Origin of the sequence: Streptococcus marmotae (assembly GCF_001623565.1) — a bacterium.
GTDB classification, from domain to species: Bacteria; Bacillota; Bacilli; order Lactobacillales; family Streptococcaceae; genus Streptococcus; species Streptococcus marmotae.
On sequence record NZ_CP015196.1, the window covers coordinates 2,060,241 to 2,175,583 of the forward strand.

The 115,343-nt window shown below is 40.5% G+C and carries 127 protein-coding genes, 1 tRNA gene, 1 other RNA gene, 6 pseudogenes and 1 other annotated feature (2 of these 136 cut by a window edge); of the genes and pseudogenes, 29 read left to right on the plus strand and 106 right to left on the minus strand.

What is annotated here, in order from left to right:
* Positions 1-188, minus strand: partial view of an alpha/beta hydrolase gene (locus A4H00_RS10035; protein WP_335339462.1) — the beginning only. It extends 985 nt beyond the left edge of the window; 188 of the gene's 1,173 nt are visible here — the first part of the coding sequence; its start codon is at positions 186-188; its stop codon lies beyond the left edge, outside the window.
* Between the two features lie 68 nt (positions 189-256).
* Between A4H00_RS10035 and A4H00_RS10045 the strand changes: the two genes are divergently transcribed.
* Positions 257-1,362 (plus strand): IS3 family transposase gene (locus A4H00_RS10045; protein ID WP_099092148.1). Its coding sequence is split into 2 segments (ribosomal slippage): positions 257-533 and positions 533-1,362, totalling 1,107 coding nucleotides; the frame shifts between segments, so codons are not numbered across the junction.
* 430 nt (positions 1,363-1,792) lie between these two features.
* Here the strand turns inward: A4H00_RS10045 and A4H00_RS10050 are convergent.
* Together A4H00_RS10050 and A4H00_RS10055 are read right to left on the minus strand one after the other, a co-directional pair.
* Positions 1,793-2,734, minus strand: coding sequence for an alpha/beta hydrolase (locus A4H00_RS10050; RefSeq protein WP_099092174.1), 942 nt, complete (start codon positions 2,732-2,734; stop codon positions 1,793-1,795).
* 113 nt (positions 2,735-2,847) lie between these two features.
* Positions 2,848-3,849 carry an AraC family transcriptional regulator gene (locus A4H00_RS10055; RefSeq protein ID WP_067090568.1) on the minus strand — a complete coding sequence of 334 codons (1,002 nt, stop codon included), beginning with the start codon at positions 3,847-3,849 and terminating at the stop codon, positions 2,848-2,850.
* 149 nt (positions 3,850-3,998) lie between these two features.
* On the opposite strand from A4H00_RS10055, the pseudogene A4H00_RS10060 reads away from it, so the two are divergent.
* The 5 genes and pseudogenes from A4H00_RS10060 to A4H00_RS10075 all read left to right on the plus strand — a co-directional run bounded on the left by A4H00_RS10060 (position 3,999) and on the right by A4H00_RS10075 (position 10,759).
* A pseudogene (locus A4H00_RS10060) lies at positions 3,999-5,694 on the plus strand (glycoside hydrolase family 3 protein).
* A gap of 19 nt (positions 5,695-5,713) precedes the next feature.
* Positions 5,714-8,509 (plus strand): alpha-L-rhamnosidase, encoded by a 2,796-nt coding sequence (locus A4H00_RS10065; RefSeq protein WP_067090572.1) that lies wholly within the window; start codon positions 5,714-5,716, stop codon positions 8,507-8,509.
* Positions 8,510-8,525: 16 nt separating this feature from the next.
* Complete coding sequence (locus tag A4H00_RS12360; protein WP_335339455.1) at positions 8,526-8,819, plus strand: HAD hydrolase-like protein; 294 nt, start codon at positions 8,526-8,528, stop codon at positions 8,817-8,819.
* A gap of 29 nt (positions 8,820-8,848) precedes the next feature.
* A complete protein-coding gene (locus tag A4H00_RS12365) occupies positions 8,849-9,190 on the plus strand; it encodes an HAD-IA family hydrolase (RefSeq protein ID WP_335339463.1) in 342 nt (113 codons plus the stop codon).
* A 15-nt stretch (positions 9,191-9,205) separates the two neighbouring features.
* Positions 9,206-10,759 (plus strand): glycoside hydrolase family 43 protein, encoded by a 1,554-nt coding sequence (locus A4H00_RS10075; RefSeq protein ID WP_067090576.1) that lies wholly within the window; start codon positions 9,206-9,208, stop codon positions 10,757-10,759.
* Positions 10,760-11,139: 380 nt separating this feature from the next.
* On the opposite strand, the gene rplL is transcribed toward A4H00_RS10075, so the two are convergent.
* Positions 11,140-11,508, minus strand: a complete 369-nt coding sequence (gene rplL / locus A4H00_RS10080; RefSeq protein WP_067090579.1) for a 50S ribosomal protein L7/L12 — start codon at positions 11,506-11,508, stop codon at positions 11,140-11,142.
* 73 nt (positions 11,509-11,581) lie between these two features.
* Positions 11,582-12,082 (minus strand): 50S ribosomal protein L10, encoded by a 501-nt coding sequence (gene rplJ, locus A4H00_RS10085; protein WP_067090582.1) that lies wholly within the window; start codon positions 12,080-12,082, stop codon positions 11,582-11,584.
* A 37-nt stretch (positions 12,083-12,119) separates the two neighbouring features.
* Positions 12,120-12,248: a sequence feature (ribosomal protein L10 leader region), on the minus strand.
* A gap of 207 nt (positions 12,249-12,455) precedes the next feature.
* Here rplJ and A4H00_RS10090 point away from each other — a divergent pair.
* Positions 12,456-13,764: pseudogene (locus A4H00_RS10090) on the plus strand (transposase).
* Positions 13,765-13,805: 41 nt separating this feature from the next.
* Here the strand turns inward: A4H00_RS10090 and yihA are convergent.
* The 9 genes and pseudogenes from yihA to A4H00_RS10135 form a co-directional block, all read right to left on the minus strand.
* The gene (gene yihA / locus A4H00_RS10095; protein ID WP_067090585.1) at positions 13,806-14,393 is read right to left on the minus strand and encodes a ribosome biogenesis GTP-binding protein YihA/YsxC; all 588 of its coding nucleotides are present in this window, start codon (positions 14,391-14,393) and stop codon (positions 13,806-13,808) included.
* Between the two features lie 8 nt (positions 14,394-14,401).
* A pseudogene (gene clpX, locus A4H00_RS10100) lies at positions 14,402-15,630 on the minus strand (ATP-dependent Clp protease ATP-binding subunit ClpX).
* 197 nt (positions 15,631-15,827) lie between these two features.
* Positions 15,828-16,340: a dihydrofolate reductase gene (locus tag A4H00_RS10105; RefSeq protein ID WP_067090589.1), complete on the minus strand. Its 513-nt coding sequence runs from the start codon at positions 16,338-16,340 to the stop codon at positions 15,828-15,830.
* Positions 16,341-16,595: 255 nt separating this feature from the next.
* Positions 16,596-17,159 carry a hypothetical protein gene (locus A4H00_RS10110; protein ID WP_067090593.1) on the minus strand — a complete coding sequence of 188 codons (564 nt, stop codon included), beginning with the start codon at positions 17,157-17,159 and terminating at the stop codon, positions 16,596-16,598.
* A gap of 18 nt (positions 17,160-17,177) precedes the next feature.
* On the minus strand, positions 17,178-18,017 hold the full coding sequence (locus A4H00_RS10115; protein ID WP_067090597.1) for a thymidylate synthase: 840 nt from the start codon (positions 18,015-18,017) through the stop codon (positions 17,178-17,180).
* A gap of 257 nt (positions 18,018-18,274) precedes the next feature.
* Entirely contained in the window at positions 18,275-20,494 is a 2,220-nt protein-coding gene (locus tag A4H00_RS10120) for an alpha-galactosidase (protein ID WP_067090602.1), read from the minus strand.
* 233 nt (positions 20,495-20,727) lie between these two features.
* Positions 20,728-22,083 (minus strand): carbohydrate ABC transporter permease, encoded by a 1,356-nt coding sequence (locus A4H00_RS10125; RefSeq protein ID WP_067090606.1) that lies wholly within the window; start codon positions 22,081-22,083, stop codon positions 20,728-20,730.
* A gap of 9 nt (positions 22,084-22,092) precedes the next feature.
* The gene (locus tag A4H00_RS10130) at positions 22,093-22,767 is read right to left on the minus strand and encodes a carbohydrate ABC transporter permease (protein ID WP_206281831.1); all 675 of its coding nucleotides are present in this window, start codon (positions 22,765-22,767) and stop codon (positions 22,093-22,095) included.
* Between the two features lie 531 nt (positions 22,768-23,298).
* The gene (locus A4H00_RS10135) at positions 23,299-24,627 is read right to left on the minus strand and encodes an extracellular solute-binding protein (RefSeq protein WP_206281832.1); all 1,329 of its coding nucleotides are present in this window, start codon (positions 24,625-24,627) and stop codon (positions 23,299-23,301) included.
* A gap of 223 nt (positions 24,628-24,850) precedes the next feature.
* Here A4H00_RS10135 and A4H00_RS10140 point away from each other — a divergent pair, with 223 nt between their 5' ends.
* The gene (locus A4H00_RS10140; protein ID WP_067090610.1) at positions 24,851-25,699 is read left to right on the plus strand and encodes an AraC family transcriptional regulator; all 849 of its coding nucleotides are present in this window, start codon (positions 24,851-24,853) and stop codon (positions 25,697-25,699) included.
* 845 nt (positions 25,700-26,544) lie between these two features.
* Here A4H00_RS10140 and A4H00_RS10145 read toward each other — a convergent pair.
* The 4 genes from A4H00_RS10145 to A4H00_RS10160 form a co-directional block, all read right to left on the minus strand.
* Positions 26,545-27,525 (minus strand): polyprenyl synthetase family protein, encoded by a 981-nt coding sequence (locus tag A4H00_RS10145; protein WP_067090614.1) that lies wholly within the window; start codon positions 27,523-27,525, stop codon positions 26,545-26,547.
* Between the two features lie 390 nt (positions 27,526-27,915).
* Entirely contained in the window at positions 27,916-29,307 is a 1,392-nt protein-coding gene (locus A4H00_RS10150) for an MFS transporter (protein WP_067090619.1), read from the minus strand.
* Positions 29,300-32,002 (minus strand): beta-glucosidase, encoded by a 2,703-nt coding sequence (locus A4H00_RS10155; protein ID WP_067090624.1) that lies wholly within the window; start codon positions 32,000-32,002, stop codon positions 29,300-29,302. Before A4H00_RS10155 ends, A4H00_RS10150 begins: the two co-directional genes overlap by 8 nt.
* Before the next feature lie 9 nt (positions 32,003-32,011).
* Complete coding sequence (locus tag A4H00_RS10160; protein ID WP_067090628.1) at positions 32,012-33,280, minus strand: glycoside hydrolase family 1 protein; 1,269 nt, start codon at positions 33,278-33,280, stop codon at positions 32,012-32,014.
* A 167-nt stretch (positions 33,281-33,447) separates the two neighbouring features.
* Here A4H00_RS10160 and A4H00_RS10165 point away from each other — a divergent pair, with 167 nt between their 5' ends.
* From A4H00_RS10165 to A4H00_RS10215, 11 genes are all read left to right on the plus strand, one after another.
* Positions 33,448-34,644, plus strand: a complete 1,197-nt coding sequence (locus A4H00_RS10165) for a helix-turn-helix domain-containing protein (protein WP_067090632.1) — start codon at positions 33,448-33,450, stop codon at positions 34,642-34,644.
* 316 nt (positions 34,645-34,960) lie between these two features.
* Positions 34,961-35,776: a Cof-type HAD-IIB family hydrolase gene (locus A4H00_RS10170; protein ID WP_067090637.1), complete on the plus strand. Its 816-nt coding sequence runs from the start codon at positions 34,961-34,963 to the stop codon at positions 35,774-35,776.
* Positions 35,777-35,798: 22 nt separating this feature from the next.
* Positions 35,799-37,019, plus strand: coding sequence for a peptidase T (pepT, locus tag A4H00_RS10175; protein WP_067090641.1), 1,221 nt, complete (start codon positions 35,799-35,801; stop codon positions 37,017-37,019).
* A 138-nt stretch (positions 37,020-37,157) separates the two neighbouring features.
* On the plus strand, positions 37,158-37,796 hold the full coding sequence (locus A4H00_RS10180) for a helix-turn-helix transcriptional regulator (protein WP_067090644.1): 639 nt from the start codon (positions 37,158-37,160) through the stop codon (positions 37,794-37,796).
* A 127-nt stretch (positions 37,797-37,923) separates the two neighbouring features.
* On the plus strand, positions 37,924-38,241 hold the full coding sequence (locus A4H00_RS10185; RefSeq protein WP_067090648.1) for a PadR family transcriptional regulator: 318 nt from the start codon (positions 37,924-37,926) through the stop codon (positions 38,239-38,241).
* Positions 38,238-38,822, plus strand: coding sequence for a DUF1700 domain-containing protein (locus A4H00_RS10190; protein WP_067090652.1), 585 nt, complete (start codon positions 38,238-38,240; stop codon positions 38,820-38,822). The genes A4H00_RS10185 and A4H00_RS10190 overlap by 4 nt, the downstream gene beginning before the upstream one ends.
* Complete coding sequence (locus tag A4H00_RS10195; RefSeq protein ID WP_067090657.1) at positions 38,809-39,672, plus strand: DUF4097 family beta strand repeat-containing protein; 864 nt, start codon at positions 38,809-38,811, stop codon at positions 39,670-39,672. The genes A4H00_RS10190 and A4H00_RS10195 overlap by 14 nt, the downstream gene beginning before the upstream one ends.
* A 9-nt stretch (positions 39,673-39,681) precedes the next feature.
* Entirely contained in the window at positions 39,682-40,497 is an 816-nt protein-coding gene (locus tag A4H00_RS12035; RefSeq protein WP_067090662.1) for a CPBP family intramembrane glutamic endopeptidase, read from the plus strand.
* Positions 40,494-41,225, plus strand: coding sequence for an ABC transporter ATP-binding protein (locus tag A4H00_RS10205; RefSeq protein WP_067090664.1), 732 nt, complete (start codon positions 40,494-40,496; stop codon positions 41,223-41,225). Before A4H00_RS12035 ends, A4H00_RS10205 begins: the two co-directional genes overlap by 4 nt.
* Before the next feature lie 14 nt (positions 41,226-41,239).
* Positions 41,240-42,559, plus strand: a complete 1,320-nt coding sequence (locus A4H00_RS10210; protein WP_067090667.1) for an ABC transporter permease family protein — start codon at positions 41,240-41,242, stop codon at positions 42,557-42,559.
* A gap of 168 nt (positions 42,560-42,727) precedes the next feature.
* On the plus strand, positions 42,728-43,924 hold the full coding sequence (locus A4H00_RS10215) for a cation diffusion facilitator family transporter (RefSeq protein WP_067090670.1): 1,197 nt from the start codon (positions 42,728-42,730) through the stop codon (positions 43,922-43,924).
* A 429-nt stretch (positions 43,925-44,353) separates the two neighbouring features.
* Here A4H00_RS10215 and A4H00_RS10225 read toward each other — a convergent pair whose 3' ends face one another.
* The 6 genes from A4H00_RS10225 to A4H00_RS10250 form a co-directional block, all read right to left on the minus strand.
* The gene (locus tag A4H00_RS10225; RefSeq protein ID WP_067090676.1) at positions 44,354-45,193 is read right to left on the minus strand and encodes an amino acid ABC transporter substrate-binding protein; all 840 of its coding nucleotides are present in this window, start codon (positions 45,191-45,193) and stop codon (positions 44,354-44,356) included.
* Positions 45,194-45,223: 30 nt separating this feature from the next.
* On the minus strand, positions 45,224-45,856 hold the full coding sequence (locus A4H00_RS10230) for an amino acid ABC transporter ATP-binding protein (RefSeq protein WP_067090679.1): 633 nt from the start codon (positions 45,854-45,856) through the stop codon (positions 45,224-45,226).
* Between the two features lie 8 nt (positions 45,857-45,864).
* Complete coding sequence (locus A4H00_RS10235; protein ID WP_067090682.1) at positions 45,865-46,506, minus strand: amino acid ABC transporter permease; 642 nt, start codon at positions 46,504-46,506, stop codon at positions 45,865-45,867.
* Between the two features lie 671 nt (positions 46,507-47,177).
* On the minus strand, positions 47,178-48,992 hold the full coding sequence (gene glmS, locus A4H00_RS10240; RefSeq protein ID WP_067090684.1) for a glutamine--fructose-6-phosphate transaminase (isomerizing): 1,815 nt from the start codon (positions 48,990-48,992) through the stop codon (positions 47,178-47,180).
* A gap of 153 nt (positions 48,993-49,145) precedes the next feature.
* The gene (gene lepB / locus A4H00_RS10245) at positions 49,146-49,673 is read right to left on the minus strand and encodes a signal peptidase I (RefSeq protein ID WP_067090689.1); all 528 of its coding nucleotides are present in this window, start codon (positions 49,671-49,673) and stop codon (positions 49,146-49,148) included.
* Between the two features lie 47 nt (positions 49,674-49,720).
* Complete coding sequence (locus A4H00_RS10250) at positions 49,721-50,350, minus strand: GDSL-type esterase/lipase family protein (RefSeq protein WP_067090694.1); 630 nt, start codon at positions 50,348-50,350, stop codon at positions 49,721-49,723.
* A gap of 95 nt (positions 50,351-50,445) precedes the next feature.
* On the opposite strand from A4H00_RS10250, the gene A4H00_RS10255 reads away from it, so the two are divergent.
* The gene (locus A4H00_RS10255) at positions 50,446-51,567 is read left to right on the plus strand and encodes an NAD(P)/FAD-dependent oxidoreductase (RefSeq protein WP_067090699.1); all 1,122 of its coding nucleotides are present in this window, start codon (positions 50,446-50,448) and stop codon (positions 51,565-51,567) included.
* A gap of 47 nt (positions 51,568-51,614) precedes the next feature.
* Here A4H00_RS10255 and A4H00_RS10260 read toward each other — a convergent pair whose 3' ends face one another.
* The 5 genes from A4H00_RS10260 to A4H00_RS10285 form a co-directional block, all read right to left on the minus strand.
* Positions 51,615-52,661, minus strand: a complete 1,047-nt coding sequence (locus tag A4H00_RS10260) for a zinc-binding dehydrogenase (protein ID WP_067090703.1) — start codon at positions 52,659-52,661, stop codon at positions 51,615-51,617.
* A gap of 82 nt (positions 52,662-52,743) precedes the next feature.
* Entirely contained in the window at positions 52,744-53,895 is a 1,152-nt protein-coding gene (locus A4H00_RS10265) for an MFS transporter (protein WP_067091619.1), read from the minus strand.
* Between the two features lie 497 nt (positions 53,896-54,392).
* Positions 54,393-55,898, minus strand: a complete 1,506-nt coding sequence (pyk, locus tag A4H00_RS10275) for a pyruvate kinase (RefSeq protein WP_067090711.1) — start codon at positions 55,896-55,898, stop codon at positions 54,393-54,395.
* Between the two features lie 58 nt (positions 55,899-55,956).
* Positions 55,957-56,970, minus strand: a complete 1,014-nt coding sequence (pfkA, locus tag A4H00_RS10280; RefSeq protein WP_067090715.1) for a 6-phosphofructokinase — start codon at positions 56,968-56,970, stop codon at positions 55,957-55,959.
* Positions 56,971-57,051: 81 nt separating this feature from the next.
* A complete protein-coding gene (locus tag A4H00_RS10285) occupies positions 57,052-60,159 on the minus strand; it encodes a DNA polymerase III subunit alpha (RefSeq protein WP_067090719.1) in 3,108 nt (1,035 codons plus the stop codon).
* Between the two features lie 247 nt (positions 60,160-60,406).
* On the opposite strand from A4H00_RS10285, the gene A4H00_RS10290 reads away from it, so the two are divergent.
* Genes A4H00_RS10290 through A4H00_RS10300 form a run of 3 tightly spaced genes read left to right on the plus strand, consistent with a single transcriptional unit; the run spans position 60,407 to position 62,320 of the window.
* Positions 60,407-60,772, plus strand: coding sequence for a GntR family transcriptional regulator (locus A4H00_RS10290; protein ID WP_067090724.1), 366 nt, complete (start codon positions 60,407-60,409; stop codon positions 60,770-60,772).
* A gap of 4 nt (positions 60,773-60,776) precedes the next feature.
* The gene (locus A4H00_RS10295) at positions 60,777-61,484 is read left to right on the plus strand and encodes an ABC transporter ATP-binding protein (RefSeq protein WP_067090728.1); all 708 of its coding nucleotides are present in this window, start codon (positions 60,777-60,779) and stop codon (positions 61,482-61,484) included.
* A gap of 20 nt (positions 61,485-61,504) precedes the next feature.
* Positions 61,505-62,320, plus strand: a complete 816-nt coding sequence (locus A4H00_RS10300) for a hypothetical protein (protein WP_067090733.1) — start codon at positions 61,505-61,507, stop codon at positions 62,318-62,320.
* Between the two features lie 54 nt (positions 62,321-62,374).
* On the opposite strand, the gene A4H00_RS10305 is transcribed toward A4H00_RS10300, so the two are convergent.
* From A4H00_RS10305 to A4H00_RS11545, 65 genes and pseudogenes are all read right to left on the minus strand, one after another.
* Positions 62,375-66,826 (minus strand): pullulanase, encoded by a 4,452-nt coding sequence (locus A4H00_RS10305; RefSeq protein WP_067090737.1) that lies wholly within the window; start codon positions 66,824-66,826, stop codon positions 62,375-62,377.
* A gap of 158 nt (positions 66,827-66,984) precedes the next feature.
* Complete coding sequence (gene add, locus A4H00_RS10310; protein WP_067090740.1) at positions 66,985-67,998, minus strand: adenosine deaminase; 1,014 nt, start codon at positions 67,996-67,998, stop codon at positions 66,985-66,987.
* Between the two features lie 134 nt (positions 67,999-68,132).
* Positions 68,133-68,220: transfer RNA gene (locus A4H00_RS10315), tRNA-Ser, on the minus strand.
* A 234-nt stretch (positions 68,221-68,454) separates the two neighbouring features.
* Entirely contained in the window at positions 68,455-68,859 is a 405-nt protein-coding gene (locus A4H00_RS10320) for a type II toxin-antitoxin system HicB family antitoxin (RefSeq protein ID WP_067090744.1), read from the minus strand.
* Between the two features lie 60 nt (positions 68,860-68,919).
* The gene (locus A4H00_RS10325; RefSeq protein ID WP_067090748.1) at positions 68,920-69,105 is read right to left on the minus strand and encodes a type II toxin-antitoxin system HicA family toxin; all 186 of its coding nucleotides are present in this window, start codon (positions 69,103-69,105) and stop codon (positions 68,920-68,922) included.
* Between the two features lie 199 nt (positions 69,106-69,304).
* Positions 69,305-69,820, minus strand: coding sequence for a hypothetical protein (locus tag A4H00_RS10330; protein ID WP_067090751.1), 516 nt, complete (start codon positions 69,818-69,820; stop codon positions 69,305-69,307).
* A 265-nt stretch (positions 69,821-70,085) separates the two neighbouring features.
* Positions 70,086-70,820: pseudogene (locus A4H00_RS10335) on the minus strand (CHAP domain-containing protein); the annotation flags it as partial.
* Positions 70,821-70,829: 9 nt separating this feature from the next.
* A complete protein-coding gene (locus tag A4H00_RS10340; RefSeq protein WP_067087837.1) occupies positions 70,830-71,213 on the minus strand; it encodes a hypothetical protein in 384 nt (127 codons plus the stop codon).
* A complete protein-coding gene (locus A4H00_RS10345; RefSeq protein WP_067087836.1) occupies positions 71,210-71,800 on the minus strand; it encodes a hypothetical protein in 591 nt (196 codons plus the stop codon). The genes A4H00_RS10340 and A4H00_RS10345 overlap by 4 nt, the downstream gene beginning before the upstream one ends.
* A gap of 9 nt (positions 71,801-71,809) precedes the next feature.
* A complete protein-coding gene (locus A4H00_RS10350) occupies positions 71,810-72,418 on the minus strand; it encodes a hypothetical protein (protein WP_067090755.1) in 609 nt (202 codons plus the stop codon).
* A gap of 69 nt (positions 72,419-72,487) precedes the next feature.
* A complete protein-coding gene (locus tag A4H00_RS10355; protein ID WP_067087832.1) occupies positions 72,488-72,745 on the minus strand; it encodes a phage holin in 258 nt (85 codons plus the stop codon).
* 6 nt (positions 72,746-72,751) lie between these two features.
* Positions 72,752-73,045, minus strand: a complete 294-nt coding sequence (locus A4H00_RS10360; protein ID WP_067087831.1) for a DUF7365 family protein — start codon at positions 73,043-73,045, stop codon at positions 72,752-72,754.
* A gap of 23 nt (positions 73,046-73,068) precedes the next feature.
* The gene (locus A4H00_RS10365; RefSeq protein ID WP_067087829.1) at positions 73,069-73,284 is read right to left on the minus strand and encodes a hypothetical protein; all 216 of its coding nucleotides are present in this window, start codon (positions 73,282-73,284) and stop codon (positions 73,069-73,071) included.
* Positions 73,265-73,792, minus strand: coding sequence for a hypothetical protein (locus A4H00_RS10370; protein ID WP_067090762.1), 528 nt, complete (start codon positions 73,790-73,792; stop codon positions 73,265-73,267). Before A4H00_RS10370 ends, A4H00_RS10365 begins: the two co-directional genes overlap by 20 nt.
* A gap of 1 nt (position 73,793) precedes the next feature.
* Positions 73,794-74,231, minus strand: coding sequence for a DUF1617 family protein (locus A4H00_RS10375; RefSeq protein ID WP_067087825.1), 438 nt, complete (start codon positions 74,229-74,231; stop codon positions 73,794-73,796).
* A gap of 13 nt (positions 74,232-74,244) precedes the next feature.
* Positions 74,245-75,501, minus strand: coding sequence for a gp58-like family protein (locus A4H00_RS10380; protein ID WP_067087823.1), 1,257 nt, complete (start codon positions 75,499-75,501; stop codon positions 74,245-74,247).
* A 3-nt stretch (positions 75,502-75,504) separates the two neighbouring features.
* Positions 75,505-75,897 carry a hypothetical protein gene (locus A4H00_RS10385; RefSeq protein ID WP_067087821.1) on the minus strand — a complete coding sequence of 131 codons (393 nt, stop codon included), beginning with the start codon at positions 75,895-75,897 and terminating at the stop codon, positions 75,505-75,507.
* Positions 75,898-75,905: 8 nt separating this feature from the next.
* Entirely contained in the window at positions 75,906-76,604 is a 699-nt protein-coding gene (locus A4H00_RS12335; protein ID WP_067087819.1) for a hyaluronate lyase N-terminal domain-containing protein, read from the minus strand.
* Entirely contained in the window at positions 76,601-77,062 is a 462-nt protein-coding gene (locus tag A4H00_RS10395) for a hypothetical protein (RefSeq protein ID WP_157771003.1), read from the minus strand. The genes A4H00_RS12335 and A4H00_RS10395 overlap by 4 nt, the downstream gene beginning before the upstream one ends.
* A 38-nt stretch (positions 77,063-77,100) precedes the next feature.
* On the minus strand, positions 77,101-77,445 hold the full coding sequence (locus A4H00_RS10400) for a hypothetical protein (RefSeq protein WP_067090769.1): 345 nt from the start codon (positions 77,443-77,445) through the stop codon (positions 77,101-77,103).
* Entirely contained in the window at positions 77,430-78,413 is a 984-nt protein-coding gene (locus A4H00_RS10405; protein WP_067090772.1) for a phage tail spike protein, read from the minus strand. The genes A4H00_RS10400 and A4H00_RS10405 overlap by 16 nt, the downstream gene beginning before the upstream one ends.
* The gene (locus A4H00_RS10410; protein WP_067090776.1) at positions 78,410-79,105 is read right to left on the minus strand and encodes a phage tail protein; all 696 of its coding nucleotides are present in this window, start codon (positions 79,103-79,105) and stop codon (positions 78,410-78,412) included. Before A4H00_RS10410 ends, A4H00_RS10405 begins: the two co-directional genes overlap by 4 nt.
* The gene (locus tag A4H00_RS10415; RefSeq protein ID WP_067090781.1) at positions 79,106-81,442 is read right to left on the minus strand and encodes a phage tail protein; all 2,337 of its coding nucleotides are present in this window, start codon (positions 81,440-81,442) and stop codon (positions 79,106-79,108) included.
* The gene (locus tag A4H00_RS10420; RefSeq protein ID WP_067090785.1) at positions 81,442-81,816 is read right to left on the minus strand and encodes a DUF5361 domain-containing protein; all 375 of its coding nucleotides are present in this window, start codon (positions 81,814-81,816) and stop codon (positions 81,442-81,444) included. The genes A4H00_RS10415 and A4H00_RS10420 overlap by 1 nt, the downstream gene beginning before the upstream one ends.
* Positions 81,817-81,827: 11 nt before the next feature.
* Positions 81,828-82,091, minus strand: a complete 264-nt coding sequence (locus A4H00_RS10425) for a hypothetical protein (protein ID WP_067090788.1) — start codon at positions 82,089-82,091, stop codon at positions 81,828-81,830.
* Between the two features lie 2 nt (positions 82,092-82,093).
* Complete coding sequence (locus A4H00_RS10430) at positions 82,094-82,663, minus strand: phage tail tube protein (protein ID WP_067090792.1); 570 nt, start codon at positions 82,661-82,663, stop codon at positions 82,094-82,096.
* Positions 82,664-82,674: 11 nt separating this feature from the next.
* On the minus strand, positions 82,675-83,010 hold the full coding sequence (locus A4H00_RS10435) for a hypothetical protein (RefSeq protein WP_067090795.1): 336 nt from the start codon (positions 83,008-83,010) through the stop codon (positions 82,675-82,677).
* Positions 83,011-83,247, minus strand: coding sequence for a hypothetical protein (locus A4H00_RS10440; RefSeq protein WP_067090799.1), 237 nt, complete (start codon positions 83,245-83,247; stop codon positions 83,011-83,013).
* Positions 83,240-83,578, minus strand: coding sequence for a hypothetical protein (locus A4H00_RS10445; RefSeq protein ID WP_067090803.1), 339 nt, complete (start codon positions 83,576-83,578; stop codon positions 83,240-83,242). Before A4H00_RS10445 ends, A4H00_RS10440 begins: the two co-directional genes overlap by 8 nt.
* Complete coding sequence (locus A4H00_RS10450; protein ID WP_067090806.1) at positions 83,565-83,960, minus strand: phage Gp19/Gp15/Gp42 family protein; 396 nt, start codon at positions 83,958-83,960, stop codon at positions 83,565-83,567. The genes A4H00_RS10445 and A4H00_RS10450 overlap by 14 nt, the downstream gene beginning before the upstream one ends.
* A gap of 87 nt (positions 83,961-84,047) precedes the next feature.
* Entirely contained in the window at positions 84,048-84,269 is a 222-nt protein-coding gene (locus A4H00_RS10455) for a hypothetical protein (RefSeq protein ID WP_067090809.1), read from the minus strand.
* Between the two features lies 1 nt (position 84,270).
* Entirely contained in the window at positions 84,271-85,164 is an 894-nt protein-coding gene (locus A4H00_RS10460; protein ID WP_067090813.1) for a phage major capsid family protein, read from the minus strand.
* A 2-nt stretch (positions 85,165-85,166) separates the two neighbouring features.
* Positions 85,167-85,622: a capsid assembly scaffolding protein Gp46 family protein gene (locus A4H00_RS10465; RefSeq protein WP_067090818.1), complete on the minus strand. Its 456-nt coding sequence runs from the start codon at positions 85,620-85,622 to the stop codon at positions 85,167-85,169.
* Positions 85,623-85,696: 74 nt separating this feature from the next.
* Positions 85,697-87,115 carry a terminase gene (locus A4H00_RS10470; protein WP_067090823.1) on the minus strand — a complete coding sequence of 473 codons (1,419 nt, stop codon included), beginning with the start codon at positions 87,113-87,115 and terminating at the stop codon, positions 85,697-85,699.
* 100 nt (positions 87,116-87,215) lie between these two features.
* Positions 87,216-87,626 (minus strand): hypothetical protein, encoded by a 411-nt coding sequence (locus A4H00_RS10475; protein ID WP_067090828.1) that lies wholly within the window; start codon positions 87,624-87,626, stop codon positions 87,216-87,218.
* The gene (locus A4H00_RS10480; RefSeq protein WP_418080455.1) at positions 87,623-87,808 is read right to left on the minus strand and encodes a hypothetical protein; all 186 of its coding nucleotides are present in this window, start codon (positions 87,806-87,808) and stop codon (positions 87,623-87,625) included. Before A4H00_RS10480 ends, A4H00_RS10475 begins: the two co-directional genes overlap by 4 nt.
* Positions 87,809-87,930: 122 nt before the next feature.
* A complete protein-coding gene (locus A4H00_RS10485; RefSeq protein WP_067090836.1) occupies positions 87,931-88,137 on the minus strand; it encodes a hypothetical protein in 207 nt (68 codons plus the stop codon).
* Between the two features lie 2 nt (positions 88,138-88,139).
* On the minus strand, positions 88,140-89,357 hold the full coding sequence (locus tag A4H00_RS12110) for a polymorphic toxin type 50 domain-containing protein (RefSeq protein ID WP_067090840.1): 1,218 nt from the start codon (positions 89,355-89,357) through the stop codon (positions 88,140-88,142).
* Complete coding sequence (locus A4H00_RS10495; protein WP_067090843.1) at positions 89,350-90,612, minus strand: phage portal protein; 1,263 nt, start codon at positions 90,610-90,612, stop codon at positions 89,350-89,352. The genes A4H00_RS12110 and A4H00_RS10495 overlap by 8 nt, the downstream gene beginning before the upstream one ends.
* Before the next feature lie 143 nt (positions 90,613-90,755).
* Positions 90,756-91,091, minus strand: a complete 336-nt coding sequence (locus A4H00_RS10500; RefSeq protein ID WP_067090847.1) for an HNH endonuclease — start codon at positions 91,089-91,091, stop codon at positions 90,756-90,758.
* 260 nt (positions 91,092-91,351) lie between these two features.
* The gene (locus A4H00_RS10505; RefSeq protein ID WP_067090850.1) at positions 91,352-91,939 is read right to left on the minus strand and encodes a site-specific integrase; all 588 of its coding nucleotides are present in this window, start codon (positions 91,937-91,939) and stop codon (positions 91,352-91,354) included.
* 101 nt (positions 91,940-92,040) lie between these two features.
* The gene (locus A4H00_RS10510) at positions 92,041-92,478 is read right to left on the minus strand and encodes an ArpU family phage packaging/lysis transcriptional regulator (protein ID WP_067090853.1); all 438 of its coding nucleotides are present in this window, start codon (positions 92,476-92,478) and stop codon (positions 92,041-92,043) included.
* Positions 92,479-92,551: 73 nt separating this feature from the next.
* Positions 92,552-92,851: a helix-turn-helix domain-containing protein gene (locus A4H00_RS10515; protein ID WP_067090857.1), complete on the minus strand. Its 300-nt coding sequence runs from the start codon at positions 92,849-92,851 to the stop codon at positions 92,552-92,554.
* 1 nt (position 92,852) lies between these two features.
* Positions 92,853-93,035 carry a hypothetical protein gene (locus A4H00_RS10520; RefSeq protein WP_067090861.1) on the minus strand — a complete coding sequence of 61 codons (183 nt, stop codon included), beginning with the start codon at positions 93,033-93,035 and terminating at the stop codon, positions 92,853-92,855.
* Positions 93,032-93,313: a hypothetical protein gene (locus A4H00_RS10525; RefSeq protein ID WP_067090864.1), complete on the minus strand. Its 282-nt coding sequence runs from the start codon at positions 93,311-93,313 to the stop codon at positions 93,032-93,034. Before A4H00_RS10525 ends, A4H00_RS10520 begins: the two co-directional genes overlap by 4 nt.
* Positions 93,313-93,720 carry a YopX family protein gene (locus A4H00_RS10530; RefSeq protein ID WP_067090868.1) on the minus strand — a complete coding sequence of 136 codons (408 nt, stop codon included), beginning with the start codon at positions 93,718-93,720 and terminating at the stop codon, positions 93,313-93,315. Before A4H00_RS10530 ends, A4H00_RS10525 begins: the two co-directional genes overlap by 1 nt.
* Positions 93,704-93,856, minus strand: coding sequence for a hypothetical protein (locus A4H00_RS12040; RefSeq protein WP_167541361.1), 153 nt, complete (start codon positions 93,854-93,856; stop codon positions 93,704-93,706). Before A4H00_RS12040 ends, A4H00_RS10530 begins: the two co-directional genes overlap by 17 nt.
* Positions 93,853-94,074 carry a hypothetical protein gene (locus tag A4H00_RS10535; RefSeq protein ID WP_067090871.1) on the minus strand — a complete coding sequence of 74 codons (222 nt, stop codon included), beginning with the start codon at positions 94,072-94,074 and terminating at the stop codon, positions 93,853-93,855. Before A4H00_RS10535 ends, A4H00_RS12040 begins: the two co-directional genes overlap by 4 nt.
* Complete coding sequence (locus A4H00_RS10540) at positions 94,064-94,669, minus strand: DUF1642 domain-containing protein (protein ID WP_067090875.1); 606 nt, start codon at positions 94,667-94,669, stop codon at positions 94,064-94,066. The genes A4H00_RS10535 and A4H00_RS10540 overlap by 11 nt, the downstream gene beginning before the upstream one ends.
* Positions 94,662-95,252, minus strand: coding sequence for a DUF1642 domain-containing protein (locus A4H00_RS10545; RefSeq protein WP_067087764.1), 591 nt, complete (start codon positions 95,250-95,252; stop codon positions 94,662-94,664). The genes A4H00_RS10540 and A4H00_RS10545 overlap by 8 nt, the downstream gene beginning before the upstream one ends.
* Positions 95,239-95,481: a DUF3310 domain-containing protein gene (locus A4H00_RS10550; protein WP_067087762.1), complete on the minus strand. Its 243-nt coding sequence runs from the start codon at positions 95,479-95,481 to the stop codon at positions 95,239-95,241. Before A4H00_RS10550 ends, A4H00_RS10545 begins: the two co-directional genes overlap by 14 nt.
* 201 nt (positions 95,482-95,682) lie before the next feature.
* The gene (locus A4H00_RS12300) at positions 95,683-95,811 is read right to left on the minus strand and encodes a hypothetical protein (protein ID WP_257721977.1); all 129 of its coding nucleotides are present in this window, start codon (positions 95,809-95,811) and stop codon (positions 95,683-95,685) included.
* Between the two features lie 9 nt (positions 95,812-95,820).
* Complete coding sequence (gene ssb, locus A4H00_RS10560) at positions 95,821-96,243, minus strand: single-stranded DNA-binding protein (RefSeq protein WP_067090883.1); 423 nt, start codon at positions 96,241-96,243, stop codon at positions 95,821-95,823.
* Positions 96,244-96,591: 348 nt separating this feature from the next.
* Positions 96,592-96,804 (minus strand): hypothetical protein, encoded by a 213-nt coding sequence (locus A4H00_RS10570; protein ID WP_067090891.1) that lies wholly within the window; start codon positions 96,802-96,804, stop codon positions 96,592-96,594.
* A complete protein-coding gene (locus A4H00_RS10575) occupies positions 96,805-97,677 on the minus strand; it encodes a phage replisome organizer N-terminal domain-containing protein (protein ID WP_082815636.1) in 873 nt (290 codons plus the stop codon).
* Positions 97,678-97,685: 8 nt separating this feature from the next.
* The gene (locus A4H00_RS10580) at positions 97,686-97,931 is read right to left on the minus strand and encodes a hypothetical protein (RefSeq protein ID WP_067090894.1); all 246 of its coding nucleotides are present in this window, start codon (positions 97,929-97,931) and stop codon (positions 97,686-97,688) included.
* Positions 97,918-98,148, minus strand: a complete 231-nt coding sequence (locus A4H00_RS10585) for a hypothetical protein (RefSeq protein WP_067090898.1) — start codon at positions 98,146-98,148, stop codon at positions 97,918-97,920. Before A4H00_RS10585 ends, A4H00_RS10580 begins: the two co-directional genes overlap by 14 nt.
* Complete coding sequence (locus A4H00_RS10590) at positions 98,148-98,432, minus strand: helix-turn-helix domain-containing protein (protein ID WP_067090908.1); 285 nt, start codon at positions 98,430-98,432, stop codon at positions 98,148-98,150. Before A4H00_RS10590 ends, A4H00_RS10585 begins: the two co-directional genes overlap by 1 nt.
* A 63-nt stretch (positions 98,433-98,495) precedes the next feature.
* Positions 98,496-98,654: a hypothetical protein gene (locus A4H00_RS12045; RefSeq protein WP_167541362.1), complete on the minus strand. Its 159-nt coding sequence runs from the start codon at positions 98,652-98,654 to the stop codon at positions 98,496-98,498.
* Positions 98,647-98,871, minus strand: a complete 225-nt coding sequence (locus A4H00_RS10595) for a hypothetical protein (RefSeq protein WP_067090911.1) — start codon at positions 98,869-98,871, stop codon at positions 98,647-98,649. Before A4H00_RS10595 ends, A4H00_RS12045 begins: the two co-directional genes overlap by 8 nt.
* A 12-nt stretch (positions 98,872-98,883) precedes the next feature.
* Positions 98,884-99,609, minus strand: coding sequence for a phage antirepressor KilAC domain-containing protein (locus A4H00_RS10600; protein WP_067090914.1), 726 nt, complete (start codon positions 99,607-99,609; stop codon positions 98,884-98,886).
* A gap of 78 nt (positions 99,610-99,687) precedes the next feature.
* Positions 99,688-99,885, minus strand: coding sequence for a hypothetical protein (locus tag A4H00_RS10605; protein ID WP_067090918.1), 198 nt, complete (start codon positions 99,883-99,885; stop codon positions 99,688-99,690).
* Positions 99,851-100,108 carry a helix-turn-helix domain-containing protein gene (locus tag A4H00_RS10610; protein ID WP_082815637.1) on the minus strand — a complete coding sequence of 86 codons (258 nt, stop codon included), beginning with the start codon at positions 100,106-100,108 and terminating at the stop codon, positions 99,851-99,853. The genes A4H00_RS10605 and A4H00_RS10610 overlap by 35 nt, the downstream gene beginning before the upstream one ends.
* Positions 100,109-100,127: 19 nt before the next feature.
* A complete protein-coding gene (locus tag A4H00_RS11915) occupies positions 100,128-100,268 on the minus strand; it encodes a hypothetical protein (protein WP_157771004.1) in 141 nt (46 codons plus the stop codon).
* Positions 100,269-100,284: 16 nt separating this feature from the next.
* Positions 100,285-100,413, minus strand: coding sequence for a ribbon-helix-helix domain-containing protein (locus A4H00_RS11545; protein WP_082815638.1), 129 nt, complete (start codon positions 100,411-100,413; stop codon positions 100,285-100,287).
* A gap of 76 nt (positions 100,414-100,489) precedes the next feature.
* Here A4H00_RS11545 and A4H00_RS12050 point away from each other — a divergent pair, with 76 nt between their 5' ends.
* Positions 100,490-100,636 carry a hypothetical protein gene (locus A4H00_RS12050; RefSeq protein WP_167541363.1) on the plus strand — a complete coding sequence of 49 codons (147 nt, stop codon included), beginning with the start codon at positions 100,490-100,492 and terminating at the stop codon, positions 100,634-100,636.
* Here A4H00_RS12050 and A4H00_RS11920 read toward each other — a convergent pair.
* Entirely contained in the window at positions 100,622-100,798 is a 177-nt protein-coding gene (locus tag A4H00_RS11920) for a hypothetical protein (RefSeq protein WP_157771005.1), read from the minus strand. The two genes, A4H00_RS12050 and A4H00_RS11920, sit on opposite strands and share 15 nt — an antisense overlap.
* Before the next feature lie 127 nt (positions 100,799-100,925).
* Positions 100,926-101,153 (minus strand): pathogenicity island protein, encoded by a 228-nt coding sequence (locus tag A4H00_RS10615; protein WP_067090931.1) that lies wholly within the window; start codon positions 101,151-101,153, stop codon positions 100,926-100,928.
* Between the two features lie 770 nt (positions 101,154-101,923).
* Here A4H00_RS10615 and A4H00_RS10620 point away from each other — a divergent pair.
* From A4H00_RS10620 to A4H00_RS10630, 3 genes are all read left to right on the plus strand, one after another.
* Complete coding sequence (locus tag A4H00_RS10620) at positions 101,924-102,685, plus strand: helix-turn-helix domain-containing protein (RefSeq protein ID WP_067090933.1); 762 nt, start codon at positions 101,924-101,926, stop codon at positions 102,683-102,685.
* Between the two features lie 90 nt (positions 102,686-102,775).
* Positions 102,776-103,630, plus strand: coding sequence for a DNA damage-inducible protein D (gene dinD / locus A4H00_RS10625; RefSeq protein ID WP_067090935.1), 855 nt, complete (start codon positions 102,776-102,778; stop codon positions 103,628-103,630).
* Positions 103,631-103,755: 125 nt separating this feature from the next.
* Positions 103,756-104,838, plus strand: coding sequence for a tyrosine-type recombinase/integrase (locus A4H00_RS10630; protein WP_067090937.1), 1,083 nt, complete (start codon positions 103,756-103,758; stop codon positions 104,836-104,838).
* 138 nt (positions 104,839-104,976) lie between these two features.
* Here A4H00_RS10630 and ssrA read toward each other — a convergent pair.
* Positions 104,977-105,324: a transfer-messenger RNA gene (gene ssrA / locus A4H00_RS10635) on the minus strand.
* Between the two features lie 101 nt (positions 105,325-105,425).
* On the opposite strand from ssrA, the gene A4H00_RS10640 reads away from it, so the two are divergent.
* Positions 105,426-106,019: a TVP38/TMEM64 family protein gene (locus tag A4H00_RS10640; RefSeq protein ID WP_067090941.1), complete on the plus strand. Its 594-nt coding sequence runs from the start codon at positions 105,426-105,428 to the stop codon at positions 106,017-106,019.
* Between the two features lie 32 nt (positions 106,020-106,051).
* Here the strand turns inward: A4H00_RS10640 and A4H00_RS10645 are convergent, their stop codons facing one another.
* The 3 genes from A4H00_RS10645 to dnaG form a co-directional block, all read right to left on the minus strand.
* On the minus strand, positions 106,052-106,375 hold the full coding sequence (locus A4H00_RS10645; protein ID WP_067090945.1) for a metal-sulfur cluster assembly factor: 324 nt from the start codon (positions 106,373-106,375) through the stop codon (positions 106,052-106,054).
* Between the two features lie 260 nt (positions 106,376-106,635).
* Entirely contained in the window at positions 106,636-107,754 is a 1,119-nt protein-coding gene (rpoD, locus tag A4H00_RS10650) for an RNA polymerase sigma factor RpoD (RefSeq protein ID WP_067090947.1), read from the minus strand.
* 2 nt (positions 107,755-107,756) lie between these two features.
* A complete protein-coding gene (dnaG, locus tag A4H00_RS10655) occupies positions 107,757-109,547 on the minus strand; it encodes a DNA primase (protein ID WP_067090948.1) in 1,791 nt (596 codons plus the stop codon).
* A gap of 163 nt (positions 109,548-109,710) precedes the next feature.
* Between dnaG and mscL the strand changes: the two genes are divergently transcribed.
* On the plus strand, positions 109,711-110,103 hold the full coding sequence (gene mscL, locus A4H00_RS10660; protein ID WP_067090949.1) for a large conductance mechanosensitive channel protein MscL: 393 nt from the start codon (positions 109,711-109,713) through the stop codon (positions 110,101-110,103).
* A 62-nt stretch (positions 110,104-110,165) separates the two neighbouring features.
* Here the strand turns inward: mscL and galE are convergent, their stop codons facing one another.
* From galE to A4H00_RS10690, 6 genes and pseudogenes are all read right to left on the minus strand, one after another.
* Complete coding sequence (gene galE, locus A4H00_RS10665; protein ID WP_067090952.1) at positions 110,166-111,176, minus strand: UDP-glucose 4-epimerase GalE; 1,011 nt, start codon at positions 111,174-111,176, stop codon at positions 110,166-110,168.
* Between the two features lie 63 nt (positions 111,177-111,239).
* Positions 111,240-111,416, minus strand: a complete 177-nt coding sequence (gene rpsU / locus A4H00_RS10670; RefSeq protein WP_000048054.1) for a 30S ribosomal protein S21 — start codon at positions 111,414-111,416, stop codon at positions 111,240-111,242.
* Between the two features lie 112 nt (positions 111,417-111,528).
* Positions 111,529-112,176 carry a TIGR01906 family membrane protein gene (locus tag A4H00_RS10675; RefSeq protein WP_067090955.1) on the minus strand — a complete coding sequence of 216 codons (648 nt, stop codon included), beginning with the start codon at positions 112,174-112,176 and terminating at the stop codon, positions 111,529-111,531.
* On the minus strand, positions 112,148-112,939 hold the full coding sequence (locus A4H00_RS10680) for a TIGR01457 family HAD-type hydrolase (RefSeq protein WP_067090963.1): 792 nt from the start codon (positions 112,937-112,939) through the stop codon (positions 112,148-112,150). Before A4H00_RS10680 ends, A4H00_RS10675 begins: the two co-directional genes overlap by 29 nt.
* A gap of 9 nt (positions 112,940-112,948) precedes the next feature.
* Positions 112,949-113,278: pseudogene (locus tag A4H00_RS10685) on the minus strand (NUDIX hydrolase); the annotation flags it as partial.
* Positions 113,279-113,773: 495 nt separating this feature from the next.
* Positions 113,774-115,343: pseudogene (locus A4H00_RS10690) on the minus strand (ATP-binding cassette domain-containing protein) (it continues 26 nt past the right edge of the window).

Consider the following 115,343-nt stretch of genomic DNA (forward strand, 5'->3'; position numbering starts at 1 on the left):
ATATATTCTGAAGCATTTGACTTTTTATATCCTTTTTCATCACTAGTAAAAACCTCAAGAACTTTTCGCTGATTCTCAGTCTCCTGCACACCTTTTTCAGCTTCCATAAAATTAAACGTATTTTTTGATTCAGTCACAATAAAATCCTTTGCCGAAAGAGTCTTTGTATCTATCTTGTGATCTTGAATAGGTTACACTAAACTAGACAAAAATTATAAAGTGTTCTACACTGAACTAAAGAAAAGAGGAATCCCTTATGTCTAGAAAACCACGTCGTCACTTCACCGATGATTTCAAAAAACAAATCGTTGACCTTTACCAAGCAGGGAAAAAGCGTAGTGAGCTCATCAGAGAATATGAGCTAACCCCTTCAACCTTCGATAAGTGGGTGAAACAATCCAAAACAACTGGATCGTTTAAGACCGTTGATAACCTTACTGCTGAACAGCGCGAGCTGATTGCCCTCAGAAAACGAAACAAAGAGCTTGAAATGCAGGTTGACATCTTAAAGCAAGCAGCGGTGATTATGGCGCAAAAAGGGAAGTAATCACCGCTAATAAAGATAAATACAAAATTGTAGACATGTGCCGTTGCTTAAATATCCCGCGTTCTAGCTATTATTACAAAGCCGTTGAACCTGTATCTGAAGCAGAGATTGAAGGAAAGGTTAGAAACATTTTCTCTGAAAGCAAGTCCAGATACGGGGCTAGGAAAATCAAGAAATGCCTGGAAGCTGAAGGCATCTGCTTGTCTCTCCGACGGATTCGGCGCATCATGAAGCGCCTAAATTTGGTCTCTGTTTACCAGAAAGCTGTCTTCAAGCCTCGTTCTAAAGGGAAGAACGAAGCTCCCATTCCTAATCTCTTAGATCGACAATTCGACCAACACAAGCCTTTAGAAGCCCTTGTCACGGACTTGACCTATGTTCGTATAGACCAGCGTTGGGCTTACGTTTGCCTCATCATCGACCTCTTTAATCGAGAAATCATTGGCCTGTCAGTCGGTTGGCAGAAGACCGCAGATCTGGTAAAGCAAGCAATTCAGAGTATCCCTTATGCTTTAACCAAGGTCAATCTTTTTCATTCTGACCGTGGCAAGGAGTTCGATAATCAGCTGATTGATGAGATGCTAGTGGCCTTTGGTATCACCCGTTCTCTTAGTCAAGCTGGTTGCCCTTATGACAATGCCGTGGCTGAAAGCACCTACCGTGCTTTCAAGATTGAGTTTGTTTATCAAGAACAATTTTCAACACTGGAAGAACTGGCCATCAAGACAAGAGACTATGTCCACTGGTGGAACCATCATCGTATTCACGGTAGTCTCAATTACCAAACTCCCATAGCTAAGCGAGGTATCGCTTAAGAAAAACACTTTATAAGACTGTACAGAAAACTGTTGCCTTTTCATCTAGTTTTAAAGTTACTCTACTGATGCTCTCACCCCAATCATAGCCGTCTAGATATGCCGAATAGACTCCTCTGACTTCAATTGACTTTTTAGCACACCCACATAATAAGCATACGCATAATACTACTATACTAAAAAATATTTTTCTTGTTTTCATAACTTGCCTTTCTACGATCTTTAGTTAAAGTACAATCAAAAGTTAAAATATGCAACGTACAATACTTAAAAATCCTCCTTTCTTAAATGCACGAGATATTCTAGCTTCGCTTCCATCTTCATTTTAATAAATTCTAGAAATTAAAACTATAGCAATTTAAAAGGGGGAATTGCAAAAAAAAATAAATGTTTCAACTTTTGAAACATTTATAATCTCATTACAGACTTTTTAGCCCCACCGACCTTTTTCTTCTAATGGTAGGGAAAAGCGTTTTTGGAGCCAAATATCAGCCGCGGTAATCCATTCAGCTGCGATAGGATTGAGGTCTGTTTTCGCTGTTGCAGTAGCTTGAGTAGCTAAGGCTAACCCATGATTCCCCTCCTCATAGATATGAATTTCAAATGGAACACCTGCATCAGCTAAAGCAGTAGCCATACGAGTGGAATGGCCTACTGGAACAAGCTTGTCACCTGCTGTTGCCCAAATAAAGGTTGGTGGAGTCGAATGACTTACTAATCTTGTGGCACTCACTTCTGCTAGCTCTTCATCACTCGGCTCTTCTTGTCCAAAAAAGGCAAGGTTAGACAATTTAAAAAGACTTTGTGCGATATCATCTTGATAGCGGACAGACTCTTTCATATAAAGGTAATCTGAAATCGGATAACCCGCAATAACGGCTGCTGGCTTGACCTTTGCAGCTTCAAAATCATCTATAATCACTGGTTTATCATAATGAACAGCATAATTCAGGACATTGTGACCTCCGGCTGAGAAGCCACAAAGCACTATTTTTTCAGCATCAACGAACCATTCATCGGCATGATCATAAATAATCGTCATGGCATGTGCTATATCACGAATTGCAGCAGGATATTGACACTCTTTCCGTGGTTCAAACGTTTCGCCTTGTAACAAACGCTCAAATCCATTTGGTGTATCAAAAAAGACATGGTAACGTAGAACAAAGGCATGATATCCCATCGCAGCAAATCGTAATGCTACAGGCTCCGCTTCTCTATCAGAGCAATTTAAATAAGCCCCGCCTGGACAAATTAAGACTGCTGGTCTTTTTTTACCAACCAACAATTCCTGTGATTCATCTAAAATATAAGTCGTTAACGATACATGTTCATTATTCGCGTCTAAAGGAATTTTTTGAATGAGCATCATTAGCCCTCCTTGTATATTCTTTATATACAGTATACTGCTAAGCCAAATGACTCACAAGAGGCATTTCGCTGTCAAAGACTATTCATTTCGTAGATAAATGCCCTAACATAAAGTCATTGCTTCTGAACTTGTTTTCTGTATTCGGCTGGAGACATACCGAGTATTTTTTTAAATATTTTATAAAAGTAAGATGGATTTTCATACCCCACTTTTAGCGAAATTTTTTCAATTGGAGCAGTTGTATAGCGTAGATATTCAGCAGCTACGTTCACTCGCTGAATATGCAGTAATTTAACAAAGGAATGCCCTGTATGCTTTCTTAAGTAGGTTGAGAGATAGTTAGGGTTAAAGCCAAAATGCTTTCCCATTTCCTCTAACGTCACGCTTGCATAGTGCTTTTCAATATATAGCAGTAACGATAGTAAAGTAGACTCTGTCTTGCGACTGCTTTGAACTGCTGAACTTTCTCTTGAGGACAGTCTGAGTAATTTGGCAAATAAGACTAGAAGCTCATACTGAATAATATGATTGGATTGATTGTCCAGTATATTATAGTATTCGTAGACGATATTTTCAATCGTATGCTGGACACCGTCTGTATCTTTGGTGTGAAAAATAGTGTACATCCCATTTTCAGTAGTCATTGATGAAGAGAAAAATAGTAAATCAGCTAAATAACTACTACTACCACTTCTGCGTAAGAAATCCAAATCACTATGGGAAAAAGCTGTTTGTTTTAAGGCAATATTAAATACAAGATTTTCTTTTCCAATACTCTTATTTTGATGAATCGTATTGGGACCAACGATAAAAATATCCCCTTCTTGTAAAATTATTTCTTCGTGTTCCACCAAAATAGTCATCCGTCCTTTTATCGGAATAATCATTTCGACATAGTTGTGATAATGATAGGGAATATAAGATTCTACTGGATTTACTGATATGGCGATTGGTTGTAAATTAATATCCAAAGAATCATCCAGATTATGAAAAAATTCATAAACTGCCTCCCCCTCAAAAAACTTAGCTGGAACAGGATGCAAGTTCTCTAGTATTTCTTCCCATTCTCTATGCTCCCGTTTCGATAGCAATAACTCTAAAATAAAATCATTCATCCGTATTTCCTCTCACTTTAATTATACACTATTTTTCCAATTTACAAAATCTACGAAATGAACACACACAATATTCTTTTCCGCTATTGTCCTTACTTTTTGAAATTGTTAAACTAAAATTAAAACGTATGAACAAAAAGGAGAATCACATGGTAGATTTAACACAAAAACCCTATTACTTGTCACACGAAAACATCTCATATATCAAAAATACTGTATCTTCCATGACAATAGAGGAGAAAATTGGGCAACTCTTCTTTGTTATTAGCCCTGATGAGCAACACGTTTCTTTAAAAGAATTTATTGATAAGTATAAACCAGGTGGTATGATGTTCCGACCTGGAAGAGCTACTCATATAAAAAAAACAAATTAAGAGTATTCAAACTTACAGTAAATTTCCTCTATTTATAGCAGCAAACCTAGAATCTGGCGGAAATGGAATTGTATCAGAAGGTACTTGGGTGGGGAATCCTCTGCAAATAGCTGCAACCAATGATGCTACAAACGCTTATCAATTGGGGAAAATTGCTGGCTCTGAAGCTGAACAAGTAGGATGCAACATGGCTTTTGCTCCTATTGTTGATATTGACTACAATTTCCGCAATCCCATTACCAATACTAGGACATTTGGCTCTAATCCTAATAGTGTTCTAACAATGTCCCAAGCTCAAATTAAAGGCTTTTCCGAACACAACATCATTCCAACGGCTAAACACTTCCCAGGTGATGGAGTAGATGAACGTGACCAACATCTCCTATCCAGTATCAACAGCCTTTCAGTTGATGAATGGAATCAATCTTACGGAACAATTTACCAATCCTTGATTGAAGAGGGGATTCCTGCTATTATGATTGGCCATATTTATCAACCTGCATGGGAAAAAAAATTATGTCCAGCCTTATCTGATAAGGAACTACTTCCTGCATCAGCATCCAAGTGGCTAATTAAGGGTTTATTAAGAGATAAACTAGGCTTCAACGGCCTAGCAATTACAGATGCAACAGCGATGGTCGGTTATAATGTCATCATGCCTCGTAATTCTTTAATTCCAACCACTATCAATGCTGGAATTGATATGATTTTATTTAACAAAAATATTGATGAAGATTATTCTATCATCAGGCAGGCTGTTGAAAATGGATTTATCTCAAAAGAGCGCTTAGACGAAGCTGTTACACGCATTCTAGCAACCAAAGCGAGTCAAGGTTTGCTATCAACTGACGGTCACTGTCACGATACAATTCCAGAAACACTTCACTTCAATTCAGCGGAGCATTTACAGACAGTTCAAACTATCGCTCGAAAATCTGTCACTTTAGTCAAAGACCGTGATCAACTTTTACCACTCTCACCAGAAAAAACACCACGAATTCGGTTAGTAGTGCTTGGAGATACTGATGACGGTGGATTTAAAGAAGGCGGTAAAGTTACCCCTCTTTTCGAAGAAGGGTTGAAGCAATTAGGATTTTACGTCAAGCTATATCAAATGGACTTTCATGAGATGTTTGAAGAGGGAATAGCTGATTTGAAGGAAAAATTTGATTTGGCTTTTTATGTCGCAAATATAGAAACAGCCAGCAATCAGACAACGACACGTTTAAACTGGATTCAGCTGATGGCTGCTAACGCTCCTTGGTTTGCACCATCTATACCGACCGTATTTGTATCAACAGCCAATCCATATCATCTATTTGATATTCCATACATATCGACGTTTATCAATGCCTACACAGGCAATCCTGCAACTGTTGAATCTGTTTTAAGAAAATTGGTCGGTCAAGAAGCATTTGAAGGAATTAGCCCTGTTAATCCATTCTGTGGCGATTTTGTTGCTAAAAGATAGTATAAAAAGAGGAAATAAAATGAACATTACAGACATATTGATTAATCATTTAGTTGAGCCTTTGGGCTATGACATGTCCCATTTACATATTACATTCAAAATTGAGGCCTCTCACTTCCAAAGTATTGAAAAAAAGGTTCGTATTTCCAGTCCTAACGGCCTTTGTTACGAAACAGATTTCCTACCCTATGACAATAATTTTTTCGATGTCGACACTGAGTTATTGCCTCGTACACGTTATGATGTAGAAGTACTCATTCGTACAATAAATGAGACTATTTCTGCTTCTACATTCTTTGAAACAGGAAAGCGGCACGAACCATTTACTGCGGATTGGATTGCCCATCCAAATAAAAATCTCCAAAATACGGTATTTAGAAAGCAGATTGACTTAAAAGATGCAGTAATATCTGCTCGCTTATACATGACTGGTCTTGGAGTTTATGAGACCTATCTGGATGGCGAAAAAATTGGAAATGAGATGCTAGCTCCTGGATGCACAGATTATACAAAATGGATTCAAATTCAAACGTACGACGTCACCAGTCTCTTGCAAGCAGGCAAGACTGATTGGACTGTTTCTACCGGTGATGGCTGGTACAAGGGCATCATGGGATTTGATGGAGGTAAAGATCAACACTATGGCGATCATCACCGTATTATTGCTGAACTTTACATTGACTACGCAAATGGACAGACTGAAGTGATTAAAACAGATAATAGCTGGAGCGCAACAGCTGGTCAAGTAACAAAATCAGCTATTTACTACGGAGAAGATTTAGATGACCGCATTTTATTAGATGATTGGGAAGTAGTGGAAATACTAGACGAATCAAAGGATGTACTGTGCGACCGTATGAGTCCGCCACTCGTTATTGATGAGCGCTTAGCTGTCCAAGAAATCATTCTCACACCTGCTGGAGAAACTGTTCTAGATTTTGGTCAGAATCATGCTGGTATTTTCGAATTTTATAATCGTTTACCAGAAGGGCACACAATTACTCTTGAAGCTGGAGAATGCTTGCTAGATGGAAACTTCTACAGAGATAATCTTCGTTATGCTAGGGCTACTTTCTCCTACACATCAAATGGAAAAGAAGGCTGGGTGAGACCTCATTTTACCTATTTTGGCTATCGGTACGTTCGGGTAAGTGGACATACTAGCCCCATCAATCCAGAAGATTTTAAAGCTGCTGTCGTCTTTTCTCAGATGGAGTTTACAGGAGATATCCAGACGAATCATTCATCAGTTAACCGCCTATTCCAAAATGTCAAATGGGGACAAAAATCTAATTTCTTTGATGTTCCAACAGATTGCCCTCAACGGGATGAGCGTCTCGGATGGACTGGAGATGCAAATGTATTTTCAACCACTGCTGCTTTGAATGCCAATGTCTATCCGTTTTTCCGTAAATTCGCGAAGGATATGGCTGTCGAGCAGGCCATGCTAGATGGCATGACACCTATGTACGCTCCTTCTTTTGGAAATCACGAAGGAGGGGCGGCAGTTTGGGGTGACGCTACAACTGTTGTCCCTTGGAATATGTACCAAATTTACGGAGATGATACAATTTTACGCCAACATTACCCATCCATGAAAGCTTGGGTTGATTGGATTAGTCGTTCAACTAAGACCGAAAATCTCTGGACCGGTGGATTCCAATTTGGAGATTGGATTGCTCTTGATGGTGAAAATCCTGCTTTACCAACCGGAAAAACAGATGAAAACTTCATCGCATCTGTCTACTACTACTATTCTAGCCAAATTGTCGCAAAAACAGCTAGCTTACTTGGATACGAAGACGAAGCTAGTATCTATCGGATATTAGCAAGCAATATAAAAACAGCCATTCGCAACGAATTTATTACATCTACCGGTCGACTAGCTATCGATACTCAAACAGCTTATGCTCTTGCCCTATACTTTGAGCTTATTCCTAAAGCGCAAATCCCTCGTGTTCTTAACGATTTAGTTACACGTCTTGGAAAAGATGAAGACCATCTGAAGACAGGTTTTGTGGGAACGCCATTCATCTGCCAAGTCCTATCTAAATATGGCGAGCATAAATTAGCAACTAAAATTTTCCTCCATGAAGATTATCCAAGCTGGCTTTATGCTATCAATAAAGGGGCAACTACTATATGGGAACGTTGGAATTCTATTCAAGAAGATGATACTATGCACCCTGACGGGATGAACTCGCTTAACCACTATTCCATCGGGGCAATTATGGAATGGGCTTACTGTTATATTTTGGGATTAGGTGAACATACACCTGGTTATCAACGAGTGACCTTGTCACCTAAATTTGATTACCGCTTGAAAAATGTTAAAGGATATTTCACTTCTAGCTATGGCAAATTATCCGTTGCGTATCAAATTGAATCCGATGTAGAGCATCGCATTCAACTTCAGATTTCTGTGCCATTTGGACAAACAGTCGAGCTACAATTACCACGTTCTGAGTCTGTCTCCATTTCTATCAATGAAATGATTATTGAAGATGGTACTATTGAGTTAACCTGTGGTCAATATACCATATCCTATATTCCTAACCAAGATTATATCGAACGCTACTCTGCCCACACATCTGTCCGTGATATCATGTTAGATACTGAATTAGTAGACAAAATTGAGCAGATAGCAGATGTATTACAGTTCTTCAAAGAAAATCCAGATGCATTAAATGGTGGACTTGGAACAATGTCTATCACAAAACTAAACACTATTTTACCATTCATCAACATTGAACCAGAGGCGCTCAGGAAAGTGAATAACCTTCTTGAAAGCACTCCACTGCTTAGCCAAAGGTAAGAGAAAGGACTAAACTATGAAAGGTGTATTATTTGATTTAGATGGTGTCATTGCAGATACAGCAAGCTATCATTTTACAGCTTGGCGCAATCTCATTTCTCAGCATTTTCAAGCAGAATTACCAGATGAATTAGAAGAAAAAACCAGAGGAGTCAGTCGTGAAGACTCCCTCAAAGTTATATTAAGCTATTTAGGTAAGAATGTTTCAGTAGATGAATTCCATGCATTGTCTGTCGAGAAAAATAGCGCTTATGTAGCAGCACTTGAACACCTCTCCCCAGTCATATTTTACCTGGTATTGCATCCTTAATTGCAGAATTAAAAAAGCAAAACATTCAAATATGTCTTGCTTCTGCTAGTAAAAACGGGCCACTTATTCTAGAAAAATTGGGTCTTTCAAATGTTTTTGATGCGGTTGTTAATCCTGAGGAAATTGCTGCTGGAAAACCTAAGCCAGACATTTTTATCGCTGCTGCTCGCAAACTTCATTTAGCTCCTGAAGATTGCGTTGGTATAGAAGATTCTGTAGCTGGAGTCTCTGCTATCAATGCTGCAGGCAGTATTTCCATTGGAATTGGAGGGGCAGAATTAAGTCATGCTCATCAGCGATTCGAGAATAGTTCAGATATCACTTACGCTACTATCAAAAAAATATGGGAAGCTCATCAGTCTCAACACTGAAAGGAGAAGTATTCTATGACTGTACACTATAAAAATCCTATTGTTACAGGTATGCATCCTGACCCGAGCATCGTCTTAGTAGAAGGAAGCTACTATCTTGTTAACAGTACTTTTGAATATTATCCAGGTATCAGCTTATCAAGAAGTACCGACCTCGTCAATTGGGAAAAAATGGACAGTATCCTGACAAAGCATTCTCAAGCTAATTTACGTAAGGCAAAATCAAATGAAGGAATTTTTGCTGTTTGTATTCGTTATCACAAAGGCCATTTTTATATAGTAACAACAAACTTTGCAGAATGGAAAAATTTTATTATTCGAGGTAAATTAAGTCCTGATAAAGAACAGATTATTTGGGAAGAAAAACGAATCGAAATAGATATCATGGGAATAGATCCAGATCTCTATTTTGAAGATCAGCGAACTTATGTTCAGTTTACAGGTTATATTGATGATGAAGGAACTAAAGCTATTCAACAAGTAGAAATCGATTTGATATCAGGAAAGATTCTTCGAGGACCAGAAGTCTTAAGTTTTGGAACCGGCGGGCGTGATGTGGAAGGTCCTCATATTATAAAAAAAGAAAATCACTACTATTTACTTGCCGCTGAAGGTGGGACTGGCATTGGACACATGATTACTATGTTTCGTAGTCCACATCTTTGGGGACCATATGAAAGTGCTCCGCAAAATCCCCTCTTTACCAATCGTGATCGAGCAAATCAACTATTACAAAATATTGGACATGCCGATCTTTTCCAAGATAAAAGTGGAAATTGGTGGCTCACTTGCCTAGGAACTCGTCCGACTAGCTTAGATTTTATCCAGTTTACCAATACCGGACGTGAGACCTTACTCTATCCAGTGAATTGGGATACTGAGTGGCCTCAAATTTATCACGGAATACCAACTGTAGAGGTAGATTTAACTGACTTTCCGCATCACGCCAAGGAGATTGGACAGCAGACAGAAAAGATCTTAGAAGATTCTTTCATCTCTTCTCATCTTCATCCAGAATGGATTAGTTTACGTGATTCGCTAAGAGAACGTCTGACAGTTGGAGATGGGTTGCTTTGCTTATCTGGTTCAACTTCTACTTTGACCGATTTAGCAACTCCCTCTTTTCTTGGTTTACGGCAGACAGATCAGGAGGAAACTTTCCAAATCAAGCTAGATATAGAGCATACATCCATCAAAGATGGTGCAATAGGCATTGCTACCCTCATTAATTCAGATCACTATGCTTGTCTCCTTATTCGAAAAAATGAAATTGCTGGGTATGACTTTATCAAACAAATTCGCATTCTAGACATAGAGGTGACAGAAAAGCTCGGAACCCTACCGTATCTTCCACAAATGCTAAGCATTGAACACGGAAAAAAAGAAAAAATATTCCGTGCTATTTCAAATAAAAAGGAAAATATCGTCTTTTCCTGTCATTCTCTCCATTTCTCCAACGAAGCTATTGCAGCTTTGAATACAGGAAATATCTCAGGAATCTATGTTTTAGATGATGCTTGTTTAGCCATTACTCAGGCGAAGCGCTTTTCCTCACATACCTTATGCTAGTACCGAACTTGATCATATCGAGTTAGATATATCTCTACTTTAATAATCAGATAAAAGTCACCATTTGTCAAGTCAAGTGTAGCAGCTCATTCATATTGCTACTGTATCATTTCCTAAGAGTTTGGGCCAAACCAGGATGAGCGCGGCGCGCTCACCCACAAAAGAATGCAATCTGGAAGATTACACGTATAAAAAGTCTAATAAGTTGTTTCACACCTACGGAGCAAAACGGACTGAAAGTCACAGAAAACAAAAATCCTACCAAAAAATTTGGTAGGATTTCTTGTAGGAAACCAAATTGATTTACCTGATTTTAAATCGCTATTGCGTTTTCAAAGACTGGTAAATCGGGCTTCCGCAATCTAATTAAGCTATGCTTCTTATTTAAGAGTTACGCTAGCTCCAGCTTCTTCCAATTTAGCTTTGATTTCTTCAGCTTCTGCAGTTGCAACGCCTTCTTTAACCAATGCAGGTGCTCCATCAACAAGTTCTTTAGCTTCTTTAAGACCAAGACCTGTGATTTCACGTACAACTTTGATAACGCCAACTTTTTTGTCACCAGCAGATGTCAATTCAACGTCGAATGAATCTTTAGCATCTGCAGTATCAGCAGCACCAGCCGCAGCAACAGCTACAGGAGCAGCTGCAGTTACACCAAATTCTTCTTCGATCGCTTTTACAAGATCGTTAAGCTCAAGGATTGAAGCTTCTTTAATTTCAGCAATAATGTTTTCAATGTTCAATGCCATTGTTATTTCCTCCAAATAGTTTTGTTTTTATTAAATAATAGATGGTTGTAGCACTAGGCTACGCGTTGACGCATTAAGCAGCGTCTTCTTTGCTTTCTGCAACAGCTTTGACAGCGTATGCAACGTTGCGAACCGGTGCTTGAAGTACAGACAAGAGCATAGAAAGCATACCTTCTCTGTTTGGCAATGCTGCAAGAGCTTGGATTTCTTCTTTAGAAGAAACTTTACCTTCGATAGCACCACCTTTGATTTCAAGGGCTTCAGCTGTTTTAGCAAAGTCGTTCAAGATTTTTGCTGGTGCGATAACATCTTCATTTGAAAATGCAATGGCAGATGGTCCAACAAAAATTGATGCAAGTTCTTCAAGACCAGCTTTTTCAGCCGCACGACGTAAGATTGAGTTTTTGATAACCTTGTACTCAACTTCGCTTCCGCGTAAGTCACGACGAAGAACGGTATCTTGCTCAACTGTCAAACCACGTGCATCCACAACTACGATAGATGCTGCAGCTTTCATCTTCTCAGCAACTTGATCAACTAATTCTGCTTTTTTAGCGATAATAGCTTCACTCATTAGTGTTTTACCTCCGTTATTATTTTGGGCTTGAGCTTGTTCCAATAAAAAAACGCGCCAAACCTAGACACGAAAGTACAAATACGTTTTCTATCCGTTTTGTGCCTCGGTAGGATATTTATGAGTCCAGCCCCCCTACTGTCTTAGGTCAGTTTTTTCAAACCTTATTCATAGTATCATACTTTTAAATCATTTGCAAGAGTTTTTGCTCAAATAATAAGAAAAAATGTAGAGTAGCACTACATTTTTGGCTCTATAATATCTGTAGTGGGTACGCCCGCCACAGAGATTATGGAGCCTTTTTCAGTGTAGAAAAAAAGTTCCATATGACCTATAATGAAAAGCGACAAAACTATCATTTAGAAAGACTCATATGGAACAACTAAATCTTATCACAAATTTTCTCAAAATGAAAGACAAAAATATCACTATCACTAATGAATGCGACATGGGAACACACTTAGAACTCCACGGTCACTTGGATTACACAGCCCCTAAATGCCCTTCCTGCAAGGGACAAATGGCTAAGTACGACTTCCAGAAAGCCTCTAAAATCCCCTACTTAGAAACTGCTGGCTACCCGCTACTTATCCGCCTTCGAAAGCGTCGTTTCAAGTGCAAAGACTGTGGGAAAATAGCGGTCGCTGAAACTCCTATTGTTAAGAAGAACCATCAAATCTCTGTCGCTGTCAACCAGAAAATCGCACAATTACTCATCGAAAAGCAAGCAATGACACATATCGCACACAGACTCTCCATTTCTACATCTACAGTTATTCGAAAACTCAATGAGTTTAAATTTGAAACGGATTGGGATAAGCTTCCAGAAGTCATGTCCTGGGATGAGTATGCCTTCAAGAAAGGGAAAATGAGCTTTATCGCTCAAGATTTTGACACAAATAACATCATCGCTATCCTTGATGGAAGAACGCAAGCAACCATCCGAAATCACTTTCTGAGATACCCTAGAAAGGTCAGAAACCGCGTTAAAATCATCACTATGGACATGTTTAGCCCTTACTATAAATTGGCTAAACCCTTCGCCCTCCAATTTCTAAGCTCAGGCTGAAACAGTCTATTCCCAGACTGTTTCACTCCCACATGCCAAAATCGTGCTGGATCGCTTCCACGTTGTGCAACATCTCAGCCGTGCTATGAACCGTGTCCGTACCCAAATCATGAATGCTTTTGACCGCAAATCGCATGAATACAAGACGCTCAAACGCTACTGGAAACTGGTACAACAAGATAGCCGTAAACTCAGTGACAAGCGGTTTTATCGCCCTACTTTTCGCATGCATTTGACCAATAAGGAAATCTTAGACAAGCTCCTATCCTACTCAGATGAGTTACGACAACATTATGAACTCTATCAACTTCTTTTATTCCATTTCCAAGAGAAAAACTCAGATCATTTCTTTGACCTAATTGAGCAAGAAATAGCCACTGTTAACCCTATTTTCCAGACGGTATTTAAGACGTTTCTAAAGGATAAGGACAAGGTTTTAAACGCCTTGGAATTGCCTTATTCCAACGCTAAATTGGAAGCTACCAATAATCTTATCAAAGTCATCAAGCGTAATGCCTTTGGATTTCGGAACTTTGAAAACTTCAAAAAGCGGATTTTGATTGCCATCAATATCAAAAAAGAGAAGACCAACTTGGTCCTCTCTAGATGTTAGCTGACATCTACCCACTACAGTTGACAAAGAGCCACATTTTTCTAAATTTCATTCAAAATGCTCTCCCAAGCCTGGTCAAATCCATGTCTTGTTTCTGACGAAAAGACGACAAATTGGTCATTTTTGTCAAAATCTAGTTTTTTCTTAATCATGGATTCGTGCTTATTCCATTTGCCACGGGGAATTTTATCTGCCTTTGTTGCGACGACAATAACAGGAATTTCATAATACTTTAAGAATTCGTACATTTGGACATCATCTGCTGATGGTTCATGGCGCATATCGACCAAACTGACTACCGCTCTTAAGTTATCACGATTCGTTAGGTATTCTTCAATCATTTTTCCCCATTTGGCACGCTCAGTCTTTGAAACTTTCGCATAACCATAACCTGGTACATCGACAAAACGAATCTTGTCATCGATGTTATAAAAGTTTAACTGCTGTGTTTTCCCTGGTTTACTAGACGTACGTGCCAAATTTTTACGGCCAAGTAGGGTGTTAATAAAAGAAGACTTTCCAACATTTGACCGTCCCGCTAGGGCAATTTCTGGCATATCGTCTTGAGGATACTGGGCCTTAGAAACCGCACTTAAAAGGATTTCTGCATTGTTTGTATTGATTTCCATCTACTTGCTTATGCCCTTTCTAGGATTGGCTCTGCCTTACCATCAACGGCATCTTTCGTAATCCGTACGCGCTTAACTTCGTCTTGACTCGGTATTTCAAACATCACATCTAGCATGGTTTCTTCAATAATAGAGCGTAAACCGCGAGCGCCTGTCTTTCGCTCAATCGCTTTATTTGCAATTTCTTCGAGCGCCTCCTTGTCAAATTCCAATTCAACACCATCGTAAGATAACAAGGTTTGGTATTGCTTCACAAGGGCATTTTTAGGCTCTGTTAAAATGCGAATCAAATCATCAATCGTCAACTGATCTAGGGCTGCAAAAACAGGTAAGCGACCAATTAACTCTGGAATAATCCCAAATTTTTGAATATCATCAGCGATGATGTGCTGCATATAGGATTCTTTTTCATCAATGGCACGGTTATTGTGACCAAAACCAATAATTTTTTCCCCCATACGTTGCTTGACAATTTCTTCAATACCATCAAAGGCCCCCCAACGATAAAGAGAATATTTTTGGTATCTAATTGAATCATTTCCTGTTGTGGATGCTTGCGACCACCCTGTGGTGGTACACTTGCAACAGTTCCTTCTATAATTTTCAGAAGGGCCTGCTGAACACCTTCACCAGAAACATCACGGGTAATCGAGACATTCTCACCTTTTTTAGCAATCTTATCAATTTCATCAACATAGATAATACCGCGTTCTGCACGGTCAATATTAAAATCTGCTGCCTGTAAGAGTTTTAGGAGAATATTTTCAACATCTTCTCCTACATAGCCTGCTTCTGTCAAGGCTGTTGCATCGGCAATGGCAAATGGGACATTCAAACTCTTCGCTAAGGTTTGAGCAAGAAAAGTCTTACCAGATCCGGTTGGCCCAATCATGAGGATATTTGATTTTTGCAAATCAACATCATCCTCCTCACGGCTATCTTGAAAATTAATCCGTTTGTAGTGATTATATACGGCTACGGCCAAAGCACGTTTGGCACGGTCTTGTCCGATAACGTAATGGTTCAAAATAGTGAGTAATTCTTGTGGTTTTGGCGTATCCGCTAAATCAGTCAAGACTTCTTCTGCTAATTCTTCACGGATAATTTCCTGGGCTAATTCCACACATTCATTACAGATAAAGACATTGTTTCCTGCAATAATTTTTTTAACTTCTTCTTGATTTTTTCCACAAAATGAGCAGTAGATAAGCTCTGATGGGTGGTGGTGTACTGTCATTCTAATCTCGTTCCTATCACTCTTTAAAATAATACGCCATATACGGCATGAATACTATTTACTAAATTGGTTACTGCATTTAAGAGAAAAAGAAGGGCTAGTCCGTAGCGCTTTTTCTGAAAAGCCTGAATCGAACAGAGCACACATATGCCGCATAAAACTGCAGTAAATAGACCAAATAAACTTTTCTGCATGAATTAGTTCTCTCTTCTTTCAAATATTCTCACGGTAAAGTCAACAGGATTTTCCGCATCACGCTCATACTCGTTCATGCTTGTCTCTTTAAAAACGCTCCAATCAAATACCTTCGGAAAATATGTATCGCCTTCAAATCGACTATGAATATCTGTTCTGACAATTTCGTCTAAATGAGATTCAAAAGCCGAAAATAGTTGGCCTCCGCCAATCACATAAAGATTCTTGTCCTGTTGATTGTACCAGTCTAGTACATCTGAAACATGGTGCATCACAAGAGCACGGTCATCAGCCACTTGATAATCTGAATCATGTGTCAGAATGATTGAAATACGATTTGGAAGGACGCGTTTGTTCATTCCTTCAAAGGTCACACGTCCCATAACCATCGCATGGCCTGTGGTTGTCTGTTTAAAATGTTCCAAATCAGCTGGTAAAGACCAGGGAAGACTGCCTTCTTTACCAATTACACCTTGCTCATCTTGCGCCCAAATGGCAACAATTTTCTTCGTCATAGTTCCACCTTTATTTTATTCATCTTATTTTATCAAAAAAGGAAGAAAAAGGCACTTGTAAACTACGAGGTTACTGATAAAGTCAAAGCGATAGAAAATATAACGAATAATCTAATATAAAATTTAGAATAAAAAGATAAAAACCGAACAATTGGTGCTTAGTCTCTTTTTGGAAAGTACCATTATTCGGATTTAAATACATTACTTTTTTATCAAAAAACTTTTTCAGTTAGCTTGTAAACTACGAGTGTCTTTTCATTTTTTCCACTTGCCCTCATAAAGAATAAAACAATTTCCCTCTTTCTCTCTCGTCGCCCAATAAATAATCAGCACTAAGCTCGGAAAAATAAAGCCCAAACGAATTGATAAATAATGCAAGACAAGGTCAAGTAGCACTGTTATAGGAAACAAAACAGCTAATTCTTTAGTAGAAGGGCCTTTAAATAGGTTCATGAAGCGATAAGCCCCGCTGAGGAAAAGAATAAGACTAAGAATGAAGAAACTGATAAAAATGGGAAGGATAATAAATGGATATTTCGTCAGAAAAAAGAACACATTAAAATAATCATCGGGATTATTTGTTAGGATGAAAAGAGACCACAAGGCATAGGTAGAAATAAGAAGGTAGATAAGTGCAAATCCCCCTCCAACCCTTGCTAGAATTCTTCGCGTCTGGTCTGTTCTTCCTGCATAATAGCCCAAATACCAGCCCAAGCCCCAATACGGGATAAATACTCGCAAAGGATCTTTTAAACCAAGTGTTTTGCCACCAACATATAGTAGATAAGCAAGTAAGATGAAAAAAGACAGTTTGCTCATAGCTGGCTCCTTCAGGTGTTAAATCGCTAAATCAAACTTGAGCTGTGGTTTGACTGGATGATAATCAACTAATTCAAAATCTTCCGGTTTGATATCGTAAAAATTCGTTCCATCTGGCACATTCAAGACTAAGCGTGGCTGACAATCACTCGGCTCCCTATTGAGCAACTCCTTGGCCTGTTCAAATTGATTATCGTAGATGTGCAAATTATTGATGAAATAGAAGAATTTCCCAACTTTCCAACCGAAATGCTTAGCAATCATCATCTGGAGGGCCACATACTGCATGGCATTGATGTGGTGGGCTACTAACATATCATTACTCCTTTGAGTCAGAGTGGCATCCAGATAGATGTCTCCGTCAACTCGTCTGACATCAAACATGGTCTGAAAGGCACAAGGCAAGAGACCGTCTGTCTCCTCAAAGGCTTCATAGTCCCAAAGCGAGATAATATTGCGACGATTCCAGGGATTATCCGCTAACTGTTTGAGAATTTTATCAATAATCTGGTGTTTTTTGACAACAGCACCATACCGCTCACCAATCGTTCTTGTTGTTCCAACTTCCCAATCGTTCCAGTAGCTCACACCGTATTTGTCATTCAAAACCGAAAGGCTGTTGGTCTGATCTTGGTAAATCCAGCAAACTTCTTTAATAGCCGACTTAATCGGAATGGGACGTAAGGTGGTAATGGGAAATTCCCCCTTTGCCAAATCGTATTCCGCAAAGGAGCCGGTAATATATTTGGAATTTGCTACATTTCCATCTTTATAACGTGGACGAGCATTCTCTGAAAAGACGCCCTCATCGAGTATTTTTTGAATGTTTTCTTTGAAAATTTGATCTGCTTTTGTCATGTTTCTAGTATATCACTTCTCTACTATTTTGTCTTTTTTCTAGTGTCTTAAAAGACTAGAAAAGAAAAGTAGCTAGTACGTTCCTCCTCTAAATGAGACAAAAGAAAGACACTCCTGTTGATTTCTAGTAAACTAGAATCAAGGAGTGCTCCGGCTTCTTATTTAAAATACTTGCAAGACGTTTATTCTAAAAGAATGTATTGCAAGAGGCAAAAATAACGATTTGACATATTCACCTTATCAGGACTTAACATTTCTCATAGAGCTGTATATTCATTCAAAATAAATAACCAGGATTTGAAATCTGGGACACTGACCACTCTTTCTCCTGCATATGGAGAAAGCGGAAGACAAACACCTGCATTCATCAATTCTTCACCTGTAAAAACATCATCGTATCCCTTTATTTGATAATATTTGTGACGATCTAATCCCTTAAATATAAGATGGGCAGGTGCTGGATTCGCTTCACTCAGTATCTGATAACGAGCCAATATCGAGCAAGTTTTATCTTGTGATACCACCTGCCAACTAACGATATTTTGAGTAAACGGACTCAAAATCCGATAGAATGTTCCATATTGAAATAAATGACGGTAGGTTTTATAAAAAGTAATTCCTTCTTTTATCTGTTCATATGCTTCTTTATCTAATTGAGTGAGGTCAAATTCATATCCTAATACAGAAAAGTATGACACGTGTTCTCTATAAGTGAGCGTCGTCACCCGACCTGTTTGGTGATTAGGAGAAGCCGATACATGGCCTGTCATCATTGATAAGGGGTAACCGTATGACGTCCCATATTGAATTTTCAGACGTTCTATTGGATCAGTATTATCACTTGTCCATGCTTGCGGTGCATAATACATCATCCCCAAATCAAAACGTCCGCCACCAGAAGCACAGGATTCAAACAGAATGTTTGGAAATGCTTTTATCAATCTATCATACAGTTCATATACACCTAAAATGTATCGATGGGCAAATTCTTGTTGTCTATTGTTTTCTAAAGCTAAACTGTACAAATCTGTAATATGCCTATTCATATCCCATTTAATGTAATCCAAACCTGTTTCTTTAATCATTTTTTTCATTTGAGAAAACAGATTGTCTACGACCTCTTTACGGCTAAAATCTAAGACAAATTGTTGTCGACCTAAGCATGGCTGACGATTCGGCGCTGCAATTCTCCAATCGGGATGACTGCGGTACAGATCGCTATCTTCTGAGATCATCTCTGGTTCAAACCAAAGACCAAACTTTAATCCAATCGAATGGACATAATTTGCAATATGAGCGATTCCTTCTGGAAACTTCGTCTGGTCATCAACCCAGTCTCCTAAAGAAGTCTGATCATTATCCCGATGACCGTACCAGCCATCATCGATAACAACCAACTCTATTCCCAAATCCTTAGCCTTATCCGCTAAATCCTTAATTTTTTTGGTCGAAATATCAAAGTAAGTTGCTTCCCAACTATTAATTAATAGCGGCCTATCTTTCTTGCTAAACACAGGATTTATCAAATGCTCATGATAAAAATTAGCCAATAGTTGACTCAGGCTATTAAAACCATTTGAGGTATAACATTGTAAAGCTTCTGGAGTTTGAAAAGTTTCACCAGGTAACAAGGTCCAAGAAAAATCAAATGGATTCATGCCGACCAAAACACGCGCACAACCAAAATGATCTACCTCAATTTGTTCAAGGTGATTCCCTGAGTAAATCAGATTAAAACCATAAACTGCACCTGAATCCTCAGTTGTTTCTTTACTAGCCAACATAATAAAAGGATTTTGCTGCGGGCTAGAACTGACTCTTAAACTATCTACGCTTTGCAGTCCGTATCGTAATGGCGTTCTTTGAACATAGCGTTCTCTCAACCAGGCACCAGAAAAATGTATGAAATCATAATCACTAGCTCGCAAATCCACTTGTAAACTCATGGTTCGTAATAGCTTCATTTTCTGTTGACTATCATTTTTAAATTGAACACTGCGAGCAATCACATCTTGATTTTTAAAAATAGTATACGATAAATAAACTGTCAATCCAATCGTTGGATCCACCATTTTGATTACTAAAGTAATTGCAAATTCGTCACTTGCAAAAGTTGCTGGAAGACCTTCTAAACGGCTCTTTCCAGGAAGCAACTGATAGGAATCGAAGATTAAATCACTAATTCGGCTTCCATTTTCTAGTGCTATTTGATAAGCTGGTTGCCTAAAGTCTCCTCTACCGTAAGAACTATATTCAAATCTCATCAAATTAGGCTGAGAGCTCGTGTTTTCAACGTCAGTATATGGTTCAAAGCCACGCTCCTCTACTACAGTTAGGTAGGGGTAACTGTCTTTAATTGGTATTTTTTTTCCATAATAGACATGTCCTAAGCCGCCATTTTCCAAAACTCTAAAAATATAACTTGTATTCTTTGTTTGTAAATGAAAATATTGGCTGTCTGAAACTGAAACTTTCATTCTTTACTCCTTTACAAAGTCACTCACACTTTTCTCTACTAGGAAAATAAGTTCATACTTTGCTCATCCAATACACCCTTAATTCGTACAATAACCACTCATCTTCAGCATCTACATCATCATTTCCATAAGTCAAATTTCCATTTGGGACCATATCAGCCTTAACAGCTCTGTCAGATGTGCCCCTCCTGTTAATATATTCATCTTCTATAGTCGATGAAAATAGTATCTCTTTACCCTTTGACACCTGAAGCAACGATACTTTTTTTCAATTGTTTTGAAAAAAGAATAGATAGTAAAATAACTGGCATACTAGTTAATACAGCCAAGCCCATCATCGCATTTTGCTTTGTTGCCACATTGTTTGAAATATTAAACAAAGCAACGTTCAATGTCCATAATTTCTGATCCTCTGTCACCAACCAAGCCCAGAAAAAGTCGTTCCAGTTTCCAATAAATGTCTGAAGAGCAATCAGAGAAATAATCGGTTTTGAAAGGGGCATGCAAATCTTACTATACAAAAACAAGCTACCTGCTCCATCCAACTCAGCTGCTTCGAAATAACTTCGAGGAATCTGATCAAAAAATCCCTTGTAAAGATAAATGTAGAATCCATAAGGATAAAGGAAAGGCAAAAGTAAAGCCCAATAATTATTGTAAGCCCCCATTTGCTTATACATCACTAGTTGCGGTAACATAATACTAGCAAATGGAACCATCATTGCTCCCAAGAAAAAGAGTAGAACAATTCGTCCAGCTCGCTTGGATAAGCGTTGGCTAATGATAAAGGCACAGATTGAGCATAAAAACACTTGAACAATAATTGCAAATCCAATCACAATGAAACTATTGAATATAAAGGTCATAAACCCAAATTTCTTAATCGTTGGGTGTTCCGAATACATGTAAGCCGGCATTTGGAAATAATAACGGAACGTTTCCAGATGAAGCCAAGCCTTCTCCTCATTTCCAACGCTTAGCACTGTCCCCACTGTTTGATATTTTTCATCCAATAGTTTTTTAACCTTGCTTTGGAACGTTGTCTTTAATGTAGTAGGAGCTTTTTTATTGACTCCCTTGAGGTTAAAGTTATAGCCGATTGACTGACTTGCACGAAGGTAACGATCTTTGTGGAGAACAACATCTTTTTTTATCGTCGTTCCCTTATAGACGCCATAATCTTTTTCCATCTGTAATTTCATTTGATGGGCTCGCGAATAATAGATGGTTTCCCCATCCTTAGTGCCATAAACATTGATTTCCATGATTGAGTCTTTGGGCAACTTATAGCTAATTCCCATCATCACAAGGACACTATCCCGAAGAATCTGATCTTTTAACTGCGCTTCATCTTTATTTTCTTTCGAATAATCCAACACAACAGAGACACTATTTGCTGTGTCAGGAAGTAATTTCGGCGGAACATCATATATTTTAGCGTTGTCTTTCATTGCGCTAGAAATGGCAAATAACATGGGATACAACATTAAAGCCGCAAACACAAGTGAAAAAATCGTTGCTGTCCATTTTAAATAACGCTCAGACTTGCTAAGAGGGATTCCTTTGTTTGCTTTCTTTCTAAATAGCATATTCTCTCCTTATTCTCCATTTGATTTTTCAAAATGCATCTGAACCATTGTCACAACAGCAATGACAAGCAGTAAAATAACAGAGGCTGCCGATCCACGACCATAATTCAAATCTTTGTTAAATGAATCATAAATAAAAATCCCTTGGGTTGTTGAAGCGCCATTTGGACCTCCAGAAGCATACATATAAGGTACATCTAGCATTTGCATGGTTGTAATCACTGCCATAATTAGTTGAATAAAAATCATAAAGGAAATATTAGGGAGAATGATGTGGCGAATCCTACCAAAGCCTGTACAACCATCTAAGGCTGCTGATTCAATGATATCTCCAGAAATTCCCTGAATCGCAGATAAATACAAGAATACCGTCAAGCCCCCACCCAAGACGCCCGGAAAAATAATACAGAATTTTACTAAATCTGGATCACTCAGCCAAGCCTGGGGACTACCACCCAAAAATTTAAGTATCTGATTCGCAACACCATATTCTGGGTGCCAAATCCATTTCCAGATGATAACATTGACCGAAGTTGGAATCAAGGCTGGCAAGATATACAAGGTGGTTAATGATTTTTTTAACCGAACCAATTCATTTAAGAAAAGCGCTTGAATAAGCGGAATAACGAAACACATCACCAATTGGAGACCCAATAAAACAAAGGTATTGCTCCAAGCCCCCAATAATGCTCCATCTTAAACATTTCTGCATAATTAGCAAATCCGACAAATTTCCCAGGCGGATGTACTGGATCATATTGAAATAATGAGATATAAAATGCACTGAAAATTGGATAATATTTCAGCCATAAGGTAAACACAATGGGCAAAAATAAAATGAACCAAGGGGTCATTTTTCGTTTGAAAGAATGCCTTGTCGATTTTATCTTTTTTACTGATTGCAAATACATTTTATTGCTTCCTTTCAATCGTTTCTTTTTTATAAGATTTTTCTAAATCAAACGAACTTCTTTTAGCAATGTTTCAGGTCGTTTATCAAAAGTTTTTTTACAAGTCCCATTGGGACAAACCAAGATGATCACGATGCGCTCACCCCACAAAATAATGTAATCTGGAAGATTACGTATAAAAAAGAAAGGAACCACATGAATAAATCTATTTCCCGAAAAGCTAGTAACATTACTAACTTAGAAAATTCATATCATCATCGGTTCACTTTCTCTTATGACAAAAATCTATTGACACAGATTGCTATTATTTTTTATTCGCTTCATTAAATTTATCCAGAGCTTCTGTTTCACACAATTTTTGAGCTTCAGCAAAAACTTTTTCTGGATCTGCAGATGGATCCGCTAAAATTTTCTGTACAGCACGATCTACATATGAACCAAAATCACCTTTTCCATAAAATTCTAAACGACCAATCGTTTTCACTTTTTCCAGCACAGCTGCATATTCTTCTGGGAATTCGTAAAAATCAGTTGCATTAATATCTGAACGAGGGACAATAATCGGATTTGCTGCACCTTTTGTAGCTAAATTTTCAAAATAAGAAGAGATGTACTCTTTACTTGAGTAGAATTTGATAAATTCCCACGCTGCATCTTTTTTAGCCTGATCAGATTTCGCATTAATCAGCCAATTCACACCTCCGATAGCGGTTACTTGCTTTCCACCAGGTCCTACAGGCGGCAATGCAAGTCCAATATCATCAGGATCAATCCCATTTGTAATTGCCTCAGATACCCAGTCGCTAGCAAAAGGCATCATCCCCACTTTTCCAAGACCGAAGTTTGTTACTAAATCAGTAAATTTCAAGGTTAAGTCGCTTTGAATCACTCCTTCTTTCTTCAGCTCTTGATAGTATTTTGCTGCCTTGATAACCGCCGGATCTGTAAAGGTTAAGGTTGCTGTACCATCTTCATTTTGCTTCGTTAAATCACCACCAGCTTGCCATACATAATATTGGAAGAACCACTCTGTCCATTCCGCTGCCAATGTCGCATAACCTGTTGTTTGTTCTGAAAGTGCAGAAATCTTCTTGGCTGCCGCCAACGCTTCTTCCCAGTTCTTGGGCGCTTCATTCAATCCTACTTCTTTAAACAATGCTTTATTGTAGCCAAAGAGCATTGGTGACACCCGTGTTGGAACGGCATAGATTTTACCATCCTTCGTAAACATATCAGTATAGTCTTTGGTAAAATATTGCCACTCATCCCATTTATCTGTATAGTTATTTAAAGGCTCTAAAATCCCTTTAGCTATATAGGAATTCGTTACTGTGAAGGAAGCTTCTACCAGGTCTGGAGCTGTACCAGCTGCTACTCCTTGATAAAATTCATTCCCTGGATCACCTTCTTTGACAACTTTATTCAATTTAATATTTGGATGTTCTTCTAAAAATTTTTTCTCCATAGAAGCTGACCAGTCATCTGCATTTCGACTCGTAACCCAAAGCGTCAATTCTACTTGCTCATTGCTACTGTCTTTCATTTTTTCAGCAGTTGAAGAGCCACATCCGAATAAGGAAGCAGCCAACAAAGTGGTGCATAATGCTGTCGAAAAGAATTTCTTTTTCATCATAACACGGTCTCCTTTTTTCTTTTCCTAAACCACACAGAACAATCCTTGTGTGGTTTATAATAATGATATTTTCTAAGAATAGGATACCAAAAAAGCGCTTACAAGACCATAAAAAAATAGGATGACTTTTATATTATTTCTTGTATAAATTCATATTTTATCATATAAAATGTCACAAAATCATATAAAATGATATAATAATGAAGATAAGGGAGATACAGTGATGAGCAAACAAGAATTTCATATTTTTAATAATCGTTCCTATATTGATTTATATCCTGTTCAATTTGGTAAGGAAATCTGCCAACCTCTACATTCATTTGGTCCAACCAAAAAGCAACATTACCTCTTTCATTACATTGTTTCTGGTTCAGGAGACTTCTATCTCACCGAAAAGCAAAAAAGTTTTCATCTCACAGCTGGCCAGGGCTTTTTGATAGCGCCTGATAGTATTTGTAGCTATGAAGCAGATCTTGCTGATCCTTGGACCTATATCTGGATTGAATTCGACGGTCTAAAGGCCGAACATTTTTTACACCAAGCAGGGCTATCCAAGACTCAACCAATTTTCACGTCTTCACAGCCTCCTGCGGAAAGCGATGTTTACAAAGAGATAAACCACATCCAACAACTTCATAATGCTAAAAGTGCACAGCTCATTGGGCATCTCTATCTATTTATTGCTGCCTTGATGGAGGAATCAGCTACCAAACAGATAAGTAAGCATAATGATGCCAAAGACTTATATATTCGAGAAGCTATTAATTTTGTGGAACGTAATCTTAGCAAACCTATATCCATTGATGATATTGCAAAACAGTGCAATCTAAATCGTCATTATTTTAGTCGCCTCTTCAAAGAGCAGATGGGAATCTCTCCCCAACAATTTCTCATTCAATACCGCATGAGCCAGGCCTGTGAACTATTAAAAGATACCGATAAGCAGCTCAAAGAAATTGCGGAACTAGTCGGTTATTCGAATCAGTTTAATTTTTCAAGTGCTTTTAAAAATCACTACCAACTTTCTCCTAATCAATGGCGCAAAAAAATGAAAGTACTAGATAAAAAATGAAACAGTTATTGCGGCATAGTGATACACTCCTCTTATCGTGGATAGTAAAAAAATCACCAAAAATTATATGCCTACTGAAATAGTAAACTTGGAATGTCGTTAGGAAATTTCCAGAAAAATAACAGACTCTGAACATAGGCAAGGATAATTCAATGAAAAACGCTAGACTTAAAAGCGAGGAAAGAAAAAAATATAGTGTCTTTTGACGTCTCCTATTAAGAACTCTGACACCATGCAAAGAGCGAGACCGACTGTCACCTTAACAGTGCAGTTGCGTCTCGCTCTTTTTTACCTTATATTTGTCAAGAATCAAAATCTGATGTCGTTACCTCACCTTGCTTCAACACTCCAGCGGACTGTTGAAGGTTGAAAATAGAGCCTAGGGCAAAAGTCCCTAACCTCATTACTTTTGTAGATTTAACAGTTTAGCGTATATCAATAGTCAGGGGAATGACGATTGATACCTGAGCTTGGAAATCAAAAAGCGGGTTTGTCTGGTTTGTAAAACGTTGATAAATCAACATTCTAGTAGAGGAGGCTAGCGAGCATTTCTTCGCTAGCTCTATTTCCAACCTTTCACAATTCTCAATTGCAAGGAGCGAGCTACGCTCGTTCTATTTCCAGCCTTCCACAATTCTCAATTGTAAGGAGCGAGCTATGCTCGTTCTATTTCCAGCCTTCCACAATTCTCAATTGTGGAAGCTAGTCAACCTTGCGAGAGAAGTAAACGAATCCACTGGATTCGTTTAGCCCGAACTTAGAAATAAAGAAGTGAGGTAAATCGATTTCTTCGAAATCACGATTGAGTCCCACTCCCCTAGTCAGATATTAATTTTTATAGAGTACTAGCTACTTCTTTTCACTAACTGTTCCGTTATATTGTGTAATAGGTCTTTGGCTGGGTGATTTGGCAACTGTTCAATCGCAGATACTGCTTTTTGTGTAAAGCGCTCTGCTAGCTTCCTTGCCTGCTCCAATCCCCCTTCTTGTTTCATTAAAGCAACAACAGCCTGCACATCTTCTTCTGTCATATCCTCCCGCTTATCCAAATAAGGACGAAAGGCGGTAGGATTTTTTTGTAGAGCACACAAGAGGGGCAAGTTGTAAATACCTTGACCAATATCTTCCAAGACAGGCTTATTTAATGCAGATTGTTCTTCTGTATAGTCTAGCAAATCGTCAATCATCTGAAAGGCCATACCAATATAAAAGCCGATGTGCCCTGCCAAGCGGATTATTTCCTGATCTGCGCCACCAAAGTAGGCACCTTCTCGACTCGCCAGCTTAAATAAAGCAGCGGTTTTCCCAGCAGTAGCTCGTAAATAGGCATGGACGGTTTGTGCTTGATTGTAATAGGCAGACATCTGATCAAGCTCACCAACTAGTATTTTCTTCATTGCCTTGGCGTTGACATTCATATAAGGAGAACCAGGCATAGACTCTAGGAGTAAGGCAAAAAAGACGGTAAAGAGCAAGTCTCCTGTGTAGACGGCAACATCCTTACCAAATCGACTTTGAATCGTCACCTGTCCCCGCCGTAGCGGAGAATCATCGATAATATCATCATGAACCAAAGTTGCCAAATGCAGGACCTCAAGAGAGGCTGCAACGGTTAGCAACTTGTCCTCATCGAGTCTTGGTGTATCGCCAAATTCCTCAAATAAAAAGAAAAAAGCAGGGCGAAGGTACTTTCCACCTGCGCCATTTAACTCCACTAGTGCCTGCTTAATCCCCGTATGTCGTATGTGGACCTTCTTTTCAATCAAGGTCCTCACGCTGTCAAGTTTTTCCTCCAAACCCTCATAGCGACTCCAATACGCTGCCATTTCCTAATCTCCTTGATTCCTAACTGCTCTCTATTTTACATTATTTAGGCTGTAATAGCTAGTACTGCATGTTAGAAATTTTATTGACATCTTTCTTATTTAAGCATTAATCAAGTGTATCTGATAGGATAAGCACAATTTATGTTGTATAAGGGTGTTGCATCTCCTGCTTTACAAAACCAACTTTTGCCCATACTCCTCAAAAACGATCCACTAGTTTATCACAACAAAACATAAGAAAAACACTTCTTCAAAACTAGTGCAAACTAGAAATAGAAGTGTTTTCTTGATTGCCAAAAAATATTCACGTACATTCCTTATCGTCATACGGCTCTAAAAACATCACTGCTCCTTGTTTTAGAAATATTATGACAATACCTTTAGTTGACATTATTCATTGACTTGATAGGCCTTTCTTTTAAGGGTTAATGCCTCTTCAATAACCACTTGTTGTTGATCAAGCTTAAAGAATTTTGTGACACTGTATGCCATTAGCAGCATTCCAATCATCGGAATGATACTAAATAATAATCGAATCATGATTAGGGATGTTTCTGATTGTACAGAAGTTGAACCAGAATAACCAGCTATACCTAGTAGTATGCCTAACAAAGCCGATCCTAAACCGCCTCCAATTTTTGCAAATGCCCCTCCTAATAGTCCAACCGAACTATCCAAGCGAGCGAGTCCGATATACTCATTGTAATCAGCCATTTGAACAGATAAATTTGCCTGTAAAGAAACAAATGGAAACTGTCCAACTCCTGAAATAAAAGCTCCTAGGAGCAAGAGAGGGATATTTTTGCCTGCAAAGAAATACAATAAATATCCTACAGCACTAACGACTGCTCCTCCTGCAATCATTTGAGATACCGAATACTTTTTCATCAACATTGGAAAAAGGAGCGTAACAGGCAATGCCAAAATTCCGATAAATTGAATGGTACTATAGAGACCGATATCTCCTACAATATATGTAAAATAATAGGTTGCAGCATTCATTCCGATTACAATGTTATAAAAACCTGCCATACCAGCTGTTGCCCAAGTAAATTTATTTCGTTTTAACATGACCAATACATCTTTGAATGCCACCTTTTCGTAGCCACTCGCGGCATCAAGAAACGGATCTTCTTTGATAATGAAAAATCGACCTAACCCAATAACTAATAAAGGTAGAGCATAAATCAATAGTAAAGACTTCCATCCTTCCGGACTGGTAGCAAGTTTAGCCATCATGATTGGGAATGAAACAGATACTACAATACCTCCGATCATGGTTAACAAACCACCGTAGATACCAACTTTAGCAATTTTTTCATTATCATTATCAAAAGCTCGAATCATATAAGGTGTTTGACAAGCCAACAGTAAGGTTGTAAAAATCGAGAACACCATAGTATACATGAAAAACACCCAAATTGCTTTTATTGTCAAGCTCCAGCTAACAGGTGTGTAAAATAGTGCTAGAGTACACAACCAAACCCCAACAATACACCATTCATACGGGCGGCCTTTCCCCCATTTTGTTTTTGTATTGTCTACAATGAAAGACGCCACAAAATCCGTTACACCATCAAACAATTTACTAAGCAGTATTAAAGAACCAACTAAAGTAGCAGGCATTTTCAGAGTATCTGTGCAAAATATCATTAAATAGCCTATAATAATTGTATTTGCCGCAACCGAAACAGCTCGACTAGCCCATCCAACTGTCTTGACAAAGCCGATAGTTTTTTTATCCTGATTTTCGTGAACCGATGCTGAATTTTTCTTAAACATTTTGAGTTCCTCCACATCTTTTTTGAACAACAGATAACAGTCTACCAATATTATCTTTCAATCTTAATACATCAATCTCTCCCCTTTTAACAGCATCTAGTAAAGGTTTTGTATAGGTGTCATCTGTAGATCCAGGTGTTAACCAAGTATTTCCCCCTGCAACAGCTTTTACGATATCCACTGAATCATATGAATTCCAGTCTGTCATGACAAAACCTTCAAATCCAAATTCCTGTCTAAAAATACCTTGTAATAATTCTTCATCCTCAGCCGTAAAAACGCCGTTACAAGCATTATAGGCTGTCATTATTGAATCTGGCTTGTGAATCGACATGGCAATTTCAAATACTTTGAGATAAATTTCTCTGAGAGCACGCTCGCTAATAAAACTATGATTCCGTTTACGCGATGACTCACAATTATTTGCAACAACATGTTTATAACAGCTAGAAATACCGTTTTCTTCTAAGCCCTTTGCATGAAAACCAGCCATATAACCTGCTAATAGTGGGTCTTCGCTATAATATTCTGGATGGCGACCATTCAATGGATCGCGATGAATATTCATCGCAGGTGCCAGAATCATCTGAATATCTTGCTCTTTTGCTTCTTTTGCAATGACTTCACCAACTTGGTAAGACAAGGTTGTATTCCAGCTTGAACAAACTGTGTTACTACAAGGCATACCAATATTTGGATTGTGGACATTGACACCATTGTTACCATCTGATACGGCAAACCGTGGTAGATTTCTGTTTTCTAAAAGATATATTCGACCGGCTTCTCCTGTCTCGTGCATCCCCCATCCTGCAGAAGCACAGACACTAAGTCTTGTCAATTCTTCAATGGTGTAATCTGAAACCAAATCAGTATACTCATTTTCCCTTGGAATAAACTGTTGACGTATAGCAGTTGGCGTCAAACTTGTATACTCTTTCTTTTGACCTGACTTTTGTCCTTTAGGGAACGAAACACCTTTTTTTGATATTGTATCAATCTCTACAGGCGGAAGCATATAATGATGAGATTCTTTATAAATTACTTTCTCAGGAATTGTCAATGCCCCAACTACTGTTGTTTGTTGGACATCTGTTCCTACTAAAATATTGTAATTCCCTGCTTCTAACACCCAATTAGCAGATTGAACATCAAAGGAAGTTAATGATTCTTTTTCGACTGTCAATATTATTTCTTGACTTTCTCCACTTGCTAATAACTCTGTTTTTGCGAATGCGACTAAACGCTTGTCTGGTTGCTCCAACATTCCATCTGGGATAGACACATATACTTGAATAATATCTTTTCCTGAATAATTACCAATATTTGTGACGTTAACCTTCAATTGATTCTGTTCAAACCTTGTTTCCCATCTAAATTGTGTGTAAGAAAGGCCAAATCCAAATGGAAATGCAACGTTTTTCTTAAAAGTTTCAAAATATCTGTAGCCAACATAAATGTCTTCTTCATAAAAAGTATCAATAAAATATGGAGAATCTGCCTTGGCTTTTGGATCCCCATCAGCTGGTTGATAGAAATTAGGACTCGAAGGATAATCATAATAGTCCAAAGCCCAGGTATCTGGTAGTTTAGCAGATGGCGTAACTCGCCCATCCAAAATTTCGACAAGTGCCTTTCCACCTAACATACCAGGGAATCCACACCACAACAAAGCATCCACCTGATATGCTTCTGCCCAAGACACATCGATTGGGTAACCTGAATTAATAACGACAATCAGAGAATCCGAATTTTGTCGCAATGATTTTAGTTGTTCCTCTTCTTCAGTTGTTAAGTAGTATTCTCCGAGTTTGGCTTCATTATCAAAATTTTCACCTGAGGCTCGGCTAATCACCAACAAACCTATCGCAGCATCTGAGGAACGAGTAAAATCAGAAAACTCATCAATCGCACGTCGGAGGTTAATATGATACCTTGGATTAATTTTTCCAGCACCTACAGCTGCTAAGCGAAATTGATTTTCGTTCACAATATTTAAGGCACTATCCTTTGGTAGCGGTAAAACATTATTCTTATTCTTTAGTAGTACAATTCCTTCTCTAGCAGCTTGCAGAGCAATAGCATCATGTTCTTGATATTCAGGATTTATCCTTGTTTTTTCTTTCGTATGAACCGTAATTGTTTGAGGATCCATCTGATTGCCATCACTATCCACATATCCCTCAATAAGAAGCTCATAATCTGTATTGTAGTTTAAACAAATATCCCTTAATGGAATTCCTAACATTTGTACTCCACCAGCATCTTCTATACTAGTTAATAGTGTGTTTGGTATACGTTCTCCTTTATAATAAACGTTTCCAGGGATTGTGAGATCCATCTCTTTCGTAAATCTCACAATCAAAGCACCAGCAAATCCCTTTTCGAGCATATAAAATTTTCCGTCTACATCATCAATATCATAAAGAAACGGCTCACTCGTATTCACTTCAGGCTTAATAGAACGACGATCTCGAATAACTACAGTGACTTCTTCATCATTTGCCAGTTGTAGACAGGCCTTCAAGATATCTTCAAATTCTGGTGCATTGCTAATTAAGACTGAAATTGGAACAGCACTAATATATTGATAGTTTGGTCCATCAATCATACCTGGTACATGTGAAGTGAAAAAATCTAACACTTCTTGTTTTTCCAAAAGTTTATATAGAGGTGTCTCTACTGTATATTTCTGCATAGTCTTCTCCTATTCGAATATCTCTTTCCCAGCTTGTCCTAAGAACAGTAAACTATCTTTAATCTGTCTATTTTTACTCTTGCGGTCTACACCAATCAAACCAAATTTCATACCAAATCCTCTTTGCCATTCAAAATTATCTAATAGACTCCAATATAGATAGCCCATTAACGGTATTCCTTCTTGACGACATATATGTAATTCCTTTAAAGCAGTGTCAATAAATTGAATCCTCATCGCATCGTCTTCAGTCGCTACACCATTTTCTGTCACAAATATTTTTCCATCAAATTCTTTTGCGACTTTCCGAACAACATTAGCAATCCCTTGAGGGTAATATTCATACCCCATTTGAGTTAATATACTTCCATCAGGAGCGGACTGTGAGCCATTTTTATCAATAATCACTCTAGTATAATTTTGAACGCCGAGAAAGTCATCGTCTTCGATAGCAGATTTAAAATCTCGAAAATCATTTTGCCATTTTTCTTCTGCTTCATTTAGTGCTTCCGCCGAGTCATCACCCAACTGTATATCATAAAGACTTAAAGTCAACCCGACTTTTAATTGATTATTAACGGCCTTTATTTTTTTCCGAGCTTTCATGTGTGCCAATCGAATCACATCGTTTCCAAAATCAGTTCTCATTGACAAAAATGTATTTGCAATCTCTCCTTCAGGAAATCCCAGAATTTCTCTAGCCTCATCTTGCTCTTTTTGTAAATCAGCTGGCAAAGCAAGATTTAGCCCAACCTGAGGATCGATTCCCATTTGTCTCATAAACATTTTTGCTACTTCAGCAATTTGAACCCCCATGTTTGCTTCATTTATTGTACAGATATATGTTAATTCTGAACCTAATTCTTTCGCAATCAATTCTGCGTAATTTGCGAAATAGGTGGCTGTTTGAGAGTTTTCCCATCCGCCTTCTCCGATTAACCATGCTGGACTAGAAAAGTGATGTAATGTGACAATTGGCTCAAGCCCCTGTTTTTTACAATAGGAAATGACATCTCGATAATGTTGTATTTCGCTTTTATCGATTGTTCCTTTTTGAGGTTCTATCCGAGCCCACTCAATAGAAAAACGGTATGCATTTAAACCAGCCTCTTTCATGTAATCAATATCTTCTTGATATCTTTCATAATGCTCACATGCTTCTAACGATGGTTCGGTAAAACTTGTATGTTCTAAATTTTCCATCACCCAGAAATCGCTGTGCAGATTATTTCCTTCAACTTGGTGAGCAGCCGTTGCAGCTCCAATGTAAAAATCCATAACATCCTCCTTTTGTAAACGCTTGCTTTATGCTTTCTTATATTGTACAATACCAATAAGAAAACAGTTATCATTATTTTGTTTTTTCTATAACATTTTTGCTTAATGTGGATAGTTGGCTAAATTTTAACAGAAAAAACAAAATAATACTATTTAGTGAGGTAGCCATGGAAGAAATCAGCTTTTTAAAAACATTGATAAGTTATGCTTATCATTTAGATTTAGTTTGTTACGATAGACTAGAAAATCCATCTAGCGATAATAATCCTTTACTAAACATACTACTAACTGAAGAAAATCTAGTTCACAAAGCCCTTGTCCAAGGTCTAGCAACGGATAAACCATTCATTTTATCAAATCAGATTAATTTAACTTGGTTTGTTGCTATTGAAAAAGAAAATAATGAGTTGAAGAACGTTTTCTTTTTAGGTCCTGTATATTTATCAGACCCTGACCCTGTCCCGATATCTCATTATGTGCAACAGCTGGCTATTTCCTTTTCAAATAGAATTGAATTAGAGAATTATCTGAAAAACATTCCTGTTACACCAATACTATCGCTCCTCCAAAATGGTATGATGCTTCATTATACATTAACGAAAGAAAAAATTGCCCTTCATCAAATTTTAGCAGAGAATCGTTCCGAAGAAAAAATTCCTTCCCATCATTCGGAGAACTCGCCTAATCACAGTGCCTGGTTGATTGAATCACAAATTATGCAATTAGTTGAAGAAGGGAATTCGAATTTTCGGGAAAAACTTAGTGAATTATCCCTTAACCGAAATGTTGGGCATCTTAGCAATAATGATTCTCTAAGACAGGTAAAAAATATGATATTAGCAAGCGTTGTACTTGTATCTCGAGCAGCCATAAGAGGAGGACTCAGCCCAGCAATTGCCTACCCTCTCAGCGATTATTATATTCGTTCTACTGAAAAATGTCAGACGATTTCTGAACTCACAAATATTAACAATATTATGATGGAAGACTTTGTAAATCGTGTCCATCAAACGAAAGAATCTCCTATAAAAAATAAATATTTACTGATTGTACGTGATTATATTGATAGTCATTTAGATAAACCACTTTCTGTTGAAGAACTGGCTCAACTGGTTAACTATTCACCTTATTATCTCACTAGAAAATTTAAAAAAGAATTTAATATTGATATCATTCATTATATCCAGCAAGCAAGGCTCGCTTATTCTTTAGATTTAATCCGATACAGTCAAATGTCGATTCAGGATATCAGTCAACAATTATATTTTTCATCACCAAGCTATTTTTCTAAATTATTCAAAGAATATTATCAGTGCACACCTAACACCTATCGAAAAGACTATCAGCTGCCTCCTAATAAATAAAAAAGAGAATAAAGCCTACAATTACTCGCTTTCAAATGTTAATATCAAGATAGAAAAGATTTTTGCAACATTCAAAAACTTTGGGGTCACAAATGAATTTCATTGCTAGAATTATCAACAGAGAACTAGGTTTCTCGTTTCTCGGCTCGTGAAAAAACAATCCACCTTTCTAACCACGCTTTTCCATTTGACAAGCGCGGGAAAAACAGTCCGCTGGACCTTAACTCGCTTTCTCGTTTCTCGGCTCGTGAAAAAACAATCCACCGGATTGTTTTTTTATGCTATACTAGTCTATAGAATACTTGAGGAGGTGTGTATGATTAAATTACTAGCTCTTGATATGGATGGGACCTTGTTGAATAGTCAGAAGCAACTGACCCAACCACAGATTGAGGCGATTCATAAAGCGATTGAAATGGGGGTTAAGCTCGTACTGTGTACTGGCAGAATGCTTCCAGGGGTCAAGCCGTATTTTGACCAACTAGGACTGGATGCAGAAAATGAATATGTCATTGTCAATAATGGCTGCTCCACTCATCAAACGAGTGACTGGAAACTGATTGACTGGGCAGAACTATCCCCTGATGAAATTCGGTATCTAGCAACTTTTATTCCAGAAAGTGAGATGCAGCTGACCTTATTTGACGAGGAGCATTATTATGTCTTAGAAGATGAACCAAATGAATATTCACGGACAGATGCTCATCTTGTTTTTGTAGAGCCAACGATTTTAAGCATGGAGAACGCAACCAACCAGAGCCGTCATCTGTTCCAAGCCATGTATGTCGGAACAAAAGAAGCCACTGATGCCTTTGAAAGCAACTATGCTGACCTACTCCGTAAGGACTTCGATGCCGTACGCTCACAAGATGTCCTACTTGAAATTTTGCCAACAGGTGCCAATAAGGCTTCTGCTCTCAAAAAGCTTGCAGAACACTTGAGAATCTTACCCGAAGAAATTATGGCGATGGGTGATGCCAATAATGATATTGAAATGTTGGAATTTGCTGGTCTAAGTATTGCAATGGGCAATGCTAGCGATCTTGTCCAATCGTTGGCAGATGACGTTACGGATACCAATGACTGCGATGGCGTTGCCAAAGCCATTTATAAACATATCTTACAGCAATAAAAAATACCAAAAGGAGAAAATCATGAAATACCCTACACTTTTAGAACGATTCCTTGTCTACGTGAAAGAAAATACACGCTCTGACGAGACGTCCACTACCACACCTAGTACGCAAAATCAGGTTGAATTTGCCCAAAACATCCTGCTTCCTGAAATGGAACGCATCGGACTTCAAAATGTTCACTACTTGCCAAATGGATTTGCCGTAGGAACACTCCCTGCCAATGACCCTACTTTGACACGTAAGATTGGCTTTATTGCCCATATGGATACCGCAGACTTCAATGCCGAAGGTGTCAATCCGCAGATTATTGAAAACTATGACGGAAATCCGATTGCCCTTGGGACATCTGGTTTTGAATTGCATCCAAAAGATTTTCCGCAATTAAACAACTATCACGGGCAAACCTTGATTACAACAGACGGAACTACCTTGCTTGGTTCTGACGATAAATCAGGAATTGCTGAGATTATGACAGCCATTGAATACCTGGTAGCTCATCCTGAAATCAAACACTGCGAAATTCGGGTCGGATTTGGTCCAGATGAAGAGATCGGTGTAGGAGCAGATAAATTTGATGTGGAAGATTTTGATGTTGATTTTGCCTATACGATGGATGGCGGTCCACTCGGCGAACTCCAATACGAAACTTTTAGCGCTGCTGGTGCTAAGATTGATTTCCTTGGACGAAATGTTCACCCTGGGTCTGCTAAAAATCAAATGATCAATGCCTTCCAACTAGCAATTGACTTCCATAATGCTCTCCCAGAAGCAGATCGCCCAGAAAAAACAGATGGGTATCAAGGGTTCTTCCATTTGATGGACATGTCAGGAAGCGTTGATCAAGCACAAACAACATACATCATTCGTGATTTTGAAGAAGCTGATTTTGAAGCCCGCAAACAGTTGATGCTAGATATTGCTGAGAAGATGAATCAAGATTTTGACACACCACGCGTCATCGTCAACCTTCATGACCAATACTATAACATGAAGAAAATCATCGAAAAGGATATGACCCCCATTACCATTGCTAAAGAAGTTATGGAAAATCTTGACATCACACCAATCATTGAGCCAGTTCGTGGTGGAACCGACGGATCAAAAATTTCCTTCATGGGTATTCCAACACCAAATATCTTTGCAGGTGGTGAGAATATGCATGGCCGCTTTGAATTTGTCAGCCTTGAAACCATGGAAAAAGCTGTCGATGTCATTCTAGGAATTGTGGGACACCAATAAAAATACAATACGATAAACGCCCTTCAACGCATATTAGGGCGTTTTTTCCCCACCGCAACCAACAGTAGCAAGATGTAAACTGAGCTTTCTTGGCAAATATCCTTGCATTTGCTACAGTAAGGATAGGAGGTGACCTATATGTTACTACATGAAAAAATTCGTTTCATTCGCACCATTCATCAATTGTCACAGGAACAATTCGCTGAAGAATTTCTGGTCAGTCGCCAATCAGTTTCCAAGTGGGAAAATGGCACTGCTATTCCTGATCTGCACATTCTCATCAAGATAGCTGATTTTGTCGATATGACTTTGGACCAACTGGTCCGTGATGACATTGATCTTCCAATCCAGCAAGACCAACATCATCCTGAACCAGAGATTGAGCCACAGCGGAATGCAAGTTTTGCTATTCAAGACTATCTAGGAAAGGTCTGCGATGTTTCCCTTAATACGATGTGGTACCAAGTTCTGCGAAATGTCAAAATCGTTGGGATCTATCAAAATATGGTCTGCTTTGAAAAGCGGCAACGCTACGGCTACTTTCATCTCGGTCGCTGTATCGATATTCTGGTCAAAAAAGAAGAGGAGTATATTCCCTACAATCAAATTGCTTTGGGAAAATGTAAAGCCTACACGAATACCAACCAATTCTGGGGTGGAAATCACTATCTCTTCAGCCAAGTAACTGCCGTCAATGAAAGAGGAATTGAACTCCAAACGGGACAATTTACATCCTTTATTGATTTCCAGCATTTAGTAGTTCTCCTAATGAAATAGACGAATCAAGCACTTTTTCAGGTGCTTGTTTTTATTATATAAAAAATTTATATATTACTCTTGACTTCCTTTGGCAATATGTATATAATTTATATATAAAATATTTATATATAAGAGAGGTGAACGTATGTACTATCCTGTTTCCTCTGTCTTAATTGAATTTCTGATTCTATCGATTGTCGAAAAACAGGACTCCTACGGATATGAAATCAGTCAGACCGTTAAGATTGTAGCTGATATTAAGGAATCAACCTTATATCCCATTCTGAAAAAACTCGAAAAAGCAGGCTTTGTGACGACCTATTCTCAAGAATTTCAAGGGCGCAAGCGCAAATATTACAAAATTACCGACCAAGGTCGCAAGCAGATTATCTTTTTGCAAACCGAATGGACGGAATACAAGGACAATATAGACGGTATTATAGAAGGGAGCTTACGTAAATGACACGCAACGACTATATCACTCAATTACAGAAATATCTTAAACGCTTGCCAGCAGAGGATTATCAAGATGCCATGGAACATTTTAATGAATACTTTGACGAAGCTGGATTAGAAAACGAGGCACAGGTCATTGCTGAGCTAGGTAGTCCCAAGCAGGCTGCACGCGAAATCCTGAACCAACTCTATGATAAAAAGACTGAGATGGGTACTGCTACGGCTAAAAATACCATTCTCATTGTAATACTCAGTATCCTAGCAGCTCCTTTAGCCTTTCCTTTAGCTCTGACCCTCTTGGCCTTGTTTTTGACCGCTATTATCCTGGTTTTCAGTTTCCTCTTGGTCCTAGCTTCTATATGGATTAGTGCGATTGCTTTAGGCATCGGATTTATCTTTACAGCTTTTCAGGTTCTTTCAATCGCCTGGAGTAGCTCACTCCTCTTTATTGGACTTGGACTAGCCGCTATTACTCTAGGGCTTCTTGGTACACAGATGACAATTATTCTTGGAAAAAAGACTGTCCTTGCTCTTATTCACTTGATGCAAGAAAAAATTATTAGGAGAAACCGCTATGAAATCATTTAACCGTTTTACCAAAACCTGTCTAACTCTTCTCTTTGTCGGACTCAGCCTTGCAGGTGCGGGCTTTCTACTAGGCGGTTGGAAGAATCTGAAACAAGAAGTCGATCTCAATCGAAAGTTAGAAACCATTGACTTTGACAAGGTAGAGTCGCTTGATATTCAAACGAGTATCATTATCGCTCCGTCAAAAGATAAGCAGTTTCATCTGAGTTACTATCACTACCTGAAAGATCAGTTTCCGCCTGTAAACTACCGATTAAAAGATAAACAACTGACAATCAACGATAATCAGCCGAACTCGTTCATCAATACGGACGGTCTACTTGATATCGTTCTACATCTTAGTCAGCAAAATTGGGTTGAAGAACGCATCCCGCGCCTTGAAGTACCTAAGGGAACAAGCCTAAAAGAGCTGAAAGGTCTTGTTGATATAGGAGATATTGATCTTAAAAACATTACCATTGATACTGCCGAACTAACTGTCAATGTTGGCCCTGTCAAACTAAGTAACGTCGACATCGGTACACTCCATTTAGATGTCGATGCAGGAGAAATTCAACTGGCAGATGTCAGCCTAGCTCCCCCAATTGTCAAAGAAGGCTCTAGCCTGTTGAACAAAAGCTCGATTAGCTTAAATACCGGAGATATTACCGCAACTAACCTCAGCCTAACTGGACAAAATAGCATCTTTACAGACATCGGCAACATTGACCTGCAACTCAACCCTAAAACAGTTGTCAACATTGAAGCAAACACAGACCTCGGTAGCGTATCCAATCACTTCCAAAACCAACCCAACTCCCAGAATCGCCTCATTCTTGAAACCAATGCAGGTGACATTCGGGTGCAATAGAGGTGGATAATGAAAAAAGTTATCTCAGGAACTCTACTTGCCATTCTAGCTATTAGTGTTAGTCAACTAGTTGCTTTTCTCATCTCCACTCTCTTTCCTCAATATGCTATTCGACAAGCGATAATAGCCATTATCTATCCAGCTACCTGTCTATTTCTTGTTCAACTCTTATCCAGGCGCTACTTTCACAAGGATTTTCATTTCCTCTTAGGGAACAGAAATTCTCTCAAACCGATTTGGCTATTCGTAAGTCTTCTTCTCCCGACAGGTGTGTTTGCTTTCTATCTCCTAATAGGAGGTAAAATTTACTTGAATCAGGGCATAATAATGAATGATTTGTTCATACATTCTATCCTCGTTGGAGGAATAGCGGTAGCCTTTGCTGAGGAGCTTGTTTTCAGAGGATTTCTACAAAAACTTTTCCAAGATCGGTTTGGACTGGGTGTTGCTTGTTTGATACCATCGTTCATTTTTGCAACCCTTCACCTATTTAATGGCAAGTTAGACCTCATAGAGACCTTCCTCTTATTAGTTGCTGGAACAAGTGTCGGTACAATGTTTGCTTTGATCAGGATAGAAAGTCACTCTCTTCTCAATAGTTGGATCCTACATGTCGCATGGAACAGTATGACAAGTTTGATAGCCATCGGTACAATAAACAATCCAGAAACTATAGCAACACTCATCCTCCCATCTTCAACTCCTCTCCTTACGGGCGGACAATATGGAGTCGACATTACCCTTCCAGCAATGCTTGGCTATCTTCTTGTCGCTGGATTTGCTTGGAGGAAGATAGGAAATGTAATTAAGGAGGACCTCTCATGACCCATTCAGCACTAAGCGTTTCACATCTATCGAAAGATTTTCAAATCGATCAGCACAAGACCATTTCTGTCTTAAAGGATATCTCCTTTGAAGCCCAATACGGTGAATTTATCAGCATTCTTGGTATCAGTGGCTCTGGAAAATCAACCCTACTAAAATGCATGTCTAGTCTTCTTATTCCCTCTAGTGGGGCTATCTGCATCAATGGGGTAAATCCTTATAAACTCCGAAATAGTCAACTTGCTAAACTGCGTCGGAATCATATTGCTTTTATTTTTCAATCCTACAACCTACTTCCGGCCTTACCAGTCCTTGAAAATATTGCCCTTCCCTTGCGGCTATCCCATCGACCTGTTCCCGTAGCAACCATTCGCAACCTGCTATCACAAATGAAGTTTCAGGCAGACATCCATGCCTTTGTCAAACATCTTTCTGGTGGAGAACAGCAAAAGGTGGCCATTGCACGCGCTATCCTATCAGATAGTTCTATTGTGTTTGCAGATGAACCTACAGGAGCTTTAGATAGTGGCTCTCGTCAAGTCATTTTCACCTTATTAAAGCAACTAGCCCAAAAAGGAAAATGTGTTCTTATGGTCACGCACGACATCGAATTAGCCTCTCAAACAGACCGAGCACTCATTTTAAAAGATGGTCAAATTGCTCACGATATTGACTCACCTTCCCCTGATGTACTATACCAAGCACTTGGCATTTCAACATTCGATTAATGAGGAGGAGAACCATGCTTCAGCTTATCTTTTATCAGTTTCAATTCTCTAAAAAGCAATGGTCTAGTATGATTCCACTCTTTCTCGTCTCCGGTATCATTGTCGGGCTATCACTAAATGGTATTTTTACTATTAGGGAGATTCTTCATGCTTCACAGGTCAATGATCCAATACCTATTTTTGTCTTTCCGATTGTCTTCGGAGGAATAACGCTTTTTTTCACCATTTCGACAGCCATTCAGCTACTCATTGACACTTTCAAAAAAGACTACGAATTATGGGATCTATTAGGAGCAAATCGTACACAAATTTCTCTCCTTGTTGGAGGACAGTTGGCACTTATTGCAAGCTTAGCTAGCCTTCTTGGCTACATTATCTCCATACCTAGTACCCATCATTATTATTATTTTCTTCAACAATTCTTTGGTAAAGACTGGATTCCAGACATCCCTCTTCATTTCAATTTACTAGCAGGTGCTTCTTCTATCGCAATCCTTACTAGCCTTGCTTTTCTGAGTGGGCTATTTCATACACGAAAGATCCTCAAAGCTCAAGATAAAAAACAGAACAAAGTGACACGCTTCTTCAGAGTGATTCCTAAAATAACAATAGGACTTATCTGCCTATCTTTAGAAGCCTATCTTATCAATCAAATTTTTCAACCAAATACAATGATAAACAAATCACTCTTTCTATTTTATCTTCTGTTCACCAATCTTTTTCTCATTAATCTCCTGTCACCATATCTCCAAGTATTTCTGATACGAGCCTATTCGGCTATGTTTTTTAGGAAACATTACGCTCCTATTATTGCAAGATGGACAATTCTTCATCGGACACTCTACTTAAAATCACTGAATACATCCATCCTATCAGCGATTACCTTAATTGCAGGTTTCCAATTACTATCTCAAAATATCTTTTATCTATTTCAAGAAAATGCTGATTTAGAACTGAAAATCTCCTTTTTCATCTACCTCGGTGCCCCACTTCTCATTATTCTTAGTAATATTATTTCGATTACCCTATTATCTATTGAAAAAGAGAAGGAAAATAAATCCCAATTGGATACATTAGGTGTTTCCTTGTATCACTTATGTATCATTAAATTATGGGAAGCTTTCATCCATTGTCTTACTATTTTCTTTGTCGCATTTTGTATCAATAGTCTATTCCTTCTTCTCATTAGAAGTATCTTAATAGAAAATCATCAAAATCTCGCAAATCGTTCCGGCTTATTCCTTCCAGGACTAATGATTTGCTGTATCTTATTCCTTATGCTTTTCCTAACGAATATTTCGGGGAATCCATTTACTAAGGGGAATGACGCTTAATCGCAATTTTTTAACAATCGACTCCACTCCTTCATTTACTAGTGAATCGATACGTCAAACTAATAAAACAATAAAAATGACCGATTTTGATTCTTTTTATCCTACTTTTACTCCCCTTGAAAATTCCTGCCCATTCTGCTACAATGAAGCAAGTAGAAAGGATGGACTATGAAGCAACAAGTACAGAATTTAAAACTGGCAGAACGTGGGGCCATTGTCTCTATCACCGCCTATGTCCTCCTATCTGGGGCAAAATTAGCAACAGGCTCTCTCTTTCACTCGGACGCCCTCACGGCGGATGCCTTTAACAACATTTCAGATATTATTGGCAATATCGCTGTGCTGGTTGGACTTAAAATGGCACAGAAACCTGCAGATACAGATCATAAATTCGGCCATTGGAAAATGGAAGATTTAGCCAGTCTTATAACATCTTTCATCATGTTTGTCGTTGGTTTTCAAGTTCTCCATAGTACCCTTCAAAAACTGATTAATAAAGAAGTAGCTGAAATTGATATCATGGCAGCTATCGTTGGAATTGTATCTGCTATCGTTATGCTTGCTGTCTATCTTTATAATAAAGCCTTAGCAAAAAGAGTTCGTTCCAAGGCTCTTGAAGCTACCGCTAAGGACAATTTATCTGATGCGCTGACGTCTATCGGGACATCGATTGCTGTTGTAGCAGCCGCCTTTCAATTTCCAATTGTCGATAAAATCGCAGCCATTATCATTACCTTCTTCATCTTAAAAACAGCCTACGGGATTTTCATGGAGAGCTTCTTTACTTTATCAGACGGTTTTGATGAGGAATTGCTTAACAAGTACGAAACAGATATTCTCAAACTACCCAAGATTAGTGCGGTCAAATCCCAACGGGGTCGGACATACGGTGCTAACATCTATCTGGATGTTGTTTTGGAAATGAATCCTGATCTGTCTGTCTATGAAAGCCATGAAGTAACGGAACAAGTAGAGCAGCTCCTAATTTTAAAACACGGTGTCTTTGATGTGGATATCCACGTAGAACCTTCTGAAATTCCTCACGATGAGATGTATGAACATGTCTTTGATAAACTCTATCGCTTTGAATCCGAAATTCAGGCCCATGAAAAAGGCTATGAACAGCTGATTGAGGATCGGTATCTCCTGATTGATGAACAAGGTCAGTATCTCAATAAGGACCAAATGCTTCAAATACACCATGTTCAATCTACCTATCTGACCAATTTCCAAATGGTTTCAGTCAGCCAAAAATCAAAGCTAGTAACATTTGAAATCGGAAACAAAGTCCACACCTCTCTTTGGCGGCGCCACGAAGTCTGGCAAGTCGTCTTTCACCAAATAACAGAAAAAAAGCTGAACTAGTGTTACACCTAGTATCAGCTTTTCCTATCTTGTCAGCTACTATTTCCAAATAACCTGTATCAAGTTCACAATCGCATATAATAAAGAAATGCTAAACATAAGAAAGGCAAGGAAAACCAGTTTTCTAGGTCTCGTCTTTCTCAACTGGTAAATTCGGTAAAGAATCCAGCATAGGGCAAAAATTCTGACAAAGATCAAAAAATGAAACAATTCCGCAGACATGGCCAACCACTCCTTCCTCTCACCATTACTATACCATTTTTTATAATGAAAAGCTAGAAGATCCTAGACCTTCTAGCTTTTTGTCCAACTTAATTTTACAAATTGAGCTCTATAAAAGTCAACATCTGATTAGGCAACGAAACCGCTGGTAGAACTAGAGTTCAGCAAGGTGAGGTAACGATGCCAGATCTTGATTTTTGACGAGCACTATTTCTTCTTGATAGCATCTGCAGCTACATCTTCTCCGAACCATTTGTCAGAGATTTTTTGGAAACTGCCGTCTGCATATAATTCTTTGAAGGCTGCATTGATTTTCTCCACCAAGGTCGCATCAACCTTACGGGCACCGACAGCAAAGGCTTCTTTCTCAAAACCAGCATCAATAATATTGTAGTCTTTAATCAGACCTTCTTGCTGCAAGTAATAATTCGCATAAACACGGTCAATCAAGAGCCCATCAATCCGATCATTTTTCAAATCAATCAAGGCTTCATTAAAGGTTGCGTACTGGGTTGCCTCATTATTTTTAACAAGATCTTTTAAGATTGCTGGTTGCGCTTCAAAAACTGCGTAACCTGATGAACCAGCCTGTGCACCAAGCACCTTGTCTTTCATGTCCGCACTTGTTTCAATATTAGATGATTTTTTCGTCACCAAGACTTGGAGATTGGCCATGTAATCATCTGTAAATAAGACCTTTTCACGGCGTTCATCAGTTGCAGAATAGCCATTCCAAATCAAATCAATATTGCCATTATTTAACTCTGTTTCTTTCAAGTCCCAGTCAATTGGCTGCCATTCAATCGCGATACCGTATTTATTAAAAACAGCTGTCGCTAGTTCAATATCAAATCCTGTATATTGACCATTTTTTTCTTCAAATCCCATTGGCACAAATGTTTTATCAAAGCCTATCGTGATTTTCTTACTGTCTTCATAACTAGACCAGTTGTCCTTCTTTGCAGTTGAATCTCCAGCTCCACATGCTGCAAGTACAAAACTTGCGACCATTGCTACTGCACCGTTTACGATTGATTTTACGTTCATATTCTACTCCTCTTTTCTGGATTATACATACTAATGTTTGGGCTCAATCTTGATAATCTCATCGGCAATATTCTCAGCAAATTGCATATCGTGTGTTACTACAATTTGCGTAATACCAGTCCTACGATTTTCAAGAATGAGATTCTCTACTTCTTTTCGCAACTCAGGATCCAAAGCTGAGGTTGGCTCATCATAGCCAATCATCTCAGGGTCAATCATCATAGCGCGTGCTAAGGCAACCCGCTGTTTCTGCCCCCCTGATAAGGAATAGGGATAGGCGTCCACATGACCAGCTAAACCAAGAGTTTCAAGCAATTGACGGGCTTTGCTTTCAGCCACGGTACGAGACATATTCTGCGTTTTGATGGGCGACAAGATCAGATTTTCCAGCACTGATAAGTGTGGAAACAACTGAAAATCTTGAAAAACAAAGCCCAGCAGATGTCGTTTTTCCAGCTCCTCTAACGGGAGTTCTTTTCCATTGTAAATCAACTGACCAGAATCAATACTCTCTAGACCTGCCAACATCCGAAGCAAGGTGGTTTTCCCGCCTCCTGATTGACCAACAATGGCAACAATTTTTCCTTCAGGAATCACGAGGTCATAGTTGGAAAAAATCTGCTTTTGATCAAATCGTTTGGAAAGATTGCGTAATTCTAACATAAGACCTCCTATTTATAATACTCGAATTTTTTCTCAATTTGATTGGCTACAAGTGTCACAAGACCAATCATCAGCAAGTAGAGGGCGCCTGCGATAAACATAGGTGCCAAACTGACATCACGGTTAGCAGCAGTTCGACTCGCAAGGAGTAAATCATTCACTCCCAGCGCATAAATCAAAGAAGTATCCTTGACCAAGGTTGTCACCTCATTAAAGACACTCGGTAGGACTATTTTCACTACTTGAGGCAAGATAATATACCGAATAGTCTGAACTGGAGTAAATTTCAATACTTTTGCGGCCTCATACTGCCCAGCCGGAATGGCTTCGATTCCCCCACGAAAGATTTCTGAAAAATAAGCTGCATAGTTCAAAGTAAAGGTAATAATAACGGCAGGCATTCGATCAAAGGTAATGCCAATGCTTGGCAAAACATAATAAACAAAAATCAGCTGGAGCAGTAAGGGAGTTCCTCGCATGATGAGCACATAAAGATGCAAAAACCAGCGCAAGGGCTTAAAAGGAAGTTTCATCAAAAAAGCTACAAATGCCCCAGATGGAAGAGACAAAATCAACACCATCACAAAGACCTGAAACGATACCAAAGCTCCATTTAATAAGCTCGGTAAAATCTCGATAATATACCCCATAAGCTCCTCCAAAAATAATAATTAAAACATAGTATAACAGAAATTTCTGAAAATGAAAAGACTTTTTCCTGTATTTTTATAACATAAAACGAAAAATTATTCCATATTTTGTCAAATAACTCTATCAAAAAATGGGAGTAAGGACTCAATCGTTATTTCGTAGGAAGTTGATTTTGTCAATTTCGCTTTCTCATTTCTAGACTCAAGTATTAACAGTCCACTGGACTGTCCTCGCTCTCTAGTTTCTAAGCTCGGGTATTGACAGTCACTCTCCTGACTGTCAATATCCGCATGTTGACTAGCTTCCACAATTGAGAATTGTGGAAGACTGGAAATAGAACGAGCGTAACTCGCTCCTTGCAATTGAGAATGGTGAAAGGGTGGAAATAGGGCTAGCAAAGAATTGTTTGCTAGCCTCTTCTACTAGAATATTGATTGGTCAACGTTTTACAAACCAGACAACTACTGCGCTCTACCAAATAATAAGATCAGGACTTTTGTCCCAGCCCCGAAGAGCGGAAATGTTGAGACCGTAGACGCAACAGTTAGTAATGAAACTCCGAAGGAGGTTACTTGCATCCGCTCGATTTAATAATGTATCGAAAACTGCTACTGTTGATAGGAATAGAGTGTAAAAAAATCCTCGCAGAAGAGGTGCGAGGATAATCCTGTTATTCAACCGTAACGGCCTTAGCCAAATTACGTGGTTTATCAACATCTAATCCACGTTGAAGTGAGGCGTAGTAGGCAATCAATTGAGTTGGAATCACCATCGAAATGCTAGATAAGAATGGATGAACCTTATTCACAACAATATCATCATCTTCTCTTTCTAAGCCTTCTTCGACAATGGTCAAGATGTGTGCTCCACGAGAAACGACTTCTGCGATATTGCCACGCGTATGCGCTGCAACTTTCTCACTTGCAGAAATCAAGGCAATCACTGGTGTACCATCTTCAATCAATGAAATCGTACCGTGCTTTAATTCACCAGCTGCAAATCCCTCACACTGGATATACGAAATTTCTTTTAATTTAAGAGCAGCTTCAATTGTCACATAGTAGTCATTGCCACGTCCAATATAAAAGGCATTACGTGTTGTTGCAAGTAGTTTTTCTACCTTTTCAGCAATCCTATCTTTTTCAGACAAGGTTGCTTCAATCGATTGAGCAACGATAGACAGTTCATGCACTAAGTCAAAGTCATGTGCTTCTTTCTTGCCATTTGCTTCTCCAACTGCTTTTGATAAAAAGGCAAGAGCAGCGATTTGTGCAGTATAGGCTTTGGTAGAGGCTACTGCAATTTCAGGACCTGCATGAAGAAGCATGGTATAAGTCGCTTCACGAGAAAGGGTAGAGCCTGGCACATTAGTAATCGTCAAACTTGGGATTCCCATTTCATTCGCCCTGACCAATACCTGACGGCTATCAGCAGTTTCCCCAGACTGGGTTAATAAAATAAAGAGAGGTTTCTTGCTCAAAAGAGGCATGTGATAACCCCATTCAGAAGCCACACCCAATTCAACTGGTGTATCCGTCAGTGCCTCAATCATATTCTTTGAAGCATAGCCCGCATTGTAAGAAGTTCCTGCGGCAAGGATGTAGATACGGTCTGCTTCCTGAACTGCTTTGACAATGGCTGGTTCAACTGTCATCTGACCTTCTGCATCTGAGTAAGCACTGATCAACTTACGCATAACAGTTGGTTGCTCATCAATTTCTTTCAACATATAGAACGGATAAGTGCCTTTTCCGATATCTGATAAGTCAAGCTCTGCTGTATAGCTGTTACGTTCGATTGGATTACCAGCATAGTCCGTAACTTCTACACTTTCTTTTGTAACGATGACCAATTCTTTATCGTGAATTTCCATGTACTCACTAGTTTCACGAATCATAGCCATAGCATCCGAACAGACCATATTGTAGCCATCACCCAGACCGATTAGAAGCGGTGATTTGTTCTTTGCGACATAAATCGTATCTGGATTTGCAGCATCAATCAAGGCAAAGGCATACGAGCCTTGAATAATATGAAGGGCTTTTTTGAAGGCTTCTAATACCGACAGGTTGTCTTCTTCGACAAATTTCCCAATCAAATGAACCGCGATTTCCGTATCTGTCTGCCCCCTGAAATCATGACCTACTAGATAAGTATTTTTCATTTCAAGGTAATTTTCAATAACCCCATTGTGAACAAGGACAAAGCGTCCTGTCTGAGAGGTATGGGGGTGAGCATTATCTTCTGTTGGCTTTCCATGCGTTGCCCAGCGTGTATGACCGATTCCGATTGTCCCTTCTACGGTATCTCCAACCTTGGCTGACAGTTTAGCAATCCGACCGACAGATTTGACCAAGTGTCCCTTTTCGCCACCTGCGACAAAGATACCTGCTGAGTCATAACCACGGTATTCTAATTTTTCAAGTCCTTGAATTAAAATATCAGTTGCATTTGTATTTCCAACAACTCCAACGATTCCACACATATTAACTACCATCCATTTCTATTTCACTATTTTTAAAAATTGGTATAGTCATATTTTTATTTTAAAAAACCAATAAAAACAGTATATATTAAAGATATTTTTTTGTCAAATTTAAAATTGGTATAGTCTAATTTGTGGACAAAAAAACTAACCCTACTCATGAGTTAGTCCAATATCGATAAAGCCAAATTCACTAATGGGGCTGACTCGGAAGGTCAAACGCCCAATAATTTGATGCGAGGAAATCAATCCAAATGTCCGACTATCTTCGCGATTTTTCCGATTATCATTTAAAATCAAATAATTTCTCTCTGTCACACTCGGAATCATCACGTCTTCTGTATAATAGTCTTGATGGTGATTGGCTGATTTTTTTAAATACTGTTCTTCAACAATCTCGTTGTTACGGTATAGCACATCATCCATATAGGTGACACTATCGCCTTCCATTGCGATGACACGGCCAACATACTCTGTACCATCTACTTGATATAAAACAAAATCTCCATACTTAATTTCCTTGCCTTTTACTGCAATCACAAGGTCCTTTTCCTTGAGATAGTGATTCGCCATTTGCTTGGTAATAGTGACTGGTTCAAAGACCCAAATGCGCAGTGCAATAATCCCTAGGGCCAGTAAACTAATCATAATCATGCGATGAATAAAATCCCTTTTTGCCATTTTCCTCTCCATTTCTCTCTTACCAGTATAGCATATTTTTTTAAAAATTACTTGGGACTTGCTCCCATGATGACAGCATGGATTGTCTCTGCAACAAACTGATTTCCAAGAGGAGTCAGATGCAGACCATCACTATAATACTCTAGGCGCCCTTCTGTCAGTGGATAAAAGTTAACCCAATCTAGACCTTTCTCCTTAGCAATTCGAGGGATAATCTCCTGTAACTCTGTTCGTACAATCTCGTTATTCAGACCAAATCGACTGGTTGGTACATAAGGAGGAACCATTAAATACACATCTGGCTGGCTAGGCATCTCTAGGTAACGGTCAACCATCTCGCCATACTCCCTGATAAACCGTTCTTTATTCCAATAGGGGCCTCTGCTATCATTGCTTCCAATCATGATGATAACAATATCTGCTTCACTTTCAAATGACAATTGGGCATTTTTTTCCTGTAAATAGGGATAGTCTGTGGTTGATTGTAGGGATCTGCCACTTAAGCCAAAGTTTAAGACCTGATAATGGTGCCCTAATTTCTCCGCTAGAATACTGGGATAAGCATCCCGCTCTCGATTTTCCAAACCATAACCATAGGTCAAACTGTCGCCAACGGTTGCCACTTTAATGGCGCCACTCCCAATCGTCATGACTTCTGGGTACATGATATCTGACATAACTTCTCCTTTTTTCTATTCTAACATTTTCACAGAATCAGCGCAATTTTGCAGAATATTCCCTCATCTAGTGAGAAAAATGCTATACTAGAACTATGAAACAAAAGAAGATTATCATTATCGGTGGGGGAATTGTCGGCTCTACTGCTGCTTTTTACCTTTCCAAAGATCCACATTTACAAATAACCCTAATTGATGAGGGAAAAGGAAGTGCTACAAGAGCGGCTGCTGGTATTATCTGTCCCTGGCTTTCTCAACGGCGCAACCAAACTTGGTATCGCTTGGTTGATAAAGGAGCCGCCTTTTATTTGGATTTGATGCAGGATTTACAGGAGGCGGGCATCGAACAACTCCCCTACAAACAAACAGGGACCCTTGTGTTTAAAAAGAAGGATTCCTTGCTTGAGAAATTAGCAAAGTTAGCTCAAGAAAGAAGGAATCATTCTCCTATGATTGGAGAACTTGACGTCCTAAAAGGATGCGGTTTAACCCAATCTATCCCTCCTCTTGAGACAGAGCAAGGCGCTGTTTTTACCCGCGGTGGAGGACGAGTAGACGGTGGGCAGCTCCTTGACCAATTGCAGAAACTAGTTGAACAGCAAGGTGGTCTCATTATAAAGGGACAGGCGCAACTCTTGGCTAATAAGCAGGTCAGCGTAGGCACAACTATTTATCCCTATGACGAGATTATCTTAGCAACAGGCGCTTGGTTGCCACAAGTCCTTCAGCCTTTAGGTTATACGGTTGATATTGTCCCGCAAAAGGGACAATTACTCGAAGTCCAAACTGCTTTTAACACAGATACTTGGCCTGGCTGTATGCTCCATGGGGAAATTGACATTCTGCCATTTGAAGGAGGAAAACTCGTTATCGGAGCCACCCATGAAAATGATCAAGGCTTTGATTTAACCGTTGACGAGGAAAAAATTCAGCAAATGAAGGAAACGGCTACTTCCTTTATCCCAGATTTGGAGCGATACCAAGTTAGTCATACGCGAGTTGGTACGCGAGCCTATACCTCGGACTTTCTACCTTTCTACGGACGACTATCCGATCAACCGTCTATTTTGGTAGCAAGTGGTCTAGGATCTTCTGGTCTCACCTGCGGTCCCTTTATCGGTTGGCAGTTAGCACAATCTATCCTTGGAAAGTCCACTAATTTTGACACTCAGCCCTATTCACCTGATTCCTATATTACCCTCAAGCTAACTCCGTAAAAATACACAAACTCCCCTCTTTCAACCGAAGAAGGGAGTCTTTTGCACTATTCATGTACAATCAGCATAGACTTGATGACCTTGCGGTCTGCCATGTCTTTATAGGCTTGGTTAATATCATCAAGGGTATAGGTCTGCGTAAAGACCCGACCTGGATTGATGTCGCCGTCCAAAACGGCTTTGAGCAAGATTTGCTTATTGTAAGTCGTCACTGAGGCTGAACCACCTGCGACTGAGATATTTTGGGCAAAGGTTGAGCCGAGCGGTCGGCTATTGTAATGCGGCACCCCAACAAAACCAACACGTCCACCATTATGGAGAACACCAAGGGCTTGTTCAATGGCAGCTTCCGTTCCGACACATTCGAGTGCAGCATCTGCTCCACCACCTAAAATCTCACGGACTTTGGCAATCCCTTCTTCACCACGCTCTGCTACCACAGCTGTCGCACCAGATTCTAAGGCCATGGCTTGCCGATCAGCATGACGACTCATCAAAACAATCTGAGAAGCCCCCATCATCTTCGCTGCGATCACCGCACATTGCCCAACTGCTCCATCTCCAATGACCACGACCTTGTCTCCCCGCTGGACATTTGCCACACGAGCCGCATGGTAACCTGTCGGCATCACGTCTGCCAAGGTCAAGAGAGATTTGAGCATGCCTTCTGAATAATCAGAGGGCTGACCTGGTACCTTGATTAAAGCCCAATTTCCATAATGGAAACGCAGGTACTCAGATTGGAAACCACCGCCCCAGTTAGTGGGCGCAGGGTGATTATCACACGTCCCATCAAATCCCGCACGACAAGCATCACAATGACCGCAACCATGGGTAAATGGTACGATAACGAAATCGCCCGGTTTGACCGTGGTAATCTCACTTCCAACCTCTTCTACAATTCCCAGAGCCTCATGACCAGAGTTCATTGAATGTGCAGCCTTATCATCTCCATGCGAATAAGACCACAGGTCTGACCCACAAACGCAGGCCCGTACAATCTTGAGAATCACATCATCCTTTTCTTGAATCTGTGGTTTATCCACCTCACCGATAATCATCGAACCGGCCTTTTCAAAAATGGCTGTTTTCATTTAGTTTCCTCACTTTCTTTACAAAACTAGTATTAGTATACCACTTGGAGTGCACTCCAAGTCAAGCCTGTTTTTCAGAATATTATTTCTTCATTTTTAACAATAGATAGGCTAGTAGGCAGGCAAGAACCATCAAACCACTACTTATATAAAATGGAGTAATGAAGGTTTCAATCTGAAGTTTTTCCAATAACTTGGTTAGTAAAATAGGTGTCAGAACGACTCCAATATTTCCACCCGTAATAGCTAAACTCGTTACAAAATGGACTTGTTCCTGCGGAAATTCCTTAGAAATATAGTAAAAATTGAAGGACATAATCCCAACGAAACTCATCCCTACCAAGATACTAGCAAGGATAAAGAGGGGCAGATTGAAAGAAAAGGTAAAGAGGAGGTTGCCAAGCCCCATTGCAATGAGAACCGCAAAGAGTGTCGCATTACCTAATTTCTTTACAATCGGTCCAAAGAAACAACCTGTCACAATACCACTAAGAGCTAAAATAGTCAGCAACTGACTCGATGAGGTCGTTGAAAAACCATATTTGGTTACCAGTAAACTTGGAATTTTAATCGTTGCTCCAATATAACTAATTCCAACGAGGAAGGTCAAGGCCACAACCAATCCTACCTTCTGATTCCAGACAACAGCCTCTTTGACCCTTGCTTGAGGATGACTAGGCTCAGGAACAGATAGATAAAAAAGAATCAGAACGGGGAAGGCGAGCAAGTACACTAAAAAGGTATAGTGCACTCCTACTAATAAAACATAGCCCGCTAGAAAGGTTGTCAAGGCCTTACCAATATTTAAAAAGGCGGTTCTCAGACCAATCATCCGAGCACGAAGATCCCCTTGATAAAATTCACTCATCAAACTAATCGATAACGAATTATAAAGCCCAATTCCTACTCCTAGCAATAAGCGACAGAAAAAAATAAGAGGAAAGGAAGTTAAAAAGGTCGGCAAGGCACCAAATAGTCCAATCAAACTCAAGCCCAACAAAACAGTCTTCTTCGTACCTAACCAAGAAACCACCAAATTGCTGAGCAAGACTGTAATCGTAATCATCATAGCAGGTACGGTTACCAAACTCTCAACTGAAGCAAGACCAATACTCGCATTCCATGCATGATAGTATTCGTATAGCTTTGGAATGGCTGGAGCAATGGCCAAGTGAGACATTAAGAAAATGGAAATCACCAATAGTGAAAATCGCATCATAGCATTATTTTTCATGATTTCTCCCAAATCATTAATTGTAGAATACTCTATAAAAATCAAAATCTGACTAGCTTCCACAATTGAGAATTGTGGAAGGTTGGAAATAGAACGAGCATAGCTCGTCTCCACTGAACCACTAGTTCGGACTAATGTTAGCTGAGGATTATGACATAATCCTTATTTCCAACCCTCAACAGTCCACCGGACTAGTGTTAGCCGAGGATTATGACATAATCCTTATTTCCAACCCTCAACAGTCCACCGGACTAGTGTTAGCCGAGGACTATGACATAATCCTTATTTCCAACCTTCAACAGTCCGCCGGACTAGTGTTAGCTGAGGATTATGACATAATCCTTATTTCCAACCTTCAACAGTCCGCCGGACTGTTGAAGCAAGGTGAGTTAACGACGTCAGACTTTGATTTTTGATGAGTATTAGACGAATATAAATAAGCAAAAAAGCCTTAGGAACAAGTAGAACTTGAACCTCGAAGGCTTTATAAATTGTTTTTATTTTACAGTGCGGACACGCATTGTGTTAGTTGAACCAGCAACACCAACTGGTACACCTGCAACAATGACAATGTTATCACCTGATTGAACAAGTCCAGCTTTGATTGCTTCACGTTCTGCTAGTTCAAACATATCATCTGTAGAAGCTGGTTTATCTGTCACAATTGGAATAACTCCCCAGTTGATCATCAATGATTTTTGAACTTCTTCTGTAAATGTAACAGCTAAGATGTCTGCATTTGGACGGTATTTCGAAATTGAACGTGCTGAGAAGCCAGTTTCAGTAACGGTTACAACCAATTTGATATCCATTGAGTGACACGCATCGCTAACAGCAGAAGCAATCACTTCTGTCTTACTTGTACGTTCAAATGTTGAAGAATCTAAACGGCTGTATTCTCCCAATAGAGTTTGCGCATTTTTCGCAATCGTTGCCATTGTACGAACTGATTCTACTGGATATTTACCGTTTGCTGATTCACCTGAAAGCATGGTAGCGTCTGTTCCGTCAATAACAGCGTTGAATACATCTGATACTTCTGAACGAGTTGCACGTGGTTTTTCAGTCATTGTTTCAAGCATGTTTGTTGCTGTGATAACTGCTTTACCAGCTGCATTCACTTTCGTGATGATCATTTTTTGGTAAACTGGAACCATTTCAAATGGTACTTCAATACCCATGTCACCACGAGCAATCATGATACCGTCTGCTGCTTCGATGATTTCATCGATATTGTCGATACCTTGTTGGTTTTCGATTTTGGCAAACAATTTCACGTGACCATTTTCAGTTTCTTCACAGATAGCACGCACTTCATTCACGTCTTTTGCTGTACGAACGAATGAAATCGCAATGAAGTTCAATCCTTGCGCAAGACCGAAGCGGATGTCTGCATTGTCGCGTTCAGCAAGTGCTGGGAAAGGAATTTTAGTGTAAGGAATGTTCACACCTTTTTGTTTTGCGATAACGCCGTCGTTTTCGACTGTTACTTCAAATTCACGTTTTTCATCATCTTTTGCAAAAACACGAAGACCAAGTTTTCCATCATCAACAAGGATTTGTTTTCCAACTTCCACATCATCGTAGATGTCAAGGCCGCCAGCAACGTTCAAAGCAATTACTTCACGAGTTGATTTGATTCCTTGTTTTGTAGCAACACGAATTGTTTCACCAGTAGTGTATTCGTATTCCTTTGCATCTCCTTCAAATAATTCTGTACGGATTTCAGGACCTTTTGTATCAAGCAAGAAACCTACTTTTTGACCAGCGATTTCTTCCGCACGACGTACTGTTGCCATACGATCACCTTGCTCTTGGTGGTCACCGTGTGAGAAGTTGAAACGGAATACGTTTGCCCCTTCTTTAATCAATTCCGCAATTTTCTGAGCTGATGCTTCAACATCTAGTTTTTCACCCCAGTAACCATCATCACCGAATTTTTTACCACCACGGATTTCAACCGCTGGACCTAATGTAGCAACAATTTTTACGCGTTTATTCATGATTTGTTTTTTCTCCTTTTTTTGCAACAAATTTACAATAACTATTTTAGACGAGTGATTAGTAACGAGACAAGCTACGAGCCAAGCCAGCTAGTTTCGCATCCCCTCTATGTGGGTTGTTGACAATAATCTTGCCGTCTTCACCTAGACAGAAGAGAGCATTTTCTTCTTTTGAACCAAGGATTGGATTGGCAACAAGGTCATCCTTATGGACACCAACTGCAAGGCCACCTTTTCCTTCTTTCAGAAGTTCCACTGCATAAGCGCCCAAACGTGAAGCAAGAACACGGTCACGGACAGTTGGACGTCCACCACGTTGGATATGACCAAGCTCAATTGCACGAAGGTCGCTCGTATCGCCAGCTTCTTTCAATTGTTTAGCAAACTCATCTGCTGACATAACTCCTTCAGCAAGCATGACGATGTTGTGATTCTTACCTTTTTCGTAGCCTTTACGGATATTCGCTACTACATCTTCAATCTTGAAGTCTTCTTCTGGTACGATAATTTCATCTGCACCGATTGCAATACCAGCCCAAAGAGCGATATCCCCTGCATGACGACCCATTACTTCTACAACGAATGTACGACGGTGACTCATGGCTGTATCACGGATCTTATCAACAGCGTCCATGACGGTCATACAAGCTGTATCAAAACCGATGGTAAAGTCTGTCCCTGGAATATCATTATCAATCGTACCTGGGATACCGATAGCTGGGAAGCCATGCTCTGTCAAGCGCATCGCACCGTGGTAGGAACCGTCTCCACCGATAACGACAACTCCCTCAATCCCATGTTTCTTCAATTGTTCAATTCCTTTTAATTGACCTTCCAATTGAGCAAACTCTGGGTAGCGAGCTGAGTATAGCATCGTACCACCAGTGCCAAGAATACCACTTACTCCCACTTTTGTAAGAGGGAAAATATCTCCAGCAACCATTCCGGCGTAACCGTAGTTAATCCCGAAGACTTCCATCCCCTCTGAAATTGCTTTACGAACAACTGCACGAACAGCAGCGTTCATACCAGGGGCGTCACCACCACTAGTTAAAACAGCAATACGTTTCATTTAACTAATGCTCCTTTTTTCATTTTTAACTGTACCATTATACCACATTTAACCGCAGTATGCTTGACTTTTTACTATTTTTTACTGAAAAACCGTTTTCATTGAAAATTCCTGTAAACGTATCTGTAATTCCTCTGATTTTCGAACAAAAATTCGTTCTAATTGCACTGTTTGATTGCGTTCTTGATAATGAAGAACGACAGGGATTGTTCCTGGATAATCAGCCAAAATGCGTGCGATTTCCTGATCATGCTTCTCATTTTCCAGTAAAATCCAGCATTTTTCCGCATTGGGCTGCTCTAAGTTATCTAAGATTAGCTGCAATTGCCCATCTCTTTCTTGAACCTTCCCGGTCAGATAAACAATATCCCCTTCTTTCAACAGATTTTGATAGCGTTGATAGGTTTCTGGAAAGAGCGTAACATCTACTTTCTTCTTTGTATCGGTCACTTGCGCAAAGGCCATTTGCTGACCCGTTTTCTTGGTGCGAATCACACGAATGGACTGAATCTGACCGAGAATCGTAACCGCATTTCCAGCAACTAATTCACCAAATGGCGTATGAGGTCTGTTGGCTGATTTTGCTAATAATAACAAGGGATGTGGACTCATTCCAACACCAATAATCGCCTGTTCCAAACTGAACTTTTCACTATTACTGTAATCTTCTGCTTCTTGCCAACTATAATTTTCCTCAGAAAAGAACGTTCCAAAAGTATCCGCAAAGACGAAAAGATTATCTAAGTTTTCCAAAATCTTCTTCCGATTTGGTTCAAATGGATCAAATAAGCCAAGCTGAATCAAGGGCTTTAAGGTATCCTGTTTTTTAAAATTCGCAGGTAATCGCAGAATAAAATCCTCTACACTCTTAAACGGTCGCTCTTCAATGAGCCAAAATGCCAAGTCTTTTGGCAACCCCTTTATATTCTTGAGACCCATGTAAATCTTATTGCCCTCAAACTTGTCGTGGTAAGGAATACTATTGATGGTAACAGGTGCTACCTGAAAATCAAATTGTAGGGCATCTGAAATGTAATCACTACTCGAATAATTCAACATGATATCAAAAAAAACATCGGGATAATGGGTTTTAAAATAGGCCAATTGGAAGGCTAAAGCTGAATAGGCATAGGCATGACTACGGTTGAAACCATAGCCAGCAAATTTTGCCATCATGGTAAAAATCGCTCGTGCCTTCTCCTCATCATGCCCCTGTTCGAGCGCTCCTGCAATGAAATCGGCTTCCATACTCTGCATTTCAGCCTTATTTTTCTTAGACATGGCACGGCGTAACAAATCAGCTTTCCCAAGTGTAAAACCAGAAAAACGCTGGGCAATCTGCATGACCTGCTCTTGATAAAGCATGATGCCATAGGTAGGCTGTAAAATAGTCGCAATCGAATCATCTAATACATCTACTGCCTCTTGACCATGTTTACGCTTGACAAAATTATCTGAATAGTCACTCGCACCCGGTCTGTTCAAACTGGTCGTTGCTACAATATCTTCAAATCGACTCGGCTGTACTCGTTTTAACAGCTGAATGGCGCCCGGTTGCTCAAACTGGAAAATACCTTTTGTCTGTCCTTTGGCAAAGAGTTTCAGGGTTGCTGAATCTTCTAAATCAATGTCTGCAATCACAATTTTCTTGCCATATTTTGCCTCAACTGCTTCTGCCATTTTTTGAACGAAGGTCAGATTTCGTAGGCCTAGAAAATCCATTTTTAAGAGTCCATTGGCTTCTACCGCATGAGCATCATACTGAGTAATCAGCATATCTTCACCTGATTTTAGTGGAATGGTATCGGTCAATTCTTCGTCACTCATCACAACACCTGCCGCATGAATCGATGTCTGACGTGGCTGTCCTTCAATTTGCTGAGCTATGGCATAGGATTTTTGGTATTCCATTTTGCTATTGATTACTTGCCTAAAGGAGGCATTACGCTCATAGGCTGTTGCTAAGGTATCTCGAAAAGAAATCTTCTTGGTAATGGCACTTACTTCGTATTCCGGTGTTCCATAGCGCTTCAACACATCTCGAAGTGCCTGTTTGGCACCAAAAGTGGAATAGGTTACAATCTGAGCTGCATGAAGTGTTCCATAGCGCTCTCTCACATAGCGAATGAAATCGCTACGGTGAATATCTGGAATATCAATATCAATATCAGGCATGCTAAAGCGCTCAACATTTAAAAATCGCTCAAAGAGTAAGTTGTGTTTGACAGGGTCAATACCTGTAATTTGTAAGGCATAGGCCACTAAACTGCCAACTGCAGAACCGCGTCCCATTCCCATGTAATAGCCTTGACTGCGCCCAAAACGCAAAAGATCCCAGACGATTAAAAAATAATCGTCAAAACCCATTTGATGAATGATCGCCAGCTCTTGTTGCAGACGATCTTGATAGACAGGATAATCAATCCCTCTCATTCGCAAGCCTTCCTCAGCCTTTTCACGCAGTTCCTCCACTGCTAAGCACTCCCGATTAAAGCGAGGCAATTTCAAGTTTTTATCAAGCTGATAGGAAATCCTTGCTACCAGGCGATTCAACTCCTCAATCGCTGCTGGAAATCGCTGCTGAAAGATTGCTTCTAAACTTTCTGGGCTTAACAATGCTTGGTTGTGGACCAGTTGAGTAACTTGATTGAGGGGGATATTGCCCTGAATAGCATGAAGAACCTGCAAGACCTCTACTTGACTTTCTTCAAAATACCGTACTGTGTATAAGGGAATCAAGGGACGGCTCGATTGGAATGCAGGTGTTGTCGCACGCACTCCAATGTAAAAATCAACTCCCAAATCATAGACTTCGACTCCTTCAAAATAAGGGATAACTAAGGCAACACCTGCTAGATACGGACGAATCCGATCAAATTCTTTTTCTCCCATCATCTTTGCTGTCGAAATTTTTAAGAGATTTTGATAGCCTTCTGTATTTGTAGCAATAAATTGAATAACCACCTTCTCATCTGCCGAGACCTGCCATTCTATCTCACATCCAACAATTGGCTGAATTCCTTCTTTTTCACACGCTTCTATAAAGGAATAAGCAGCGTACAAATTATCCCGATCCATGATGCCTAAGTGCGTATAGCCCATTTCTTTCGCACGCGCAACATAAGACTCAATCGTCATCATGCTATCCATAAAACTATAGACAGTCTTGGTATCTAATTGTGCCAGCATATCTCCTCCTTCGTATCCTATATCTTTTTCATCATCATAGTATATGTACTATTATACACCAAAAAAAAGCCCCATGCTACTATCGGTTTTCTGAGCAGAATGATTAGCTATGAGCAAGGGCTCAAAGCATTTTTTACAAAAATCAAAAAGAATTCTTGCATTTTAGAAAAGATTATTGTATTATATGTATAAGACAAAGATACAAAAGCTATCTATCTCTATTTTATGATAAAAGAAAGGAGCTATCATGACTTGGAAATTTGATAACAACTTCCCAATTTATATCCAGATTGCTAATACTATCAAGTTGCAGATTGTGACCCATCAACTCCAATCTGGCGACAAACTCCCAACCGTTCGTGATTTAGCGGAAACTGCTGGAGTCAATCCCAACACTGTTCAACGTGCCTTATCCGATCTCGAAAGCGAGGGCTTTGTTTATTCAGTCCGTACAACAGGACGCTTCGTAACCGATAATTTGGACCTAATCAATCAAACTAGGATCAGCCTAGCTCAAGATGAGTTGGAAAACTTTGTGACCAATATGCTTGATTTAGGTTTTAAACAAGAGGAACTGATTCAACAGTTAGAACAATATCTAAAAGGAGAATAAAAAGATGGAAAAGAATTTTACTCTCGTTGAGATTCAGCAAGTCTCAAAATCATACGGCGGGCTAGTTGCATTAAACAATGTCAACCTCAAATTTTCAGCTGGAAAAATCATTGGCTTACTAGGACCAAATGGTTCTGGAAAAACAACCTTGATCAAATTGATCAGTGGGCTTCTTCAGCCAGAATATGGGCAAATCCTAATTAACGGTCGCAAGCCATCTCCCGAAACCAAGCAAATTGTATCCTATCTTCCAGATACGACCTATTTAGATGAACACATGCGAATTTCAGAAGCGATTGACTTATTTAAGGATTTCTATGCAGATTTTGATGAGGCACGCGCCCTTCACCTCCTCCAAGATCTCAATATTGAGCTAAATAGTCGTATTAAACATTTATCAAAAGGAAACAAAGAAAAGGTCCAATTGATTTTGGTCATGAGCCGGCAAGCCCTTCTCTATGTCCTTGATGAGCCAATTGGCGGTGTTGATCCTGCTGCGCGTGACTATATCTTGCGTACGATTATCTCTAACTATTCTCCAACCTCTTCTGTACTGATTTCAACCCATTTGATTTCAGATGTCGAACAAATTCTCGATGAAGTTATCTTCCTCCAGTACGGTAATGTGGTTCGTCATAGCGATGTCGATGACCTACGAATTGAAAGCGGAGAATCAATCGATGAACTCTTCCGCCGTGAATTTAAGGCTTAGTATTAGTAAAGGAGATTCCTATGTTTGGAAAGTTATTAAAATACGAATTTAAAGCAGTTGGAAAATGGTATCTAGGACTGTACGCCGCAGCTGGACTGCTCTCTGTTGTCCTCGGCTTATGGATTCAAAATATTGTTCACCGACCAGAAAGAACGATTAGTGACACAGAAATTGGTGCTTCTTTTGCTAATACCCTAGAAGGAATCCTATTTGGTGCTATTATTATCGGTTTTGCCGTCATCATTGCAGGACTCTTTCTATCAACCTTCTTTCTCATTATCAAACGCTTTAGAAAAAATGTTTACGGTCGCCAAGGCTACCTAACTATGACCCTTCCTGTCACCAATCACCAGATTATCCTGAGTAAATTGACTGCTGCCTTTATTTGGAGCACCTTATCTGGCATTGCTACTATCCTCTGTCTCTGGCTTATTTCTTATATTTCATTTGGTGCGCTTCTCAATGAGTATATTCCTGAGATTACTGCGGCATTCAACGAAGCTTATCACGAATTTACTGGCATGGATTTTGGTATTAGTTATGCAATTACGCTCATTGTCGGTACCATTCATTCTATCCTCTTAATTTACTTCGCGATTTCTCTTGGTCAATTATTTAAAGATCATCGTACATTGCTAGCCGTCGTCTTTTACTTTGGTATCAATTTTGTAGAAGGACTTATTTCAGCTATTTTTGCCATATCAACAGGAGTCCTAGCAAATAGTACTCCATTAGCCATTCACACAATCTTAGGTATCATTATCAGTATTATTCTTGCTATTGGTTACTACTTCGGTACCTACTACATCATGACAAAGAAATTGAATTTGCAATAGTATAGCAAAACTCTCTGAAACCAATACATTTCAGAGAGTTTTTTCTAGTGAGAATCAATCATTACTTTCCTTTTTCTTTCCAAGAAATACGAGACTTGAAACAAGGGATACTACTCCCAATAAGATTCCTGCAACTGATTGTTGACTGCCTGTTTTTGGCAGGGTCTTTTCATTCTCCTTACTTGTATTCTGAGACAATATCGACACAATTGTCTCGTTAGCCGTTGGATGACTAGAAACTGATTCTTCTATCCTAGGCTTGCTAGTACTTACAGCTGATGCTGCTTGAGCGGAAGCTTCTTCCCTAGATTTGTCACTACTTGTCATGGATTCGGTATGAACTGGTGCTTGTACCTTTGGCTTATTGCTACTTGCCATGGATTTGCTATGAATCGACGCTTCTACCTTAGACTTACTGCTACTTGCCATAGGTTCGGTACGAACTGGTACTTCGACCCTAGGTTTGTCACTACTTGCCATGGATTCGGTATGAACTGGTACTTCGACCCTAGGTTTGTCACTACTTGCCATGGATTCAGTATGAACCGATGCTCCTACCTTAGGCTTATGGACAACTGCTTCCGATACCTTTGTTTTTTGAGGCGGTTGCAGTTCTACTTGTGGACGTTTCATAGGTACTGCATCGGAAGATGACAGCACTTCCTGATAGACATAGGTAACTACCAAGGTCGTATTAGCCATCACGGCACCATTCACAGACGCCGATGCCACTAGATGATTCTGCACATCTACCTCACCAACTTTATACCTACCCGCTGGAGCCAATCGATAGGTTTTTCCTTCATAGCTGACAATCGTCGGCTGTTTATAACCAGAAATCTCCGCGTTATAGGTCGTACCAGCAGCCGCATTGTAATGAACAAGACCATTATCTTTCAAAACGTGATTATTGATATCACGGTATTCAACGATGACAGAGCCTTTTACGGTATCTTCTTTAACCACTGGTGTCTGATCACCCTCTTTGGCAATTCGTAAAACTGTTGCAGTCAGCGGAGCAAGTGTTAAGCTATGTTCAGATAGCTGAACTCCTTCTGGTGTTAGAATCGCTTCTGTACCAGCCTGTTTTCCATCTGCTAATACCTTTGCAGCTTTCAAGGATTGAACAACGGTGAACCGACGCTCCTTCGTATCTGCATTGACAAACACGAAGTACTCATCGCCATTACTTGCTACTGTCTTGTAACCCAAAACCAAATCTTCTTCTGCGACACCATCCTTACCAGGTACTGTCAGTAGACTTACACGCTTTTCAACCTCTTCTCGTGAAGGTAATTTGAAAGCATCTGTTGACTTACGTAAAGCAATCAATCCCTTCATATAAGCTCGGCTCTTTACATTTTCAGGATAGGTTGCACTATCTGTCGCCTTGCTCCAGTCAAAATGATTCACTGCATCGCTTGAATCATAGGAATCATGGATAAAGTAAGGATAGTCAAATGGACTTCCATCTTCATTGGTCAAGAGATGAGATTTATTTGGAACTTTATCATCTGCTACTGGTGTACGATAGTCTGGGTGACGGAATTGCTTGGTCCGACCATATTCTTGTCCAGAATGAATAAATGGTGTACCTTGCGCTGTCAAAACCATCAGATTGCCTAAACGAAGACGGCGATGAATTTCTGCTGCGTTTTCTGCCTTGGCCGGATCTTTTTTAATCGACTGAGCAATAACATCAAATAAGGTCAAATTATCATGAGCTGCAATATATTGGATTACATCCCCCGGATCGTCCGCTTCGAAATTCGTTGGCTGAGCTTTGATATTTTTAAAGACGTTTCCAATATTTCGTTTGCCATTGGTGATAAAGGCTGGTGCTCCTTCATTAGGATAGCCTGACTTCAAGGTATTGCGGATATCATCTGAAAAGACGGCGGCAGAATTAGTATGCTTCATCCATGACTGATCTGCTGGTTGGACGGGTTTATTTTCATCTCCTGAATAGGTTGACCAGCCCTCACCCAACATGATTAGATTTGGATTTAGTTTCTTTGCCTCATCATAAGCTTTTTGAATCGTTTCTGCATCATGGTCCCCCATTAAATCAAAGCGGAAACCGTCTATTTTATATTCATCTGTTAAATACTTAATCGAATCCACTAAGACACGGCGACTCATATAGTGCGTCGTTCCCAATCGACCACCACCGTAGCTCGTTCGTGGAGTACCATCTGCGTCCATAAAGTGGTAATAGTGTGGCTCTAAATCTTCAAAAATAGCTGTTTTTGCAGTATGGTTATAAACGACGTCCATGATGACACCCATGCCTCGTTTGTGGATTTCGTTGACTAACTCTTTAAATTCTGCAATGCGTTTGCTAGGATTAGTCGGATCACTCGAATACATACCTGTCAAAGAGAAGTAATTCTGCGGATCATAACCCCAATTATAATTACTATTGCTTGAAGCATACTCATCCATGCGTTCTGCATTCTTCAGTTCATTCACGTAGTAATAACTTAAAACAGGTAGCAATTGGACATGGGTCACTCCCAAATCTTTCAGATAATCTAATTTTTCGATAAAGGCAGAGAATGTACCAGCTGGTGACTTCAAGTCCTTGGCAATTGCTTTATCAGATGTAAAATCTCGGACATGGGCTTCGTAGATAACAGCATCTTTTCTATCTTTAAAGCCAGAAATCTTGGCATAGTCTAATTCCTTAGGTCCTTCTGCTTTTGGATCAACAAAAGCAGCCTTGGCAATCTTATAGGATGGATCCGTCTCCGCTAAATCGCTATTCCATGCAGCTAAGGATTTCGCATAGGGGTCTAAGGTCAAGACAGACTCTTCTCCACGTTTGATTTCATAGTGGTAATAATAGCCACGATAATCTGTAATTCCAAGTGCATTTTGGGGTGTCAATTCAGCATTCCAAGTTCCCTTTTCTCCCTTGGTCATCGCAATCTTGCCCACTACTTTGCTTTGATCATTTTTGTCATAAACCACTAGCGAAACTTGATCTGCACTTGGAGACCACAAGGTTGCTGCAACTTTTTGACCATTTTCGCTCACACGAGCACCGAGCTCGCCATCATATTGATACAGACTATCTTTTAACTGCCAGTTCGTACCAGTCTTAAATTGCTCACTTCCATAGATAACTGTATAAGGAGAGTGTTCTTGATCAAACTTCCCTTGCACTGTCACTTTCTTCGCAGCCTCATCAAGCATCACATCTTGAACAGGAACTACTTGATTATCCTTATCTTTTATCTGTAAATTCTTTAAAATATCTTCTTTCTTAACATCTTTCAATGTTGTAAAGGTTGTTTCAATCTCAGTCAAGCTAATATGCTGCGCTCCTGTCATTCTGACATCATTGACAAAATAAGGGTTGGTGTACACAGTTGGATCATCATCTTTTAGGAAAATTTGACTGTGTTTTTTCAAGTCCGTAAAATTGTAATCATTGGGCTGAATCTTCACATCATCTCCCGATTTACTTTCATCTAGCAATAAAAATCCAATTGATTTGGCAAGGTCCGTCAATTTGACATCCACATAGGCACCATATTTTCCTTGCTTTTCAAAATCAACTCCATCAGGCCAATTGGTCGTAGGATTTTCAACATCACCCCATAGCCATAAAGACTTACGGTCGTAATTCTTATCTGAGCGTAGATAGTTAATGCGTACCATACCTTCTGCTAAGGGCTCATAAGTATAGGATTTGTATTCCTCGTCAAACCAGACTTCCTTCATATTAGGGCTGATTAGCTCGATATTCTTATCTCCAGTCAAATTTTCACCAGCTGTATTATTAATCAATAAGCCAACTTTTTCCCGCTTCTCTGCAGCTAACGGCACATCAAGATAATGCCCATAATCATCTTTTTTAGCTTCAGAAAAACTAGTTGCCCCTGTTGGCCATGCGCCGTTTTGACTAGAAGGTTTCTCCACATCGTCCCAAGTCCAAAGACCTAGACTAGCTAGATTATCGGATGGTAATTTTTTGAAATGCAAGCGGAGATTTCCCTCTTTTACTTCATCTTCTGCGGCTACCTCTTCTGCACTAGCGTTTGGTTTTACAGCTGCTTCTTGTTTGTTTTCTGAAGACGGCTCTTCTTGCGAATCTTTTTTATCTGCTGGTGCTAATTTATCCTCAGAATCTCCTTCTTGTTTACTGTCTTTTTCAGACTCTTCCACATTTTCAGTCGCACCTTTTTCATCTCCAGTAGCTTTTGCCCCTTCAGAAACTGATTTTTGCTGTTCAGTTGTTTCTGTTTCTCCTATTGCTGATTTATCAGGGTCTTTACTATTTGTTCCAGTATCCGTTCCCTTTTCCACCCCTTGCTCACTTATTGCTGGATTCTCCATAGAATCCATATGCGTATTTGACACATCACCCATTTCTTCTGCCTGTACAAGCGGGCTACCAAATACACACAAACTAGCAGATAACAGGACTGAAGCCGTTCCGCATTTTAAAGTCCGTAAACCAAAATGATGGCGTTCAATCTTATTTGCTTCTTTTTCCATTAGAAACCTCCAAAAAAATATAAACGCAAACGTTTGCTTTGCACCCCCATTATACTCTTACAGAGTTATTTTGTAAAGGCTTACATTTTAAAACATAGACAATCCTTACATCATTGGTAGAAAAAATTCACGAACTGTGGTCCGTGAATACATTTTTATCATTCCTGATAAGCCATTTCCAGCTGTTTCAATAAGTTTTCTTTTTCGGCTTCTGTTGTGAAACTAGCTCGAATAGCATTCTGATTAAAGCGGTAAAAATCCTCTTTCGTCGTGCCAAAATATTCAACGAATAAAGCGTATTCTTTTGTCAAATTAGTGGCTGATACAGTGCGATTATCAGTATTAATCGTTATATTTGCCCCCATATTATACAAGGCCTGATACGGAAAATCTGCCAAGGTTGGAGCAGCTCCTGTCTGTAGATTACTAGTCAGACACATCTCAATCGTTGCCCCTGCCTTAACAAACTCCTCCATAATCTTAGAATCTTTGATAAGTGCTGTTCCATGACCAATGCGTGGAATGCCTAATTGAAGAGCATAAGCGACATTTGCTACGCAACCACATTCCCCTGCATGAAAGGTCAATGGTAATCCTAGCTCTTGTATTTCTTTGATGGCTTGTTCCAATGCCTGTGTCGGAAAATCTGCCTCGTTACCTGCAAAATCAAATCCTACCAATCCTCTTTTTGCTAAAGGGACAAGTTCGGTGAACAGTTCCTGTGTCTGTCTTACTGGGCTTTGCTTCAAACCACAAACCAACACTTTACTAACAATACCAAATTCGTCTTGAGCCTGCTCTATACCTTGTAGAACTGCCTCTACTGTCTCAGCAGCACTTAAACCCTTATCCATAGACAATTCCGGAGCAAATCGAATCTCCATATAAAGAACATTTTCCTTCGCCGCTTGTGCGGCAACATCATAGGCTGCCAGCTTGAGAGCTTCTTTGGTCTGCAATAAGGGACGAATAAAGTCAAAAACCGTTAAATAATCCATCAGGCTTTCTGCTTTTTCTGGAGCCGTAACAAGTCGCCGCAATTCCTCATCGCTTTCTGGTAGCATAATATGAGCCCACTTCGCTAACTGTCGAATAGCACTAAACGACAAGGAGCCATCTAAATGACAATGAAGTTCAGCTTTGGCTAATTTTTCAAGAATATTTTTCTGCATTTCCTACCTCTTCGTTCGTTTATTGTTATCCATCATATCATATTACCGATTTTTTGCAACAAAAATATTTAAAAATAAGAACGTTTTTTCCAAAACAGGTACAAAAAAAGCTCCGATAGGGAGCTTTCATCTAACGGAAGACATGGGATTCGAACCCACGCACGCTTTTACACGCCTACCGCGTTTCCAACACGGCCTCTTAAGCCTCTTGAGTAATCTTCCATCATCCACATGGAGCCGGTGGGAGTTTCTAAAACATTGTTAAATCAAAAGATACTTTGTTTTAGGTCTGTTTTTAGTTCTGATATAAGAAAACATAAACATCTCTCCTATCGCTCTTTTATATTCTGACATATTCAATCCTTAAAGTCAAGAATTTTTTCAAAAAAATACCGACCTCCCTATCGTTAGATTTTGGTCTAACTTTTGGGGGTCGGTACCCCTTGCCCATCTTTATTATACCTGCAATTCCTCGCGAATCGCTTTTTGTAATAACTGGCTAAAATTAACCTTGTTTTCTTTTCCGACTTCCACAAGCCAGCTTGGTAGTGTGACAGTCTTATTGACAATCTTAGATCGTTCACGCTCACGGACAAGCTCCGTATCCACTGAAATCGCCTGAATCACATCTTCGTCACTTGCCAAATGACTTGCAAGAGCCTTGAATGATGAAGTTTTAGGAAATTCTTTTCCTTCGTCTTCAAACATAATAGTATAGATTTCAAGTACTTCCCGAGCATTGAAAATGGCCTCGTTCAAGCTATCAGCTTCACTAAATGCTCCAGGGAAATCAGGGAAAGAAATGCTATATCCTCCGTTTTCTTTATCTGCTTCAAATAATGCTAAATAAGTGTATTTCATAATATTAGATTAAGCCAATGATCAGAGTAATCCCTTTTGAAGGGATGAGGAGGAGTTTTCTCACTCCCCATATAAAACTTTAAGAATGTTGTTCAGTGTGCCTGACCTGTAATCTTTTTCCTTTGGCTTCGGTATCGTCACTGTCCGTCCGTCTGGATGTTTCCAAACTTCATGGGACCCTTTGCCAAAATTGGTCTTGCTGAAACCTTGCTTCCTAGCAATTTTCTTAAGCTCTCGCTCTGTCACTGGCTTATCTCCTTTCCGTATCTTTAATTATATTATACACTTGTTTGTAACACTTGTCAACAAAAAACACTTGTTTCAGACAAATATTTTTCGGATTTTTTATCCAAAATAGTCCGTTATAACGAAAAAAACACCAGCGCAAGGCTGGTGTAGGAAATTATGAAAAAATTTGGGTTGAGTATAGTATAACCTTGAATGGTCAATTTAAATAATCTTTTTCGGTAATTCGTTTCAATCTATCTGTATAATTGACAAACGTAGAAAATTTGAATCGCCGTGGATCGTTTAATTTATTCAAATCGCTTTGGCTGACAGCTTTATTGTAATCTATAATAGCTTTTATCAATTTATTAATAATCAGACGATCATTATCTACTATTTTGTAATAGTCGGCAGCTTCTCTCAGTTGGAAATTTGTATTCAGTAAATATTTATAATCCTCCACAATAAGTGTTTTACCAATATCTAATCCCTCTATATAACCTGGCTTCTTGGAGTCCCGCAACTTGTATTTCAATTGATACTTCTTAGGAATATTACTTCGCAGAGGAATGGCAAAAATCAATCCCTGTATCTTAACTAAAACAGTGGCGAAACCACGACCTTTATTGTATATTTGCTTTGTCTTATGGTCATAATCCATTGCTTGTTTTAAATTATAATCGCGACACATTTTTAAATCAATTTGAGTTAATTTTAATCTCTTGCTTTTCATTTCTTACCTACAAAATAAAAAAATCCTACCAACTGGGTATTGGTAGGACGCATTGCCAACGGGATACTTCTGTTAACGAGCGCGTCCCTCCGCCCCCTCATTGCCATAAGGCTGGAGTTTAACGACAATCGAGGTCGGAACATAGAAAGGAGGTGCTTTTCACCGTTCTTGTTCAGTAATATTATTTCAAAATCATCATGATTTGTCAAGGTAAAACCCTCAAACCAACAAAAACCCCCGCCCAGTTTCCTGAGCGGGGTTAGTGTTAGGACAGAGTACCCCAGAGCGAGATACGTTTGCCGTTTTCATCGGTCTGACCGATGGCCATATAGTTGCGCTTACCTGACTGACCGATATAAGAAATCCAGCGGTAGCCATTGGCCGAGCCCTTGCTGTCATAGTGGACAGACTCCCCAGGCTGATAGACATGGACAATCTCACCAGTTAGATTTGGCGCACGACGGACATTGATTGCTGTATCCACAAGGGTAAACGTCCCCTCTTCTGGAATCAAGTCAATCTCCTCGCTAGTTCCAGCTGATGTATCAACTGGACTAGCCATCTCCGTATCCGTGTACGGCGGACGAATCCAGCCAATCACCCCATCAAATCCACGTTCATTAAACCGAGCGGGACCCCCAACCGTGAGAGCATCCCAATTCCCATCAATGTTCTGCTCAACCGTCTTCATCGTCACACCATCACTATCCTCGATAACGATACCTGTATGACCATACGGATGACCAGACACAGCCATCACAAACAAATCACCAGCCTGCGGATTGACACCAGGTGCATCATAGATGACCGACAAGCCATTTTGCGCCGCACTATCTAGTAGGTCAATCGCATTGCCCCACAAGTCAATCCCAAACCAATTCTTCACGATAAAGCACGGCAAATCAGCGCACTGCGTGCCCCACATCCCGTCCTTATCCACACCCATCCCAGAGTTCGCTAAATCAATCGCATACTGTACAACTTCTTCTACTCTTGCCATATCCTACCTCTACTTTCTATAAAAACCATTCAAATCCACGATATAACGCTTATTAGCCTCGCACCGAGCGTAGATATTCTGATCTTCAGTCCAAATGGTTGAGCCGTCAAACAACATCACTTCAAGCGTATTAGCGGGATACCATTTGTCAAAGCGCCCAATCTCATAACGATTGTACAAACCTTTTCGAGCGCTATCTGTCACCTTAAAATCCAAATGCAAAAAGCCAATCCCTGTCAATTCATGAACCTGTAAAACCTTCCGACTATTGATCGAACTTGGATCCCCCGGACTCACCCCGTTTGAGAACGTTACATACTCAACTGCTCGCTCCTGCGCCACTTCACGGGTCACCATATCCTCACTACGACCTGTTCGACTATAATTCTTCATCCAATCACCACCACTTTCAACTTGGCATTTTCTGGAATGGCTCTAGCCGTTGTGATTTTGATAGTGTTGGCATCTGTATGCTCGATATCCACAAGCACCTTCTCGTTCGGCGCATTGGCTTCATAGACCTCTACCAGCACATCCTGCGTGTTGAGTGAGTGAGTAACAGTATGTTCAACTGCTACGCCGTCGCCAATCTCTGTCACGAACTTATGCGGGGCAGAGGCAAATGACGTCAACTGCTCGGCATGCGTTTTGATAAACGCTTCGATTTCCTTCAAGGTATCGTACTCACCATCCGCACCACCGACCACTTTCGCAATCTCATCATTGACATACTGCTTGGCCGTATTCAGCGCATCAGTCGCCTTGTTTCCTGCAATCGTGGAAATTTGGTCTGTGTCAAGACTGTTTTCATTGCTATCTAGACCCACCCAGCTATCGCCAGTATAAATCTTCAATTTCTTCTCTGTCGTATCAAAATACAACTGACCCGCCTTCGGGTCACCAGGTGCTGTCCCCAAATTTTGAACAATGGCATTTAAAAGCTGATTTTTCCTTAAATCTAAATTAGTTAAAACGTGCATAGTTCCTCCTTATACTAAAACAGCCGTCCCACTAAAGGGGACCGCAAAATGAATCTCAAGCTTATTGGTTGAGAGATAGCGCACATCGCCAAAGACCTGTGTACCTGCGCTATCAGACACCACAACGGCCGGATACCGATTCAAACGATGCTCAATCGTCCAGACATCGCTGACCTCAGAAAATGTAAAGACCGCCTGACGTTCCAGATAGGCCTTGACCAACTCCTCTGTCTGTTCCCGTGTCAACACAGGCGACTTCTCTGTCAATTCACCAGCCTCTTCATACTCCAGCAAGTTTTCCACAACATGAAGCTTGACCGACTTATCAGACGGAAAGACATAGCCATTGACCACAATCTCGACAAGATAGCCCTTACCTGCCTCAATCGGCTTACTGATGGTAAAGGTGACCGTCCCATCTACCACCGTCACATGCGTCTCATAGTAAAGCTTGTGGTACTTTCCGATTCGCACCTGTGCTAGCGAGCCAGACAACTCCGTCATGACCCGCTCCTCATCGTCCAACAACTCAAACGTAAACAAGCTCGACGTGTCCCCCTGCTTGACCACAGACCCACCGTCAACCTGCCTCAGACCGACACTTAAAACACCCGTCATCTTGACCTCCCTTCAATCACACGAACAAAGGCATCCACCCAAAAGCAGATGCCTACAATCACAAATACACTAATCTTCTTTAGGGGTGTCATAGCTCAATGCTCGCACACTATCAGACAAGGTTGCCGTTGTCGGATCATTGACAATCCCGATGATGGCCAAGACCACAAAAAGGGCATTGACGACATTGAGAAGCCCCTCGACCGTCTGAGTCACCTCAATTTCAATCCCAAACAACTTCCCAACCGTTTGCACCACCAGCGCAATTGCAGGGATAAAGGCAAGCCAAAAGGCCTTATTTTTAAAACGTACTTTCCAGTTAATCATGTCCCACTACTCCTTTTTGGCCAAAGACTTTACATCTTGGCGCACTTCTTCTAATGTCATCGACAAATGCTTGACCTGCTCCACAATCGCATACATAGCCCGATATTGCTCATCATGACCGTCAAGCCGTGTCGCATTGTGAATCGCTTTTGACTCAGCTTGTTCCACCTTCATCTCAAGCACGGTCATGCGGTGTTCAGTCTCCTTAATCTTCCCCTTGTTGGTGACATACATACTCACAACAGGGATGGCAGTCCCAAGAAGCCACAATAAAAATTCTGCTTTGATACTTTCTGGCATACTTCCTCCCATCTAAAAAGAGACTACTCTTTCATTTCTACTTCCTGCTCAGCTAGCACCTGCCCTACAACTGTTCGCAAGTTAAACAATTTTGGCACATCGTCAAAGCTATACAACCCTCCAACGACCATCGCCACCCAAGACTTAACAATAATGGATTTTTTCGTAAATTTCATCGTAAATTTTCCTTTCTTAACTAAGGCCGCTCCCGTCATCAAACTAACCAATAATTGCTTCATGATCCACAGCCTCCTTTTCTTCATCATCGATTTCCACTTCTTCAGCGACTTCTTTTTCAGTTGCTTCGTCATCTGTCTGTTCCTCTTCTTCCAGACGACCCGCAAACATGGTGGTCAACTCTACGACAGCCTGATTCATCACGTTTTCCAAGTTTTCAAACCGCTCATTGCGCTCTGATTCAGCTTGTTTAAACTGCTCAGCACGTTCTTCTTCAGCTTTGGTCAAACGCTCTTCCAATTCCGCATATTTCGATTGAACCTCTGAGATGACCTTCGTCGCCTCATTGACCTTGTCATTTAAGAGCTGGTCTGAGAAGTTCTTGACATAGCGCACCGTAAACCAATCAAGCGCTAGCCTAATCAAGTCCGCATCCGAATCCTGCGAATGGTCACCGTCCAAAGTCGCATTAAACAAAACTGTTTCCCGCTCATCGCTCTCCTTAATCCCGACCAAGGTCTTACCTAGCGCCGCATTGTAAGAAGCCGATGAATAAAGTCTTAACGCCATCCTAACCCTCCTTCTGTTCTTTGCTCACTTCATACTGCTCAAGGACATCATCAATCACTCGAAGTTCCTCGATAGTGAAGTCTCCTTCTGCTTCTGATAGATACTCTAAAAAGTCAATGTAGCGCTTCGAATATTCACCACCTTTAATCATCACTTCATCATCAGCCAATTCAGCCAACAATTTGCTGAGTTCTTCAGTCTGTGACTCATCTTTCACTGTATACGAATTATCTTCGGTTACGATTGGTTGCCCATGTTTGTCAAACTCTACATAATCTTTAATCAGTTCAAATTCATCTTTTACATACTCACGAAACTTTTCTTCCAAACGAGCTAATAATTTAATGCGCCCTCGATTAGGGCGCATCGGCCGTATCTCCATTTTTTGTAGCGCTGAATAAAAAGTAGCCAAATCTTTATTTGTAATTGTTAGTTGCATCTATTCTCTCCTCTTATCCATAAATTTTATTCCAAGTCAAAACATCACCTGGTTTTCCGTTGCTCAAACTCTTAAAGTTTTCATTGAACGTTTGGAGTATATCCCCTAAATTGAAGCCTCCATTAAATTTCACTACATCAATAAAAAGAGCGTGATTTTCATTAAATCCACTCGTTAACTGGATCGTATCTCCGTAAATAGACACATTATCCCAAAGATTATCCTTGAAGATTTTTATACCTGCAAAGGCACCCGTGTTTGAATCAATTGAGTTATTGCCATTAACTCCTATCGCCAAGGCGGCACGATTTGTTCCTTGACGAACCGTTGGCTGTATAAAAGCAACTGAACCACCAGAATGAAACTTGATATAATTATCCCAATCATGAAATTCGATACCAGCTCCAGTATAAAAATCAAGCCTATTCGCATCTAAATTCCAAGTGACGCTGCCGTTTTTAGATTTCAACACCCCACTCTTGATTCTCGACGCATCCAAATCCACCGACTGAAGCTTAGTGATAAACGCATCCTTTGCGACCAAGTTATCAATCAAGGCACTGTTGGTGGCGAGTTTATTAATCAAAGCCGTATCGACCTTTAGCTTGTCACCCGTGATAGCGCCCGACTGAATCATATCTGCCGTAATCGACCCCGCCGTCAGAATCCCTGTTCGGACGCTATTGGTATCAAGCTTTCTTGCCGTAATGGCACCATCGACCAACATGTCACCTGTCACCTTGAACTTCTGCGCAATAATCGACACATCTCGCTCATTCTGGGCAATCATGGTCGCTAGAGTCGTCCCGTTGATGGTTTTACCGACCTTCGTCACAAAGCCATTGTTATCCAGTATCAACTCCGAACGCTTGATATTGCCTTGGTCTTTTGCCTCGACTTGAGCGAGAATAGAGCTACTGGTCTGCGCTAGGGCGCTCCTCACATCCCTATCCAGAAACTCGCTTAACATCCCCCTGTTATTAGCACGAATTCTCCCCCAGAGCGGGCTATTTTGGTCTGTCAACTCGATATTGATATCCCGCATATCCTTAAACAAACCCGTCAACGCACGACTTGTGGTCACAGGAGAGGCAAAGCTAGACGGACTTGTCCCCTTTTCAATCTGAATATTGCGCGCAACTGTATCCCCCACACAGCCCATATGGTGCAATTTCACCACCTCATCAGGACTGCGAGGGGTAAACACCTTATAATACCGCCCGTCCTTTTCAAGCGCCTTCGAGCGGGTCTGTTGAATTGTAATATCCATGTCCTATACTCCGTAAAAATCAATCGCTACATTCTGATAATAGCCGCTATAGCGTTGCCAACCCACAGCGTCCAAGCCCTTTCCCATCGCCTGCTGGTCTGGGAATAAAAGCGTGAAACTACTTGAGCCATGCCGTCCTGGATCATAACTCACTGCCACCTTGCCAATCTGTTTACCGTTAATCGTCACACCCGTGATTCTCCGTGTGTCAATAACCGCTGGAGTGGTGTTGACGATAATGGCTGGACGATAACTATCATACGACACCGAGCAACTAACATTCTTCAAGCTCAACAAGACCGTCCCACTGGCACCCGACTTCTGCCAGACCAAGTGAGTCCCAACATAGCGCTTGGTGACTTCCTTACCACCTACGAAAATTCCCTGTCTTGCCATAGCGCCTCCTATTCGTAAACGTCATAGATGGTATTGGTATCTTTGTTGTAGATGCGGTCATAGTCTGCCTTTGAGCCAAACCAGTATTTCATGGCTTGATTGGTACGTTGGTTGACAATATTTTGACCAGGTGCACCATCTGCCCCTCTGTCTCCCTTATCGCCTTTTTGACCTTTCTCGCCATTTCGACCTGCTGGACCTGTTAGGCCACGTTGACCCGTTGCGCCAGCCTGACCACGACCAGAGACACCTGTGCTTCGGCCATTGATTTCCCAGATACCAGACGAATTGATGGTGATGGTAGGCATCGGACCCGCTTCGCCACGTTCGCCCCGCTCTCCCTTGTCACCTTTTAAGCTCGCTTTCTGAGCAGGGGTCAGAGCTTCGAAGCTAACCACTCCGTCATTAATCGTAATCGATTGGCCAGTGCTAAATCGGACTGTCGTCACGCCATTGCTTTTTGTCGTAGAAGTGATGGTCACAGCTGAGCCAGTTTCGCCAGGAACTCCCCTGTCTCCCTTCTCACCCTTTGGCCCCGTCAGATACTGCAAGGCAGAAAAGCGACTGCGCCCATCCCCAACTTTCACCTTACCGGTGTCCGTCTCAATGCCCAATTCACCTTCTAGCAGAATCAAGCTACTAGACGCCCATTGGCTAGCGCTCATGCGCTTGTGTTGTACCCTGAGTGGGATTTTTTCTGTTGTCATCCATTTCCTCCATCTAAGATTAGGGCTGGCTTATCTGACCAGCTCCCTTCATACTTGTTGGCGAGATTGCCATCAGCTGCCTGCTTCAAGGCAAGCGCAAGCCTGAGCTTATTCTTGTCATCCGCCACTGTAAACTGCGCCGTCGCATCCTGATACCAGTCACTGGCATAGTGCACCCTGTAGGTGCCATAGTAGACACTGAGCACGCTCGACTCTCGTTCCGATAAGGCCTGCTCGATACTTGGAAAACGACTATCTGTCGGATGGAGCTGAAGATGCCCACTCCCCAGATAAGGACTCGCCTCAAGCACCACCGAAAGCTTTCGATTCCCATAAGGCGTACAGACCGCATCCCATGAGATGACATAGGTCTTGCCGACCTCAAAGCCATTTCCGTTATGCCCGACCGTCACATAGTCCGTCCCCAGTGCAATCGTCCGCTCCGTCTCACCTGCCAAGCGGTTTTTGTTGTAAGAGGTTGACCCATCCCCGCCGATCAACTCCGCATTGACCCGCGCCGTCTCAGACGTCTCTCAATCTGCTTGCGCAATTTATCCAAGTCAGAAGACTGAAAGGTCTCCAGCAACTTTTTGGCTTCCGCGCCCTGTTCAGCCAACTTTTTTTCGATTTCCTCTGCAAGCTCCGCCTTGGTTTGTTCGGCTTTGGCCTTGGCCTGTTCGATGCCGTCTTCGATAGCCGCCTTTTCTTTTTCAAACTTCGCATCAAAAGCACGATTGGCGTTTTCAATTTCCTTCTGCAAACGCACATCAACATCAGAAAGCAACGCTGATGTTGATTCTGACACCGCATCACTCACCATACCGCTCAGCGTGCTACCCATAATTGAGAAACTTTCCCAAAGCCAATCGACTTCAGCTTTTTAGACATAGGAGAGAAATGATACTTAGAAATCTTAATCCGAATATCCGTATCAAATCGCTCATGGTAGACACTCACAATGTCAAACATCTTCACCGGAACATCCGATTTTCCTTTGACTTCTAGCTCTAAGCTCTCTTCCACCAGATCACATAAACTAGTCGCAAAATAGCGTTTCCCATATTCTGTCAGACTGGCCAAGTCTGTCACATCTTGGTCATTGACTTCCATGGTTGCTTCGTAGATTTGACTATATTTCTCAGTCAACGGACTATCGACCGTTACACTAATCAGTTGGTCTTTCCCGCCTTCTTCTTGCGAAGTTAGCTTTTTCTTGAAATGAATCCTTGTCCGTAAGCTCTTGACTGACTTACTCTCATGGTACTTGCTGAGATTTTTCTTATACATGAAAAGGGACTCATTTTCAGTCCCTCCATTTTGCAATAATTGCACATCATACTTATCACGGACAAGGTCGCCACCCCATTGACCAAGGATAGAGTGCTTATCTTTAGCGAGTACATCCATCACAGACTTATCAGCCACATTCAGCGTATGACGCCCCGTGATGTTAGAAGAAAATGAAAACGGATGGCTACGAACGATAGAGCCAGCAAGAGCATTCATCACCGTCTGACCAGGCACCCTATCAACGTGAACGCTTGACATCGTGTAGTAATTGAGCAAGGTCATGACCTGATTCGCATAGACCTGCACATAGCCATTTTCTTTGACCACATCAAAGACAAAAAACTCCTGCTCTCCATGCAAATCATCCGCCAAAAGAAAGGTCTCTGTTGTTAACAAAGACCACTTCTCATCCGTCACTGGAAACTTAAAAGAAAGCTGGTAGGTTCCGTTTGCTTCTTGGACAATATCATCCCCCCAAGCAAGATTCAAAGGGATAGTTCCCTCTTTTAGATAAATCAAACCCTATACCTCCAATTTCCCTTTATGGTTATTTTCGACACATTGCCACTAGTCGTTACCCCAGAGCGACCAGTTGCGATTTCAAAGAACGGACCACGTTTTCGGATGGTATTTTGGATTTGTCCATCCTTATTTAAAATCTTCTGCTCCCGATGGCGGCAATCAATCGTCGCCTTTCCGTTTAAGGTCAAGCGCATGGTTTGTTGGCCAATGGTCAAACTAACATCACCTTGTCCTTCTAGGATAATGATTGGCTCCGCATATACCGTCCCCTTGTTGACAATAGAGCCACTGCTTGCTAGCACCACATCCTCTACATTCTTCATATAGCGGAAAGGATACATCTCAAGCGTAATGTCAACCGTCCAATGGTGCATTCCATACGGCTTATATTTGCTTGATTTAAAATCAGCATAAAACAAACTCCCTAACTGATACCAAAACTCTATTTCATTCTTCTCACTACGAAAAGCCTCAACTAAGCGCTCTACATCTTCCAGCGTTTTAACGAGAAAGGTCAAGGTTCTGGTATAGCCATCATAAGCACCATCCCAGATATTGAGCTTCCCATTTGCGCCGTATATTGTCGCCGACTCAGCCACACGAGGCTCCGCACTTTCGACCACACCCGCATCAATCAACTGACAATGAGGGATGTCAGAAGTAGTAAAGCCATTCACAATCATATACATCTACATTCCCTCCCTTGCCAGAATGTGACCGTGAGTCCGATAGGTACTCTGGCCAATCTTTTCACCATCCAAGTACACAGACAAATCCTTGTCCAAAATCCCTTGCAGTAACGTCTCCACACTCGCTAGACGATCCAAAAGACCTGACTGACTAGAATCCCCCGTAGAATGGTTTAATAGACTATCATTTGTCAACGTTTGACGAACATCGCTAGTCAGACTAGCTTCCAGCCCATCATCGCCAAAAGAATCCACCAAAGCACCAGCCATTCCGCTGACAGTAGATTGAACCTCTCTAAAGTTAGCAACTAACCCCTGATTCAGTCCGCCCATAATCGCTTTACCAGCAGGAATCAGCAATCGCTTATCGTAGGAAATCGGCCCCTTATGTTCAGCGATCCAGCCAGCAATACCACCGACAAAATCCGTCACGGCTCCCCAGGCTGATTTCAAACCACCTAAAAAGCCATTCATAATTGCTGCACCAGCACCAGAGATATCAATATTAGCCAGACCTTTGATGACCCCAGTAATATTATCTATAACTCCTCTTATGCTACCGCCAACGCTCGAAACCAGACTCCCAAAGCTACTAAAGGCACTTTTCACCGTTGAGATAGCTCCGCTGATGATTCCTTTTGCCACATTGATTGCATCTTGTATCGCCATCCAAGCAAGCGAGAAGACGTTTTTCAACACACCGACAGCATTTCCAGCGCCACTAAAAGCCAGCTTGATGTACTCAATCGCAGTTCGGATGATGTTTCCAGCCGTTTGCACCGCTGATTGGATATTCGACCAAGCACTCTTTAAAATGCTACCTAGCCCTTCACCGACAGAACCAAGATTCGTAAATAACCCAATCGCAACACCGACCCCTTGTGCAATAGCACTAAAGACCGGCTCAAAGAACTTCAGCACATCCACTAAAAACGAAACCACCGGTGTCAAGATTTCAATAGCAATTTTCAACCCGTCAAACAGACCTGAAATCCCTATCATAATCCCTTGAAATACCCCTCCAAGGAAAGACCCTAGAATTTCAAAAGCTGGCATCAAGGCATCAGCCAGTATAGAAATCAATGGTTGTGCCGCATTCCACAAACCAACAAAGGATTGAACCACACTATCAATCGCAGGACCAGCAATCGACATAAACCGACTAAACCCCGCTTCTAAGGCAGGGATAATAGCGGATATCAGGTTTTGAATCCCACTAAAATCTAACTGAGTAAACCCATTTGCAATGGTTTCAATAACTGGTGTCACAGAACTAGCAATCGTTTGAAACAGACCAGGTAATTGCCCAAAAGCAGTTTGAAAACCTTCAATGACAGGTTGAATGGTCGTCATGACTTTTGCGCCAAAACCAGCCATTCCACTGTCAAAACCAATTCCCAATTGCTCTAGCATTTGCTGACCACCAGACAATAAAATAGGCCCCGCGGTTTCAAAAGCAACCGCAAAAGCCTGTGGTAAACCTTTTAAAATATTTCCCACCATAGGAAAGAAATTACTAAAAAGAAAGGTAGAGGTCGTTTGAGCAAGCGCCACCAAAGACGGCTCAATATCAGCACCTAGCGAAAGATTCCCTAGTACATTTTGAGCCGCCGCTTTCATCGCAGCAAACGAACCACTAAAGGTCGTTGCCGCCTCGTCCGCAGTCGCTCCTGTAATCTCCAGATCTTTTTGAATTTCGTGAATCGCACTATAAACATCCGAAAGATTATTGATGTCATATTTGACACCTGATATTTTCTCCGCATCAGCCAGCAACCGTTCCATTTCAGACTTTGTTCCGCCATAACCCAGCTTCAAATTATCCAACATGGTGTAATTCTGCTTGGCAAATCCCTGATAAGCGTTTTGGATGAGCCCCATATCAGTCCCCATCTTATTCGCATTATCAGACATATCGACCATGGCCATATGCGCCACTTCTGCAGATTTTGCCGTATCTCCACCCAATGACTGCAAGAGACTAGCACTAAAGCCTGTCACGCTTTCCATGTAGGCATTCGCAGACAGCCCAGTAGTTCTATAGGCTTCATTCGCATACTGTTGGACAGTATCAGCACTAGCTTTAAATAGCGTTTTTACACCACCGATAGATTGCTCAAGGTCTGCCCCTTCCATCAAGCTAGCAGAAAAGAGCTTCCCAATTCCAGCGGCGGCAATGACCCCAGTAACTGCCTTGACCAGTTTCGAGCCAATGCTTGCCCCTGCACTTTCGCCAGCAGACTCCGCTTCAGGTCCGATAGCATTTTTAATAGCTCCGCTAATACCTTTAGCCGAAGGCACAATCTGCACGTACGCCTTGCCTAATTCAGTTGCCATCAACTCTCACCCCCTATCTTTTCTAGTAGTGCCCGCTTCGCTTTTTCAAAATCCTCACCAGATGAAAAGACCAACTCTTGTCTCTCAACTTCCTTGTGGAGCAGTTTGTTCACAATAGAAACCGGCGGATTTGCCCCTTTTTGACCATCTTTCGTCTGTGCCCAGTACAACAGACTTAATCGGTCTAAAATTCCAGCTAAGACCAACGTATCAAAAGCAATCTCTTGATGAGAAAGAATCATCTTAATTCTTGAATCATCCCGCAAACCACCCGCTAGAATAGCCACCTTACTAGCGGGCAATGCTCGATAATCCACTATATGATACGTCTCAGCCAAATCACAAATCAACGCCTCTTCATCAGTCTGAATCATCTTGATGAGGACTAAGAGTTTTTTAATTCTTTGACCGACTCAAAAATATCTCTAATCTCGTTCCCAATCAAAGCATTTGGGATAAACCCATTCTCATTGCGCAAATGCTCCTTCAGCTTTTTAGCCTGTTCATCACCCAACAAAAGCTTCACAACCTTAGAATAAAGCAGAGGATTGTCGTCCACCTCTGCCATTGTTTCTAACAATTCATAATTATCCAAGCGCTCTTCACTAATTTCAAATGAAAATCCTGATTCCGTTGTTCCTTTTAACATGCTTATCCTCCCACCGTTGGTTTAGCCGCTTGAATATACTCATAGTGAGTGTTTTCATGTTCGTCCGGCAAAGCCTGTACTGTTGTTTCATAGCCAACATTTTCACCATCTTTATAGCTGATTTCACCTACTTCAGAAACCTTTGCACACGGTAGCACGATCCGTTTCATGACCCCGCCCTTCAACAGCATTTCAATAACGATACAGTGTTCCTTCAATTCTTTCGAGTTAGCTGTAATGGTAATTCCCGATGATAAATCTCCAGAAACATTCTCATTACCATACACTTCTTTCAGCACATCGACATTCAATGCCTCAATCAACGTATAAGAAAAGGTATCTTCTTTTTCTGTCTGAACAGAGTTGACCGTATCCCCACCCCAAGCCTTAATGTTTTCGCTTGAAGGAGAATTTGAATTTGTAGCTCCATCTTCTGACACATAACCTAAAGCGACAAAAGCTGCATCGAGCTTACTCGTTGCATTCGTAGGCAATTTAGTTCCAAGTGGCGCAGAATAAATCGCACCACCAACTTTCGGCTTTGCAGCCGTTACATTTGTTGCATTTGACATTTGATTTCCTCCTAGTAATAGTTAATATCAAAAACAGCCTGATAACGATAAGCCTTCATGGCTGTATCTGTAAAGTTATAATCGCTATTCAAATGAACCCCGCTGATAGTATCTAGCTCTACGAGCTTGTCTACCGCCGTTTTGACCTGTTCATTTAATAACGCCGCTTCATACATCGACGGAGCATAGCTTTGAAAAGCAAACGTCGCTGACTTCAGCTGATTTTGCATTCTTCCACTCGTTTTCTCTATCAAGACGTATGTTGAAGGCATCTTACCTTCATGTTCAAAAAAAGACGGTACATCTAAATGACCGTCAAGATAGTCTTTTATCACAACTTCAATCATTTAATGCACCGCCTTTAGTAACGTATTATTTTTCGAGTTATCTTTCCGAGCTTTAAAACTCTTAGCACTGACCATGGCATTCGCACGATTTTTACCGACAAAGATGTCCTGCTCATAGCCATCACCACATCGGTTCCGAATGGCTGTTGCCTCCTGCTGTAAAACCGTCCGCATCTCAGCCGATTTCATCAAGTCAGCAACTCCCTTCCGATTGAGCTCAAATCGCATCTTACTCATAGCGCTCTACCATCACTTTCTTGTTCCAAGACAAGGGAATCATGGCTTCAATCCCTTCTAGCGGAATCCCAAAAGTCCGCCAACGTTGATTGAAAAAGCGGACTTCCTTGTCCTCCCAATCATGCTGATCACCTTTGGGAATACCAAGCGTATAGATAGCCTTCTTACCAGTCAGATTGAGCTGATTGATGACATCCTCCGAATCAGTCGGAGCAACCAATACATTCTCCACCGTAACTTTCTTATCTTGATAAGTGACTTTACCAAATGGATCACGACCAGCCACCACCTTGTCAATCAAGACAACAGGTATCCCTTTAAGATGTCCCATAAATATCAATCACCCCATATCTCTGCTTTTTCAGCCCAAGGCGTTTCAATTCAGAATCCTTGATAAAAAGACCGCCACCAGGTACTAGATAAGAACCACTCCACGAATACCCCATAGCACTCTCTGCGACTTGCGTCATCGGCTCTTGATCTGTTGAAGTCATCAAGGTCCTAGCCACAATGTCCACCGTAACAGATTTCAAGACCGTTGCATACGAAGGACGCTCCATAGCTATCTGATCCAAGTCTTTCCCAACTTTCTCAGCTTCAACTCGTAGCGAATCAGAAACCACTTTTAACAAGGCTTCTGCCCTCTCCTCCTCATCAAATTTCAGAGAACGCCACATCAGCTCCAAGTCATCTTTTGTTGCAAAAATGTCCATCAAAACTCCTTTCAAACCTTGATTCTACGGCGTTTTCGCGCATAACTAGTCACCCAATCAGCTGAAAACGCCCTAGAATGGCAATCTCTACACAGCATGTTCTTCATACAAGGCCAAGATTTCCGATTTCTTAGCTTTTGGATGGTAGGCAATGCCCAACTGATCCAAAGCAGCTTTCATCTCAGAAACCGTCAAGTCAGAAGACGAGTGAGAAGCCACCTTCTCACTCTCGTCCACCAAGACCCAATCCCCAGACAAGATACTATCACAAAGAACGACAGCCCCCGTCTTCTTGTCTTGATATTTCATCCTATGCCTCCTCTACACGAGCAAAGGCAGTTTCATCCAAGATACCCCAACCAATGAATGCTTCTGCACGCAGACAGATTTCATTGTATTGCTTCAAGTCACGACCTGCACCATCTGGATCTCCATACTCGATAATTTCCATAGGAATATTTTCAGCGTATCCCCATTTGAACATGTTTTGGAAATCCCCCACAATCGCATGGTCTTTCCTAGCAGTACCACCCTCAACCGTCATTGTCTTGTTGATATCAGATGTCATACCAAAGAAAGAATTTGGATTTTGCCCAAAACGAAATTCTGGATAAAGGTGTACTTCGTTCTTATCTCGTTTCTTACCTAGGGCACCACCAGCAAGCGGAGATAAAGCTAATCCAGTAACCTCACAACCTTTGGAGCGAACCTGTAAAACAGCATCTTCAATATTGCTATCAACCTTCGCTTCCTCGTATGTGACCACATTTCCCTTAATGACACCATCAAAGGAATTGGTATTACGGAATGTAGCATCTGTTAGGGTCTTAGGCTCAAGCCCATGAAGAGCTGCAATATCAAACGCTTCTGCCATTTTCTTCGCAAAACCGTCCATAAAATGCTGCAAATAATTCATTTGCTTTTCCTCCGTTGCGTATTTAAACTCATCTGTAATACGAGCCTGATAGACAAACTTCAACGGTTTAATAACCTTAGAAGTGATCTTAGCGTCTCCTGCACCCTTAGCTTCCCCTTCTCCGACAATCTGAGCATTGCCTTCCAAGTTAAAGATAAACTGCTCAATACCATTAAATGGAATTGGCGTTTGACCAGATAATTTTGCCAAGACAGAATGACCTTGGACTTTACTAAACATATCTTTTACTGTTTCTGCTGGAAATAGACTTCCTGATTTTAATACCATCTTTATTCTCCTTTGTTAACTAATTCTTGAAGCATCTGCTTCATCGCGTTATCGCCTTTCACCGGCTCAATATCCTTCAACGGTGGTACTGGTTCTGTTGTTCGCAAAAAGCCAACCAACCGCTCCGCATCAGCTGTCAATTCCGCCTCGTCACTTCCCTGCAAGCGATCCGCCAAATCATACGGCAAGCCATTTTGAAGAGCAATCCGAGTCCGTAGCGCCGTTGTTTCATAACCTGCCACCTTCCCCTCTAATTCCTCAATCTGCTTGCTAGATGAAGCCGATTCCTGCTTAGAAGTCTCCAAAGCTGATTTCAAGCCCACGTTTTCCGTTTCCAATTCCTTCACACGGTCTTTCAATTGGTCATAATCCGCAAACCGCTCTTTTTGGCGCGCCAAGCGTGTTTCCACAATACGATCCAATTCTTCCTGTGTTTCAATCGTTTTAAATTCAGACATATCTGTCTCCTTTCTCCGCATTTCCCGTGCGTTCGGTAATTTCAAGCATTAAAAAAACGCCTAACAGCGCCCTCTTAATAACTAACTTTTTGCTTTTTCTTCGGCTTCGTTGTCATACAAGCCCAGTGCGCAAGCAAAGCACTATCCATAAGACTAATATCCATATCATCAAAATGAGAACGATAGCCAAAGCCACCATTGGAGCCAATATTGCGCTTATCGCAGTTAGTCGCTACCTTCGACAAAGACGGCTGACCAGCATGGCACAAGGTCTTTTGATAAATCCCCTGTTCCCACATGCTATTAGCGACAATGATTTCCTTGACCGTTGGCAACACCACATTTTTAATGCGAAAATCCCTCAACTCATCATCTAAAATCTTCTGACCGCTCGCACCGTCCACAACAATCTGCGCCACTTTTGCCTTCTTCAAGAAATGAATCATCCACTGATTGCCATTTCTAACCGATTGACAATCAATCACCTCTACAAAGACCTGCCCTTCTGCCGTCCGCACTGCCACGCTCATAGCGACATTCGTGCCGTCTTGACCATACTTGATACCGACAAATAACGGACCAGAAAAAGCAGGAAGCTGAGAAACCCTCAAGGATTCCCACTCCGTTTCTGAAATAGCAGACTTTTGATTGTACTGTGGCCAGTAGCCCAAGCGCTGTACATTGTGGTCCAGCTTGTCTTCGCCAAGCTCTGCCTCAATCTTCCGCTCATTTAAGTGATAGCCCATAGAAGGATTGGAGTTATACCAAGCCTCCACATCGTCAATCTCTCTTTCCGTATCGACAGACCACTCAGCCCAGCCTGAATACTTGGATTTCCCAAAAAGACAAGCACTCCGATACTTAGTAAAGACCGTCCCACTTGAGACCGGCGTTGGCGGAGTACCACACATGACCGTCATCGGATTGTCACTATCTGTCACCGTGTACTTGAGAGCCGACTCCTGCTCAGTCGTGTACTCCTGAGCCTCGTCAATGATGAGCAAGTCAAATCCCTCACCAAGACCCCCATTGGAAGTCCTAGTTCGAAACTGCACCACACCGCCAGACTTGTAAAGCTCAATGCGCTCTTGACCCTTAGCACGAATAGAATTAAAGTCCTCCCCGTCCACATAGCCCATCTTTTCCAGATAACGCTTGACCTTTTCAAAAGACGAATGCGACGTGCTGATACGATGAGCCGTATGCAGGATATTCAACCCATGCTCCAAGCCCCACAGCTCCAACATGTAGAGGATTTCCGACTTCCCATTCCGCCGAGGAATCGAGTAGCCAAACTTCTGATGCACCCACAAGCCAGACTTATCTACCGCCATGATTGGCTGTAAAAGATTGACCTGCCAAGCATAGCAAGACAAGCCCGTCCGTTCATAGATCTCCACCGCCTCTTTTGACAATGATTTCTTTTTAGTATATGGAAGAATTACCGATTGAGTAGGATTTTGATTGCCAAGTTTTTTCTTAACCCTAGCCATAACCTGTCCTTTCAATCGTATCAACTACCATGCAGCTTTTAACGCCCTCAGCACGTTTTAGGCAAAGTGAAGATATAACGAGCTTTTAGCCCCTGTTCATTTACTCTTTAAATGTCAATCTACCAGTCAAGACATCTAAAATTGTCTTGCCGTTTTTAGAAAATAATTTACTGCCCCTTATCTTTTCAGACTCCAAGGCAACCTTCTGGATAGCTTTCACAATGGCTTTTCCATTTGAAGCGATAGAACCAGCCTTGATTTCTTCACTAGCAATTGAAATAGCGCTCGTATTTGAAGCTACTTCAGCTCGTAACTCCTCAAAGTTCTTATTCGTTCCCTCAGCGTTTTTAGATACTTGTTCTTCAAGCCGTTCTACACGACTCATAGTATGAACCTGCGCTTCTGTAAGCAAAGTCACTTGATCTAACAGTCCTGCATTCTTGCGTTCAAGGTCTGCCACTCTTTTTTCAAGAAGTAGTATCAACCACTTCTTTTTCATTCGTTTATTCATGATTGAACCTCCTCATAAGTTTCTTTAAAAATATCAGGCTTGCATGGATAAAACTCACCATGTACCCCCTTGATGATGTAGTCACCATCTGAAATATACATAGCACCTTCTAGTGTAGCAATATAATAGCTATTTGTCTCAACATAGTAGACAAGGTCTGAACTATCTTTCATAAAATCCATCACTGCCCCGATTTTTGGAAATTGATACTGTACTGCCTCAACTTCTACTGGCTTCTTACGGTATTTTGCCATTCTTTCCTCCTTTTGCGTACAAGAAAAGCACCTAGATTATGCTAAGTGCCTTATACTAATTCGATTGATTTGATTTCAGATTCATTGAATCCAACATACTGATGCTGAGCTGTTTTTATAGTGATTTCATCGTACAACTCTTCTTCTGTATCCAACTTCCCTGTATACGTATTACAATAACCTTCAAGGACTGTATCATCAATAAAAGTTACCTTAATATTTTCCCCAAGAAAATCATGTAAACTATTCCAATTCATGACTATCTCCTTTCTTTAGGTACAATATGTACTCTTTTTGCTGAGTGGTGAATTTTTATTATATTAGTTTCAGTTGCACCAAATTGACTTACAGCCACACCAATCGGAAAATCTAATTCTATAATCTCTTTATTGGTTCTTCTACCTTTCCGGTCCACTTCAATTATTCCTGTTCCAGCATACTTATCAAATAATGATTGTACATCAATTGTGTCATAAAAATATGATTTTCCAGGAGTAACTGTTGATTCCATGTGTGGAAGTTGTTTTTCTGGATTAATCCTAGTTCCCCACTCTCCCGAACTAATTTTACCTCTAATATAAACCTTATCTTTTAAACGCTCATATCCCTCACCATCATTATACTTCAAATCTTGAAATTTTGCTACTGATATAGGGGCATTTTCAGCACCTAAAACCGCGACAATTTTCTTAAATTCTCTGATATCTTCCTTGCGGTTATTATCACGAATATCCCTATTTATTTGCTTACGCTGTTCCAAGACATCAGCGCTTTCCTTACTCCATTTTTTCGACCAAACATTTTTCCTTTTACCATCGCCTGTTTTGTAGTCAACAGTACACCGACAATTGCCATGCCTCCGATACACGTCTTTTGGCACATGAGGATAGTCATAGATTCCAGCCAAGCCACGGCACCAATCACAGCAGTTTCCAACGTGTTTTCGTGTAATTTTAGGGCTCAGCCCTACTTTCGCATGAAAGTCCACATTTTCCTGAATAGCATCATCGACAATCCCCTGCGTAAACGTCACAATTGGATCACCCAAGAGCCATTTCACACTCTCAAAATCATCTGCGGTAGACAAACGGTTGACCAAGCCATCAATCTTATCTTGATTCAAAGACGGCACTTGCGCTTTTAAGCCCAAACCAGCCTTTTCATTTAACAATTGCTGAACATCTCTCGCATAACCGCTGACAAGCTCAAAATTCCGCCCCAGCGTGTCCTCTAACAAACGTTTCGCGATATTATAATACATTTTACCGTCTGGCAACTTATCGGCACTTAGAGAAGCTCCCAGAGCCTCAGATAAAATTTCGCCAACCTCAATCGCCAAATCATTGACCGTCTTATAGGTCGCTTGCTTAGCCTTCAAAGCCTCAAAAGCAGCCGTTATCACTTCGCTCTTGCCATAAGCCTTTTCAAAATCCGCCTGAATAGACGCTAGTAAGTTCGGTACAATATCCTCATTCATCTACCTTCTCCTTGGGAACCACCGGCACAGCCGATTCATCCCCACGAATACCCGTCAAATCACGGATTGTCTCCCCAGTGATATAACCTGGCAAGGACTGATTGATTTTAATGACACCATCACCCAGCATAGTCAAGGTTGTCGCATCCGCTTCAAATAACGGCTCCCATTTCGGAACCAATTTCATAAACTGGCTACGCAAATAAGGGTACCCATCACGCAAACACGCCGCCACATAGGCCACATTTAACAACCCAGACCCGAGCGACCGTTGCGCCTTCCGACCAGCCAACCGCAAATTCTCATGACTTGCCTTGATAGCCTCGACCGACGACGGATTATCCGACACAAAGCCCAAATCATCCAAGGTCAAGCCCATTTCACCCGCAAAACCAGCCGCCGCCGTCCGCAATTGCTCCGTAAAAGGCGACATGCTAGAAGTCGTAAACTGACCAACCGTTGGCTTGTCCCCGTCCTCGTCCTTCGAAAACTGCAACAAACTAGAAACCGTCGCCTGCCATTTATCCAACCTCTCCATATCAGGATCAGTCCCCAAAACATACTTCTGTGGAAACGAATAAAACTCCGCCGTCACATCAGCCCGCTCCAACGTACGCTTCGCATACCTCTGATAGTACATCCCAGCCCTCGTAATCCGAGAACGACCAAACGGACGCACCGCATCAGGACGATGGATAATCGGCACCAGCAAAGGAACCCCAGTCTCATTCTTGACAGGAGTATGCTTCCCATTCTGAATATAAAGCGTCCAATCCGATGTAAAGTAGGCTTCTTGCAAAGGCCTACCATACTCATCACGCTGCAACACCGCATAACCTTCCGTCAACAACCCAGTAATCGGATTGAGAATCCCCGTAGCATTGCTTGCCTCAATAACCTGCAACCGGGGCTCCCCATCTTCTCCCTTTGAGACATAGACAAAACTACAAGCCCCAATCAAAGCAGACAAAACCACACTATCAAAAAAGACATCAGGATTGTTCTGCCGAAAGATGTCATTCACCTCAAAATCATCATTAGCAAACTCACGAAAGACCAGCCTGTCTGCTAAGCTATCCACACCCTTAGCACACCAACCAAGAACAGCCTGATATTGCCTGCGAATCTCCGCTGGAATCGTAATCCCTATCGGAGACTCCTGATGTTGCATCGCATACTGCTTATACCTCAAATCCACCCGTTGCTTCACCGAAGACAGCTTAGACCTAAGATAACTAATCCCTTTTAGTTCCAATTTCCATTTTCCTTTCATTTGGCGAGAGAAAAAATGCACAGTGACGGCGTGAAGCTCGCGAGCCTCCAAGGGGAGGGTGGTATCCCCCTTCCTGACAAGACTGCAAGATTTTCAACTTTTCCTCTCTGTACATTTTGATTGTATTATCCTTTGTATGAAATCCAATCACAACTTTGCGGAAGATTGCGATTTCCAATCACTTTTGTATCACTTGCTCGCTCATCAGCATACAACTTATCAGACTTCTGTCTGTTACATTGCCAATGCGCAAGCTGTAAGTTATCTATATCTGATGGATGACCGTTCTTGATGACTGGAATGATGTGGTCAATGACTGGACTAAGTGGATGAGGATACCTCAAACTCTTATCAACTGGATTACCACAAATACCACAAGTATTACGAGTTTTTAAAATAACCTTCTTGTTCTTTTCAAAGGCCACCCGGTGTTTTCCTTGACGGTCTGCTCTTGCTTGCATAGAGGCTCCTTTCGTTTGAGAGGGAGTTATTTGGTGTGGGGGGAGTTTTAAATCCACCGTCTATTTTATAACCTAGGGGTCTATTTCTACGGTGGGGGGGAGTTTTAAAATACCTTCTCATTTTATGTTGAGGGGAGGGTATTTTTTAGGTGGTGAATTTAACATATCTTATATTCTGTTAAATTCGAACAACACTCAATAAAACCAAGCACATCAAGCTATCAACTCAATTTCTGCATTTTCCAATTTACAATTTCTCATTATGTTAAATACATACCGTTTTTATAATCAAAACTAAGCATAGCATCGTCTAGTTCGTCCTGCTTATAACCAATGTATATCAATGTAATGTCTGGCGAAGCGTGGTTAAATAGATTCATCAATAGCACAATGTTTTGAGTTTGCTTATAGAAATGATATCCAAAAGTTTTTCTCATTGAATGTGTCCCTATATTCTCCAAGCCGACACGTTCAGCCGCTTCTTTAAAAATCTGATAAGCAGCAACTCGTCCAATGTGAGCAATCCGAACACCGTTTACATTTTTCTTTTTTCTGCTCGGGAATAGATAGTCATAATCTTTCAACTCATTATTTTTAATGTACCATTTCAAAGCCTTTCTTAATTCTGGATTGATAGCAAATGGTTTCACTTTTCCCGTCTTTTTTTCGATGACCTCAATACGATTGCCAACAACATCTCTTACTTTTAGAGGTACAATGTCACTAATCCTAAGTCCAGAATAGAGTCCACACATAACTAGTACATAATCTCGCTCATTACGAGAACGCAGATAGTCTTTTAATCGTTCAATGTCATCGGTATCTCTGATTGGTTCGACTCGCTTCATGACTACACCTCCTCGTACAATAATAAAAGACAAGAGGAAGTCTCTTGCCTTTTCATTCATGATACTATTTTATCATTAAAAAACAGATAGAAACTCCGCTGTTATTCCGCTATTATTCCGCTCAGAGCAACCAAGCACCCGCTTCTGTAAAGTTCCGCAAAAGCTAGTAAAGCATTAAACACAATCTCATGATAACGGGTTTTCTCATATCCCAATTCATTCTCTAATTCCGCATTAGTTTTTGGATAATTGGTCAAATACAAATCATAAAGTACTTTACGTTGATACGGATCAAGCAGATGACCCACCGCATACTCGATAGCTTCAAGCTCTGCTAATGCATCTGCCTTGCTTATCGCCAACCGCTCAACTGGTCTACTCGGACTCCCATGCGATTGCCTAGGCTCAAAGGAGTAAGTCGCTGTGACTTTCTGACCGTCAACATCGCCTGCAATCCGCCTCCAACGTGGATACTCTCTCAGTTTCCTCTTAGCATTTCTGATTGTCTGTTTTTCGTCAATCTCTGGAAAAAAAGTCACTCTCGCTCTCTCCTTTGTGATATAATATTAATGAACTTATTATTCACAAGGAGTCAGCAATTGCTGGCTTTTTTTATTTTCGCTGGTAACTGTACCACGGGAATTTAAACACCATCTTCCCACGTTCTGACAAGACTTTGCCTTTCGACTTCAGATTTTGCATTGGTTCTAGATTCGGTTGCCTACGTTCCCACTCCAATCTTCTTGCTTGGTTGTAGAGTTGTTCGATTTTAAGGCGATTTTCATCGCTTATAGCAAAACCTCGCTTCCACTTAGAAATCGTGTTAAAAGTTACGCCGATTTTCTCTCCAAGTTGCTGCTGCGTCCAGTAGTTGACTTTTAAAATGTAGGCCACTTTCTCAGCTGTTGTCATTTCACCCTCCTGGATACTGCACATATTTGTTCATCTCTTGCAGCTGTTGTGTAAGGACTTCATTGCGTTGGTACAGTCCGTCAATCTGGTCTTGCAGACTTCTGATTGATAACACCATCAAAAACAGTGTGGACAGCAGAAATAGCGCAATGAGCATGATGATTGATTTTATATGTGTGGTCATTTTTCAACCTCCGCAATAAACGGATAAAACCACGAACGCTTAGAAAGCAATTCAGCAAGCACTTTATCTTTTAACTTAGTCAGCGGGATTTTAACAATCTCAAAATTTTCTTCATTTAGTTCGCCGTCCAACACCCCAAAATCCCATCTGATTAGGACACTATCTAGACTATCATGGATGAGCGCTCTCTTGTGTGAACATCGAACTGCGCCTTTGCCACCAAAATTTGATACATAAGCACCTGTTTTTTTGCGTTGTATAGCAAAAACACTATTCATCACTCCACCTCCAACAGTTCTGGATTCTCGTAGATATTGCCGAGGACTTCAAAATCATTCTTAACAGCAGTGGGGTACCCACCTCCTAAATTCAAATTAAACCCTTGGAAAATTCTTATATCCCCAAAATTTTCTTCTACTTCCTGCGTACCAAACGAGACGACAACCTTGCGCCACTCGTTCTGCAATACAATATCCCCTTCAAAAATTTCAACACCATTCTTATCAAACAAACCTGTTGATTGCATGAGGATAATCTCGTTAAAGTCCGCCCAGTCAGCTGAAGTTTCGTCGTCAATTATTTCGTTAAACCAAACCCCTTCACCGTGATAGTTAATGCCTTCAACAACCTTCATTTCAGGATTTTCTAAATCGACTTTTGACCAAGCTCTAAATTTTGGTATCATCTTCTACCACTCCTCTCCATTTTGCTACATGTTCGACAATGCAATCTCCGCAATACCCAGTCCAATAGATACTGTGATAATCTTCTGTACCCTCATGATATTTACAACCACAGTCTTCACATGATTCAACTTTCATATATTTACCTCCTCAATGATATACCTTGCATTATGTGCTCCATAATCAATGTAAGTTACTCCATCTTTATTCCAAAATCGCCAAGTATCTGTATGTGTAACACTTGATTTCTCATCAACAATCTTCCTTACTGCATAAATAGCTTCTTTCTCCGTGTTAAATTGCCCTTGAAATTCAGGTTCTTTATCGTTGATTTGGAAGTATAGGTTATAGGTCACCTTCCACCTCCTCCGCAAACTGCCAAGCCCACTCAAAATCTTGCTTAATTTCGGCTTCGGTGAGCTGATTGCTACAGTTCATTTTCCATGTTTTCGACATGGATTGCTTGATACACACTTTCCCTTCTTTGCGACCTAACACTATGCTGTATTCATCAATATTCGGGTCTGGTATCTCGACTGTATACAACTTCTCCTGCTCAACCTCAACTGCATCTAAACCATTTACAATCAACGTTGCAAGAGCAAACTCTCTCTGACGATTCGTCTTATCATCATTGTCATATAGCCAAGTTTGTAGTTCTTCAGCTTTGTCAAAATCATTTTCAAACTCATAACTATATAAACCGCTGAACCATTCATCAAAACCAGATAATTCGTCTTTATATTGCTCATAATAATCTACAGCTACTTGTGACACTTTCACTTTCTGTGGTTCATCGGGTTCAAGGTGTTCCGTCGCACAAGTAATTATCGCTCCTTTATCAGTTTCGACTTCTGAAAATTGGCAACCACCGTATCCCTCAAAGTTGCGAACAACTACACCCCGAGTGATAACTCTGTCCCCTGTTTTAATCACTTCTTGTTTATTCATCTACTTCTACCTCCACTGCAAACTCTCTATAATGCTCTGGAATTTCTTCAAGTGTAAACTCCTGAATCAGGATACTGTCCCTTGCACAAGCGAAAAAACTATCTGAATGGTTCTCGCCTTTTGATAAATACTGCTGACCGTTTGCAGAAACCAATCCCTCAAGTGGTACCCGATATTTCTTCTCCTGCTCAATCTCATAACCATCAAGCCAAGCACGAGCTAAAATGTCTCCTGTTCTTGTAGGATTGTGAACAAACCATTTAAGAATGTCTTCTGGAACTAGGTTGTCATGGATTCGCCCCATTACTCCATAAAGATTGTAGATTATTTTACATTCTTCAATCCAATCCGCCACAAATTGCGGAATTTTCACTTTCTGTAGTTCGTCAGTCACTAGTTCAAGCTGTTCTTCATCATAACTCCACGTAGAACCATCTTCAAAACATACGTAACAATAAGGTACTTTTCTATTTACAACAATACCAATCCCATTCTGATACTGCATCATTTGCCCTAACCAGCGGTCAGGTCGTTCCTCTTGTGGTAATACTCTCACTTTATCTCCAAATTTAAATTGTTTCATCTGTTTTCTCCATCTCCCCAATCAACCAATCCAGATGTTGCCGAGCCTTTTTCAAGTCCTCAACCCCATTTTTCATCTGAAACCGCAATAAATACTTGATGACATTGCCCCAACAATAGGCTGCCTTCCCAGCTAAATCACCGATAAAATTATCGACAACGCTCATGGCTTCAAGCCCGTATTTCCCGTGGTAGTGTTGGGGTTTTGTTATATTATCAAATTGTTTCATCTCGCTCTCCACTTCCTGCTCTGCTTCCGTCTGTCCAGTTTTAACCGATCAGACCCATGATGTACATCAATGATCAGTTGCGTCAGGTAAAGATTACTACGCTTCAAGCGCTCAATCGTCTCCTCATCCTTTTTCATGTCAAGGTAACAACGACGTCTCTCATCTTCAAGAAAATCATTTTTCTCTTGTAACTTCTTGTTTTCATCCTCCAAATAACGAATATACCCCCAATGTTTTTTCTAAAGCCCGCACACCACTGACATCAATCGTCGCATCCGTAAGATCTGATGAACTTGTAATTTTTATCCCTGTGAAAATTCCTTTTGACATCTCTACCTCCTAAAACGGAAAATCATCTTCTGACACATCCACTGGACTAGCTGGTCCAAAGTGTGGTGCATGTTGTTCCATCGAAGCCTGATTTGCCGCCTTATTTTCTTTCGACTTGCTTTCTAGCAACTGAAAACTATCCGCAATCACTTCTGTCACATAGACACGTTGCCCCTGCTGATTTTCATAGTTCCGTGTCTGAATCCGACCCGTGACTCCAATTAAAGCCCCCTTCTTAGCCCAATTGGCCAAATTCTCAGCCTGCTGCCGCCAGATGACGCAATTGACAAAATCCGCCTCTCGCTCGCCATTCTGATTCTTGAAATTGCGATTCACCGCAAGCGTAAATGTCGCAACCGCTTGATTGGACTGAGTGTAGCTCAACTCCGCATCTCTCGTCATCCGACCAACTAAAACTACGTTGTTAATCATCTTCATTCTCCTGTTCTAAAATCCATCTTGCTAAACTGACTGCTTCTCCCCGTGGTAAATCAAAAACCGTACGTATGCCCTCCCCACTTTCGTCAATTTGCAAATCATCATCTGATAAAAACAATATATCGTCTAAAAATATGGCTATACATCTCTCTTTGAGAAAATGCCTCCGTCCATGCCATATGCCGCTACTCATCGTTCACATACCTGCTTTCTTTTATCTCTCGAGCCATTCTCTCCAGCTCATCTTTAAATTCCTGATCAGATAAAGACATCAATCTGACCTTCTCCGACATGCGCAAATGACAATCATTAGCCCATGACCACGACTGCATCGCAAACAATTTATCCAGTCCGCTCAAGACCTTCCTCCTCAATCGGATAAAAATTCCCATAGGCCACCAATGCCCTTGATACCATAATCGCAACAGCCCTAGAAGCAAACTTCATCGCTTTTCGAGGTTCTTCGCAATAAGACAAGTCAATCCCAGTACACTTAAACTCTGCATGATGCAGATAAGGCTTATCCTGCCTCATACCATGTTTTAAAATAAACACCTAGGTATCTCCTTTCTCCATCTCCGCCAGTTCATCAAATAGTGCTCTCATCTTCGCCTGACCCTCCGCGGTCTGCTCTGTCTTGATTGGATTGTTGCTCCACTCTGGCACATTCGTTTTTGGACTTTTAGCAGACGGGCTGATGGTTTGATTCAGATACTTGTCAAAGTTACTCTCTCGAAAAAGCGTAGAGGGTTGCAAATATTTCTCCCACTCCGTCCCTTTCCAGTCAGCAACCTTGTTATCAATGACTTTTTTGAAATCCTCTAGAGTATAGCCTTCCTTCCAACGAGCCTGTATCAGCTTTTTGGTATTATTGCTAGTGGCACGATAGTTTTTATTGACAGCAGAATTAAGATAAGCAATGATGTCCTGAAAAGGACATTTATTATTTATATCTTCTTCTTTATCTTTATCTTTCTCTTTATCTAGTGCGTTACCATGCGTTACTGTAACGTTACATGTAACGTTACCATTTGCCAGCATTTTTTGACGTTCTCTATGCAGTGCCACCCTCTTACGAGTGCTTTCCCTAACCTTATCCATCCCATCAATATTTTGATGTTTCTCCCAATTTGGAATGGTAATCGCATTATTGATAATCTCAATCATTCCAAACTGCTCAAACGTAGACAAAGCCAATTTTACCGTGTTAAACGGACGCCTGAAAATGGTTGTAAGCATTTCATCTGTATAGTGCACCCTGTCATTCATCAACAGCACTCCGCTGTAATTCTGCTTCCCAGCTAGCGTAAGCAATTTGAACCAAATGACAAGAATCGTATCCGCTTCTGGCAATGATTCGATCAGCAGAATTTTTTCATCATCAAAAATATCCGTCACAATTTTAATCCACTTGATTTCACTAGCCATACACCCTCCTATCCAAAGTCAATCCCTTGCCAGCTACTGAGTGATTGACGCGCTCTTTCTCGCTTCTCTGCCTGATAAGCAGTAAGAACAGCCAAAGCGTACTCCTCTTTCTCACGCTGTATACGCAGATACTCCTGATGCCTCTTACGTGCTCTCTCCTCACGGATCATATCCTTGAGCGCTTCAAACATATACAGCACAAGCAAGAGCGCCGCAACACTGATTCCTCCTAGCAATTCACTAAGCATACTCATCCGCCTTTCTCATCTCCTCAAATACCTGAAGCGTCTTTCTCAAACGATGATTCTCATGCATCACTTCGTTGTACAACTCTTGATACAAGATAGCCTCCTCGTGCTTTTCCTGCGCAATCTGCTTCCACCGCTTATCATCTGTTGAAACGATGGTTGGTTGTTCTTCTTCAACCGCATCCAATCCAAAATAATTCTTTAATTTTTCAGTAAATGTCATTATTTCCCCTTACTATTCTGTCTCAAAAATCGGTTAACATCCGCCAAGTCATAAAGGTATTTACCACCTTTCGTCTTTTGCATGTAGCGAAATTTCTTCTGGTCACGCCAGTTTTCCAAAGTAGAACGCCCCCAGCCAGTTTTCTTTTGTAATTCGTCTATTGTTACCCACACTGTTTCATGGCTAACCTCTTTTTTGGCTTGTCTGTATGCTTCCTTGTGCAACTCTACAAACTCCCTAAAAAGCTCATCCTTAAATGATTGTCCAAAAATTTCTGCAATCATCTTGAAACTCCCTTCTTTTCATGTTATAATCAAGTAAATATGTTTTTTTGAGCCTGATTGCCGTCAGGCTTTTTCTAGTTGCTTTCTTACGTCTCCTAACGCAAGTATCGTCTCCCATGCTGTCAAACCGACCAGACTGTCGATAAAGACACTGCTGAGACGATGATATTTCCTCTGCCAGTTATTAACTAGCAAACGTTGCTTGTAATCTAGTTCAGTCATAATCACTCCTAGGTTTTATTATTTGATTTAATGAGCGTTGCCGAATATTCTCTCGGATAATTCTCTCTAACGCTCCTATTTCTTTGATATTAGCATATGTATCCCATACACTTGATATAGCTTCCTGATAAGTCTCGGAATGAGCTAGAATATCTTCGATCAACTGTTCAAAATGTTTTTCGATAATTCCTGCTATCGTTTTTTTCTTATTTTCCATGTGTATTCCTTTCTACACCACTGCTATATCACGGCTCAAAAACTTCTCGATAAAGTAAGTCTGACCCTTACCAGTCATCTTAGTTGTCTTACTGATACGAATGCTGCCGTTCGGCTCATGATGAGTGCGCTCTTTGACTTCAAACAGCTTCATATCCATACTTCGTTGCGTTGGCATATTGTAGCTTTCGCCCTTTTTGCGCATCAAGAAGCCATTGTCACGTAGCCAAGCAAACAACCGATTCTGTCCGATATTATAACCATTCTGTCGCAATATTTTCGCAAAATCCCCAATCAGAATAGATGTATCACTAGCTTCTACTGCCTCTGCAAACAGCACTTTTGGTCTATCTGCTTCAATCTGCGCTTCTAGCTGATGGACTTTCTTGTCTGCCATGAGTAAGGCTCTTGCCATGATTTTTTCCGGACTATTGAAATCCTTTTCTACTTGGATAAAATACTGGCGAACCCGCTTACCTTTTTCGGTACGTTGGATCATGGCGATTTCTTTAGCCATATCTAATTTGATGATGTGATCAACCTTATTGTGTCCGCCTCGTCCTGTTTGCTTCACAAAATTGTTAAGCAAAAAATCTTGATTTTCGGTAAAGCCATACTCTACCATTCTGTCAAACCACATTGAATAGGGTGTTTTAACGCCTAGAACCTCATGCAACTGCCGACCAGACACAACTGGTTCTTGTTGCTCGTTTAAGTTAATATTTATAAGCTCTGTCACATCAGTCCTCCAATCTTATCCAGCCATCATCAAGCTGAATCCATTTTTTATGTCGCTGACTCATTTTTACTTCCCCCTCTAACTATCAGTAGCCGTTATGACATTTTCAACCACTTCCGTTTGTTTTCGTATAACCTTCAAATCTTTGGTAGCACAATACCGAAGCATAACACTTGCCGCCTCACTGATTTTCAAATCATATTTGATAGCAAAATCAACAACAAATTCATACGCATCGCCCTCAAGCCTGATGACCTTTTCTGCAATATTTTTCATCTCTTACTCTCTTTCCAATGTAAGTCGTAGCTTTTTGTTTTCTAAATTCGTCCAAACTGACATCTAACGCTTCAGCGATTTTCACCATATTGTCATAATAAATGCGTTTACTCCGACCAGCTTTCAAATCAATCAATACATTCTGATTGATACCAGCTTTCTTACTAACGGCATACATCGTCATACCTTTTTCATCCATAATTCGCTTGATTCTCTGCCACATAACACTTCCTCCTAGACGCCTATACAATAATTTTAGGCGCTTTCAACTCTACGCCGTTAGCATTTGCGGTAACTGTAGTATTACCTACACAGGTAATAACGTCCTGAACTTGCTTTTTAGCAGGTTCTTTTTTGCTATAGGGATATTTATTAGGTCTCATCTCCATCTCTCCTTTCCTACTCCCTCTCCAGCTTCTCCACCACCGCCAAGCGAACAAAAGCCGACATGGACAAGCCCAAACGCTTGCATCGCTCTTCTAGTCGCTCTTTTAGAGGCGGTGACAACTGAACGTGTATAAACTTCATGGTTTACTCCTTTTTTCTTACTGCAAATCCCCCTTGTGATACAATAGCCTTATCAACATCGAAAGGAGGAATACTTATGGCAAAGAACACCAAACAAACTTCTGCTAAAGTCGCTCGTCAAGCAAGCAAAGCCTTACGAGATGGACGTTCATCTGCCAGAACAAAATCTATCGCTGGAAGCGCCTTATCACAGGCCAAAGGCAAATCCTCAAAACGTAAGTAAAATAATATAGTTTTTGTTCAAGATATAACTCTTCCCGTCTTCTATGACTTCTATCATATCATCATCCGGGAAGAGTTTTTTGACATCCTCAGACAGTTCCCTTAACTCGCCATTCGCAAAAGAAATGCCTTCATCTATCGTTACAATTCCACTAAACTTCATAGCATCCTCCTTTCTACCCTTAGGTGTTAAATCTCTTGAAGAATGTCAAGAGATTTTATACAAGTATTGTATAAAGTTTGACTATTTTTGACTATTTTTCATATCTCATTTTGAGATATATGTTTTTTTAGAAAAACAGTTCATTCTCTGGTATTTTAAAATACTGAGAAATCACTGCTATTTCGTAATCTTTAAAAGGAGCTTCCCCTTTTTCTTTTAGCTCATATTGTCTACGGTTTTTCAATCCGATTAAATCAGCCATAAAAGTTGTCGTCAATTCTCGCGAAAGACGCTCCTGTCGCAACTTGACCTTGGGAACTAAAAATTTTTCTTTGACGGTCTCCTTTTTGTTCAATAAACCTCACTCCTTTCTTTTCCAGATATGGTATAATACAGTTGGCACTAACGATACCGCCTTGGAAAGGAGGTATAGAAAATGTTGCTAACATTTCTCATCATTCTTGCAACAGCTATCTTTGACAGTATTGTCAGTTGGATAGTTAACCGTTTACTAGATCGGTTTGTTGACAAAGATAACTAGTGCTATCTAGTACAGAAAAAAGCCCTTAGTATTTGCGGTACTAGGGGCTTTCTGTTGGCACCATGTGCTAACATTTCTCTCTTCCCCTATATTATCCCACATATGAATGATGTTGTCAATTATTTTTGATGATACCTAAAAACTAAAGACCTAGCAATTTCCAGATGATATTAACAATAGTGGCAGTGCCAGTAGCAATTAAAAGAATAATCACCCAGTAAAGAATGTCATCTTTTTTGTTTTTCATTGTCTCTATCTCCTTTCTATGCTATAATGATAGTTAAGCGATGGGGCTTTCGCCCCGTCTCTTAACCGAGTAGCCAATCGATTAGCTTTGTGATGATCGCTGTAGCGACTGCTACTCCCAGCTCCTTTTTGTAGGAGCCTTTTTCTTTTTCAAGATGGATGTGAATTTCCGTCTTGTAAGGTTTTCGGTATCGCAAGTTATCACCTCCCTCAACCTTATGTAACTATTATATCTCGTTTTGAGATATAAGTCAACAGTTTTTTATCACTTTTTGAGATTTTTTTATTTATTTTTTTATCTCATGGTGTTATAATAGGTAGTGAAAGGAGGATATACAATGAATATTCTCGGTAATACTATCAAAACAATTAGAAAATCTAAAAAAATGACTCAGACTGAGTTAGCAAAACTTACAGGTTTTAAGCAGAATACTATTTCCAATCACGAAAACGGAAATAGAAACCTTGATGAAATTGATATAAGAAAATACGCCGAGGCTCTCGGAGTATCTCCTCAAGATTTATTCGATTTATCTAAACCCTCCACCGCCTCCCCAGACGCAAAAAATGGCACCGTACAGGCGATAAATGACAAGGTGGTACAATTACACCCTGAACGCCAAGAAAACGTGCTAGGCTACGCTACGGAGCAATTAGAGGAGCAAGAAAAAGAAAATCGCAAGGTTGTTTCTATCTCTGAGAAAAAACTGGAGTACGAAGTCCGAAAACGCGTTGAAAAATCTGCACCAGGTAAAGTTTCAGCAGGTACAGGCTATTGGCAAGAAGATGACTACGATACCATCGTATCCTTCTACGAAGACGACATCCCAGACGATGACGACTACGACACCATCGCCATTGTCGTTGGCCACTCCATGGAGCCAAAGATAAAAAACGGCGACTTTCTCTTTATCAAGCACACTGCCCAAGTAGACATCAACACCATCGGCATCTTCCAAGTCAACGGCGAAAACTACGTCAAAAAACTCAAAGACGGCTACCTCCAATCCCTCAACCCAGATTATGACGACATCCAACTCACACCAGATGATGAAATCCGAACCATCGGCGAAGTGGTGGATGTTTATAGGGAAAGTTAAAGCATCTTCAATGTTGGAAGAACACGCATCATCGGAAAAGTCATCGGCAGTTTCAAACCGATGGAAAGATAGGTCTTAGGAGGATAAAATTTGGAACAGAACAAAATACAACAATTCATGCAAAATTTTGACCACCTTTTAAAGATTGTCCCTAATACTGATATTGAATATTGGTATGCTAGAGATATTATGCCAATTCTTGGCTATCAACGCTGGGAGAATTTCCATAGAGCAATCGAACGGAGTCTAAACTCCATAGATTCTAGCGATATAGAAATATCAAACCATTTTCGTGAAGTCACGAAAATGGTCTCACTGGGCAGTGGGGCTGAGCGCCCCATTCAAGATTATATGCTGACACGATACGCCTGCTACCTTATCGCTATGAATGGAGACCCCAAAAAAGAAGAGATTGCTTTCGCTCAAAGCTATTTCGCTGTCCAAACCAGAAAGCAAGAATTGATAAGTGAGCGAATCTCTTTTATTGAACGATCCAAAGCTAGAAATAGACTAAAAGAGTCCGAAAAACGCCTCTCTCAAAATATCTATGAAAGAGGCGTAGACGACAAAGGATTTGGTCGCATTCGTTCCAAAGGAGATAAAGCACTTTTTGGAGGGATCTCAACTAAAGGAATGAAAGAGCGATTAGGAATAAAAGAAAATAGGCCACTAGCTGACTTCTTACCGACGCTAACTATTGCAGCGAAGAACCTAGCTACTGAAATGACAAATTATAACGTTGAGCAAAACAATCTCTTTGGGGAAAAAGACATCACTTCCGAGCACGTTCAAAATAATACAACCATCAGGAATATGTTGAACGAAAGAGGTATCCAGCCTGAAAACTTACCTCCGTCAGAAGATTACAAAAAAATAGAACGGAGAACAAAAACACAAGAAAAAGCCTTACAACAAAAGAAATTGCCAAATAAAAATTTATATTAAAAAAACTCCCCACACTCTCAACCGCCAAGTCTGAGTGTGAGGAGAAAAAAGTAATCGGATAGTAAGCAGGCATTAAAAAGCCCTCTTTACTATACCCATTTTATCAAGAAATGAGGAAAAAAGCAATGGAAATAAAGTCCTATAAAAAGAAAAACGGCACTACTGCTTATGGTTTCCGTGTCTACGTTGGAAAAGAAAACGGAAAAGATAAATACATCAAGCGCCAGGGATTTCCAACAAAGGGTAAAGCCAGAAGCGCACTTCTCCAACTTCAAGAAGAACTGGAACATGCTTCTGAAAGCAAAAAAGACATCACCGTTGAAGAAATCAGTAAAAAATGGCTGAAAGAATACTATGAAACCGTCCAAGAAAGCACCTATCTCAAGACCGAACGAATGATGAAAAACCATATCCTGCCAGCCATTGGATCAGAAAAAGTAACAGACATCACACCATTACAAATGCAGGAACATCTCAACTCATGGATGAAAAAGCTAGTCCACGGCCGAAAACTCAAAGGACTAGCCTCCAACATCTTCAAGTATGCGATCCGCTACGGCTACTTAGATAGAAACCCTATGGACAGCGTTATAACTCCTGCCAAAAAACGGACAGAAGACGACATCGATTTTTATGACAAAGAAGAATTAAAAACCTTTCTCTCCTATGTTGAGAAAACACAGGATATAGAAAAGATTGCCCTTTTCCGTCTACTAGCCTTCACAGGAATGAGAAAAGGAGAGCTTTTAGCCCTCCAATGGGAAGACCTGATAGAAGATACCATCCAAATCAAAAAAGCCATTACACGAGGATTTGGGGGCGAAGAAATAGGCCTCACAAAAACAGCAAGCAGCAATCGCCTTGTCAGTATCGATAAGCAGACGAAAGAAATCCTCCTCAAGCTAAAAAAGCAATTCCCCCACACCAAATTCATGTTCGAATCAGAAAACGGCAGTCACCTCTCCAGCTCCCTACCTAGAAAATGGCTCTTACAAATTCTCAAAGGAACACCACTACGGCCAATAACAATCCACCAATTCAGACATACACATGCCAGCCTCTGCTTTGAAGCAGGAATGACCCTAAAACAAGTCCAATATCGACTAGGACACTCTGACCTAAAAACAACGATGAACATCTATACCCATATCACCAAACAAGCTAAAGACGACATCGGAGAAAAATTCTCAAACTATATCGATTTCTAAAAAGCAGACTCTTTTCAAAAAAGGGTCTGTTTTTGGGTCTGCCTTTTTCAAAAAACATTAAAAACAACTAAAAAAGAAAAATTAAAAAACGCTGTTAAATCAACGTTTTACAAACTTTTAAGAAAGAATAAAAATATATAATGGAGCCGGTGGGAGTCGAACCCACGTCCAAACACCTGCTAACTTATTCGCCTACAACCATAGGTTATGTCTTGATTTAACTTGGATAGGACACATAACTCAAGCCCCAGACAAGCGATTCAGTCTATCTCTTTTAGAATTTACTGACACAATTCTAACGTAGCTTGCTCATTTAAGACCAGACAGCAGACACAAGCAATCCACTACTAGTCACGCAGGCAGGTTATTAAGCTGCTAATGCGTAAGAATTTGTATTTTTTGCAGTTATATTTAACTGGCGTTTTACATCCGCTAGATGAGTTGCAGAACAAGCCTCATAATGCCTGTCGAATCCGTAACGACCCCTTGATAGAGTACCTTATCAGTATACCAGATTAGATAAAAAATAGCAATAGATTTCAGTTTTCTATTTTTAGAAATAGCTTAATGTATGGTAGAATAAAGGTATGTATAATTTTTGGCAAAAAACCTTTCAAATCCTTAGTATTATCACTCTGATTGCCAGTGTCATACTTGTTGTTTGGTTATATAAGATTGGAATTTTAAATGACCAAAATGTTTTAGCTGATACGATTAAAAGCCACGGAGCTTTTGGCAGTCTGACCTATATTTTTATCCAAATTATTCAAGTTGTTTTTCCAATTATCCCAGGCGGGGTTACAACTGTTGTTGGCTTCCTTGTCTTTGGCCATTGGTGGGGATTCGTCATTAACTATATCGGAATTTCAATTGGAAGCATCATTCTTTTTTGGCTAGCACGAAAATATGGTAAAGCCTTCTGCCTACTTTTTATGTCAGAAGAAACGTTTTATAAATATGCAAGCAAAATTGACAACAAGAAAAGTTATGAACTATTTTTTATCCTCTGCATGCTCTCTCCTGTCTCTCCGGCTGATGTTTTAGTTATGATTACTGGCTTGACCAGTATGAGCTATCGTAAATTTACGACCATTATTCTTCTTTGTCGTCCATTTTCCATCGTAGCTTACAGTTTCCTCTGGATTTATGGTGGCCAGTGGCTACAGCATTTTCTTAAATAAAAGCTTCGTTAGAAATCCTCTAACGAAGCTTTTTATTTGATACCAAGGGCAATCCGTGCATAACGACTCATTTTCTGAATTGTCCAAGCTGGTGACCAGACAAGACGAACGTCCACTTCTGTCACTTCTGGAATGGTCCCCAATACATCATAGATCTGATCCGTAATCAAATCAGCCAAAGGACACCCCATCGTCGTTAAGGTCATATCAATCTCTGTTTTGCCATCTATAAAGCGAATGTCGTAAATTAACCCAAGATTAATAATATCAATTCCTAGTTCAGGATCAATGACTTCTTCTAGCGCATGAAAAATTTGTTCCTGAATTTCTTTTACTTGTTCTTCTGTATAAGCCATTGATAGCTGTCTCCTCATGTTATATTTGATGTAGGCTGAGCGCTGATATTGCCTATCTGTAGGCCTGCTTTCGTATGTCCAAGCAGGCGATAAAACGGTTCACCGAACCAACTCACTTTCCAGTTTTTAAGCGAGCGTTAAAAAAGTCCCACCGGACTAGCCCACTCTCCTATTTCTAGGCAGGCGTTAAAAACCTCCAACAGGCTGGCCCACTCTCCTATTTCTAGGTGGGCGCTGATACTGCCTATCCGTAGGCAGTATCAGTCCTCAATAAAGTCGCGCAATGGTTTGCTTCTGCTTGGGTGGCGGAGTTTGCGGAGGGCTTTGGCTTCGATTTGGCGGATGCGTTCACGGGTAACGTTAAAGACTTTACCGACATCTTCTAGTGTACGCATTTTCCCGTCATCAAGTCCGAAACGCAGGCGCAGAACGTTTTCTTCACGGTCTGTTAGAGTATCTAAGACCTCATCCAATTGTTCACGGAGGACAACACGGGTTGTATAATCAACTGGATTCTCAATCACTTCGTCCTCGATAAAATCACCAAGATGGCTATCATCTTCTTCCCCAATCGGTGTTTCAAGAGAAACAGGTTCCTGGGCAATCTTCAAGATTTCACGAACCTTATCAGGAGTCATATCCATCCGTTCGGCAATCTGCTCTGGTGTTGGGTCTTGGCCTAGTTCTTGTAATAAATTGCGCTGTTCACGGACTAATTTATTAATGGTTTCAACCATGTGAACAGGAATACGAATAGTACGAGCCTGATCAGCAATAGCACGCGTAATAGCTTGGCGAATCCACCATGTTGCATAGGTTGAAAACTTGAATCCTTTTGAGTAATCAAACTTATCAACAGCTTTCATCAAGCCCATATTTCCTTCCTGAATCAAGTCCAAGAATTGCATCCCACGGCCGACATAGCGCTTGGCGATGGATACAACCAAACGAAGATTGGCTTCTGCAAGACGTTGTTTTGCCTCTGGGTCACCAGCTTCTACGGCTAGCGCTAATTCTTGTTCTTCTTCATTGGTTAAGAGTGGGACAACCCCAATCTCTTTCAAATACATACGCACTGGATCATTTACCTTAGCAGAATTGCTACCGAGTAAGTCTTCGTCTGATAACTCTGGTTCTTCCTCAACTTGGAGAGCACGCGCACTCGGATTTCCATTTTTATCAACAATCGCAATGCCAGCATCTTGGATGCGTTGCAATAGGTCATCAATCCCATCTGCATCCAAAGTGAACGGAATGACCAACTGATCATTGATTGCATCATCCGTTACTGTCCCCTCTTTTTTGTGGTTACGGATAAAATCCGCAACTTGAACATCAAAAGTGGTTACTTCTTGTTTTTTCTCTTTTTTAACAGTCATAGTTACTCCATTTTTCTTTTCTGTGCAATAAGTTGTGCCAATTCATCAAGTGCTGCTTCGGTATTTCCAACATGAACCTGCTCTCGAATAACACGCGATTTCTGCTGATTCTCTCGTTTCAGCTGTTCCTGTTGGCGTCGCCTTTCTAGCTCTTCCAGTTCGTTTGCGCCTACCTCCTCTGGCAATTTTTCCTCCAATAGCTGATACCAGGCACGCTGAACCTGTTCTGTTTGCTGTGCCAAATCATAAGCAGTCACCTCCCCATGCTCTTTTAACAATTCAAATAAGACCTGCAATTCTGGTGTAAAAAAGGCAAAATCTTCTCTTAAGCGGTAATCATTCAGAATATAAAGATGCGTTACCATACGGTACAATAAATGATTCTCCGCTCGTACTAGTCGAGATAAGCGTGTTTGCCGTGGTAATTCTGCCCCAATTGATGATAATGGAGGCTGACTAGATGAAATCATCTGACTTCTAGCCTGTCGCTCATTGACACGCAGATGATTGACCGCAGCTTCGACCTGACCATAGTCAAAATCAGGTAAAATATCCGCCACCTTATATATATACGAATTTTGTGCTGTAATTGACTTATTCTTCGCAATAATCGGAGCAATTTGATCAACAAAATCAATCTGCATTTGTAAATTATCGGGATTTTCAGGCTTAAGATGCTGAATCAGAAATTCAACATCACTAATCCGACTATTGGCCAAGACTTGATACAAGTGTTCTTTGGAATTTCTCGCAAGAAACTCATCGGGATCCAAATTCTCAGGCAGGCTGATAATGTCTACTTGAAATGCTTGCAACTCTTCTAGAGCCTTTGCAGTTGCTGCCTGCCCTGCCGCATCTCCATCATAGGTCAAAATCACCTTTTTACAGAATTTCGCTAAATGCTGAACGTGTTCTCTAGTCAAGGCTGTTCCCATCGAAGCAACCGCATTGTCAATTCCCGCCCGATGAGCTGCGATAACATCCATGAAGCCTTCCATTAAATAAACTTCGTGACTCTTCTTGATACTTGCCTTAGCCTTATCTAAATGATACAGCTCATAACTCTTGTTAAAAATAGCCGTGCTTCTGCTATTTTTATATTTGGCGACTTGCTTATTTTCACTATCTTTTTGCTGCCAAATCCGACCTGAAAAAGCAAGCACCCGCCCGTGCTCATCTGTCAAGGGAAACATAATTCTTCCTTGAAAGGCATCATAAATCAGGTTATTATCAGCAGGATTAAACAAACCTGAGGCGAGCAAATCTTGTTCAGAAAACTTACCAGACAAATGCCTGTACAGATAATTTTGCTCCTGCGGTGCAAGCCCAAGCTGAAAGTGCTTGATAACCTCATCTGTCAACCCTCTTTGATGCAAATACTGTCTAGCTTGCGCACCCATTTTGGTCGTCATCAAGAGAGCATGATAAAATTTTTCTGCCTCTGTGTGAATATCAAAGAGAACTTGATGAGGGTGTGCCTGTCTTTCTTTTGGGACAACCGTTTGCTGTTCCAGCTGAATCCCAGCCTTCTCAGCTACTACGTGCACACTATCAGTAAAAGAAATCCCCTGATATTCTTCGATGAATTTAAAAACATCCCCTGATTTGCCACAGCCAAAGCAATGAAAAAATTGCTTGTCTTCCACTACATTAAAGGACGGTGTTTTTTCGCCATGAAAGGGGCACAGCCCCAAAAAATTGCGCCCTGCTTTGGTTAAGGAGATGGTTTCACCAATGACATCGACAATATTGACTGCCTGTTTGATTTCATTAATTTTTTCTTTTGAAATCATTGTGCCACCTCCTTCCAGTGCAGAATTTTAGCTATTATAACATGTTCTATTTTATACTAAAAATGTAAAAATGTAAAATTTCCGAGCTAGATTACTTGTAAAAAAAAACATTTCAGACTATAATAAAGACTGTTAATTTTTTATGAAAGGACATATTTAGGATATGTTAAAAGATTTAAAAGCATTTTTGCTACGCGGTAACGTTGTTGATTTAGCAGTCGGTGTGATCATCGCTGGTGCATTTGGAGCCATCATTAGCTCACTGGTTGAAGATGTCATTACTCCACTTTTCTTGAGCCCAGCTTTGAAAGCTGCTGGTGCAGAAAAAATTGCTCAACTTAGCTGGAATGGCGTTGCTTACGGTAGTTTCTTGAGTGCTGTTATCAACTTTGTCATCGTTGGTACTGTTCTTTTCTTCATCGTGAAAGCTATGGAAAAAGCGCAAAGCCTTACTAAAAAACAAGAAGCAGCCGACGAAGCTGCTGCCGCTGAAGTTGCTGGACCAAGCCAAGAAGAATTGTTGGCTGAAATCCGTGACTTGTTGAAAAATAAATAAGCCTTATCTTATATAGAAAAAGAGTTGGTAACTAGCCAACTCTTTTTCTATCACATTACTGACTACTCATACCCATTTGGGTTCTTTGATTGCCAATTCCATGTGTCACGACACATATCTTCGATTGTTTTTTCGGTTTTCCAGTCTAACTCTAAAAGAGCCTTGTCTGCATTGGCAAAGCAGGTTGCCACATCGCCAGGACGACGGTCAACAATCTTGTAGGGTACTGGCACACCATTAACTTTTTCAAAAGCCTGTACAAGCTCTAAAACACTTGTGCCTTGACCGGATCCAAGGTTATACGTGTAGACACCTGTGGTATCTGCAATTTTTTCCAAAGCCTTAATATGGCCGATTGCCAAGTCGACAACGTGAATATAGTCACGAACCCCTGTTCCATCCACTGTCTCATAGTCATTCCCGAAAATGCTTAATTCAGGTCGTTTTCCAACAGCTACTTGCGCAATAAAGGGCATGAGATTGTTTGGAATCCCTGCAGGATCTTCACCAATTAAACCTGATTCATGGGCTCCAATTGGATTGAAATAGCGGAGTAAAGCAACGCTCCATTCAGCATCTGCCACGACTACATCTCGTAAAATCTGCTCCAACATCACCTTGGTATAGCCGTAAGGATTGGTCGCGCTAGTTGGCATGGTTTCGATAAGTGGAGAAGGATTATTCAGACCATAGACCGTTGCGCTTGAGCTAAAAACTACTTTTTTCACACCGAACTCAGCCATTACTTCAACCAAGGCAAGGGTGGTCATGATATTGTTTTCATAATACATGACAGGCTTTGCTACAGACTCACCGACTGCTTTGTAACCTGCAAAATGAATCGCAGCGTCAATCTTTTCCTTCTTAAATACAGTTCGCAGAGCCTCCTTGTCTGCTACGTCTAACTCATAAAAGGTCGGAGTTTTGCCTGTTATTTCCTTGATTCTATCTAAGACCAACAAACTTGAATTGGATAGATTGTCCACAATAACAACTTCTTTGCCTAATTTCAACAATTCGACAACAGTATGGCTACCAATGTAACCTGCACCACCTGTTACTAAAATACTCATGATAAACTCCTTTATATCGGTATAGCTTAGACAAAAAAACAGCCTTACAGCTGTTTTCAAATGTTAGAATTTTTTACGCTTGCGAGCTGCTTCTGATTTGCGTTTACGTTTTACAGATGGTTTTTCGTAGAATTCGCGTTTGCGTGTTTCTTGAAGAGTACCAGCTTTCGTAACTGCACGTTTGAAACGACGAAGAGCATCATCAAGTGATTCGTTCTTGCGTACTACTGTTTTTGACATTATTTTCACTCCCCTCAATTTCAAAGTCTAAACTATTATACTTCTATCCCACTATTTTGTCAAGCTGTTTGCAGAATTTTTCTCAATCTCTACCTTACTTTTCTTTTTGAGGCTAACGTGAACTTGGGATTTGGCCTGCTTTTCTTTTTGACTTACAGGCAAGAATCATGCTAAGACAGAATCCTTCATACAAGCCAAAGAAAAGTAGGAAGCAATGGAGGAAAAATTCAGCCGGCAAAATATAAATAACAGGATCCGTATTGGGATTAAAGAGCCAAGTGCTGTCGCCTGCAAACAGTATCTGATGAAAAAGTGTAAAAAATTGATCAAATCCAATCATGAAACCAACCACTCCAATTACGACTGGCACAAGAGCTGCCACGACAAAAACGGGACGATACAATTTTCCATATCCTTTTTTAATTACCTGTTTGTAAAATGAAAGAAAACCAGGCAAACTAATCAGAACAATAGCCTGGGCTAGGTGAAAGAGCCACTTGACTTGCTTAAAATGATGCAATCCATCCGCAGACGAAGGAAAATTCGGCATGGCTAGGACTTGCTCCCAAGGTAGGGTCAAATAGCGCAGAAGGATTGTAAAATTATAGCCAATATCCGCACTTTTCATATAGACAACCTGTTCTAACCCCAGCCATTTCACTTCCAAGGGATAGAGGAGCCAAGCTAGGTAAATCGTAGCCACAACTGCTGTTGATAAGACAAAGAAGAGACTAGCAATCAGTGAACATTTCGTTTTCATCAAACCTCCATTCATCTAGGCTGTTTAAGATATGAGTCGGAGCTACAGGTAAGGTAGCAACCTCTTCTGCTTTTGTGAACCCTGTCAAGACCAAGAGAGTAGGAAATCCATTATCAATTCCTGCTCGAATGTCGGTCAAATAATTATCCCCAACCATGAGGGTCTTACTCCGCTCCGTTCCCAAAATGGACAGGGCATTGTCCATAATAATTGCTTGGGGCTTACCGATAAAGGTTGCTTTAACCCTTGTCGCAGCTTCAAGCAAGGCAATTAAAGAACCTGCCCCCGGTAACAAGCCCCGTTCTGTTGGAATATTTAAGTCGGGATTGGTTCCAATAAAGATAGCTCCCTTTTGAATCGCTAAAGTGGCGCAAACTAATTTTTCATAGGTCAGATCCGTGTCCAATCCAACCACGACATAGGCAGGATTTTCGACGTCTTCTACATAACCTGCTTCAAAGATAGCTGATTTTAAGCCCTCTTCTCCAATCACATAGACCGTTTTTTCCTTGCCCATTTGATTCATATAGTCCACTGTCGCAAGACTGGCCGTATAAATCGTTTCAAGCGGTGTATCAATATGAAATTGCTCGCGTAACATAGCTTGAACCACTTCTGGTCGACGAGTGGTATTATTGGTCACAAAAAGATAGGGAATATTCCGCTCCTGCAAGGCATGAACAAATCGTTCTCCTGCTGGAATACGGTCTTTTCCCTTATAAATCGTACCGTCTAAATCAATCAAATATCCTGTATAGGTCATCTCATCTCCTCATTCAAATCGTGCTTCCCAATGCTCCGCCTGATATGCTTCAAAACAAAGCGCTATTTGTTCGGCTGTATTTTTCGTCAAAGACAGGGGAGGTAAATCCCCCAAAGCAAAATAGCCACTTGCAATCGTTTCTGAATTGGCTTGAAATTGTCCTCCAACTCTTCGGCATAGGTAAAAAATCTTGGTCACATGGTGGGCAGAACGACTAGGATTGCTCTTTGACTTATCCAAAATAGCCACTAATCGTTCCACCTCTACTTCAAGTCCTGCTTCTTCCTGTACTTCTTTGATGACATTGTCCATCGTTGATTGATCGACATCGCACCAGCCCTCATATATCAAGTAGTTGATTCTATTTTCTACATTTTTACACTCAAAATTATAACACAAATCTTGGTATCAAGAAAGAGACCTGAATACTCAAGTCTCCTCCAATCAATCTATCATTCATAGATGATTTTATAAAAGCCAAGGCAGTCTACAATAACTTTTTCTACACGGCTCTCTACAACTGCTCTTGTTAGCCCTTGTGAAAGAGCTACATGTGGTTTATCCATACCTATCATAGTTACTTCTCACTTACTGATTATTTCGAGATTTCTCCTGTCAATATTAGAGCGAAAAGATTTCACCTTTGTTCTAGAAAAACCACATCTGCTCAAACAAAATTATTGTGGAAGTAACTTTTAAAAATTAAAGAAATAAAATATTCGATATATAGCGAATTTGTCAACATGTGTTAAAAATTATAGAAAAATGATGGTCTCATGGAAAATATTACCATCTAAATATCCCTCTGTTTGATTTCAAACATCCATATGGTTGTTAGTTATCAAGGTTGAGAACATCTGTTAAGAATGGTTTTATTTCCTCTTGTAAGTGATGTGTGATCATAATGACAGTTAGATCAGGGTTGCTTAATATTTCTTGTTCAATCACCCTAGATGTTTTTACATCAATCGCAGACGTTGCTTCATCCAGTAGTAGTATCGGGTGTTTTCGAATTAAAATCCGTGCCATTGCAAGCCGTTGTTGCTCGCCGCCAGATAAGTCTACTCCAAATTCACCTACCACTTCATCTAAACCTTGTGACAATTTAGCCACCACATCTGCCATTTTAACTTTTTCAAGTACTTCCCAAAGTTGCTCGTCTGTATATGATTGGCCAAGACAAATATTGTAACGAATAGAGTCTGAGAAAATGAAGAGGGATTGATTGATGTAGCCGATTTGATTTGAAAAATCAACATCTACCTCCGGTGAATATGCTTCTTCGTCTACCCAAATGTGACCTTATGTTGGTTTAAGACGTCCTAATAATAGCTTAAGCAAGGTTGATTTGCCACTTCCGCTTTTGCCAACCAAAGCATACTTCCCTCCAGTATCAAACTGAAAATTCAACTGATTGAAAATCCGCTTCGAACCATAAGTGAAACCAACATTTTCAAACTCAACATATCGCTCTACCGTTGGATAGTCTTCTTCCACCGTCTCTGAGATTTCTGTCACAGTATCTAGCATATCTTTTGTACCGATAATTTTCATGTACAAATCCACCAACTGCTCGACAGCTTGTAAAAATATCCCTAGCATAGCTGGAACCGAAACAATAGCACCAATCAGTAACTCTCCTCTACTAATCAAAAATATAGTAAAGGCAAAAATTAACATTTCAAATAGTTTTTCAACACTTTGTAGAGTTAGTCCACCAAATGCCAGATACTTGCTTATGAGAAACTGTTGATTTTCTTTAGCTTCTTGGCTTCTTTCAATTTGTTCTGACAGCCGGTCAGCCACTCCTAAATTTTTTAAAATCTCATAAGCAGATAAATATTCTTTTAATTTTCCGGAAAATTCCCCTGTGCGAACGGATAATGCAGCATATCCATCGCTGATTTTTTTCCCAAACTTTCCACTTATGGAAAATAGCATAACAGTTGAAAACATAGCAAAAATAACAAATTTCCAACTAATCAAACCTAAAAATACCAAGGAAATGACCGACAAGACTACAGAACTAACAAAACCTGTTATCGGCTCCAATAAATAGACGGATACGACCTCTAATTGGTAAGTATAGATTGCCATGTGGTCGCCTATTTCTTTTTGATAAAACTTCTCAAATGGCATCCGCTCAATGTTCTTACTAATACTGTTCCCCAGATATAATTTCCACTTTCGAGTTAACTTGGCATTGACAATTTTTAATATGGCTCTCAATATTTCAACAACAACTAAGCAAACAACAAGCCAAATAAGATTGAACCAAACTTGACCAGTTCCAGCCAACACCTCATTCAAAATATCTGTCCTTGCATAGACGGTATATACTGCTCCAACTGAGACAATAAAGGTTAAAAAAGCTGATAATGACAAATTAAACTTATCAATTGAA

Coding starts and splice junctions, on each gene's coding strand:
- A4H00_RS10050 (WP_099092174.1), bottom strand. CDS start 2,734: ATGATGCTCATTCAAAAAATTCCTTTAGACGCGAATAATGAACATGTA.
- A4H00_RS10055 (WP_067090568.1), bottom strand. CDS start 3,849: ATGAATGATTTTATTTTAGAGTTATTGCTATCGAAACGGGAGCATAGA.
- A4H00_RS10065 (WP_067090572.1), top strand. CDS start 5,714: ATGAACATTACAGACATATTGATTAATCATTTAGTTGAGCCTTTGGGC.
- A4H00_RS12360 (WP_335339455.1), top strand. CDS start 8,526: ATGAAAGGTGTATTATTTGATTTAGATGGTGTCATTGCAGATACAGCA.
- A4H00_RS10075 (WP_067090576.1), top strand. CDS start 9,206: ATGACTGTACACTATAAAAATCCTATTGTTACAGGTATGCATCCTGAC.
- rplL (WP_067090579.1), bottom strand. CDS start 11,508: ATGGCATTGAACATTGAAAACATTATTGCTGAAATTAAAGAAGCTTCA.
- rplJ (WP_067090582.1), bottom strand. CDS start 12,082: ATGAGTGAAGCTATTATCGCTAAAAAAGCAGAATTAGTTGATCAAGTT.
- yihA (WP_067090585.1), bottom strand. CDS start 14,393: ATGGAAATCAATACAAACAATGCAGAAATCCTTTTAAGTGCGGTTTCT.
- A4H00_RS10105 (WP_067090589.1), bottom strand. CDS start 16,340: ATGACGAAGAAAATTGTTGCCATTTGGGCGCAAGATGAGCAAGGTGTA.
- A4H00_RS10110 (WP_067090593.1), bottom strand. CDS start 17,159: ATGAGCAAACTGTCTTTTTTCATCTTACTTGCTTATCTACTATATGTT.
- A4H00_RS10115 (WP_067090597.1), bottom strand. CDS start 18,017: ATGACAAAAGCAGATCAAATTTTCAAAGAAAACATTCAAAAAATACTC.
- A4H00_RS10120 (WP_067090602.1), bottom strand. CDS start 20,494: ATGAAAGTTTCAGTTTCAGACAGCCAATATTTTCATTTACAAACAAAG.
- A4H00_RS10125 (WP_067090606.1), bottom strand. CDS start 22,083: ATGCTATTTAGAAAGAAAGCAAACAAAGGAATCCCTCTTAGCAAGTCT.
- A4H00_RS10135 (WP_206281832.1), bottom strand. CDS start 24,627: ATGATGAAAAAGAAATTCTTTTCGACAGCATTATGCACCACTTTGTTG.
- A4H00_RS10140 (WP_067090610.1), top strand. CDS start 24,851: ATGAGCAAACAAGAATTTCATATTTTTAATAATCGTTCCTATATTGAT.
- A4H00_RS10145 (WP_067090614.1), bottom strand. CDS start 27,525: ATGGCAGCGTATTGGAGTCGCTATGAGGGTTTGGAGGAAAAACTTGAC.
- A4H00_RS10150 (WP_067090619.1), bottom strand. CDS start 29,307: ATGTTTAAGAAAAATTCAGCATCGGTTCACGAAAATCAGGATAAAAAA.
- A4H00_RS10155 (WP_067090624.1), bottom strand. CDS start 32,002: ATGCAGAAATATACAGTAGAGACACCTCTATATAAACTTTTGGAAAAA.
- A4H00_RS10160 (WP_067090628.1), bottom strand. CDS start 33,280: ATGGATTTTTACATTGGAGCTGCAACGGCTGCTCACCAAGTTGAAGGA.
- A4H00_RS10165 (WP_067090632.1), top strand. CDS start 33,448: ATGGAAGAAATCAGCTTTTTAAAAACATTGATAAGTTATGCTTATCAT.
- A4H00_RS10170 (WP_067090637.1), top strand. CDS start 34,961: ATGATTAAATTACTAGCTCTTGATATGGATGGGACCTTGTTGAATAGT.
- pepT (WP_067090641.1), top strand. CDS start 35,799: ATGAAATACCCTACACTTTTAGAACGATTCCTTGTCTACGTGAAAGAA.
- A4H00_RS10180 (WP_067090644.1), top strand. CDS start 37,158: ATGTTACTACATGAAAAAATTCGTTTCATTCGCACCATTCATCAATTG.
- A4H00_RS10185 (WP_067090648.1), top strand. CDS start 37,924: ATGTACTATCCTGTTTCCTCTGTCTTAATTGAATTTCTGATTCTATCG.
- A4H00_RS10190 (WP_067090652.1), top strand. CDS start 38,238: ATGACACGCAACGACTATATCACTCAATTACAGAAATATCTTAAACGC.
- A4H00_RS10195 (WP_067090657.1), top strand. CDS start 38,809: ATGAAATCATTTAACCGTTTTACCAAAACCTGTCTAACTCTTCTCTTT.
- A4H00_RS12035 (WP_067090662.1), top strand. CDS start 39,682: ATGAAAAAAGTTATCTCAGGAACTCTACTTGCCATTCTAGCTATTAGT.
- A4H00_RS10205 (WP_067090664.1), top strand. CDS start 40,494: ATGACCCATTCAGCACTAAGCGTTTCACATCTATCGAAAGATTTTCAA.
- A4H00_RS10210 (WP_067090667.1), top strand. CDS start 41,240: ATGCTTCAGCTTATCTTTTATCAGTTTCAATTCTCTAAAAAGCAATGG.
- A4H00_RS10215 (WP_067090670.1), top strand. CDS start 42,728: ATGAAGCAACAAGTACAGAATTTAAAACTGGCAGAACGTGGGGCCATT.
- A4H00_RS10225 (WP_067090676.1), bottom strand. CDS start 45,193: ATGAACGTAAAATCAATCGTAAACGGTGCAGTAGCAATGGTCGCAAGT.
- A4H00_RS10230 (WP_067090679.1), bottom strand. CDS start 45,856: ATGTTAGAATTACGCAATCTTTCCAAACGATTTGATCAAAAGCAGATT.
- A4H00_RS10235 (WP_067090682.1), bottom strand. CDS start 46,506: ATGGGGTATATTATCGAGATTTTACCGAGCTTATTAAATGGAGCTTTG.
- glmS (WP_067090684.1), bottom strand. CDS start 48,992: ATGTGTGGAATCGTTGGAGTTGTTGGAAATACAAATGCAACTGATATT.
- lepB (WP_067090689.1), bottom strand. CDS start 49,673: ATGGCAAAAAGGGATTTTATTCATCGCATGATTATGATTAGTTTACTG.
- A4H00_RS10250 (WP_067090694.1), bottom strand. CDS start 50,350: ATGTCAGATATCATGTACCCAGAAGTCATGACGATTGGGAGTGGCGCC.
- A4H00_RS10255 (WP_067090699.1), top strand. CDS start 50,446: ATGAAACAAAAGAAGATTATCATTATCGGTGGGGGAATTGTCGGCTCT.
- A4H00_RS10260 (WP_067090703.1), bottom strand. CDS start 52,661: ATGAAAACAGCCATTTTTGAAAAGGCCGGTTCGATGATTATCGGTGAG.
- A4H00_RS10265 (WP_067091619.1), bottom strand. CDS start 53,895: ATGAAAAATAATGCTATGATGCGATTTTCACTATTGGTGATTTCCATT.
- pyk (WP_067090711.1), bottom strand. CDS start 55,898: ATGAATAAACGCGTAAAAATTGTTGCTACATTAGGTCCAGCGGTTGAA.
- pfkA (WP_067090715.1), bottom strand. CDS start 56,970: ATGAAACGTATTGCTGTTTTAACTAGTGGTGGTGACGCCCCTGGTATG.
- A4H00_RS10285 (WP_067090719.1), bottom strand. CDS start 60,159: ATGCTGGCACAATTAGATACCAAGACTGTCTATAGTTTTATGGATAGC.
- A4H00_RS10290 (WP_067090724.1), top strand. CDS start 60,407: ATGACTTGGAAATTTGATAACAACTTCCCAATTTATATCCAGATTGCT.
- A4H00_RS10295 (WP_067090728.1), top strand. CDS start 60,777: ATGGAAAAGAATTTTACTCTCGTTGAGATTCAGCAAGTCTCAAAATCA.
- A4H00_RS10300 (WP_067090733.1), top strand. CDS start 61,505: ATGTTTGGAAAGTTATTAAAATACGAATTTAAAGCAGTTGGAAAATGG.
- A4H00_RS10305 (WP_067090737.1), bottom strand. CDS start 66,826: ATGGAAAAAGAAGCAAATAAGATTGAACGCCATCATTTTGGTTTACGG.
- add (WP_067090740.1), bottom strand. CDS start 67,998: ATGCAGAAAAATATTCTTGAAAAATTAGCCAAAGCTGAACTTCATTGT.
- A4H00_RS10320 (WP_067090744.1), bottom strand. CDS start 68,859: ATGAAATACACTTATTTAGCATTATTTGAAGCAGATAAAGAAAACGGA.
- A4H00_RS10330 (WP_067090751.1), bottom strand. CDS start 69,820: ATGAAAAGCAAGAGATTAAAATTAACTCAAATTGATTTAAAAATGTGT.
- A4H00_RS10340 (WP_067087837.1), bottom strand. CDS start 71,213: ATGAAGAATTATAGTCGAACAGGTCGTAGTGAGGATATGGTGACCCGT.
- A4H00_RS10345 (WP_067087836.1), bottom strand. CDS start 71,800: ATGCACGTTTTAACTAATTTAGATTTAAGGAAAAATCAGCTTTTAAAT.
- A4H00_RS10350 (WP_067090755.1), bottom strand. CDS start 72,418: ATGACGGGTGTTTTAAGTGTCGGTCTGAGGCAGGTTGACGGTGGGTCT.
- A4H00_RS10355 (WP_067087832.1), bottom strand. CDS start 72,745: ATGATTAACTGGAAAGTACGTTTTAAAAATAAGGCCTTTTGGCTTGCC.
- A4H00_RS10360 (WP_067087831.1), bottom strand. CDS start 73,045: ATGCCAGAAAGTATCAAAGCAGAATTTTTATTGTGGCTTCTTGGGACT.
- A4H00_RS10365 (WP_067087829.1), bottom strand. CDS start 73,284: ATGAAGCAATTATTGGTTAGTTTGATGACGGGAGCGGCCTTAGTTAAG.
- A4H00_RS10370 (WP_067090762.1), bottom strand. CDS start 73,792: ATGGCGTTAAGACTTTATTCATCGGCTTCTTACAATGCGGCGCTAGGT.
- A4H00_RS10375 (WP_067087825.1), bottom strand. CDS start 74,231: ATGCAACTAACAATTACAAATAAAGATTTGGCTACTTTTTATTCAGCG.
- A4H00_RS10380 (WP_067087823.1), bottom strand. CDS start 75,501: ATGGATATTACAATTCAACAGACCCGCTCGAAGGCGCTTGAAAAGGAC.
- A4H00_RS10385 (WP_067087821.1), bottom strand. CDS start 75,897: ATGGCAAGACAGGGAATTTTCGTAGGTGGTAAGGAAGTCACCAAGCGC.
- A4H00_RS12335 (WP_067087819.1), bottom strand. CDS start 76,604: ATGACAACAGAAAAAATCCCACTCAGGGTACAACACAAGCGCATGAGC.
- A4H00_RS10400 (WP_067090769.1), bottom strand. CDS start 77,445: ATGGGTAGCACGCTGAGCGGTATGGTGAGTGATGCGGTGTCAGAATCA.
- A4H00_RS10410 (WP_067090776.1), bottom strand. CDS start 79,105: ATGTATATGATTGTGAATGGCTTTACTACTTCTGACATCCCTCATTGT.
- A4H00_RS10415 (WP_067090781.1), bottom strand. CDS start 81,442: ATGGCAACTGAATTAGGCAAGGCGTACGTGCAGATTGTGCCTTCGGCT.
- A4H00_RS10420 (WP_067090785.1), bottom strand. CDS start 81,816: ATGATTCAGACTGATGAAGAGGCGTTGATTTGTGATTTGGCTGAGACG.
- A4H00_RS10425 (WP_067090788.1), bottom strand. CDS start 82,091: ATGTTAAAAGGAACAACGGAATCAGGATTTTCATTTGAAATTAGTGAA.
- A4H00_RS10430 (WP_067090792.1), bottom strand. CDS start 82,663: ATGTCAAATGCAACAAATGTAACGGCTGCAAAGCCGAAAGTTGGTGGT.
- A4H00_RS10435 (WP_067090795.1), bottom strand. CDS start 83,010: ATGATTGAAGTTGTGATAAAAGACTATCTTGACGGTCATTTAGATGTA.
- A4H00_RS10440 (WP_067090799.1), bottom strand. CDS start 83,247: ATGAGTAAGATGCGATTTGAGCTCAATCGGAAGGGAGTTGCTGACTTG.
- A4H00_RS10445 (WP_067090803.1), bottom strand. CDS start 83,578: ATGGGACATCTTAAAGGGATACCTGTTGTCTTGATTGACAAGGTGGTG.
- A4H00_RS10450 (WP_067090806.1), bottom strand. CDS start 83,960: ATGGACATTTTTGCAACAAAAGATGACTTGGAGCTGATGTGGCGTTCT.
- A4H00_RS10455 (WP_067090809.1), bottom strand. CDS start 84,269: ATGAAATATCAAGACAAGAAGACGGGGGCTGTCGTTCTTTGTGATAGT.
- A4H00_RS10460 (WP_067090813.1), bottom strand. CDS start 85,164: ATGGTATTAAAATCAGGAAGTCTATTTCCAGCAGAAACAGTAAAAGAT.
- A4H00_RS10465 (WP_067090818.1), bottom strand. CDS start 85,622: ATGTCTGAATTTAAAACGATTGAAACACAGGAAGAATTGGATCGTATT.
- A4H00_RS10470 (WP_067090823.1), bottom strand. CDS start 87,115: ATGGCTAGGGTTAAGAAAAAACTTGGCAATCAAAATCCTACTCAATCG.
- A4H00_RS10475 (WP_067090828.1), bottom strand. CDS start 87,626: ATGAATAAACGAATGAAAAAGAAGTGGTTGATACTACTTCTTGAAAAA.
- A4H00_RS10480 (WP_418080455.1), bottom strand. CDS start 87,808: ATGGATTTTATGAAAGATAGTTCAGACCTTGTCTACTATGTTGAGACA.
- A4H00_RS10485 (WP_067090836.1), bottom strand. CDS start 88,137: ATGAATTGGAATAGTTTACATGATTTTCTTGGGGAAAATATTAAGGTA.
- A4H00_RS12110 (WP_067090840.1), bottom strand. CDS start 89,357: ATGAATGAGGATATTGTACCGAACTTACTAGCGTCTATTCAGGCGGAT.
- A4H00_RS10500 (WP_067090847.1), bottom strand. CDS start 91,091: ATGCAAGCAAGAGCAGACCGTCAAGGAAAACACCGGGTGGCCTTTGAA.
- A4H00_RS10505 (WP_067090850.1), bottom strand. CDS start 91,939: ATGAAGCGAGTCGAACCAATCAGAGATACCGATGACATTGAACGATTA.
- A4H00_RS10515 (WP_067090857.1), bottom strand. CDS start 92,851: ATGACAACAGCTGAGAAAGTGGCCTACATTTTAAAAGTCAACTACTGG.
- A4H00_RS10520 (WP_067090861.1), bottom strand. CDS start 93,035: ATGACCACACATATAAAATCAATCATCATGCTCATTGCGCTATTTCTG.
- A4H00_RS10525 (WP_067090864.1), bottom strand. CDS start 93,313: ATGAATAGTGTTTTTGCTATACAACGCAAAAAAACAGGTGCTTATGTA.
- A4H00_RS10530 (WP_067090868.1), bottom strand. CDS start 93,720: ATGATACCAAAATTTAGAGCTTGGTCAAAAGTCGATTTAGAAAATCCT.
- A4H00_RS12040 (WP_167541361.1), bottom strand. CDS start 93,856: ATGAAAGTTGAATCATGTGAAGACTGTGGTTGTAAATATCATGAGGGT.
- A4H00_RS10540 (WP_067090875.1), bottom strand. CDS start 94,669: ATGAATAAACAAGAAGTGATTAAAACAGGGGACAGAGTTATCACTCGG.
- A4H00_RS10545 (WP_067087764.1), bottom strand. CDS start 95,252: ATGAAACAATTTAAATTTGGAGATAAAGTGAGAGTATTACCACAAGAG.
- A4H00_RS10550 (WP_067087762.1), bottom strand. CDS start 95,481: ATGAAACAATTTGATAATATAACAAAACCCCAACACTACCACGGGAAA.
- A4H00_RS12300 (WP_257721977.1), bottom strand. CDS start 95,811: ATGTCAAAAGGAATTTTCACAGGGATAAAAATTACAAGTTCATCAGAT.
- ssb (WP_067090883.1), bottom strand. CDS start 96,243: ATGATTAACAACGTAGTTTTAGTTGGTCGGATGACGAGAGATGCGGAG.
- A4H00_RS10575 (WP_082815636.1), bottom strand. CDS start 97,677: ATGGCTAGTGAAATCAAGTGGATTAAAATTGTGACGGATATTTTTGAT.
- A4H00_RS10580 (WP_067090894.1), bottom strand. CDS start 97,931: ATGAGTATGCTTAGTGAATTGCTAGGAGGAATCAGTGTTGCGGCGCTC.
- A4H00_RS10585 (WP_067090898.1), bottom strand. CDS start 98,148: ATGACATTTACTGAAAAATTAAAGAATTATTTTGGATTGGATGCGGTT.
- A4H00_RS10590 (WP_067090908.1), bottom strand. CDS start 98,432: ATGATTGCAGAAATTTTTGGACAATCATTTAAGGATGAGCTTTTTAGG.
- A4H00_RS12045 (WP_167541362.1), bottom strand. CDS start 98,654: ATGACTGAACTAGATTACAAGCAACGTTTGCTAGTTAATAACTGGCAG.
- A4H00_RS10595 (WP_067090911.1), bottom strand. CDS start 98,871: ATGGAAAATAAGAAAAAAACGATAGCAGGAATTATCGAAAAACATTTT.
- A4H00_RS10605 (WP_067090918.1), bottom strand. CDS start 99,885: ATGAAAAATATTGCAGAAAAGGTCATCAGGCTTGAGGGCGATGCGTAT.
- A4H00_RS10610 (WP_082815637.1), bottom strand. CDS start 100,108: ATGTGGCAGAGAATCAAGCGAATTATGGATGAAAAAGGTATGACGATG.
- A4H00_RS11915 (WP_157771004.1), bottom strand. CDS start 100,268: ATGAGACCTAATAAATATCCCTATAGCAAAAAAGAACCTGCTAAAAAG.
- A4H00_RS11545 (WP_082815638.1), bottom strand. CDS start 100,413: ATGAAGTTTATACACGTTCAGTTGTCACCGCCTCTAAAAGAGCGACTA.
- A4H00_RS12050 (WP_167541363.1), top strand. CDS start 100,490: ATGGCAAAGAACACCAAACAAACTTCTGCTAAAGTCGCTCGTCAAGCA.
- A4H00_RS11920 (WP_157771005.1), bottom strand. CDS start 100,798: ATGAAGTTTAGTGGAATTGTAACGATAGATGAAGGCATTTCTTTTGCG.
- A4H00_RS10620 (WP_067090933.1), top strand. CDS start 101,924: ATGAATATTCTCGGTAATACTATCAAAACAATTAGAAAATCTAAAAAA.
- A4H00_RS10630 (WP_067090937.1), top strand. CDS start 103,756: ATGGAAATAAAGTCCTATAAAAAGAAAAACGGCACTACTGCTTATGGT.
- A4H00_RS10640 (WP_067090941.1), top strand. CDS start 105,426: ATGTATAATTTTTGGCAAAAAACCTTTCAAATCCTTAGTATTATCACT.
- A4H00_RS10645 (WP_067090945.1), bottom strand. CDS start 106,375: ATGGCTTATACAGAAGAACAAGTAAAAGAAATTCAGGAACAAATTTTT.
- rpoD (WP_067090947.1), bottom strand. CDS start 107,754: ATGACTGTTAAAAAAGAGAAAAAACAAGAAGTAACCACTTTTGATGTT.
- dnaG (WP_067090948.1), bottom strand. CDS start 109,547: ATGATTTCAAAAGAAAAAATTAATGAAATCAAACAGGCAGTCAATATT.
- mscL (WP_067090949.1), top strand. CDS start 109,711: ATGTTAAAAGATTTAAAAGCATTTTTGCTACGCGGTAACGTTGTTGAT.
- galE (WP_067090952.1), bottom strand. CDS start 111,176: ATGAGTATTTTAGTAACAGGTGGTGCAGGTTACATTGGTAGCCATACT.
- rpsU (WP_000048054.1), bottom strand. CDS start 111,416: ATGTCAAAAACAGTAGTACGCAAGAACGAATCACTTGATGATGCTCTT.
- A4H00_RS10675 (WP_067090955.1), bottom strand. CDS start 112,176: ATGAAAACGAAATGTTCACTGATTGCTAGTCTCTTCTTTGTCTTATCA.
- A4H00_RS10680 (WP_067090963.1), bottom strand. CDS start 112,939: ATGACCTATACAGGATATTTGATTGATTTAGACGGTACGATTTATAAG.